This is a genomic window from Planococcus kocurii, from assembly GCF_001465835.2.
GTDB lineage: Bacteria > Bacillota > Bacilli > Bacillales_A > Planococcaceae > Planococcus > Planococcus kocurii.
This window is the reverse complement of sequence record NZ_CP013661.2, coordinates 1,289,566-1,404,908: the sequence shown is the minus strand read 5'-3', so window position 1 is coordinate 1,404,908 and position 115,343 is coordinate 1,289,566. Positions and strand designations below refer to the sequence as shown.

Annotated in this window: 114 protein-coding genes, 1 pseudogene and 1 other annotated feature (2 of these 116 only partly in view); of the genes and pseudogenes, 93 read left to right on the top strand and 22 right to left on the bottom strand. The window is 41.2% G+C overall.

Annotated features, from left to right (window positions below):
* The 6 genes from AUO94_RS06890 to AUO94_RS06865 form a co-directional block, all read left to right on the top strand.
* Window positions 1-129, top strand: partial view of a ketopantoate reductase family protein gene (locus AUO94_RS06890; protein WP_058386527.1) — the 3' end only. 795 nt of this gene lie to the left of the window's left edge; only the last 129 of its 924 coding nucleotides appear in the window; its start codon lies beyond the left edge, outside the window; its stop codon occupies window positions 127-129.
* A 287-nt stretch (window positions 130-416) separates the two neighbouring features.
* Window positions 417-2,153, top strand: a complete 1,737-nt coding sequence (locus AUO94_RS06885; protein ID WP_058386526.1) for a carbon starvation CstA family protein — start codon at window positions 417-419, stop codon at window positions 2,151-2,153.
* A 68-nt stretch (window positions 2,154-2,221) separates the two neighbouring features.
* On the top strand, window positions 2,222-2,485 hold the full coding sequence (locus AUO94_RS06880; RefSeq protein ID WP_006829350.1) for a cory-CC-star protein: 264 nt from the start codon (window positions 2,222-2,224) through the stop codon (window positions 2,483-2,485).
* A 24-nt stretch (window positions 2,486-2,509) separates the two neighbouring features.
* Window positions 2,510-3,442, top strand: coding sequence for an ArsA family ATPase (locus tag AUO94_RS06875; RefSeq protein ID WP_058386525.1), 933 nt, complete (start codon window positions 2,510-2,512; stop codon window positions 3,440-3,442).
* Window positions 3,443-3,447: 5 nt separating this feature from the next.
* The gene (locus AUO94_RS06870) at window positions 3,448-4,431 is read left to right on the top strand and encodes a zinc-binding dehydrogenase (RefSeq protein ID WP_058386524.1); all 984 of its coding nucleotides are present in this window, start codon (window positions 3,448-3,450) and stop codon (window positions 4,429-4,431) included.
* 68 nt (window positions 4,432-4,499) lie between these two features.
* Complete coding sequence (locus AUO94_RS06865; RefSeq protein WP_058386523.1) at window positions 4,500-4,808, top strand: magnetosome magnetite crystal formation protein family; 309 nt, start codon at window positions 4,500-4,502, stop codon at window positions 4,806-4,808.
* A gap of 27 nt (window positions 4,809-4,835) precedes the next feature.
* Here AUO94_RS06865 and AUO94_RS06860 read toward each other — a convergent pair whose 3' ends face one another.
* Both AUO94_RS06860 and AUO94_RS06855 read right to left on the bottom strand, forming a co-directional pair.
* On the bottom strand, window positions 4,836-5,276 hold the full coding sequence (locus AUO94_RS06860) for a YtoQ family protein (RefSeq protein ID WP_058386522.1): 441 nt from the start codon (window positions 5,274-5,276) through the stop codon (window positions 4,836-4,838).
* Between the two features lie 50 nt (window positions 5,277-5,326).
* Window positions 5,327-5,548, bottom strand: a complete 222-nt coding sequence (locus AUO94_RS06855; protein ID WP_058386521.1) for a hypothetical protein — start codon at window positions 5,546-5,548, stop codon at window positions 5,327-5,329.
* A gap of 130 nt (window positions 5,549-5,678) precedes the next feature.
* Between AUO94_RS06855 and AUO94_RS06850 the strand changes: the two genes are divergently transcribed.
* The 6 genes from AUO94_RS06850 (at window position 5,679) to AUO94_RS06825 (ending at window position 13,382) form a co-directional block, all read left to right on the top strand.
* Window positions 5,679-6,845, top strand: coding sequence for an exonuclease SbcCD subunit D (locus AUO94_RS06850; RefSeq protein ID WP_058386520.1), 1,167 nt, complete (start codon window positions 5,679-5,681; stop codon window positions 6,843-6,845).
* Entirely contained in the window at window positions 6,842-9,934 is a 3,093-nt protein-coding gene (locus tag AUO94_RS06845; RefSeq protein WP_058386519.1) for an SbcC/MukB-like Walker B domain-containing protein, read from the top strand. Before AUO94_RS06850 ends, AUO94_RS06845 begins: the two co-directional genes overlap by 4 nt.
* Before the next feature lie 102 nt (window positions 9,935-10,036).
* Entirely contained in the window at window positions 10,037-10,243 is a 207-nt protein-coding gene (locus AUO94_RS06840) for a hypothetical protein (RefSeq protein ID WP_058386518.1), read from the top strand.
* Between the two features lie 115 nt (window positions 10,244-10,358).
* Complete coding sequence (locus AUO94_RS06835; protein ID WP_058386517.1) at window positions 10,359-11,627, top strand: acetyl-CoA hydrolase/transferase family protein; 1,269 nt, start codon at window positions 10,359-10,361, stop codon at window positions 11,625-11,627.
* A 116-nt stretch (window positions 11,628-11,743) separates the two neighbouring features.
* Window positions 11,744-12,187: a MarR family winged helix-turn-helix transcriptional regulator gene (locus AUO94_RS06830; protein ID WP_237150188.1), complete on the top strand. Its 444-nt coding sequence runs from the start codon at window positions 11,744-11,746 to the stop codon at window positions 12,185-12,187.
* On the top strand, window positions 12,180-13,382 hold the full coding sequence (locus tag AUO94_RS06825; RefSeq protein WP_058386515.1) for an MFS transporter: 1,203 nt from the start codon (window positions 12,180-12,182) through the stop codon (window positions 13,380-13,382). The genes AUO94_RS06830 and AUO94_RS06825 overlap by 8 nt, the downstream gene beginning before the upstream one ends.
* Before the next feature lie 65 nt (window positions 13,383-13,447).
* On the opposite strand, the gene trhA is transcribed toward AUO94_RS06825, so the two are convergent.
* A complete protein-coding gene (gene trhA, locus AUO94_RS06820) occupies window positions 13,448-14,095 on the bottom strand; it encodes a PAQR family membrane homeostasis protein TrhA (protein ID WP_058386514.1) in 648 nt (215 codons plus the stop codon).
* Window positions 14,096-14,234: 139 nt separating this feature from the next.
* On the opposite strand from trhA, the gene AUO94_RS06815 reads away from it, so the two are divergent.
* Both AUO94_RS06815 and AUO94_RS06810 read left to right on the top strand, forming a co-directional pair.
* On the top strand, window positions 14,235-14,807 hold the full coding sequence (locus AUO94_RS06815) for a DUF1836 domain-containing protein (RefSeq protein WP_058386513.1): 573 nt from the start codon (window positions 14,235-14,237) through the stop codon (window positions 14,805-14,807).
* The gene (locus tag AUO94_RS06810; protein ID WP_058386512.1) at window positions 14,807-15,271 is read left to right on the top strand and encodes a YaiI/YqxD family protein; all 465 of its coding nucleotides are present in this window, start codon (window positions 14,807-14,809) and stop codon (window positions 15,269-15,271) included. The genes AUO94_RS06815 and AUO94_RS06810 overlap by 1 nt, the downstream gene beginning before the upstream one ends.
* Window positions 15,272-15,305: 34 nt before the next feature.
* Here AUO94_RS06810 and AUO94_RS06805 read toward each other — a convergent pair whose 3' ends face one another.
* Complete coding sequence (locus AUO94_RS06805) at window positions 15,306-16,409, bottom strand: S-layer homology domain-containing protein (RefSeq protein WP_058386511.1); 1,104 nt, start codon at window positions 16,407-16,409, stop codon at window positions 15,306-15,308.
* A gap of 289 nt (window positions 16,410-16,698) precedes the next feature.
* On the opposite strand from AUO94_RS06805, the gene AUO94_RS06800 reads away from it, so the two are divergent.
* From AUO94_RS06800 to AUO94_RS06780, 5 genes are all read left to right on the top strand, one after another.
* Window positions 16,699-16,980, top strand: a complete 282-nt coding sequence (locus AUO94_RS06800) for a hypothetical protein (protein WP_058386510.1) — start codon at window positions 16,699-16,701, stop codon at window positions 16,978-16,980.
* A 90-nt stretch (window positions 16,981-17,070) separates the two neighbouring features.
* Window positions 17,071-18,162: an AI-2E family transporter gene (locus tag AUO94_RS06795; RefSeq protein ID WP_058386509.1), complete on the top strand. Its 1,092-nt coding sequence runs from the start codon at window positions 17,071-17,073 to the stop codon at window positions 18,160-18,162.
* A 113-nt stretch (window positions 18,163-18,275) separates the two neighbouring features.
* Window positions 18,276-19,061: a transporter substrate-binding domain-containing protein gene (locus AUO94_RS06790; RefSeq protein WP_058386508.1), complete on the top strand. Its 786-nt coding sequence runs from the start codon at window positions 18,276-18,278 to the stop codon at window positions 19,059-19,061.
* A gap of 58 nt (window positions 19,062-19,119) precedes the next feature.
* Window positions 19,120-19,764, top strand: a complete 645-nt coding sequence (locus tag AUO94_RS06785) for an amino acid ABC transporter permease (protein WP_058386507.1) — start codon at window positions 19,120-19,122, stop codon at window positions 19,762-19,764.
* Window positions 19,761-20,489, top strand: coding sequence for an amino acid ABC transporter ATP-binding protein (locus AUO94_RS06780; RefSeq protein ID WP_058386506.1), 729 nt, complete (start codon window positions 19,761-19,763; stop codon window positions 20,487-20,489). Before AUO94_RS06785 ends, AUO94_RS06780 begins: the two co-directional genes overlap by 4 nt.
* A 223-nt stretch (window positions 20,490-20,712) precedes the next feature.
* Here the strand turns inward: AUO94_RS06780 and AUO94_RS06775 are convergent, their stop codons facing one another.
* Complete coding sequence (locus AUO94_RS06775; RefSeq protein WP_058386505.1) at window positions 20,713-21,153, bottom strand: peptidylprolyl isomerase; 441 nt, start codon at window positions 21,151-21,153, stop codon at window positions 20,713-20,715.
* 342 nt (window positions 21,154-21,495) lie between these two features.
* Between AUO94_RS06775 and AUO94_RS06770 the strand changes: the two genes are divergently transcribed.
* Complete coding sequence (locus AUO94_RS06770) at window positions 21,496-22,482, top strand: NAD(P)/FAD-dependent oxidoreductase (RefSeq protein WP_058386504.1); 987 nt, start codon at window positions 21,496-21,498, stop codon at window positions 22,480-22,482.
* A gap of 40 nt (window positions 22,483-22,522) precedes the next feature.
* On the opposite strand, the gene AUO94_RS06765 is transcribed toward AUO94_RS06770, so the two are convergent.
* Complete coding sequence (locus tag AUO94_RS06765; RefSeq protein ID WP_058386503.1) at window positions 22,523-24,022, bottom strand: BCCT family transporter; 1,500 nt, start codon at window positions 24,020-24,022, stop codon at window positions 22,523-22,525.
* A gap of 240 nt (window positions 24,023-24,262) precedes the next feature.
* Between AUO94_RS06765 and AUO94_RS06760 the strand changes: the two genes are divergently transcribed.
* From AUO94_RS06760 to AUO94_RS06720, 9 genes are all read left to right on the top strand, one after another.
* Window positions 24,263-25,057 (top strand): LysM peptidoglycan-binding domain-containing protein, encoded by a 795-nt coding sequence (locus AUO94_RS06760; RefSeq protein ID WP_058386502.1) that lies wholly within the window; start codon window positions 24,263-24,265, stop codon window positions 25,055-25,057.
* Between the two features lie 161 nt (window positions 25,058-25,218).
* Window positions 25,219-25,971, top strand: a complete 753-nt coding sequence (locus AUO94_RS06755; RefSeq protein ID WP_058386501.1) for a gluconate 2-dehydrogenase subunit 3 family protein — start codon at window positions 25,219-25,221, stop codon at window positions 25,969-25,971.
* 19 nt (window positions 25,972-25,990) lie between these two features.
* Window positions 25,991-27,703 carry a GMC family oxidoreductase gene (locus AUO94_RS06750; RefSeq protein ID WP_058386500.1) on the top strand — a complete coding sequence of 571 codons (1,713 nt, stop codon included), beginning with the start codon at window positions 25,991-25,993 and terminating at the stop codon, window positions 27,701-27,703.
* An 18-nt stretch (window positions 27,704-27,721) separates the two neighbouring features.
* On the top strand, window positions 27,722-27,946 hold the full coding sequence (gene tatA / locus AUO94_RS06745) for a twin-arginine translocase TatA/TatE family subunit (protein ID WP_058386499.1): 225 nt from the start codon (window positions 27,722-27,724) through the stop codon (window positions 27,944-27,946).
* Between the two features lie 10 nt (window positions 27,947-27,956).
* Window positions 27,957-28,811 carry a twin-arginine translocase subunit TatC gene (gene tatC / locus AUO94_RS06740; RefSeq protein ID WP_058386498.1) on the top strand — a complete coding sequence of 285 codons (855 nt, stop codon included), beginning with the start codon at window positions 27,957-27,959 and terminating at the stop codon, window positions 28,809-28,811.
* Between the two features lie 621 nt (window positions 28,812-29,432).
* Window positions 29,433-29,906: a GNAT family N-acetyltransferase gene (locus AUO94_RS06730; protein ID WP_058386496.1), complete on the top strand. Its 474-nt coding sequence runs from the start codon at window positions 29,433-29,435 to the stop codon at window positions 29,904-29,906.
* 174 nt (window positions 29,907-30,080) lie between these two features.
* Entirely contained in the window at window positions 30,081-30,494 is a 414-nt protein-coding gene (locus tag AUO94_RS06725; RefSeq protein WP_316833999.1) for an NUDIX hydrolase, read from the top strand.
* 76 nt (window positions 30,495-30,570) lie between these two features.
* Window positions 30,571-30,738, top strand: a complete 168-nt coding sequence (locus AUO94_RS17380) for a hypothetical protein (protein ID WP_169793166.1) — start codon at window positions 30,571-30,573, stop codon at window positions 30,736-30,738.
* Window positions 30,739-30,795: 57 nt separating this feature from the next.
* Complete coding sequence (locus tag AUO94_RS06720; RefSeq protein ID WP_058386495.1) at window positions 30,796-31,737, top strand: magnesium transporter CorA family protein; 942 nt, start codon at window positions 30,796-30,798, stop codon at window positions 31,735-31,737.
* A 32-nt stretch (window positions 31,738-31,769) separates the two neighbouring features.
* Here the strand turns inward: AUO94_RS06720 and AUO94_RS06715 are convergent, their stop codons facing one another.
* Window positions 31,770-32,081, bottom strand: coding sequence for a hypothetical protein (locus tag AUO94_RS06715; RefSeq protein ID WP_058386494.1), 312 nt, complete (start codon window positions 32,079-32,081; stop codon window positions 31,770-31,772).
* A 171-nt stretch (window positions 32,082-32,252) separates the two neighbouring features.
* Between AUO94_RS06715 and AUO94_RS17240 the strand changes: the two genes are divergently transcribed.
* Window positions 32,253-32,390: a hypothetical protein gene (locus tag AUO94_RS17240; protein ID WP_156423932.1), complete on the top strand. Its 138-nt coding sequence runs from the start codon at window positions 32,253-32,255 to the stop codon at window positions 32,388-32,390.
* Between the two features lie 92 nt (window positions 32,391-32,482).
* Entirely contained in the window at window positions 32,483-34,114 is a 1,632-nt protein-coding gene (abc-f, locus tag AUO94_RS06710) for a ribosomal protection-like ABC-F family protein (protein ID WP_058386493.1), read from the top strand.
* A gap of 54 nt (window positions 34,115-34,168) precedes the next feature.
* On the opposite strand, the gene AUO94_RS06705 is transcribed toward abc-f, so the two are convergent.
* Window positions 34,169-34,498, bottom strand: coding sequence for a winged helix-turn-helix transcriptional regulator (locus AUO94_RS06705; RefSeq protein ID WP_058386492.1), 330 nt, complete (start codon window positions 34,496-34,498; stop codon window positions 34,169-34,171).
* Window positions 34,499-34,631: 133 nt separating this feature from the next.
* Between AUO94_RS06705 and AUO94_RS06700 the strand changes: the two genes are divergently transcribed.
* On the top strand, window positions 34,632-35,480 hold the full coding sequence (locus AUO94_RS06700; RefSeq protein WP_058386491.1) for a VOC family protein: 849 nt from the start codon (window positions 34,632-34,634) through the stop codon (window positions 35,478-35,480).
* A 380-nt stretch (window positions 35,481-35,860) separates the two neighbouring features.
* On the opposite strand, the gene AUO94_RS06695 is transcribed toward AUO94_RS06700, so the two are convergent.
* A complete protein-coding gene (locus AUO94_RS06695; protein WP_058386490.1) occupies window positions 35,861-36,121 on the bottom strand; it encodes a hypothetical protein in 261 nt (86 codons plus the stop codon).
* A 139-nt stretch (window positions 36,122-36,260) separates the two neighbouring features.
* Here AUO94_RS06695 and AUO94_RS06690 point away from each other — a divergent pair, with 139 nt between their 5' ends.
* From AUO94_RS06690 to AUO94_RS06680, 3 genes are all read left to right on the top strand, one after another.
* Complete coding sequence (locus AUO94_RS06690) at window positions 36,261-37,343, top strand: NAD(P)H-dependent flavin oxidoreductase (protein ID WP_149456431.1); 1,083 nt, start codon at window positions 36,261-36,263, stop codon at window positions 37,341-37,343.
* 86 nt (window positions 37,344-37,429) lie between these two features.
* A complete protein-coding gene (locus tag AUO94_RS06685; RefSeq protein ID WP_058386488.1) occupies window positions 37,430-38,263 on the top strand; it encodes a DUF368 domain-containing protein in 834 nt (277 codons plus the stop codon).
* Between the two features lie 297 nt (window positions 38,264-38,560).
* Window positions 38,561-39,688, top strand: a complete 1,128-nt coding sequence (locus AUO94_RS06680) for a CAP domain-containing protein (RefSeq protein WP_058386487.1) — start codon at window positions 38,561-38,563, stop codon at window positions 39,686-39,688.
* 41 nt (window positions 39,689-39,729) lie between these two features.
* On the opposite strand, the gene AUO94_RS06675 is transcribed toward AUO94_RS06680, so the two are convergent.
* On the bottom strand, window positions 39,730-40,560 hold the full coding sequence (locus AUO94_RS06675) for an undecaprenyl-diphosphate phosphatase (protein ID WP_058386486.1): 831 nt from the start codon (window positions 40,558-40,560) through the stop codon (window positions 39,730-39,732).
* 145 nt (window positions 40,561-40,705) lie between these two features.
* On the opposite strand from AUO94_RS06675, the gene AUO94_RS06670 reads away from it, so the two are divergent.
* From AUO94_RS06670 to AUO94_RS17775, 7 genes and pseudogenes are all read left to right on the top strand, one after another.
* On the top strand, window positions 40,706-41,788 hold the full coding sequence (locus tag AUO94_RS06670; protein WP_058386485.1) for an AI-2E family transporter: 1,083 nt from the start codon (window positions 40,706-40,708) through the stop codon (window positions 41,786-41,788).
* 112 nt (window positions 41,789-41,900) lie between these two features.
* Window positions 41,901-42,344 (top strand): MarR family winged helix-turn-helix transcriptional regulator, encoded by a 444-nt coding sequence (locus AUO94_RS06665; RefSeq protein WP_058386484.1) that lies wholly within the window; start codon window positions 41,901-41,903, stop codon window positions 42,342-42,344.
* A gap of 3 nt (window positions 42,345-42,347) precedes the next feature.
* Window positions 42,348-44,966, top strand: a complete 2,619-nt coding sequence (locus AUO94_RS06660; RefSeq protein WP_058386483.1) for an MMPL family transporter — start codon at window positions 42,348-42,350, stop codon at window positions 44,964-44,966.
* 220 nt (window positions 44,967-45,186) lie between these two features.
* Complete coding sequence (locus AUO94_RS06655; RefSeq protein ID WP_058386482.1) at window positions 45,187-45,639, top strand: hypothetical protein; 453 nt, start codon at window positions 45,187-45,189, stop codon at window positions 45,637-45,639.
* Entirely contained in the window at window positions 45,639-46,097 is a 459-nt protein-coding gene (locus AUO94_RS06650; RefSeq protein WP_058386481.1) for a GNAT family N-acetyltransferase, read from the top strand. Before AUO94_RS06655 ends, AUO94_RS06650 begins: the two co-directional genes overlap by 1 nt.
* A gap of 94 nt (window positions 46,098-46,191) precedes the next feature.
* Window positions 46,192-46,701: pseudogene (locus tag AUO94_RS17780) on the top strand (serine hydrolase); the annotation flags it as partial.
* Window positions 46,702-46,836: 135 nt separating this feature from the next.
* Complete coding sequence (locus tag AUO94_RS17775; protein WP_418054998.1) at window positions 46,837-47,865, top strand: serine hydrolase domain-containing protein; 1,029 nt, start codon at window positions 46,837-46,839, stop codon at window positions 47,863-47,865.
* 298 nt (window positions 47,866-48,163) lie between these two features.
* Here the strand turns inward: AUO94_RS17775 and AUO94_RS06640 are convergent, their stop codons facing one another.
* Complete coding sequence (locus AUO94_RS06640) at window positions 48,164-48,364, bottom strand: cold-shock protein (RefSeq protein ID WP_006830093.1); 201 nt, start codon at window positions 48,362-48,364, stop codon at window positions 48,164-48,166.
* A 235-nt stretch (window positions 48,365-48,599) separates the two neighbouring features.
* On the opposite strand from AUO94_RS06640, the gene AUO94_RS06635 reads away from it, so the two are divergent.
* The 6 genes from AUO94_RS06635 to fumC all read left to right on the top strand — a co-directional run bounded on the left by AUO94_RS06635 (window position 48,600) and on the right by fumC (window position 55,309).
* Entirely contained in the window at window positions 48,600-49,139 is a 540-nt protein-coding gene (locus AUO94_RS06635) for a P-loop NTPase family protein (RefSeq protein ID WP_058386480.1), read from the top strand.
* Between the two features lie 99 nt (window positions 49,140-49,238).
* Entirely contained in the window at window positions 49,239-49,952 is a 714-nt protein-coding gene (locus tag AUO94_RS06630; protein ID WP_058386479.1) for a hypothetical protein, read from the top strand.
* 108 nt (window positions 49,953-50,060) lie between these two features.
* On the top strand, window positions 50,061-50,618 hold the full coding sequence (locus tag AUO94_RS06625; RefSeq protein WP_058386478.1) for an NfeD family membrane protein: 558 nt from the start codon (window positions 50,061-50,063) through the stop codon (window positions 50,616-50,618).
* A gap of 1 nt (window position 50,619) precedes the next feature.
* Window positions 50,620-52,149 (top strand): flotillin lipid rafts scaffold protein FloT, encoded by a 1,530-nt coding sequence (locus tag AUO94_RS06620; protein ID WP_058386477.1) that lies wholly within the window; start codon window positions 50,620-50,622, stop codon window positions 52,147-52,149.
* A gap of 195 nt (window positions 52,150-52,344) precedes the next feature.
* Complete coding sequence (locus tag AUO94_RS06615; RefSeq protein WP_058386476.1) at window positions 52,345-53,844, top strand: UDP-N-acetylmuramoyl-L-alanyl-D-glutamate--2,6-diaminopimelate ligase; 1,500 nt, start codon at window positions 52,345-52,347, stop codon at window positions 53,842-53,844.
* 82 nt (window positions 53,845-53,926) lie between these two features.
* Window positions 53,927-55,309 (top strand): class II fumarate hydratase, encoded by a 1,383-nt coding sequence (gene fumC, locus AUO94_RS06610; protein ID WP_058386475.1) that lies wholly within the window; start codon window positions 53,927-53,929, stop codon window positions 55,307-55,309.
* A gap of 52 nt (window positions 55,310-55,361) precedes the next feature.
* Here fumC and aldA read toward each other — a convergent pair whose 3' ends face one another.
* Window positions 55,362-56,810 (bottom strand): aldehyde dehydrogenase, encoded by a 1,449-nt coding sequence (aldA, locus tag AUO94_RS06605; RefSeq protein ID WP_058386474.1) that lies wholly within the window; start codon window positions 56,808-56,810, stop codon window positions 55,362-55,364.
* Between the two features lie 226 nt (window positions 56,811-57,036).
* On the opposite strand from aldA, the gene AUO94_RS06600 reads away from it, so the two are divergent.
* The gene (locus tag AUO94_RS06600) at window positions 57,037-57,699 is read left to right on the top strand and encodes a Dph6-related ATP pyrophosphatase (RefSeq protein ID WP_058386473.1); all 663 of its coding nucleotides are present in this window, start codon (window positions 57,037-57,039) and stop codon (window positions 57,697-57,699) included.
* Between the two features lie 6 nt (window positions 57,700-57,705).
* A complete protein-coding gene (locus tag AUO94_RS06595; protein WP_058386472.1) occupies window positions 57,706-58,701 on the top strand; it encodes a GNAT family N-acetyltransferase in 996 nt (331 codons plus the stop codon).
* A gap of 115 nt (window positions 58,702-58,816) precedes the next feature.
* On the opposite strand, the gene AUO94_RS06590 is transcribed toward AUO94_RS06595, so the two are convergent.
* Entirely contained in the window at window positions 58,817-59,371 is a 555-nt protein-coding gene (locus tag AUO94_RS06590) for a M15 family metallopeptidase (protein WP_058386471.1), read from the bottom strand.
* Window positions 59,372-59,474: 103 nt separating this feature from the next.
* Between AUO94_RS06590 and AUO94_RS06585 the strand changes: the two genes are divergently transcribed.
* From AUO94_RS06585 to AUO94_RS06575, 3 genes are read left to right on the top strand one after another with little or no spacing between them, the layout of a single operon-like run.
* Window positions 59,475-60,206, top strand: a complete 732-nt coding sequence (locus AUO94_RS06585; RefSeq protein ID WP_058386470.1) for an NADPH-dependent oxidoreductase — start codon at window positions 59,475-59,477, stop codon at window positions 60,204-60,206.
* A 42-nt stretch (window positions 60,207-60,248) separates the two neighbouring features.
* Window positions 60,249-60,863 carry an NAD(P)-dependent oxidoreductase gene (locus AUO94_RS06580; RefSeq protein WP_058386469.1) on the top strand — a complete coding sequence of 205 codons (615 nt, stop codon included), beginning with the start codon at window positions 60,249-60,251 and terminating at the stop codon, window positions 60,861-60,863.
* Between the two features lie 24 nt (window positions 60,864-60,887).
* Window positions 60,888-61,616: an alpha/beta hydrolase gene (locus tag AUO94_RS06575; protein WP_058386468.1), complete on the top strand. Its 729-nt coding sequence runs from the start codon at window positions 60,888-60,890 to the stop codon at window positions 61,614-61,616.
* 47 nt (window positions 61,617-61,663) lie between these two features.
* Here the strand turns inward: AUO94_RS06575 and AUO94_RS06570 are convergent, their stop codons facing one another.
* Together AUO94_RS06570 and AUO94_RS06565 are read right to left on the bottom strand one after the other, a co-directional pair.
* A complete protein-coding gene (locus tag AUO94_RS06570; protein ID WP_058386467.1) occupies window positions 61,664-61,918 on the bottom strand; it encodes a hypothetical protein in 255 nt (84 codons plus the stop codon).
* Window positions 61,915-63,072, bottom strand: a complete 1,158-nt coding sequence (locus AUO94_RS06565; protein ID WP_058386466.1) for a class I SAM-dependent methyltransferase — start codon at window positions 63,070-63,072, stop codon at window positions 61,915-61,917. Before AUO94_RS06565 ends, AUO94_RS06570 begins: the two co-directional genes overlap by 4 nt.
* A gap of 162 nt (window positions 63,073-63,234) precedes the next feature.
* Between AUO94_RS06565 and AUO94_RS06560 the strand changes: the two genes are divergently transcribed.
* The 4 genes from AUO94_RS06560 to cydC all read left to right on the top strand — a co-directional run bounded on the left by AUO94_RS06560 (window position 63,235) and on the right by cydC (window position 68,938).
* Complete coding sequence (locus AUO94_RS06560; RefSeq protein WP_058386465.1) at window positions 63,235-64,878, top strand: AMP-binding protein; 1,644 nt, start codon at window positions 63,235-63,237, stop codon at window positions 64,876-64,878.
* A 285-nt stretch (window positions 64,879-65,163) separates the two neighbouring features.
* Entirely contained in the window at window positions 65,164-65,337 is a 174-nt protein-coding gene (locus tag AUO94_RS17375) for a hypothetical protein (protein ID WP_169793165.1), read from the top strand.
* Window positions 65,338-65,510: 173 nt separating this feature from the next.
* Window positions 65,511-67,235, top strand: a complete 1,725-nt coding sequence (gene cydD / locus AUO94_RS06555) for a thiol reductant ABC exporter subunit CydD (RefSeq protein WP_058386464.1) — start codon at window positions 65,511-65,513, stop codon at window positions 67,233-67,235.
* Window positions 67,232-68,938, top strand: coding sequence for a thiol reductant ABC exporter subunit CydC (gene cydC / locus AUO94_RS06550; protein ID WP_058386463.1), 1,707 nt, complete (start codon window positions 67,232-67,234; stop codon window positions 68,936-68,938). The genes cydD and cydC overlap by 4 nt, the downstream gene beginning before the upstream one ends.
* Before the next feature lie 498 nt (window positions 68,939-69,436).
* On the opposite strand, the gene AUO94_RS06545 is transcribed toward cydC, so the two are convergent.
* Window positions 69,437-69,667, bottom strand: coding sequence for a hypothetical protein (locus tag AUO94_RS06545; RefSeq protein ID WP_058386462.1), 231 nt, complete (start codon window positions 69,665-69,667; stop codon window positions 69,437-69,439).
* 207 nt (window positions 69,668-69,874) lie between these two features.
* Between AUO94_RS06545 and desA the strand changes: the two genes are divergently transcribed.
* The 3 genes from desA to AUO94_RS06530 all read left to right on the top strand — a co-directional run bounded on the left by desA (window position 69,875) and on the right by AUO94_RS06530 (window position 72,725).
* Complete coding sequence (gene desA, locus AUO94_RS06540) at window positions 69,875-70,894, top strand: Delta(5) desaturase DesA (RefSeq protein WP_058386461.1); 1,020 nt, start codon at window positions 69,875-69,877, stop codon at window positions 70,892-70,894.
* A 98-nt stretch (window positions 70,895-70,992) separates the two neighbouring features.
* Entirely contained in the window at window positions 70,993-72,129 is a 1,137-nt protein-coding gene (locus tag AUO94_RS06535; RefSeq protein ID WP_058386460.1) for a sensor histidine kinase, read from the top strand.
* Window positions 72,126-72,725, top strand: a complete 600-nt coding sequence (locus tag AUO94_RS06530) for a response regulator transcription factor (protein ID WP_058386459.1) — start codon at window positions 72,126-72,128, stop codon at window positions 72,723-72,725. Before AUO94_RS06535 ends, AUO94_RS06530 begins: the two co-directional genes overlap by 4 nt.
* Window positions 72,726-72,761: 36 nt before the next feature.
* Here the strand turns inward: AUO94_RS06530 and AUO94_RS06525 are convergent, their stop codons facing one another.
* Window positions 72,762-73,130 (bottom strand): DUF2188 domain-containing protein, encoded by a 369-nt coding sequence (locus tag AUO94_RS06525; RefSeq protein WP_058386458.1) that lies wholly within the window; start codon window positions 73,128-73,130, stop codon window positions 72,762-72,764.
* Between the two features lie 112 nt (window positions 73,131-73,242).
* On the opposite strand from AUO94_RS06525, the gene putP reads away from it, so the two are divergent.
* Window positions 73,243-74,763 carry a sodium/proline symporter PutP gene (putP, locus tag AUO94_RS06520; protein WP_058386457.1) on the top strand — a complete coding sequence of 507 codons (1,521 nt, stop codon included), beginning with the start codon at window positions 73,243-73,245 and terminating at the stop codon, window positions 74,761-74,763.
* A gap of 57 nt (window positions 74,764-74,820) precedes the next feature.
* On the opposite strand, the gene AUO94_RS06515 is transcribed toward putP, so the two are convergent.
* Entirely contained in the window at window positions 74,821-76,371 is a 1,551-nt protein-coding gene (locus AUO94_RS06515; RefSeq protein ID WP_058386456.1) for a BCCT family transporter, read from the bottom strand.
* A gap of 286 nt (window positions 76,372-76,657) precedes the next feature.
* Here AUO94_RS06515 and AUO94_RS06510 point away from each other — a divergent pair, with 286 nt between their 5' ends.
* Together AUO94_RS06510 and hflX are read left to right on the top strand one after the other, a co-directional pair.
* The gene (locus AUO94_RS06510; RefSeq protein WP_058386975.1) at window positions 76,658-77,371 is read left to right on the top strand and encodes a VOC family protein; all 714 of its coding nucleotides are present in this window, start codon (window positions 76,658-76,660) and stop codon (window positions 77,369-77,371) included.
* 78 nt (window positions 77,372-77,449) lie between these two features.
* On the top strand, window positions 77,450-78,721 hold the full coding sequence (hflX, locus tag AUO94_RS06505; RefSeq protein ID WP_058386455.1) for a GTPase HflX: 1,272 nt from the start codon (window positions 77,450-77,452) through the stop codon (window positions 78,719-78,721).
* A 52-nt stretch (window positions 78,722-78,773) separates the two neighbouring features.
* Here hflX and AUO94_RS06500 read toward each other — a convergent pair whose 3' ends face one another.
* Window positions 78,774-80,492 (bottom strand): ABC transporter ATP-binding protein, encoded by a 1,719-nt coding sequence (locus AUO94_RS06500; RefSeq protein WP_058386454.1) that lies wholly within the window; start codon window positions 80,490-80,492, stop codon window positions 78,774-78,776.
* Between the two features lie 193 nt (window positions 80,493-80,685).
* Between AUO94_RS06500 and AUO94_RS06495 the strand changes: the two genes are divergently transcribed.
* From AUO94_RS06495 to AUO94_RS06465, 7 genes are all read left to right on the top strand, one after another.
* Complete coding sequence (locus AUO94_RS06495) at window positions 80,686-81,549, top strand: DUF6612 family protein (protein ID WP_058386453.1); 864 nt, start codon at window positions 80,686-80,688, stop codon at window positions 81,547-81,549.
* Window positions 81,550-81,831: 282 nt separating this feature from the next.
* Window positions 81,832-82,782: an ABC transporter permease gene (locus tag AUO94_RS06490; RefSeq protein WP_058386452.1), complete on the top strand. Its 951-nt coding sequence runs from the start codon at window positions 81,832-81,834 to the stop codon at window positions 82,780-82,782.
* Complete coding sequence (locus AUO94_RS06485; RefSeq protein WP_058386451.1) at window positions 82,775-83,725, top strand: iron chelate uptake ABC transporter family permease subunit; 951 nt, start codon at window positions 82,775-82,777, stop codon at window positions 83,723-83,725. Before AUO94_RS06490 ends, AUO94_RS06485 begins: the two co-directional genes overlap by 8 nt.
* Window positions 83,722-84,483, top strand: coding sequence for an iron ABC transporter ATP-binding protein (locus AUO94_RS06480; protein ID WP_058386450.1), 762 nt, complete (start codon window positions 83,722-83,724; stop codon window positions 84,481-84,483). The genes AUO94_RS06485 and AUO94_RS06480 overlap by 4 nt, the downstream gene beginning before the upstream one ends.
* Before the next feature lie 21 nt (window positions 84,484-84,504).
* Window positions 84,505-85,461, top strand: a complete 957-nt coding sequence (locus AUO94_RS06475) for a siderophore ABC transporter substrate-binding protein (RefSeq protein WP_058386449.1) — start codon at window positions 84,505-84,507, stop codon at window positions 85,459-85,461.
* A gap of 220 nt (window positions 85,462-85,681) precedes the next feature.
* On the top strand, window positions 85,682-86,746 hold the full coding sequence (locus AUO94_RS06470; protein ID WP_058386448.1) for an ABC transporter permease: 1,065 nt from the start codon (window positions 85,682-85,684) through the stop codon (window positions 86,744-86,746).
* A 3-nt stretch (window positions 86,747-86,749) separates the two neighbouring features.
* Window positions 86,750-87,418: an ABC transporter ATP-binding protein gene (locus AUO94_RS06465; protein ID WP_058386447.1), complete on the top strand. Its 669-nt coding sequence runs from the start codon at window positions 86,750-86,752 to the stop codon at window positions 87,416-87,418.
* A gap of 134 nt (window positions 87,419-87,552) precedes the next feature.
* Here the strand turns inward: AUO94_RS06465 and AUO94_RS06460 are convergent, their stop codons facing one another.
* Window positions 87,553-88,842: an ammonium transporter gene (locus tag AUO94_RS06460; RefSeq protein ID WP_058386446.1), complete on the bottom strand. Its 1,290-nt coding sequence runs from the start codon at window positions 88,840-88,842 to the stop codon at window positions 87,553-87,555.
* A gap of 12 nt (window positions 88,843-88,854) precedes the next feature.
* Window positions 88,855-89,196 (bottom strand): P-II family nitrogen regulator, encoded by a 342-nt coding sequence (locus AUO94_RS06455; RefSeq protein ID WP_058386445.1) that lies wholly within the window; start codon window positions 89,194-89,196, stop codon window positions 88,855-88,857.
* 121 nt (window positions 89,197-89,317) lie between these two features.
* Between AUO94_RS06455 and AUO94_RS06450 the strand changes: the two genes are divergently transcribed.
* The 19 genes from AUO94_RS06450 (at window position 89,318) to AUO94_RS06360 (ending at window position 110,106) form a co-directional block, all read left to right on the top strand.
* Window positions 89,318-89,962: a uracil-DNA glycosylase gene (locus AUO94_RS06450; RefSeq protein WP_058386444.1), complete on the top strand. Its 645-nt coding sequence runs from the start codon at window positions 89,318-89,320 to the stop codon at window positions 89,960-89,962.
* A 94-nt stretch (window positions 89,963-90,056) separates the two neighbouring features.
* A complete protein-coding gene (gene zupT, locus AUO94_RS06445) occupies window positions 90,057-90,866 on the top strand; it encodes a zinc transporter ZupT (protein WP_058386443.1) in 810 nt (269 codons plus the stop codon).
* 55 nt (window positions 90,867-90,921) lie between these two features.
* Window positions 90,922-91,869, top strand: a complete 948-nt coding sequence (locus AUO94_RS06440; protein WP_058386442.1) for a DUF4003 family protein — start codon at window positions 90,922-90,924, stop codon at window positions 91,867-91,869.
* 149 nt (window positions 91,870-92,018) lie between these two features.
* Window positions 92,019-93,236 (top strand): MFS transporter, encoded by a 1,218-nt coding sequence (locus tag AUO94_RS06435; RefSeq protein ID WP_058386441.1) that lies wholly within the window; start codon window positions 92,019-92,021, stop codon window positions 93,234-93,236.
* Between the two features lie 139 nt (window positions 93,237-93,375).
* Window positions 93,376-94,221: a GNAT family N-acetyltransferase gene (locus AUO94_RS06430; RefSeq protein WP_058386440.1), complete on the top strand. Its 846-nt coding sequence runs from the start codon at window positions 93,376-93,378 to the stop codon at window positions 94,219-94,221.
* A gap of 87 nt (window positions 94,222-94,308) precedes the next feature.
* Window positions 94,309-95,277: an ABC transporter ATP-binding protein gene (locus tag AUO94_RS06425; RefSeq protein WP_058386439.1), complete on the top strand. Its 969-nt coding sequence runs from the start codon at window positions 94,309-94,311 to the stop codon at window positions 95,275-95,277.
* Window positions 95,274-95,912 (top strand): ABC transporter permease, encoded by a 639-nt coding sequence (locus AUO94_RS06420; RefSeq protein WP_058386438.1) that lies wholly within the window; start codon window positions 95,274-95,276, stop codon window positions 95,910-95,912. The genes AUO94_RS06425 and AUO94_RS06420 overlap by 4 nt, the downstream gene beginning before the upstream one ends.
* An 11-nt stretch (window positions 95,913-95,923) precedes the next feature.
* Window positions 95,924-96,826: a glycine betaine ABC transporter substrate-binding protein gene (locus tag AUO94_RS06415; RefSeq protein ID WP_058386437.1), complete on the top strand. Its 903-nt coding sequence runs from the start codon at window positions 95,924-95,926 to the stop codon at window positions 96,824-96,826.
* 211 nt (window positions 96,827-97,037) lie between these two features.
* Entirely contained in the window at window positions 97,038-98,186 is a 1,149-nt protein-coding gene (locus AUO94_RS06410) for a thiolase family protein (protein ID WP_058386436.1), read from the top strand.
* Between the two features lie 27 nt (window positions 98,187-98,213).
* Complete coding sequence (locus AUO94_RS06405) at window positions 98,214-98,984, top strand: 3-hydroxyacyl-CoA dehydrogenase (protein ID WP_058386435.1); 771 nt, start codon at window positions 98,214-98,216, stop codon at window positions 98,982-98,984.
* A gap of 14 nt (window positions 98,985-98,998) precedes the next feature.
* Complete coding sequence (locus AUO94_RS06400) at window positions 98,999-100,147, top strand: acyl-CoA dehydrogenase family protein (RefSeq protein WP_058386434.1); 1,149 nt, start codon at window positions 98,999-99,001, stop codon at window positions 100,145-100,147.
* A gap of 93 nt (window positions 100,148-100,240) precedes the next feature.
* The gene (locus tag AUO94_RS06395) at window positions 100,241-101,857 is read left to right on the top strand and encodes a long-chain fatty acid--CoA ligase (protein WP_058386433.1); all 1,617 of its coding nucleotides are present in this window, start codon (window positions 100,241-100,243) and stop codon (window positions 101,855-101,857) included.
* A gap of 599 nt (window positions 101,858-102,456) precedes the next feature.
* Window positions 102,457-102,693, top strand: a binding site (T-box leader).
* Between the two features lie 61 nt (window positions 102,694-102,754).
* A complete protein-coding gene (gene trpD / locus AUO94_RS06390; protein WP_058386432.1) occupies window positions 102,755-103,747 on the top strand; it encodes an anthranilate phosphoribosyltransferase in 993 nt (330 codons plus the stop codon).
* A complete protein-coding gene (gene trpC / locus AUO94_RS06385; protein WP_058386431.1) occupies window positions 103,744-104,517 on the top strand; it encodes an indole-3-glycerol phosphate synthase TrpC in 774 nt (257 codons plus the stop codon). Before trpD ends, trpC begins: the two co-directional genes overlap by 4 nt.
* The gene (gene trpB, locus AUO94_RS06380) at window positions 104,514-106,310 is read left to right on the top strand and encodes a tryptophan synthase subunit beta (protein WP_082707508.1); all 1,797 of its coding nucleotides are present in this window, start codon (window positions 104,514-104,516) and stop codon (window positions 106,308-106,310) included. The genes trpC and trpB overlap by 4 nt, the downstream gene beginning before the upstream one ends.
* Complete coding sequence (gene trpA / locus AUO94_RS06375; RefSeq protein WP_058386430.1) at window positions 106,307-107,077, top strand: tryptophan synthase subunit alpha; 771 nt, start codon at window positions 106,307-106,309, stop codon at window positions 107,075-107,077. Before trpB ends, trpA begins: the two co-directional genes overlap by 4 nt.
* Before the next feature lie 20 nt (window positions 107,078-107,097).
* On the top strand, window positions 107,098-107,688 hold the full coding sequence (locus AUO94_RS06370) for a DNA-3-methyladenine glycosylase (RefSeq protein ID WP_058386429.1): 591 nt from the start codon (window positions 107,098-107,100) through the stop codon (window positions 107,686-107,688).
* Window positions 107,689-107,756: 68 nt separating this feature from the next.
* Window positions 107,757-108,278, top strand: a complete 522-nt coding sequence (locus AUO94_RS06365; protein ID WP_058386428.1) for a type 1 glutamine amidotransferase domain-containing protein — start codon at window positions 107,757-107,759, stop codon at window positions 108,276-108,278.
* Between the two features lie 532 nt (window positions 108,279-108,810).
* Window positions 108,811-110,106 (top strand): arsenic transporter, encoded by a 1,296-nt coding sequence (locus tag AUO94_RS06360; protein ID WP_058386427.1) that lies wholly within the window; start codon window positions 108,811-108,813, stop codon window positions 110,104-110,106.
* A gap of 43 nt (window positions 110,107-110,149) precedes the next feature.
* Here the strand turns inward: AUO94_RS06360 and AUO94_RS06355 are convergent, their stop codons facing one another.
* Window positions 110,150-110,956, bottom strand: a complete 807-nt coding sequence (locus AUO94_RS06355) for a GNAT family N-acetyltransferase (protein ID WP_237150187.1) — start codon at window positions 110,954-110,956, stop codon at window positions 110,150-110,152.
* A gap of 208 nt (window positions 110,957-111,164) precedes the next feature.
* On the opposite strand from AUO94_RS06355, the gene AUO94_RS06350 reads away from it, so the two are divergent.
* The 4 genes from AUO94_RS06350 to AUO94_RS06335 form a co-directional block, all read left to right on the top strand.
* A complete protein-coding gene (locus AUO94_RS06350) occupies window positions 111,165-112,091 on the top strand; it encodes a manganese-dependent inorganic pyrophosphatase (RefSeq protein ID WP_058386426.1) in 927 nt (308 codons plus the stop codon).
* 335 nt (window positions 112,092-112,426) lie between these two features.
* Window positions 112,427-113,134, top strand: coding sequence for a DsbA family oxidoreductase (locus AUO94_RS06345; protein WP_058386425.1), 708 nt, complete (start codon window positions 112,427-112,429; stop codon window positions 113,132-113,134).
* Between the two features lie 110 nt (window positions 113,135-113,244).
* On the top strand, window positions 113,245-113,883 hold the full coding sequence (locus tag AUO94_RS06340) for an FMN-dependent NADH-azoreductase (RefSeq protein WP_058386424.1): 639 nt from the start codon (window positions 113,245-113,247) through the stop codon (window positions 113,881-113,883).
* A gap of 232 nt (window positions 113,884-114,115) precedes the next feature.
* Window positions 114,116-115,343: the 5' portion of an FAD-dependent oxidoreductase gene (locus tag AUO94_RS06335; RefSeq protein WP_058386423.1), read on the top strand. It continues 329 nt past the right edge of the window; 1,228 of the gene's 1,557 nt are visible here — the first part of the coding sequence; it begins with the start codon at window positions 114,116-114,118; its stop codon lies off the right edge, out of view.

Genomic DNA, 115,343 nt, shown 5'->3' with positions numbered 1-115,343 from the left:
CCTACGGAAGCCGAACATTTGCAAGGTTACTTACTTGGGAAAGCTAAAGAAGTGCAGCTTTCTGTTCCTATTCTTGAAATTATTTTTACAAAATTAATGCTGTACGAACAAAGACAGGCTGTTCAATAGTTTCAAGAAACATTGCTCAGGCTAATCGTTTGCAACTTCCTATCTGAATAAATGACAATAATTTTTCTGTAATTACTGTTACAACGTGTATACTGTCGGAGTGATTTCTTTGTTTCCAATTCTAGGTGGGTAAGAGAGAGGGAAGTTCTTAATACATGTGTACAGCTGTAGCATTTGTGAAATAAAAGAAATATTTGTCAGAACATTTACATTCTTTTGACAATCATCTATGATTGGCATACAAGCGATTTTTTAGCGTTTGTAAAAAAAGAGAAGGAGCTGGATTCATGAATGCTATTGCACTTGCTGCTATCGGAATTTTCATCTTTATACTAGGTTATCGCTTTTATTCCAAATTTATAGCAGAAAAGATTTTCAAACTTGATCCGAACTACGTTACTCCTGCACATCGCTTTAAAGATGGCGTCGATTTTGTTCCGACCAACAAATTTGTTTTATGGGGGCACCATTTTACTTCTGTTGCTGGAGCTGCGCCGATTTTAGGACCCGCTATTGCTGTTTATTGGGGATGGCTACCGGCAGTGTTATGGGTAGTTTTCGGTACAGTCTTTGCGGCAGGTGTTCACGATTTCGGGACATTGGTTTTATCAGTTCGAAACAAAGGACAATCAGTCGGAACACTTGCACACCGGTTGATTGGTCAACGAGGAAAAGTTTTGTTCTTGTTTATCATTTTAATTTTAGTGCTAATGGTCAACGCAGTATTTGCTTGGGTGATTGCTAAACTATTTATCTCATATCCAGCTAGCGTTGTGCCAGTATTTATTCAGATTCCTTTAGCTGTTTGGATTGGTCATGCTGTTTATAAGAAAAATAAGAAAATGCTTATTCCTTCGTTGTTTGCTTTGGCAGTTATGTATATAACCGCTATCGCCGCCAGCCAAATAAGCTTTCTTCAAATTGATCTTGTTCAATACATGGGTGGAGAAAATGGCACTGGAATATTCGGTCTCGATCCGATTTCCACCGCATTCTTTATTTGGATTATTGTTTTGATGATCTATGTTTATATTGCTTCTACTCTACCGGTTTGGAAACTACTTCAGCCGCGTGATTTTATCAACTCTCATCAATTGATCGTTGGGCTTGGTATTCTTTATCTTGGTTTGTTATTTACGAACCCTAAAATCACAGCACCAATGACCAATCCAGATGCCGATATCTCCTGGTTTCCGTTGTTGTTCATCACGATTGCCTGTGGTGCAATTTCAGGATTTCATGGACTTGTTTCTTCCGGAACTTCTTCAAAACAGTTGGATAAAGAAACAGACGCCCGCTTTGTCGGTTATTTAGGGGCAATTGGAGAAGGGATTTTGGCATTGATTTCCATCATTGCTGTTATTACATTATTCCCCGACCGTGAATCGTTCTTTGCAACTTATAGCAGTTTCCAAGCATCTAATGGAGCTGGTTTAGGGGCCTTTATCGAAGGTGCTACCAATTTAGCTCAAGGATTGCTGATTCCGCCGGAAATCGCTTCAACAATTGTTTCGATTATTGTTGTTTCATTTGCTGCAACAACTTTGGATACTTCGGTTCGTTTAATGCGTTACATCATTTCGGAATTAGGTGTCGAATACAAAATTCCATCTCTTGAGAAAAAACACGTCGCGACGACACTTGCCGTTGGAGCAAGTGCAGCACTAGTGTTGCTTCCTGAAGGACCAAACGGATTTGGGTCAGGTGGTTACTTGTTATGGCCATTGTTCGGAACAGCCAATCAGTTACTCGCGGGTATTAGTTTATTGTTAATTTCCATATGGCTTAAGAAGCTCGGGCGAAATTACATGATCACTATCATCCCGATGATTTTCCTTATGTTTATGACGCTTTGGGCGATGTTCCAGCAAGTGTTTTTGCAGTGGGCGTGGTATGCAGAGCAGCCAAGTATGCTGTTGTTCATATTTGGAGCTATCATCTTCGTCTTTACGTTATGGATTATCCTAACCGCTGTCCAAGCATTATTGAATAAAACAGATCCAGGTTTCTCAGAAGAAGAATAAAATGAAGAATGGCCAAGGGATCATGCATTTTGTGATCCCTTGTATTTTTAGTAGAGAGAGGTGCTACTATGTTGGTGTTCGATAAATTAAAACAATTGATCGCTTTCTATGAAGCTGTCCTTGAATTGCCGCATCGCACTGAAATTGCACGTGAACTTCGAGATGAAGATGATCTCTTTCTTCTAATGCTCTACTCGGAGATGCTCGGCATTCCCAATCCAGTTTATTACTACACATTGGAATTGTATCCGTACATGATTGAAGAGTTCCATGATTGGCATCTGCGGATGGGCATGGATAAATCACCGTTAACCGGCATTCGTTGCTGTTAGGGTTACAAGGAATGAGGGAGTAGGATGGATGTACTATCAAAAAGCATCATTTTTGTTGGAGGCAAAGGTGGCGTTGGAAAATCGACATCTGCTGCAGCCATTGCCTGGAGATCAGCCAAAGAAGGCAATAAAACTTTATTGATTTCAACAGATCCAGCACATAATGTGGGCGATATTTTTAATGAGAACATTGGCGGTAAAACAAAAGCAATTGCCGACAATCTCTACGCGCTGGAAATTGATCCTGAAATTGAAACGGATAACTACATTAAAACAGTAAAAGCCAATATCAAAGGTACGGTTCACTCCAGCATGATGGAGGAAGTGAACCGACAATTGGATACGGCGAAAGCTTCTCCAGGTGCAGATGAAGCAGCATTGTTCGATAAACTAATTCATATTATTTTAGAAGAACGACAAAACTTCGACAAATTGGTGTTCGATACAGCTCCGACTGGTCATACTATCCGGCTTTTGACTTTGCCTGAGTTGATGGGTGTTTGGATTGACGGGTTACTTGAAAAACGGCGTAAGACGAACGAAAACTATACACAGTTGCTAAATGATGGTGAACCTCGTGAAGATCCTATTTATGACGTGTTGAGAGAACGACAAGAGCGTTTTTCTAAAGCACGGGATCTCTTGCTAGATGAAAAAGAAACAGGATTTATCTTCGTCTTAAATCCAGAACGGCTGCCTATTCTGGAAACCAAAAAAGCATTGGATTTATTGCATCAATATCATCTTCATGTAAAAACGTTGATTATCAATAAAATTCTGCCAGAAGAGGCAGATGGTGAATTTTTAATGGAGAGAAAAAAACACGAGAAAAAGTATTTACAGCAGATCGAAGAAACTTTTCCAAAACAAAAATTGGTGCAAGTGCCGCTTTTTTCACAAGATATTATTAGTAAGACACAGTTGGAGTTGTTTAGTGAGTATTTTCAGAAAGGATGAACAAAATGAAAGCATTTGTAATGGAATCTGGAGAATGGAAACTAAAAGATATGCCAGAACCGCTAGCGAAGTCAGAAGAAGTGGTCGTATCGCTAAAAGCAGCAGGCATCAATCGGAGAGACTTGGGCTTAATCAAGCGTTATGGTGACAATCCTGAGGCAATGATCGTCGGCTCTGATGGGGCAGGTATAGTAGAGTCAGTGGGCGAAGATGTCATCGACTTTGCTGCTGGAGACGAGGTCATCATTAATCCCGCACTGCGCTGGTATACCAATAGCGAAGGACCACCCGTAGAGTTTGATATTTTAGGGATGCCTGATCACGGAACATTTGCAGAGAAAATTACTGTGTCAGCCGAACAGCTAGAAAAAAAACCTCATTACTTAAGCTGGGAAGAAGCAGGAAGTTTAGCTTTGCCCGCATTGACGGGCTACCGTGCGTTATTTACAAAAGGGCAAGTGAAAAAAGGCGACACCTTATTTATTCCAGGTGCTGGGAGTGGCGTTGCGACGTTTTTAGTTCAATTCGCTAAAAACATTGGAGCTAGAGTAATCGTGACTTCCCGCAGTGAAGAAAAGCGTCAGCACGCCCAGAAAATTGGTGCCGATCGAACTATTGCGACTGACAGCGATTGGGTAGAAGAAATGGCAGATGAAACAATTGATTTGGTCATAGACAGCGTAGGAGGGGCTACTTTTAATCGGTCACTCGACATTTTGAAAAAAGGTGGACGCATTGTTATTTTCGGAGCCACTACAGAAGATACGGTCGATTTTAATCTTCGTCAGTTTTTTTATGGACAATATCAATTGTTTGGCTCGACGATGGGAAGTCGTGAAGAATTACGTGATATGCTCGATCATATGGAATCTTACAATATGCGACCAGTCGTTGATAAAACTTATTCGTTAGACCAAGCGCAAGAAGCATTTGATTATTTAGCGTCTGGCAATCAGTTTGGCAAAGTTGTTTTGAAAATAAGCGAATAAATAACGAAACTTTTTGATCAGTCAATCGTATACAAAGGATAAGAAAGATTTGACTGGAGGTTTACGCAATGGAGAACACAGGATTAAAAATACTTGTCCATGCTAGTGCGTTTTTTGCACCATTTCTCGTTCCTGTAATTGTTTTTCTCATTTCACAAGACAAAGAAGTGAAGAAGTTGTCTATTCAGGCACTGCTATTTCAACTCGTTTTAGGTGTACTGATTTCCATCTCGATTTTTTTGATTGTTTTCTTGATCGGCATTCCAATGCTAATTGTTTTTGGACTGATGGGCATCATCATTCCAATCATGGGAATTCTCAAAGCGCTCAACAACGAGTATTTCGACTACCCGATAGTCGGAAGTTGGTATCGATAAAAAAAGTCCCCTTTGAGGGGACTTTTTTTATTCAAGAATATACGTTAACGCCTTAATTGCCTGGTCACAGGTTTCAACCGTGGCATGTGCTTTTCGTGACAACTCTTTTAATGGATGGTGTAATTTTTCTGGACGAATGAGAATGACTGGCTTGCCCGAAGCAAGTGCTGTACTGGCATCCATTGCTGTATTCCATTGTTTGTACTGTTCACCGAAAAGTGCAATGACCAAATCGGCTTTGTGCATCAAGACACTCGTGCGCAAGTTATTAAAGCTAGAAGCAGCGTGGTCTTTGGCGACAGCGTTAGGCTGTTCGCCAAGAATAGCCTCGCCAATATTATCCGAACGTTCATGAAGTTCCATTGGACCTACAAAATCAATTGGCAAATCCAACGTAGCTGCCTTTTTTTTGATTTCCTCGCGCCAAGCGCTATGAATTTCTCCAGCAAGATAAACAGTTATTCTCATCATGTCACCCTCCAAAAGATATTTCTTTCAGTGTATCATACTGGCAGAAATTATATAATTTGGCGTTCTCTATGGATAACAGGCATCACTGAAAGCACATTATCTATTTTGAAAGTGCGTTTTTTGTAGCGAAGAAAGCAATAGGCTTGAAACGAGTCGCCACTAATTTTTAAAATTTTGATACGGCGTTTGCTAATGGTGCCATCATTTGCCATGTACATCATATCGATCAGCTGCTGGTAGTTAAAAGCTTTCAAAATTTGTGCTTTCATGAGTAACCCTCCTTATAATAAGAACGTTTGTTCTTATTATAAAACATCGGCACAGTTAAAACAAGTAGGTAGTATCGTGTATAATAGAACGAACATATATTCTTTTGTGAAACGAGAAAGGGGTAATTTGATGAAGTTTTTTCACACTGCCGATTGGCATTTAGGAAAGTTAGTGCAGGGAATTTACATGACAGAAGAACAGCAGTTTGTGCTGGAGCAATTCATAGATGCTATAAAAAAAGAGCAACCTGACGCTATTATTATTGCGGGAGATCTTTATGATCGTGCGGTTCCGCCAACTGATGCTGTTAATTTACTAGATGAACTACTGGCGGAAATTGTGTTGGAACTAAAGACACCCGTTTTGGCAGTAGGCGGCAACCATGACAGTCCAGGAAGATTGAATTTTGGTAGCCGATTGATGAAGATGAACGAAATTCATCTCGCTGGCCATGTCCACAAAAATCATCAAGCCACTGTCTTGAACGACCAGTTTGGAGAAGTTCATTTTCATTTAGTGCCTTATGCAGATCCCTCTATGGTCCGCTACGAGTTTGAAGATGATACCATCCGTACGCATAATGACGCGATGAAGGCTATTACAGAAAATATTAAAGCTACATACGATTCGCAAGCTCGGCATGTGTTTGTGGGGCATGCATTTGTGACGCCTCATGGTGAACAAGAAGAAAACACCAGTGACTCTGAACGACCGCTATCAATTGGCGGGGCGGAGCATGTAGATGCAAGACATTTTGAAGGATTCCATTACACAGCGCTTGGTCATCTTCATAAAGCACATTATGTGCTGAATGACACCATTCGTTACTCAGGATCCCCTTTAAAATATTCGATTTCAGAAGAGCATCATAAAAAAGGTTTCCATGTTGTTGAACTGGATGGACAAGGCGAAGTGTCAGTAGCTAAGCGGTTATTTAATCCAAGACGTGATATGCGTACGGTTGAAGGCACTATTGATGAAATTTTGCACCATGAAATGAGCGAGGATTTTGTTTTCGTGACTTTATTGGACGATGCGCCTGTATTATTTCCGATGGAAAAAGTACGTTCCGTGTATCCGAATGCTATGCATGTGGAACGAAAGAATTTTTCTGGGAGTCTGTTACAAAGTGATACAGAATCGCGCCGAAAGATGGATTCATTGTCTTTGTTCCATAATTTTTACGAGGAAGTAAAAGGCGAAAAAGCGAAAGCTGAAACGATTGATATTTTTAAAGAGGTATTGCAAGAGTTTCTGCATGAAGAACCTGCCAAAATAGAAGAGGTGAAGCCATGAGACCTTTAAAGCTAAAAATGACGGCATTCGGTCCTTATAAAAATACAGAAGAAATTGATTTTGCTGATTTGCAGGGCAATCAGCTATTCGTCATTTCAGGTAGCACAGGTTCAGGCAAGACGACCATTTTTGATGGCATTTGTTTTGCTTTATACGGTTCTGCTAGTGGTTCGGACCGCAGCGAGTCACGCATATTAAGAAGTGATTTTGCAGATGACACGACCCACACTTGTATTGAAATGGAATTTGAAATACACGGCAAAATCTATCGTATTTTGCGTCAAATGGGTCACGTGAAAAAAGGCAATAAAAGCGCAACGGGCGAACGTTATGAATTCTTTGAACGCATTGACGGAGTTGAAAAGCCTTGTGTTGAGCGGCAAATTGTTTCGGAAATAAATCGACGTGTTGAGGAAATTATTGGACTGACACAAAATCAATTTAGTCAAATTGTTATGTTGCCACAAGGTGAATTTCGTAAATTACTAACTTCTGAAACAGATAATAAAGAAGAGATTTTACGTAAAATATTCAAGACAGAGCCATATAAATTGATCAGTGAACGGCTCAAACAAAAAAAAGATGCCGCTGTTAAAGTTTTCGAACGGGAGCAACATGACTTGAATATCCATCTCCAACGCATCACGTCGTCATTGCCAAAACGAGATTCTGAACTGTTCGACGTATTAAATCGAGAACACAAGAATGTTCATCAAGTGTTGTCAGGACTGGAGAAAGAAACTAGCTTTTATAAAGAAAAAATCAATGCGGATGAACAGCATTATCAAAGTGTCTATAAACAGCATGGTGACAAAATGAATGCTTACCACGAGGCAAAAATGTGGAATGATCGCTTTGAAGAACTGAATACGAAAAAAGTACAGCTTGAGCAGCTGCAACAGCAGCAAGCAGAATATACAGAAAAAGAAGCAACTTTACAATCGGCCGAACGTGCCAGTTATATTGCAGGCATTGAAAACTTGTTTCATGAATTAAGTGCTGATGAAACGAAGAAAAAAGTAGAGTTAGTAGATTCAATCAGCCAGCAAGAACAGGCACAACAAACAAAGCTTTCTGCTGAAAAGCAGTTTATTGCACAACAAGAACTTCAAGGTGAACGGGACAAGCTACGTGAGCAAATTAGTGATTTGGAAAAACTATGGCCGGCCATTCAAGAGCTAGAAAAGAAAAAAGGAAACCTAGTCAGCCTTGAGAAAGAATTACAGCAGTCAGAACTCCATTTAAAGCACGCTGAAAAAGAGTTCACTGTTCAGAAAAACGAAAAGCAAGACTTAGATGAAAAAATTACTAAATTAGAAGTTTCTCTGGAAACAGCTGATGAAACGCAGCAACAGCTAATGGCAGTCACGGAGAAGGCTAAGTTAACGGCTGAGTTCATTTTACTGAAACAGCAAAAACAGCAGCAGCAAGTTGTTCAAGAAGCGAAAAAGACAGACTTTGAACAAGTAGAGCTTTCTTACCGCCAACTAGAATCGCGATGGTTTACCAATCAAGCGCATATTTTAGCTGCTCAATTGCATGACGGAGAGGCTTGTCCTGTTTGTGGAAGTTTAGACCATCCGGGTACGGACTTGAAAACAGAAGAACAACCTGTATCCAAAGAACAAGTGGAGATGGCAAAATTCGATTTTGACTTAGTGGATACGGAATACCGCAATGGATCAGCAAAATTGTTTACTTTGCAAGAGCAACTGGAAAATAAACAGATAGAACTCACAAACGTAAATCTGAATGCCCAGCAGGCTGAAGAGCAGTCGCGTCAGTTAGAACAAACAAAGCGTCAGTTAACAGAGCAAATGACAGAGCAGCAGGCCGCCAAACTAGATGTGCGGAAGTGGAAAGAACAACTGGCTAATTGTTCCCGTAAAATAGAAGAACTGGAGCGGAATAACCGTGGATTGGTTGAAGAGGTGCAGAAAAAGCAATCTTCTTATTTTGCAGCTAAAGCTGTTTTTGAAAACGAACTGGCTGCGGTTCCAGAAAATTTACGAGAGCTCTCTGTTTTGAAACAGCAGTTGCAGCAAGTTTCTTCACGCAAGCAGCAGTTGGAACAAAGCTGGACTAGCGCTCAAGAGCAGTTCCAAAAGTCGAAAGAAAAACTAGCTAGTACGTTGGTTTCCGTCAACCACGCTAAAGACGTAGCAGAAGAAATAGCGCAAAAAAGAGAGAAAGCGCAACAACAGTTTACGGAAGCTTTAACGAAATCATCCTTTGATTCGGAAGCAGCGTATCAGCAGGCAAAAATATCAGACACCGCATTTACAACATTGAAAAAAGAGATTCTTGAATTCAATCAAACCCGTCATACTTTATCGCAACAAGTGAACGAGCTTAACGAAAAGCTTGCGACTCAGAGTTTCAAAGATTTGAGTCAAGCGCAGGAAGAGTTGGTTGAACTGAAAGATGCGTACGAGCAAGCACTTGCAGAACGCAATCGATCACGCGATTTCGAAAAAATTGGGTCAGAGTTAATCGAGCGTATTCATGGGGTGATTGAAAGTGCACTTGTAGCCGAACAGAATTTGAATCGAATTGCTGATTTGCATGACATGATTCGCGGACAGAACGGCTTAAAGATTTCATTTGAACGTTATTTGCAAATCGAATATTTGGAGCAAATTATCTTGTCGGCCAACGAACGGCTGAAAAATTTATCCAATGGTCAATTTCATTTGATTCGCAGTGACCGTCAAGAATCCCGTGGCAAACAAAGTGGATTGGGTCTAGACGTTTACGATGCTTACACGGGACAGACGCGTGATGTGAAAACCATGTCGGGTGGGGAAAAATTCAACGCCTCATTATGTTTAGCACTCGGAATGGCGGACGTCATTCAAAGTTTCCAAGGCAATGTCTCAATTGACACAATGTTTATCGACGAAGGCTTTGGTTCACTCGATGAAGAATCGCTTAATAAATCAATTGAAACCTTGATTGACTTGCAAAAATCAGGACGAATGATTGGTGTTATCTCACATGTTCAAGAACTGAAAGCTGCGATTCCGGCTATACTGGAAGTCAAAAAATCAAAAGAAGGGCATAGCCGCACAAAATTTCTTATCAAATAAGATCGGTTACGAAGGATTCGAGCGTTTAGTACACTCCAAAAAAGTGAATGCTAGAGATAAGAGCGTAATGTGTAAAATAGTGAAACCAAAGGGGTTTACAATATGAAAAACTTTAGTTTTAAAGCGCGAATGGTTTATTTTGGAGCAATTACTTTAATCAGTCTGGCTTTCTTTGCATTGCAGTTATTTGCTGTGGTGCAAGGGTCTGATGGAATAGGGTCCATTACTCTGGTGATTTTGTGGGCATTAATGGCATTATTTGGCTTGGCTGGCATCGGTTTTGCCTTGAAAAACCGTCAGAAAAACTGACGGTTTTTTATGTGTGCAGCAAGTACACTGGTATAGAAATTTTGAAGAAAAATAGAGCCGTGATGACGTATAGTAAAGCTAGAGCGTTATGAGGGGAAGTACAGGGGGTTGCGTAATGGGAAAAAAATTAATGCCACAAGAAGTTATCGATTTAATCGATTCCAAAGCAGATTTGATCGTTCCAATTGCTAATGGAGAGCCAATTCGCTTACTAGATATATTAGAGGAAAATGCAGAGCAATTGGATGGGGTAAGAATCCATCAAATGTTGGCATTGCGTTCACGTTCGTACATCCAAGGTGACATCGAGCAATTGCGGCATGTTTCGTATTTTTTGAGTGGTGCTACACGAAAAGTCTACCAGCAGGCAAAAATGGAACTTGTTCCAAACAACTTCCATGAAGTGCCGCGTTTGCTTCGGAAAACCACTAAAATGTCGATGATTTTAACAGTTGCTTCACCAATGGATGAACACGGCTATTTTACATTAGGAACTCAGGCCGATTACATTGCTGAGTTTATTGGTAAAGTGCCGTTTATCTTAGAAGTGAACGATCAAATGCCGCGTACATTTGGTCGCAACCAAATTCACGTCAGCCAAATCGCAGGCTATGTAGAGCATCATGCAGCTCTTTCAGAAGAAAAAGTGATGGAAGTAAGCGATAAAGATTTGTTGATTGCATCTTCCATCATTCAAGATATTCAAGATGGGGATACTTTGCAAATCGGAATCGGGTCTGTTCCTAATGCTGTTATTAGTATGCTAAAAGATCATCGACACTTGGGAATTCACACAGAAATGCTACCAGATGGTGTAGCAAAGCTGGTAGCTGCGGGTGCGGTAGATGGAACACGGAAATTTACGAATTCAGGAAAAATTGTAGCTACTTTTGCTTTTGGTTCTAAAAATTTATATGATTTTATCGATAATAATCCAGCAGTTGAATTTTTGCCGGTAAGTGTTGTTAATGATCCTAGAGAAATTGCTAAAGAAAAAAATATTGTATCGATAAACTCGACAACAGAAGTGGATTTGTTCGGTCAGTGTGCGTCTGAAACGGTAGGCGGCAAGTATTACTCGTCAAGTGGTGGCCAAGTAGATTTTGCTCGCGGCGTTCGATTTGCTGAAAATGGTAAGGGGTATATTTGCATGCCATCGACTGCGAAAGACGATACATTATCACGTATTAAGCTACAACTTGCTCCCGGATCGGTTGTCACTACGGGAAAAAATGATGTAGATCATATTGTTACAGAGTATGGGGTAGCTCGTCTGCATGGTGTTTCCATCTCAGAGCGGGCAAGGCGCTTAGCGGCAATTGCTCATCCTAAGTTTCGAGAAGAATTATTGTTCGACGCGAAAAAACATGGATTTTTAATTTAATAGAAGCAAAAAGCCGTTTTCTTTTGAAGACGGCTTTTTTGTTCGTTTAGCGAAATGCTTTTTCTTTACTAATATATAGAAAGAGCATATACTTACCTAAGTAAGTAGTTTAGGGGATGAAAATGATGAGAAAATTACTGTTCCATGAAATTCATCAAAAAGCTCGTTTATCGGTTAAAGAAGTAAATGATACGTTGAGAGAATTTGAATTATATAGCTCGCAGTGGTCTATCTTGTTTTGCCTTAAACAGTTTGGTTCAATGACGCAAAAAGAAATTTGGCAATACTTAAATGTTGAAGCACCGACTGTTACGAGGACGATTGTACGTTTAGAAGAAAGTGGATGGATATTGAGGAGAGAAGGCAAAGACAAGCGCGAGCGAATTGTTCAACTTTCACCTTTTGCTGAACAAAAGATGTCAGAAATAGCAGAACGAATCGGGCAAACCGAGAAAACTTTAGTTTCGGGTCTTTCCGATAAAGAACAAGACCAGCTAATTCTTCTGTTGAAAAAAATAGGAACGAATAATTCTGGTGAAAAGGATGTAAACAATGAGTGAAAAACGACCAATTTGGACGAGAAGCTTTATTAACATTTCTGTAAGCACATTTTTTATATTTGTCGTTTTTTATGCACTACTCACCTATACACCGCTGTATGTATTAAATGATTTAGGGGGTACAGCAACAGACGGAGGACTAGCAGTAACTGTATTCTTACTATCTGCAATTGTCATGCGCTTTTTTGCGGGCATGATTTTAGAGAAATTCGGAAAAAAACGAATCTTGATGATTTCGCTTTTCTTTTTTGCTGTGAGTACGGTGCTGTATATATTTGTTGGTAGCTTTACTGTGCTTTTGTGGCTCCGCTTTTTTCATGGCATTTGGTTTAGCTTACTGACCACTGTAGCAGGGGCAATCGCTGCAGACATTATTCCGCCAGAGCGGCGTGGTGAAGGGTTAGGTTATTACGGTATCGCTATGAATCTTGCTGTTGTGGTTGGTCCTTTTATTGCGTTGACTTTACAGCAATATGCATCAGCACAAACAGTTTTCACCACGTTAGCAGTAATTATGGTTATCGGGTTCTTTTGTGCAGTAGTCGTTAAAGTGGATGAAACACCGTTCGCAAAACAAGAAAAATCTAAGCTATCGATAGATGATTTTTTAGAGAAAAAAACGGTACCCATTGCGACAGTTGGATTTTTAATTTCGTTTGCGTATGCGAGCATCATCACATTTATTTCGATTTATGCTGAATCACTTGGACTTCTCAAAGCTGCCAGTTTTTTCTTTGTTGTTTACGCAATTTCAATGTTAATTGTTCGTCCGATTTCCGGGCGGCTATTCGACACCAGTGGACCAAAAGTTGTCATTATCCCATCTATCATCATCTTCGGAATAGGACTCATTTCACTAAGTTTTACGGAGAGTTCTTGGATGTTGTTACTATCAGGGGCGCTCATCGGTCTTGGATACGGAACCTTGCTTCCAAGTTTCCAAAGTTTAGCCATCCAAGCTGCAGATAAACACCGTAGCGGATATGCAACAGGAACGTTCTTTGCTTTTTATGATAGCGGAATCGCAGTTGGATCTGTACTGCTCGGATTAATCGCAGGAATTGCAGGGTATTCAAATCTCTACTTAATGCTCGGTCTTTTTGTAATCGTCGTTGTTTTTTACTATATGTGGATTGAATCGAAACAACAAAAGCAGAAAACTAAAAAATCAGCTGTCTATAATACTTTAAAATAAAACAGATGGAGAAAAAGAGTCTTTTTTTCTCCATCTGTTTTTAGGTTGGTTTTAGTTGTTGCATTTTACAATACGTAAAAATAAACAGACAAGAAATGACAAAGGCTGCCGAAGAGAATAAAAAGATGGAAAATCTCGTGAAAACCTAAGTATTTAGACGATAGAAAATTGGGTTTTATTGCGTAAATAACACCACCGACTGTATAAGAAACACCACCGGCAACAAGCAAAAGCAATCCGGTTAAAGAAAGGCTGTCTGCCAAGGGAACGACAGCGAAAATGATGATCCAGCCCATGGCGATGTAAATCGCCGTGGAGAGCCATCTCGGAGAATGAAACCAAACCATTTTAAAGAAAATTCCGCTGAGCCCTAAAATAGTGACAAGTGAAAATAAGGTCCAGCCAAGTGTTCCGCCAAGAGCGATTAAACAAAAGGGTGCGTAGGAACCTGCAATTAAAGCAAAAATCATCGAGTGATCGAGTTTTCGCAAAAACGCAATAATATAAGGCTGTGATAGAGCTGAATGATAAATGGTAGAAGCTGTATACAACAAAATTAAGCTAATGCCGAAAATAGAAACAGCTACTACGTGCAAAACAGGTTCATTGGCATAAGCAGTTTTAATAACCATTGCCAAAAGTGCAACTAATGATAAAATAGCTCCTGCTAAATGGGATAAGGCGTTAAACGGTTCTCGGATATATACGGACATATGGAATAGCTCCTCGCTCTATGTAGTTATTGAAACTACTTATAACGATACTCGCATTATTAGGGGGAGTCAAGTTTGGAGAAACTCTAATAATAAGGTAAGATATCCAATATAAATACCTGTAGGGAGCGTGCGATGTATGAGAAAAACGACTGATGTCATCGGAGAGATGGTTTTCCATAATCAGATTTTGCCAGAAGATATCCCAAAGATTGACCTGTATATCGATCAGGTCATTCAATTGTTTGAATCGAGTTTTGTTGATTCTAAGCGCCGTTCCGATGAGAAAATCTTAACCAAAACGATGATTAACAATTATGCTAAAGGAAAATTATTTTATCCGGTTCACAACAAAAAATACAGCCGCGATCACATTATGTTGATTAGCTTGATTTATCAAATGAAAAGCGCTTTGTCGATCAATGACGTTAAGCAAGTGTTAACTGGAATTAATGAAAAGGCAGAACAAAAAGAATTAGATTTAGAGGCATTTTATCGCAGTTATTTAGCCCTTCAGCAAAGCAACACAGAGGTTTTTGCGGATGCCTTAAAACACCAAACACAAGAAGCTGCCGATCAAGTTGTAGAAGTTAAAGACTCCGAAGAATTGGAGCGCGTACTGCTAATTGCGTCACTCGTACACACCAGCAATCTTTACCGAAGAGCGGCTGAAAAACTGGTAGACGAGATGGTGGAAAGGGTGGAAAAATAATGGTCAACATTCTTATTGATGCAGACGGATGTCCGGTTGTTGGGCAGACCATCGATTTGGCTAAAAAATTTCGCTTGCCTGTTGTTTTGATTTGCGACACTTCCCATGAAATGCATCGAGAAGGAGCAGAGACAATTACCGTGTCAAAAGGAGCGGATGCTGTGGACTTTGTTCTCGTAAATCGTGTTAAAAAAGGGGATATTGTCGTCACTCAAGATTATGGACTTGCGGCAATGGTACTTGCCAAACGCGGAATTCCAATCGATCAAAATGGCCGTGTTTATTCAGATGAAAATATTGAACAGCTGCTCCACGGCCGTCATGTCGCCAAAAAAATTCGACAAAGTGGAGGCAGAATGAAAGGACCGAAAAAACGTCAGCCTGAAGATAATGAGAAATTTCAAGTGGCCCTAATCAAACTGCTAGAACAAGTCAGCGAAAATGAAAAAATGCTCGGGACATAAAGTCGCCGAGCATTTTTTTGCTTATTAGGTGCAATTAGATTGTCCAGCGATCGTTGACAATCGCTATTAACTGCCAATCACCACTACTGTTCTTTTCAAATACCATATTCAGGCTTTGCCAATCCATTTGTCCATACCGGTCTGTACCTGGGTAATAGTATTCGACAATCGTTGCTTGAGGATACAGCTGATGAATAAACTCGTGTGTAGTTGGTTGGATGGTCTGCCCATATCGCTCTTTAGCGGTGTAGGTCGCATTCATCAAGTACGCACTGTAATACTTAGCTGGTGTCAACTTGATTTCAAATCCGCTACCATCTTGATAACCCCATAGATAATTAGTGGAGTTTTTCATAAAGTTAGGTAACTGGGATTTGGTAAAAGTGACGCCACCACTATCGATGCAGCCACCGCTGTAAGGACAGAAAGTTAATCCGTCTGTTGAACTCACATAAGTTGCCACGTCACTAAATTTTTTGGCTTTCAGATCTGCCAAAATGTCGTTAGCTGTCATAAGCAATTCCTGTTTTTCAGGAATAAAAGACGGCTCGATCGCGCGTGCCAGAAATGCAGAAAATTGAGCGCGCGTTACTGGAACATCGGGGCGGAACGTATTATTCGAATAGCCACGTGCAACACCTTGGTGGGCAAGTCTTGATACGGCATCAAATGCAAAATGATTTGCACTCATGTCTTTAAACGTATTAGCCGGAGCTTCTGGGAAATAGAAGGCTCTGTCAAGCATTGCAACCGTTTGGGCACGAGTGACGGTCCAGTTTGGGCGGAAATAATTGTTCGGGAAACCGAAAACGATTCCCTCTTCAACGGCCGAAGCGATATAACCTGAGAACCGATTATTGGCAGATACATCTCTAAAGCCGGTCGAGCGGGAAGTGTCGTCTAAATTTAAGGCACGTCCAATCATCGCGACAGCGTGGGCCCGTGTAACAGGATCGTTTGGTCGGAAGGTGCCATCACGGTAACCGTTGATGATTCCTTCTTCGTACAAGTAAGCAATTTCAAAAGCGAACGGGTGGCTGGCATACACATCGTCAAACAAAACAATCGCTTTGGCGGGAGACAAAAACGAACTGAACATCAGGATGACAGCAGCAATTAAAGACAACAAAGTCTTCATATTGATCCCTCCCTATTTGATCTTATTTTACCACATCATAAAGATAAAAGTAACAAATAATTGTTATATAAAATAATAAATTAAGATTAATTTAACCAGCTACGCTTATGTAACTAAAGTGCTTGTGTTCAAAGATAAATACAAAAAACGAGGCGGTAGTTCTAGGCGGAATTCCGTTGTGAGAGAAAATTTACAGCGAGCTAAGTTCTGTTTAGTTAGTTTAGAAAGCAGATAACGGGTATATAAAAGGAAGTGAGAAAATATATGTATTTTTATGGGGGAATTATGGATGAAGAAATCGACAATAAACACACTTATTGGCAGCGCACTTGCAGCAGCCTCTGGAATTTTTGTCTACCGCGCATACCAAGAAAGAAATGCCGTGCGTGTAGAACCGGATATAGATATGTACAATAGTTCAGAAATTGACGAACGCGAAAGTGTAGATGCTCTAGATGACTCCGCTGAGAAGGGCTTGTCTCAGTTAGATTCAGCTTACCGGGATGAATGGCAAGCCAATGCATTTCCACAAACTCATAAAGAAATGCGAGAGCTTGAAGAAGACAACTAAAAAGATGACCACGAGCGAAAGTAAAAGTTCTTTTTGCTTTCGCTTTTCTGTGTCGGAAATTCTTTGGATAAAAGAGAGGTGGGGAAAATTTTGTGGATTAAAAAACCGTTTTTTGAATACACAACGGCAATCTTGCTCGTTGCCATTACTTTGTTCTTTTTAGGAAAGATCGATTATATTTTTGAGCCATTGCAAATCATCGTCGCAACTATTTTTGCTCCTATTTTAATCGGTGGACTTCTTTATTACCTACTGCGTCCATTTGTGAAGGGACTGATGCGTTATGTATCTAAAATTATAGGAATTGGAATCGTCTTTGCAATCATTATTTTAACTTTATCTACCTTGCTTTATTTCTTCGGTCCTGTCATCACCAATCAAGTCGAAAGTTTGGCGAACTTAGCGCCTTCAAAAGTTGAAGAAGTAACCGAGGAATCGAATGATTTACTGGCTGATTTTAAATTAGGTGGAGTTACAGGCCCGGAGATAAAAGCGGGAGCTTTGAACTTTTTGGAAAACCTTTCAGAAAGCTTATTAAATAATGTCATGACTATTTTAACGACAGTCATGAATGTTGCGATTGTGCTAATCGTTGTCCCTTTTGTTCTGTTCTTTCTATTAAAAGATGACGAAAAGTTTATTCCGCATTTGACAAAGTATTTGCCTGAGGAACATAAGCCGGAAGGCGAAAAACTATTGAAGGATGTTGATCGGACCCTTTCTGCATTTATTGTCGGTCAAGCGATTGTTGCTGCGGTTGTTGGGACTTTCATGTATATCGGCTATTTAATTATTGGATTGGATTATGCCCTTAGTTTAGCAATTTTTGCGATGTTCTTAATTATCGTTCCGTTTTTAGGTCCGCTGATTGGGATTATTCCTGCCCTGTTTGTCGCTTTAATGAGTGGCGATATATGGATGGCGGTAAAGGTGATTTTGGTTTTACTAGTCGTACAGCAGCTCGAAGGGAATTTGGTGACACCCAATATTATGAGCAACCGATTAAACATTCATCCGTTGACAATTATCTTGTTGCTAATGATTGCCGGCGCTTTGTATGGATTTATTGGCATTTTGATTGCTATTCCGACATATGCAGTAGTGAAAACGCTCGTTCATAACTTCCGACTATTTAACCGTTTGTGGAAAAAAAGGAAAGTTGTGAACAAAGAGGTCATTTAGTCCCTTTATTTTTGCTAAATGTTAGTTATTTTCTATCAAAGGTTCTGAAATTAAGAAAATTGTGATATATTAATGTTCAGAAGGATTGAAAATTGAAAAAAGGGGGATTTAAAATGAAGAAATGGAGTCTTTTAGTACTATTGCTAGCAATGATGTTCGTCATTGCTGCCTGTGGATCGGATGAAGCTGAAGAAGATGCGACAAGTGATGACGGGAGCAGTAAAGCAGAAAAATACACAGTAGGAATCGACACAACTTATCCGCCATTCGAATTTGAAGTGGACGGAGAATATACAGGAATCGATATCGATTTGATTACAGCAATTGCTGAAAACCAAGGTTTTGAAATTGAATTCAGCCCTATGGACTTTGGTGGGATTATTCCTGCATTGCAAGCAGATCAATTGGACGTGGCGATTGCTGGTATGAGTATTACAGATGAGCGTAAAGCAGTAGTCGATTTTTCGGACCCTTACTTTGATGCAGGATTGTCTCTTGTTGTCGCAGAAGGTAATAATGAAATTACATCGTTAGACGATTTAGAAGGCAAAACAGTTGCTGTTAAGAGTGGAACAACTGGTGCTCAGTTTGCTCGCGATAACGAAGCAAAATATGGCTACACAGTAGCACAGTTCGAAGATAGCCCATCTATGTTCCAAGAAGTTTCAAACGGCAATGCAGCAGTATTGCTAGAAGATTACCCAGTTATTGCTTATGCAATTGCTGAAAGTGGACTTGCTTTAGAAACAGTAGGAGATCGTTTAACTGGAGATCAGTACGGAATTGCTGTATTAAAAGGGGAAAATGCAGAAGTTCTTGAGCAAATCAATGCAGGTCTTCAAGAGTTGCGTGATAGCGGTAAATACGATGAAATTTTAGCGAAGTATATTGCAGAATAAAAAATAAATGTAGCGCGCATAAGCGCGCTGCATTTTTTTATTCAAAGGAGATGTGAAAATGGATACGATTGTTAATGCCTTTCCGTATTTAATGGAAGGTCTGAAAGTAACGTTATATATATTTGCGATTGCCATTGTCCTTGGATTTTTAATCGGTTTAATTGTTGCGTTGTTTAGACTGGCGCCGTTGAAAATTTTGAATTGGATTGCGAAAATTTTTGTTGATGCGATTCGCGGAACACCATTTATTGTCCAGTTATTCTTTATCTATTTCGGTTTGAACTCTTTAGCTTTTATTTCTTTGGATAATACGACTGCTGGTATTGTAACGGTAGCGATTAATGCAGGTGCTTACTTCTCAGAAATCATTCGTGCAGGTATTCAGTCGATTGATAAAGGACAGACAGAAGCTGCGCGGTCACTTGGATTGAATTCAACGCAAAATATGCGCTATATCATTTTGCCTCAAGCTTTCAGACGAATGCTGCCAACGATCACGAACCAAGCGATTATTTCATTGAAAGATACGTCTTTGCTATCGGTCATTGGGGTGGCAGATTTGACGCAAGAAGGACGTATTCAGGCCAGCGCCACATTTGATGCGTTTAATGTGTACTTAATCCTAGGAATTATATACTTCGTCATCATATACTTGCTCTCCATGCTGGCGAGCTATGTAGAAAGGAAGTTTGTTTTACGATGACTATGATACGAGTAGAAAACTTAAAAAAATCATTCGGCAAGCTGGAAGTTATAAAAGATATGAGTACAGTTGTAGAAGAAAAAGAAGTTATTTGTGTCATTGGTCCTTCTGGTTCGGGAAAAAGCACCTTTCTTCGCTGCTTAAACCGACTAGAGGAAATTACAGGTGGTCATGTTTATATCGAAGAAACGGATATTACAGATCCGAAAGTAGATATCAATAAAATTCGTCAAGACGTCGGAATGGTGTTTCAGCAATTTAATCTGTTTCCTCACAAATCGGTTTTGGAAAACGTCATTCTAGCACCGATGAAAGTAAAAAAAGGGGACAGAAAATCCGCTGAGAAAAAGGCCTATGAATTGTTAGACAAAGTTGGACTTCGTGAAAAAGCGAAGGCGTATCCAGGCGAACTTTCCGGCGGTCAAAAGCAGCGTGTGGCAATTGCTCGCGCACTGGCAATGGATCCGAAAATCATGTTGTTTGATGAACCAACTTCAGCACTCGACCCGGAGATGGTAGGCGATGTGCTAGATGTTATGAAGCAACTAGCGCGCGAAGGGATGACCATGGTCGTTGTGACACATGAAATGGGGTTCGCCGCTGAAATGGGTGACCGCGTGTTGTTTATTGACGGAGGTTATATTGTTGAAGAAAACGTACCGAAAGAATTGTTCGGCAATCCACAACATGAGCGGACAAAAGCGTTTTTGAGTAAAGTATTGTAGAGAAATGCGCCTCTGGGCGTATTTTTTTATGGATTTTAGCGTTTGGACAGTATTTGGTGCGAATTGGACAGTATTTGCTCAAATCGGACAGTATTTCATTTCATTCCGACAGTATTTACAACAAACTCGACAGTATTTGAAAAATATGGAATAAAACAATGTGAAATGCCCAAACAAAAACCGGTCTGGATGGGAATCCAGACCGGTTTGCGTTCAATCGCTTTTATTCTTCGTCAAAAACGTGAACTTTTGTCATTTTATCGCCATTACTCATTGCTTTAGCCGTTTCAAGTCCTGAAGTCACTTGGCCGAAAACAGTGTGAACGCCGTCAAGATGCGGTTGTGGTGCGTGAACGATAAAGAATTGGCTTGAACCTGTGTCTTTACCAGCATGTGCCATTGAAAGGCTTCCTGCTTGGTGCTTACGTGGGTTGCCTTGAGTTTCACATTTGATTGTTTTGCCGCTGCCGCCAGCACCAGTACCAGTTGGGTCGCCGCCTTGGCTTACAAAGCCAGGAATTACGCGGTGGAATGTTACGTCATTGTAGAAACCTGAGTTTGCAAGGTCCTCAAAGTTTTTAACCGTGTTGGGTGCTTCGTTCGGGAAAAGTTCGAATTCGATGATTTCGCCGTTTTCCATGTGGATGTGTCCTTTTTTCGCCATGTGTAAACATCTCCTTTATAATTGGTTCATTTCCCAGTATATCGATTTTTTGGGTGGCTGTATAATCATTTGCCACATTATAAGGCTTTTAATGAACCGCCTTCTATGACAAGCAAATCCCAATGCTGTTGCTTTACCTAAACCTTTCATAACGACAACTACTTTTTGTTAAGTCCTAAGTCCGCTGCATTCATCCTTTTATCTGTATCTACCCTCCAGGTTATGAATGGAATACAGAGTATTCAAACTTTTCTTTTTTTAATTTCCGTCATAAGTCCAATGGCGTGAAATGGGGGTAAATATGATAGGATATAGGTATTGAGTAGATTAGGAGTGTTATAAATGGAAGAACGCGAAGTTTTTGATATAACGATTATCGGCGGCGGGCCAACGGGCTTGTTTGCTTCCTTTTACGGCGGTATGCGCAAAATGAAAGTGAAAATTATCGACAGTTTGCCACAGCTTGGTGGTCAGCTGACTGAACTATATCCGGATAAATTCATTTACGATATTGGTGGATTTCCCAAAATATTAGCAAAAGATTTAGTGGACAATTTAGTTCAACAAGCAAAATATGGAGATCCTGAAATTTGTTTAGAGGAATCGGTAACAGCTGCTGAACGTCATGGTGATCATTTTGTGATTCAAACAGACAAAGGTCTTCATTACACAAAAGTAATTTTATTGACTGCTGGCGTTGGAGCATTCCAACCTCGCAAACTTGCAGTTGAAGGATGCGAAGCGTTCGAAGGGAAATCGCTGCATTACGGCGTAAAAGATTTAACGGTCTTCAGCGATAAAAAAGTAGTGGTTCTAGGCGGAGGCGATTCAGCAGTCGACTGGTCGATGATGCTTGAAAACGTCGCATCGCATGTAACGCTAAGCCACCGCAGAGAGAAAATGACTGCACACGAAGCAAACATTGATGTCTTAATGGCATCAAAAGTAGAGGTGAAAAAGCCATTTGGTGTCAAAGAGTTGGTCGGTGAAAATGGCCAGGTCCGTGAGCTTATACTGATTGATAAAGAGGGCAACGAAGAACGCCTTGAAGTCGATCATGTAATTTGTAACTACGGTAATATCACTTCTCTAGGTGCCATTAAAGAATGGGGTCTTGAGATGGATAAAAACTCCGTCATCGTTAATTCTAAGATGGAAACAAGTATTCCGGGTATTTATGCGGCAGGTGACATCGCCACGTACGATGGCAAAGTGAAATTAATCGCGGTAGGTTTCGGCGAAGCACCGACAGCCATCAACAACGCTAAGTCTTATTTGGATCCAAAATCGAAAGTTCAACCATTGCATAGTACGAGCGTTTTCAAATAAAAGAGAAAAGATCCGGTACCTTTTAAAGGTGCCGGATCTTTTATTGCCTTTTTTTGTTTTTTACGAGGGGGTCATATGAAGCAGCCTTTAAAAATGAAATGCCCATTAAAATAATAACGACTGAAAAAGGCAATGCCGCAATGATTAATGCGTTTTGAAGACCTTGTGTGCCGCCGGTATAAATAACGATTGCGGCAACTGCTGATTGAATTAAGCCCCACGTAATCTTCACCAAGTTTGGCGGATTCAACATGCCACCGGTCGTTTGCATGCCGAGAACAAATGTAGCTGAATCGGCAGAAGTGATAAAAAAGATGGCGATAACAACCAATGTAATAATGGATAGTAAAGTTCCAAGTGGATAATAGTGCAATACACCAAAAGTGGCTGTTTCTAAACTATACTCAGAAATTTTGGCAATATTGTTTTGTTCTAAATTCAATGCAGAAACGCCAAATACTGCGAAAAAGATGAAACAAACGAGTGAAGGTACTAGTAAAACACCTAGCATAAACTCCTTAACTGTGCGCCCACGCGAAATACGAGCGATAAAAATACCGACAAACGGTGCCCATGAAATCCACCAAGCCCAGTAAAATACGGTCCAGGCATTAACCCAAGTACGACGTTCCTCATTAACTGGCTCGAGATTAAAGCTCATGGAAAAGAAGTTTGTTAAATAACCGCCAATAGCATCAGAGAACGAATTGAAGATATAAAGTGTAGGTCCAACAATCAATAACAGAAGAAGCAGAACAAACGCCAAAATCATATTAATATTGCTCAAATATTTAATGCCACGCCCAATACCGGACCAAGCAGAAGCGATGAAAAGAACCGTAGCCACCGCAAGAATCAACACTTGGAATGTAAATGTATTGGGGGTACCAAAAAGAAACGAAATTCCTTCATTGATTTGAGCAGATCCGAATCCAAGTGTTGAAGCTACACCGATAACAGTTGCAAAGACGGCCAACACATCAATCATTTTACCAAGTGGTCCAGCCATTAGTTTTTCACCGAACAAAGGAATTAACGTCGCGCTGATCAACCCAGGTGCATCGTTATGGAATTTGAAATAAGCCAAAACCAATGCGACGATTCCGTAAATTGCCCATGCATGCAGACCCCAATGAAAAAATGAGAATTGCATTGCTTCTTGGATTGCTTCGTTAGATCCGAGCTCAGATTTTGGAGCGCTAATGAAGGCGTGCGAAATTGGCTCGGCTGTAGTCCAGAAAACTAACCCCATACCCATTCCTGCACTAAACAACATTGAAAACCAAGAAACGAGAGAGAATTCAGGTTTGTCTTCAGGTTTCCCCAACTTTAACGTTGAAAACTTAGAAAAAATTAAATAAATACAAAAAGCTAAAATTAGAAAAACCGTCAGAAGGTAGTACCAGCCGAATGTATTTGAAATCGCAACAGTCCATTCCCCTGTTTGTGACTTGAAACTGTCAGGTGAAGACAACCCCCAAACAACCAATCCTAAACAAATTAATAATGAAGTCCAAAAAACAACCGTAACATTTTTCAAGTAGCTCTCTCCTTTAAGTTTCGTTAAATAACTTTTTAAGTTTCCCTAATTTCAATGGAATAAACGCTGTAGAATTTTTTTGTTAATAAGTCTAAGAAATCCCTTAGTTTTATTACAGTTTGTAATAAAGTCTGGATCTGTGTCATGAAATTGTGATATTCTATCTGTCGTTCTGTCATGTTCTTGACATGTCGAGGTGTTATGATCATTCCTGTTAGTGAAAAGGAGGAATTTCAATTTATGAAAAAACATATCGTTACACTAACTGCTATTGCAGTGTTAAGTGTGGGAGCAGCTACTACAGCTAGCGCTTCATCGTCATATACAGTTCAATCAGGGGATACACTCTGGGGAATTTCACAAGATAAGAACGTATCGGTAGAAAGCTTAAAGGGATGGAATAATCTATCTTCAGATTTGATCTTGCCAAGTCAAGAACTTGAAATTGATGGGCAGGCAGCAACACCAAAAACAGATAGCTCGACATATACAGTAAAATCAGGCGATACATTATTCGAAATCGCGAGTGCACACGGAATTTCATTAGATAGCTTAACGAGCTGGAATGGTATTTCAGGCTATATGATTTACCCAGGTGATACGTTGACAGTTAAAGGCGGGACTGCCGTAGCTGAAAAAGCACCTGCTAAAACAGCATCTGCACCAGCAAAGTCTACTGCACCAGCACCAACGCCAGCAAGTGCACCTGCTGAAAAAGCACCAACACAAGCTTCAACGCAAGCTGGTAAAACAATGACAGTTTCTGCAACAGCTTATACAGCTTATTGCGCAGGATGCTCAGGTACGACTGCAACAGGAATTGATCTTCGTGCAAATCCAAACCAAAAAGTAATCGCAGTAGATCCTTCAGTTATTCCACTGGGCTCTAAAGTATGGGTAGAAGGATATGGAGAAGCGATCGCTGGAGATACTGGTGGCGCAATCAAAGGCAATAAAATTGATGTCTTTATCCCAACGCAAGGCGAAGCCCTAAACTGGGGACGTAAAAACATTACTATTAAAGTATTAAACTAAACATTACTATGCTACAAAGCCGAGGTGTCCACTCCCTTGGCTTCTTTTTTTGGTCTTTTTTATGTAAAAAAATTGATTTTTACTAGTCTGGTTGCAAAAAACGGTATTAAAGGAGTATAGTAATTGTATTCAGAATATTAAAATAAAAGGAGGTTTGTGAAATGGCGGAAAAAGATAAGAATTTTTCACGGCGAGATTTTCTAAAAACTTCAGGTATTGCAACAGGTGCTTTAATTGGCGGAGGGATTATTGGTGGATTAATTGGCGCGAATACAAACAAGCAAGATAATGCGACAGATTCTTCTAGCAGTTCAGGTGGAACGAAAGAAGCTTCTAGTAGCATTAGAGGGTTAACGTTTTTTAAAAGTATGGCAGATTTTGAAGTTTTGTCTCAAGCTACGGAGCGAATTTTTCCTGAAGATGATTTAGGACCGGGTGCAATTGGTTTAGCTGTGCCTTATTTTATTGATAATCAACTAGCAGGTAGCTACGGTGAAAATTCGAAAGAATACATGCAGGCGCCATTTGCGCAAGGGGAGCCTACACAAGGTTATCAAAGTCGATTAAAGCGAAATGAGATGTTTATGCAAGGCATTCAATTAATGCAAGAAGAAGCCGACAGTCGGTTTAAAACTAAATTTGTTGATTTAGAAGGCGAACAAATGGATGAAATTTTAACAGCTTTCCAAGAAAATGAAATTAAAATGAGGGGTGTTGAATCTCAGTTCTTTTTCCGGTTATTGAGACAAGCAACTTTAGAGGGAGCTTATGCTGATCCGATTTATGGTGGAAATGCCAATATGGATGGCTGGCAAATGAAAGGCTTTCCGGGACATCAGCTTGCTTATATTAAAGACATCGAAAGTGAAGATTTTGTAGAAATCAAACCGAAATCTCTTGGCATGAATCATTAACTGAAAAGGGGGAATCGATATGGTGACAACTTTAGAAGGCGTTGATGTAGTAACCGTAGGAGTCGGGTGGACAGGTGGTATTATTGCTGCTGAATGTTCAAAAGAAGGATTGAAAGTGGTGGGACTAGAACGTGGTCGTGAGCGTGGCACTGCGGATTTTAGTATGGTCCACGATGAATACCGTTACGCTGTCCGCTATGAGTTGATGCAGGATCTGTCGAAGGAGACACTGACGTTTCGAAATAATCGTAAGCAACGCGCATTGCCAATGCGCCAATTAGGATCATTTTTACTCGGTGTAGGATTAGGCGGGGCAGGAACGCATTGGAATGGTCAAACCTGGCGTTTTCTTCCGTATGATTTTGAAATAAAAACCATGACAGATAAAAAATACGGCGCGAATAAACTATCGGCTGATTACACCATTCAAGATTGGGGAATCACTTATGATGAGTTAGAGCCTTATTTTGACCGTTTTGAAAAAACAATTGGTCTTTCAGGAGAAGATAAAAACCCGTTTTGGGGCAAGCGATCAAGTGACTTTCCAACGCCACCCATGAAAAAAACACCCATTTTGCAACGTTTTGAAAAAGCGGCAACTAATTTAGGTTATTCACCGTTTATGATGCCTTCTGCTAACTTATCAGAAGCTTACGAAAATCCAGATGGGCAGAAAATCAACGCTTGTCAATATTGTGGATTTTGTGAGCGCTTTGGCTGTGAGTACGGGGCTAAAACTTCACCGGAGATAACCGTCGTGCCAACAGCTAAAGAAACGGGTAATTATGATGTCAGATTCAATTCAAACGTTGTCGAAGTGATGAAAGAAGGAGACAAGGTAACGGGCGTAAGATACTACGACACGGTCACGTTCGAAGAATTTATACAGCCTGCAAATGTTGTTGTTCTGACCAGTTACGTCATGAATAATGCCAAATTGTTAATGGTTTCAAACATCGGTCAGCAATACGATCCGGAAACAGGTCAAGGATCTTTAGGTAAAAATTATGCATATCAAATTCTTCCGGGTGCTACAGGATTTTTTGACGAACAAATGAATACATTTATGGGCGCAGGAGCTCTTGGCATGACGATAGATGATTTTAATGGCGACACCTTTGACCATGGAGATCTTGATTTTATTCACGGTGCGAGCTTGTCTTCAACTCAAACTGGATCTCGGCCAATTCTATCTAACCCGACACCTCCAGGAACCCCGTCGTGGGGCGCAGAATTTAAAAAAGCATCAATAGAGAACTTTACAAGAACCTTAAGTGTTGGTGGCCAAGGAGCTTCGATGCCACACAAAGAGAACTTCTTAGGACTTGATGATACGTATAAGGATATTTACGGCGTTCCATTATTGCAACTGACATATAACTTTACAGACCAAGACCGTGCACTTCACAGCTATATTACGGAAAAAGCAGCTGGAATTGTGAAAGAAATGGGTGCGAAAACAGTTGCTGCAAGTGGAGAGATTACAGATTATGACATCGTGCCGTATCAGACTACTCATAATACGGGTGGAACGATAATGGGCGCAGATCCTGCTACGAGTGTAGTCAATAACTTCTTGCAACACTGGGATGCAGAAAATTTATTTGTTATAGGAGCTGGGAATTTTGCTCATAATGGCGGCTACAATCCAACAGGAACTGTCGGAGCACTGGCTTACCGTTGTGCAGAAGGTATTATTCGTTATAGCCGCGAAGGCGGATCACTTGTCTAATAAAGGAGGAAGAACAACATGGGAGGATTAGCTTCAATTGGCGTGCCGGGCTTAATCATTATTTTAGTCATTGTTTTAATTATATTTGGACCAAAAAAATTGCCCGAAATCGGTGGAGCAGTCGGGAAAACATTTTCTGAATTCAAGCGTTCAACAAAAGGCTTAATGGATGACGATGACGAAGAAACCGTCAAAAAAGAAAAGGTCGAGGATAAAGACTTAAAAAAATCTGAGAAACTATGAAGGTGGTTAGATGGATCCGTATGGAGACAAAAAATTAACAAGTCCACTGCATAAAAAAGCAGAACAGTTAGAAAACCCTGCGGAGGAGACTTCGGAAAAGGTGACGGAATCTCCTGTTCAAAAGCCAGAAGAGCCCACGGAAGAACCGGAAATGCGAGTGGAGAATTTAGTTGACCATCTAGGAGAATTGAGAAAGCAACTTATTAAAAGTGTGATTGTTTTCTTGTTCTTCCTACTAGTTGTTTTCTCAACGTTAAATTTTTGGTTTCCTTATATTGTTAAGGGAAATAATTTGGTTATTTTAGGGCCTTTGGAAGTTATTAAATTTTACACGTCAATATCCGCAACATTAGCTTTAGGATTGTCTTTACCATTTCTAATTCATTTTATCTGGCAATTTGTTAAACCAGGACTTGAAGAAAAAGAGGCTCGTTTTCTAGGTCTTTACTCTCCAGTCATGTTTTTACTGTTTGTTTTGGGACTGGCATTTAGTTACTTTATCGTCAATCCGCTCAGTTTTCAATTTTTGATTGGTTTAGGGATGGCGAATTTCGATGTCATGATTTCAGCAAATGAATACATTCACTTTTTGATTATGACAACCGTTCCGTTAGGTTTACTGTTTGAGATGCCGATTATCGCTTTATTTTTATCATCCATTGGCATATTAACTTCCGTTTCAATGAAAAAGGTCCGAAAATGGTCTTATCTAGTATTGGCCATTGTTTCAGCTTTGATCACTCCACCGGATTTTTTGAGTCAGTTGCTAGTGTTGATTCCAATGGCAGGTCTTTATGAAGCGAGTATTTTCATCATCAAGAAAACAGAAGATAAAAAAGCGATACGAGAAGAAACCGTTCAATAAAAAGAGAACTGTCCCATAAGTTCCTAAAAACAGACGGAGAAAAAGCCTTTCTTTTCTTCGTCTTTTTTTGTAGTGAGCGCCCTGAAGGCAGTTGGTAAATGCCAGCTACTTTCAGGAGATTGTGGGTCCATGCCATAATCTTGACCTCCGCGTGTACTTTATCGAGGTCCCGGAGGAGGAATCGCCGGAACAACCGATTGCCTTTGATAGGACTGAACACACTTTCTCGGTCAATTTTGCGTTATCTGTTCAAAGAGGACGTCCATCAATACTTTTCCGTGCTGTCCTTTGGGGAAGTCATCTTCGAATTTCACATAAAATGGGCCTTTCTGTAAGGCGGGGATAGGAATTTTCATTTTACAGAAATGGACGGTTTTTGTCTCCTGATTTAGGTTTAAAATAGCTGATGGGAATGGACATTTGCCCTTTCTCATAAATGTACAAAGAGGCTGCCCCTTAAAAGTCACTTTTCATGGCTTTTGGGACAGTCCTTATTTTCGTTGAATGAAAATTCTGATATTTAATGGCAATTAAACTATATCTGCTATACACTGAAAGAGCAGGGAATCGTCAGAGAATTCGGAAGTGGAAAGTGAATATCCATAATGAGGAGGATGCGACATGACAGTAGAAATCAAAGAAATCCAAGACTTAAAAGCAATGGATGTCTCAAAACTAGTGGAAGAAAGTGAAGCAGAAGGCTATCGTTTTCTAAGAAGACTTGTCGATCAGTACGAAGATGGGAGCAATACATTCAATAAAACCGCCGAAGTGTTATATGGAGTATGGGATCACCAGGATCATTTGGTAGCTATCGGTGGATTAAACCGTGATCCTTATTCCAGTAAAGAAAGTGTAGGGAGACTGCGGAGGTTCTATATTTCTACGAATGCTCGCAGACAAGGGATTGGCACAAAACTATTACAGAAAATTATTGAAGATGCAAAAGGACATTTCCATGAGCTTGTTGTTCGGACAGATTCTTCTGCTGCAGATGCCTTTTACAGAGCAAATGGATTTTCTGGAGATTTGGGATTACCAGAGGCAACTCATGGAATCGTATTAGAGCAGGAACATCGAAAAAAGGCAGAGTAATATACCCAACAAAACGGCTTACTAGAGTAAGTCGTTTTGTTTTGTCTAAAATTATTTGCATAAGCTCGTCTAGCGCGCTGAAATATGTGGTACGGTAAAAACAACTGGCAGCATAGTACTTCTTTTAGAGGACAAGAAACTGCTCAAATCGAAATAGACTTTAGGAGAGATTACATGAAAATGTCAAATTGGAAAGGCGCAGCAGGTGTCTGTGTCAACGAAAAAAACGAAGTATTATTAGTATTACAAGGCATACCTGGTGAGGAAAAGAAATGGACGGTACCAGCAGGCGGTATTGAAGGCAAGGAAACGGCAGAACAATGCTGCATGCGTGAATTCTTTGAAGAAACCGGATTGACGGTTCAAATTATAGAGAAATTGGATGCTAGAACTGGTGAATACGAGGACTCGGCCGTATCGTTTGAAGTTACTTATTTTAAAGTGAAAGTAACGGGTGGCGAAATCGTACTTCACGCTGAAGATGAGTGGATTACAGATGTAGCTTGGAAATCTATAGCTGAACTACGAGAATTAGAGCTGGCTTATCCGGATGACGCAGCGCTGATCGAATCTTTAGCAGTGCATTGATCAATTGATTTTCTTGGATTATAAAAAATCAAAACGGGTAATTATGGTATAACAACAATCCAAGGAGGTGTTTTGGGTGAAGAACGACCAGGGAAAAAAAGAAGGCGAAAGACTGATTCCAGAAGTTGAGCCACTTCGAAATATGCCGCCTGAAAAGGAAATGGACCCGATGCCAAACAGAGATTTGGAATACGAAGAAAACTCAAATGAAAAATACAGAGATCATACACCGCAAAAAGAGTAAGCAAGCCATGTACTGGCTTGCTTTTTGCATCGTATTGAATAGGAAGGGGACATAGCAATGCCGCAATATACGTTTAAACATGCAATTTGGCATGAGGAAGACGGCGTTGAAGATTATAATTTCCGTAAATTTCTTCCTAAAAATAAAAAAATGCACAATTGGATCGACCAGTCGAAAAAGACGGCTGTTAATATACTTCATACTCACACGGTGGATCGTGGCCAAGAAGCACTATGGGGATCATTGATTTACCGACAAAGCGCAAAATCCAAGGATTCACGTGAAGTTTTTCACTTTTACTTATCAGAAGAGGTCTTCGTCACGAATAAAATTGATTTTGAACAAGATGCTGATTTGGAGAAAGATGAAATTTTGCGTCAAATGGAAAACGCCACTTCTACTATAGAAATAATGAATATTATTCTTGGAGAAATGGTTGCTTCCATCTTACATAAAATAGATAGTTTTGAGGAACGTTTGCATGATTTACTATGGGCAATCAAAGAAGAAAATAATAAGAAAACCTTAGGAGAAATTGAGAATATTCGGCATGAAATTTTATTGTGGAAACATTTAATTATGGGATTTCAAGAAATTAAAATGGCGATTAAAGAAACTTTCGGTAAAAAAGTTGCAGAAGAAGTCGAATACCAACGCACGGCTGATCGGATTGATCGCTGTGTTATGCTCGTTAACGCGTATGAAGATGAAGTGAATAACATGGTTGATATCGAAAATGTAGTAGCTAATTACCGAGGCAATGAAATTATGAAAACGTTAACGGTGCTAACTACTTTATTCACGCCGGTTATGGCATGGGGAGCTCTTTGGGGAATGAATTTTGAGAACATGCCGGAGTTAAAATGGCAGATAGGCTATATCATGTCGATAGTTGTGATTATTGGTACTACCTTTGTCCTTTATCTTTATCTAAAGCGAAAAGGGTGGATGGGAGATATTCTACAGTCTATTGGTCGAACTACATCCGGGAAAAAATAAAACCACAGCGAGGCAATAGCCCCGCTGTGGTTTTATTTTGCTTTATCTCTTTCTAGCTCTTGCAGCAACTCCGTATAAACGTAAAGGTCTTGGTTTCCATGTTTTTCTACGTAATCTGTAACCAATTCTACTAAGTCCCTTCGCTGACGTTCTACAGCAACAAGCTTTTCCTTCATGGATTGTCGTTTCCACAGTTCCGCATCTTGGACATCTTCCATCTTCTCGAGCATGTCAATTTCTGCAAGTAAAACCAAAGCTTCCGTTTTTTTGTCTTCGTACTTTTTTAAAGCTTTTTCTACTTTTCGGGTGTCATTATCAAAAGTTAATCTGGAATACATAGACATATTCTGACCACCTTTCTGAGAAACCGCTGTTAATTATCATTACCCCGTTTCTTAAGAGTTATCCCTACTTCTTTCAATGAATTCAGTTGAAGGAAGAATATTCTGACGAATTGTTGACGAATTGGATATGAAATTGTATGATGATAACAATACATTAAGGAGGTGGGTAAGATGAATCAAACTGGTAAGCGCATGACAGAATGTCAAGAATATCTCTACATTCTTCATGGCGTTACTTTCACTGGAGTAGCTGGACGGGAGAAATCTGTCTTTTTTCAGCCAACAAAATCGAGTGAATACTACCAGTAAGAGATATCTGCCTACAATCGGATTTTGACAAAGGCATGCCTCTTGGCGTGCCTTTTTGTGTGCATGTCTCTTCATTAGGAAGGAAGAGCATAATGATTATTAGCCAGTTTCAACAAGTAATGTGCCATTTTGCAACGCAAAAAATATTCAATCATATAAAAGGAGAAGTCTCAGAAGGTCAACGCATTGGACTTGTCGGAAGAAACGGAGAAGGAAAGTCAACGTTATTAAATGTACTCGCGGGAACCTTACAGCCAACTGAAGGAGTCGTGACGTGGAAAAAAGGCAGTAAGATCGGTCTGTTAGAACAATCCCCTGATGAGCAGCCAGAGCAAACGGTAGAACAATTATTAAAAGCTGTGTTTTTAGCGTTAAATGCTTTGCAGGAGCAGTTAACGAAGATGGAAAAGCAGATGGAAACTGTCGATCCCGATGAAGTGGAGCGTATTCTTCTTCGTTACGGAGCGATGCAAGATGATTTTATTCAACGCGGTGGTTACGACATCGACATGAGAATCGACCAAGTGTTAAACGGGTTAAAGATTAAGTCGTTAAAATTTGCACAATGGGGACAGTTAAGCGGCGGAGAAAAAACGAAAGTGGGGTTGGCAAAGTTACTTTTGCAAAAACCAGATTTGCTCTTGCTCGACGAGCCGACAAATCATTTAGATTTAGACGCGATTGAATGGCTCGGTTCATTTATTAGCCATTATAAAGGAACGATTGTCCTTGTATCTCACGACCGCTATTTTTTGGATGAAACGGTTACGCACATTTGGGAATTGGAACAAGGTGAGTTGATTCAATACACAGGAAATTATTCGAACTATGTAAAAGAACGGGAAGCTCGCTTATTAGTAGAGTTTCAGCAATATCAAGACCAGCAAAAGAAAATTCAAAAGATGAAAGAGGCAATCAAACGATTGAAAGAATGGGCCAATCGAGCAAATCCGCCTAATGCAGGTATGCATCGGCAAGCGAAAAGCATGGAAAAAGCGTTACACCGAATTGAAGTTCTCGACCGTCCTCTGTTATCGAAAAAACAGATGGCATTAAATTTGAAAATAGACGGACGTAGTGGCAAGGATGTTGTGCATCTGGATGGAGTGTGGAAAGAATTTGGAGAGCGTATGCTGTTTCAAGACATTGCAATGCATATCCGTTACGGAGAACGAGTAGCGATTGTTGGCTCAAATGGGACAGGAAAAACGACATTGCTAAACATGATGGTTGGGAAAGAGTCAGCTGATGCCGGAGATGTAAAGTTAGGAAGTAACCTATCAATCGGCTATTTATCTCAACACACATTAGAGATGGATAATGATAGAACCGTTATAGAAGAATTTCGTGAAGCAATTGCTGTTTCGGAATACGATGCACGTCCAATGCTCGCTCAATTTTTGTTTTTTGGCAATATGGTATTTCAACCGGTGCGACAGCTTAGCGGTGGAGAGCGAATGAGGTTGCGACTCGCACAGCTGATGCATCAACATCATAATCTACTAATTTTAGACGAACCGACAAATCATTTAGATCTAGAAGCAAAAGAAGTGATGGAAGAGTCGTTGAGTGATTTTTCAGGAACGATTATTGCAGTTTCACATGATCGTTATTTTTTAGATAAGCTATTTCCTGTTACTTACTGGCTCAAAAATGAAACAATTGAACGATTTGAGGGAGGCTATTCGACTACGAGAGAAAAAGTAGCAAGTTCTATCGAATAAAAAGAAGAGCTTATCCGATTTTCGGATAAGCTCTTTTGCTAATGATCCACAAAATTATTCGTTGCTTTTTTCAGTAGGATCTATCCATACTTGCGACCAATTTTGAATTTCATCCATAACGGGTTGTAACGACCGTCCTTTTTCGGTTAAAGCATATTCAATCCGTACAGGCGTCTCAGGATAAACTGTGCGTGTAATTAAGCCTTGTGCTTCCAAGCTTTTCAGTCGTTCAGATAACAGCCGTCCACTGATACCAATGATCTCGGTTAATTCGCTAAAACGTTGGGATCCAGAAAGTAGTTGGTAAATAATCAGCCCAGTCCAGCGTTGACTGAGCAGGGAAATAGCTGTCTCGAAACGAGGGCAGATGATGGAAGTATCCATGCTCATCACTCCTTTTCTAACATAGTAGCATAAATGCCAACTATTTTAAAAGAATTTAATTACTTGACGTAATTAAGTATTTAAAATATAGTTAGTTACATAAAGTAACTAATTGAAAAGAGAGGTAAAAGCAATGAATTTTCATAACAAGCCTGTTACACATGTAGGTGAAATCGGATTGAAAGTAGTCGATATAAAGAAAATGAAAGAGTTTTACACAGAGGTAATTGGATTTGAAGTGATTTCCGAAGAACCGCATTTAGTAGCACTGGGTGCTGGCGGTAATGTATTGGTTAGACTTGAAGTAATTGAAGGGATTACATCGAAACAAGGTCGTTACACTGGGCTGTATCATCTAGCTATTTTATTGCCGACTCGACAAGCACTAGGGAAAATTCTTGTGCACCTTCATCAACAAGGAATTGAATTAGGTTCGTCTGATCATTTAGTTAGTGAAGCGTTATATATATCAGACCCAGAAGGCAATGGCATCGAAATTTATAGAGACCGTACACCAGATCATTGGAATTGGAGTAATGAGGAAGTATCGATGGCGGTAGAACCAATTGATGCACAAGGTTTAATTGAGGAAGCTCAGAAATCTCCTATGCTTTGGTGTGGACTACCCGCTGAAACGGTTATGGGTCATATTCATTTACATGTTTCGAATTTAACAGAAGCTAAAAACTTCTATACAGAAGGATTAGGGCTTGAAGTCGTTTCGAGGTTAGGACGGCAAGCGTTATTTGTCGCAGATCAAAAATACCATCATCATATTGGGTTGAATATCTGGAATGGTGAAGGAATTCCAGCGTTACCTGAGAAAGAAGCCGGGTTGAATTACTATACATTAATAATGGAGAAGGAAAATCGTGATAAAGCAATCGAAAACTTATGCTCACGAGGAACAGAAATAATCAAACGGGATGAGTATTGGGAAGTTAAAGATCCATCAGGAAATAGTATTCGTTTAGTTGTTTGATTGCAGTAAAAAGGACTGTCCCATAAATCTCTAAAATAAGACAGGCGGAGAAAAAGAGTTCCTTTTTCTCCGCCTGCTTTTTGAATTGCCGTCGAGAATATAGAAAGTAGTTATGGGTGTCAGCTACTTTCAGAAGCTTGTGGGCCAATGCCACAAGCTTAAACTCGGTTTGTACTTTTTCGAGGTCACACAGGTGAAATTTACCGAACGATCAATTGCCCTCAATAAACGAACACGCTTTCCCCGTCAGTTTTGCGTTTGCCTGAAACTTGTATCATCAATTTATTTTCGCTTTAAGCTTTGCTGTCATGCTGTCACATGCAAAAGGGACTGCGCGTAAAAAATCATTGTTCATGATCTTTTGCGGCAGCCCCTTTTTACTAATCCTGAGAAACCATGATGCAACTATTGTCTAATGAGGTATAGGCTGTAGTAGTAAATGCTGCTTGCACAGGAATTTTTGATGTTAGTTGATTTTCTTCAGGTATCTCAGGAACACGATTCTCACGTGTTTCGGTATATGCGTACATACTTTCTTGGCTGATCGCTTTTTCTAAAGGATTGCCGTAAAAAGTTAAGAGAATTAATCCACATGCTCCAACAATTAAAGTGATGCCTAAAAATGAAAGGAATCCCTTCATAGTAAATCCCGCCTTTTGTGTTTGCTTACTATACCAAACGTTGCATCTCGTAAAAAAGTTCCTTGTTGCTGTATATTGCTGTTTACGAGATACTGAGAGCATTAGCAACATGCAATCAAATGAGAGGCGGGGACTATCTGTGATTTTATTGAAAACAGAAATTTGTCAATTGCTTAAAATCGATTACCCTCTTATTCAAGCCGGTATGGCGGGGGGAACGACAACTGTTGAACTTGTTGTTGGAGTTAGTAATGCAGGGGGACTCGGCACTTTAGGGGCTGCGTATATGGCCCCGAACGCAATGCGACAAGCTATCAAAGAAATTCAATCGAAAACTGACAAGTCGTTTGGTGTTAATATTTTTGCAGCCCCAGTAAAAGATGATTTTAGCCGGTTAGCAGAAGTGCAAAAAGTATTAAATCCTTTCTTTTCAGAACTAGCTATTGGCAACCTCCAGTCAACTTATTCGTCACCTAATTGGAGCGAAGAACAGTTTGCTATTTGTATTGAAGAAGGAGTACCCATTATCAGCACAGCTTTTGGTTGTTTATCTGCTGAACAGATGGCGGTGGCTAAAGCGCGAAGGGTCAAAATTATAGTGATGGTTACGACCGTAGAAGAAGCAAAACAGGCAGAGAGTTGTGGAGCAGACATTGTCGTAGCGCAAGGAAGTGAAGCGGGAGGTCACCGCGGTACGTTTTCTCTTGCTACTCATCCGTCAGGTGCACAGGTGGGTACGCTGTCTTTAGTTCCACAGGTTGCAGATGCGGTTGGAATTCCAGTCATTGCAGCAGGAGGTATTGTGGATGGACGTGGCCTTATCGCTTCACTAGTTCTCGGGGCTCAAGGAGTTCAAATCGGTACTCGTTTCGTTAGCGCTAAAGAATCTGGAGCACATCCAGCACATAAAAAAGCGATAGTTGAAAGTGACGAGGAAAGCACAATTATAACTAAAAGCTTTTCTGGGCGACCCGCACGCGCGATTAAAAATCGCTTTATACGAGAATTTGAACAAAGCGGTATAGAGCCATTGCCATTTCCTTCTCAAAACACATTCACAAAAGATATTCGTTCAGCGGCTGCAAAATCTAACAATCCAGAATTTATGTCATTATGGGCAGGACAATCTACTAGAGGCCTGCATAAGGAAATGGCCACCGTGGACATTGTTAGAGCTATTATAGAAGAAGCAGAAACAATTTTAAACGAATCAGGTTTGTAGAGTGAACTGGTCAAAGTGATACTCGAGTTTCCAATTCACCCATGCTATACTAATAAAAGTTATTTGAAGACGAGGAGATTAGACGAATGGAATGGAAGAATATATACCGCGGCATCTTAATGGGCATCAGTGATTTGATCCCAGGAGTCAGCGGAGGCACAATTGCGTTTATTTTAGGGATTTATGACCGATTACTAGAGTCAATCAGTGGATTTTTCAGCCGTGATTGGAAAAAATATTTAGGTTTTTTAGTGCCTCTTGGCATAGGAATTGTCATTACACTGCTAGTATTCAGTCGTGTTATTGAGTATGTATTAGAGCATTATTACGAAGCGACTCAGTTTTTCTTTATGGGGCTGATCATCGGCGTTATCCCGTATATCATGAAGCAAGCAGAAGTCAAAAAGAACTTTACTGCTAGACATTTGATTGTGTTGGGTGTAATCGGAACTGCCTTGGCAGTTACAGCTTTTATCCCGACAGAAGAAAATCTGGCACCTATTACGTCGCTGACTTTACCTGTTTTCTTTTTACTGTTTTTCTCAGGTTGGTTGGCGAGTATGGCTATGCTATTGCCAGGTATCAGTGGTTCGTTCATTCTGTTGCTACTTGGTGTCTATTCGACAGCTATCAATGCGCTCTCCACTTTGAATATTCCAATCGCTTTGGCTATTGGAGCCGGTGTGATTGTTGGCTTTATTGTCAGCAGTAAAGCCATTCAGTACTTGTTAGCGCATTTTACTTATGTGACTTACGCAGCAATTATTGGCCTGATCTTAGGTTCTTTGTTTGTTGTGTTTCCTGGGTTTTCGAGCGACTTGACTACATTAATCGCTAGCTTGGTGACGTTCGTGCTTGGACTGTCCTTTACGTTACTATTTAGTTCACCTAAAAAAACGGCAATAACAGAAGAAGTATAAGTATGTAAGAAGGTGTCATCACTTGTGATGGCACCTTCAGGCTGTCGAGAAACCTCGGCAGTTTTTTTTTTTTTTCCAGCCGCGCGTTTTCTTATTTGTAGTCAATCCTTTTTCTGTTTTTTCAAAGAAATGAGCAGGGGGAAGGAGCATAAGGGTGGCTGCTTTCCGTGCCCGCGGAAAGCGTCTGTCTTATGCCCGTCGAATCTACACGGGCGCTTACGCTTTTCGGTGTCTAAAGGCTTTTTGCTTTGTTGCTGATAGGTTTGCCAGTAAAATGAAGAGTAAGAGGTGATGCATATGCGGAAACTGTTTTGGTTGATTGTCGTGTTGCTGGCGGTTTTTTTTGCACGCCCGATTTGGGAAGAACCTGTTGGGGAATATGTCGATTTGCGTTTTTTAGATTCTGTCGATCGTACAGTTGAAAATATTGTTGAACATCCAGAAGTATCACAGGCTTTTGAAGAAGCCAAAAATTTCACATCCCGCATGGGTACCGAGTTGCAGTCACTAATTGTTTCGAGTTCGGTTGAATTGCCGGAGGCTGTAGCAAAGCCTGAACTTGTTGAGACAGATTCTTTGATTGCTGTTCATAATGTCACACTTGGTATGGGCAAAAAAGAAGCTCAAGAAAAGGTCGGGTTGCCGCTTCGCTTAATGCGCAATGAATACGGAACGGATTGGCACAGTTACCATCAGGATTATCAAAATTATGTGTTATTGTCTTATGACCAAAATGACAAAGTGAATGGCATGTTTACCAATCAAGATTTATTTTCCTCAAAGGAAGGCATTACGATGTCTTCTACTAAATCGGATGTCCGTTCTTTACTTGGTACGCCACTAAAAAGTCTTCAAAAAGGAAATGTTCAATATATACTGGATACCCGGGAAGAATACGATGTTTTTAAAACCGACAATACGTACACGACAATTTTTTACGATATCCATGAAGAAGATACCGTAACTGCTGTACAAGTCGTTCATGAGGAACTTGAGAAAAAACGTCCCGAAATTTATGCAGAGCCCAATGAAAAATTAAAAGAGGGCTATGAATACTTACTTTTTGAATTAACCAATTCAGCTCGTATTCAACGAAACTTACCGCTGCTGACATGGGATGAGCAGACAATGATAACGGCTCGGAAGCATAGCGATGATATGGCAGAAAACCAATATTTTAGCCACACAAATCTGGCAGGTCAATCGCCTTTTGATCGAATGAATGAAGACGGGATTGAGTTTTTTGTGGCCGGTGAAAATTTGGCATATGGTCAATACAGCGGTGTTTTTGCACATGAAGGATTAATGAATTCCATAGGTCACCGTGAAAACATTCTTAAACCGGAGTTTAGGTATTTAGGAGTAGGAACGGCATTTAACTCAGAAAATCAGCCTTATTATACAGCAAATTTTTTCGATCGATAAAGTAAAGGCAGGCTGTCAATGTTGACAGCCTGCCTGTTCTGTTAATTTAATAAAAACCAAGCGAAAACAACTAGTGGGCCGACGATAAAACAATAAATAGCAAAATACTTTAATTGACCTTTTGCCATAATGTTCATGAACCACTTTAGTGAAAAATACGAAGCAACTAGAGAACCCAGAAAAGCCATGATGTAAGGAATGGCCATAGCAGCTAAGTTGTCGTCTTTCATGATATCGGTAATGCTTAAAACAGCACCACCTAAACTAATCGGGATAAACAATAAGAAAGAAAAACGCAAAGCTGTTTCTTGATTGATGCCACGGGCCATCGCCGCGACAATTGTGGCGCCACTGCGGCTAATTCCCGGAATCAGTGCTACTGCTTGCGCGCCGCCAATAATAACTGCGTCTTTCATCGTCATATTGCCATCTTTTCGCTGACCACGCATATTGCGAATCCACCAAAGGCCAAAGCCCGTAACAACTAAGGTCAAGCCAACTGTCGCGATGGTTGAAAGTTTGTCATCAATCGCATCTTGAAATAACAGGCCGATGATTGCAGCAGGGATGGTCGCGACCACCAAGTAAACAATAAACATGAAATCCCTTTTGGTGTCGGTATTTTTTACCGTAAAGTATTTTAAACCGTTAACAACGAGACGTTGAACGTCCTCACGGTAAATAATCAAGACGGCAATAAGTGATGCGCTATTGACTAGCAAAGCGAAAGTTGACACACTTCCTTCAATTTGAACATCTAAAAAATACTGTGCAATTAGTAAGTGTCCACTTGAGGAGATGGGAATCGGTTCCGTAAGACCTTGGAAAAGGCCGAGAAGCAGAAATTTGAGTATAAGCCATAGTTGGTCCATTGAAATAATTCCTCCATTGATTCGTGTGTTTATTTTATCTGTTGGTGGTGTTTTTAGAGCAACAATTTCAAAACAACATAAAAAATATAATACCATATTTTCATGGTAAACTGGGTATACTATTGAAAGAAAGGGAGTGGAATGCTTGACGAACAAGCTTTGGTTTCAAGTAGGTGTAGGAATTATCTTGACTTTAGTCATTATTCGATTATTTATTGAAGTACAAGGGATCTTCGAACCTTTATTCATTATAGCAGGGACGATTTTTGTGCCGTTATTGTTGGGAGGCGTCTTATTTTATCTGACAAGACCGGTTCTGCATTTTCTGATGAAGCGAAAATTTCCGAAATGGGCTGCAGTTCTTACCGTTCTGTTGTCGATTGTTTTAGTCTTTTATTTGTTTTATATCATGATTGGTCCGATTGTTACAGGTCAAATCAATGCACTGGTAGACAATGCACCTGAAATTATACAGAGCGTTGAAGAATCCAGCCAATATGTATTCGATCAGCGAGAACGTCTTCCGGATTCCATTGAAGAGCAGTTAACCGGGATGACGAGCCAAATCGGTGACCGTCTTGGTGATATTGGTGGATGGATTGTGTCCTTTATCGGTAGCTTCGTCTCAGGTGTCATCACTTTAGTCTTGGTGCCCTTTTTCTTAGTCTATCTCTTGGTCGACCATAAAAAGTTTGTGCCGTTTATTTCGGGCTTTTTTTCTGGAGAGCGCAAAAGATGGGTTCGTAAAACATTACAGGATATCGATGATACCTTACAAGCCTATATCCAAGGTCAATTGTTTGTCAGCTTCCTCGTTGGTCTCATGCTATTAATTGGTTATTTGATCATCGGTTTAGACTATGCACTGCTATTAGCTTTAATCGGTATGGCAACGAACGTCATTCCATTTTTAGGGCCTTACATTGCGGTTATTCCGGCGATACTCATTGCCCTTGTGCAAGATCCGATTATGGCCGTTTATGTAGCCATCATTATGCTCATTGCACAGCAAATTGAAAGTAATTTCATCACACCGAACGTTATGGGTAAATCACTGGATGTTCATCCATTGACGGTCATTACATTAATCCTTGCAGCAGGAAACATTGCTGGTTTATGGGGAATCATTTTAGCGATCCCGGTATATGCCGTTATCAAAACGATTGCCAAAAATGTTTATGCAAGACGCAATGAAATTCGTAACACTGCTACCCGTGATATTGAATAATTCGAACCTGTGAACTTTGTTCACAGGTTTTTTCTATAGAATAGAATATCTGCCTTGACGCTAAAAGGTTTACCCCCTAAACTATTAATAATGGTTGAGGGGGTAAACTATTTTGGATGGACGAATAAAAGAAGCGGTTGATCTTTTTCAGGAAGTGCTAGTTTATGGAACAGAGCGAGTGATTAAGTCGGTCGATCACCCTTTGTGGAAAGAATATTCACCTGAGCAAATCCAGATGTTAAAGCTGATTGGTACAGAACAGCAGATTACTTCATCGAGACTGGCTGTGCTGCAAGCTGTGCACAAAAGTGCAATATCCAGTCGTATTAAAAAATTGTTGCAAAAAGAAGTAATTCAAGTTGTTCAAACTGCAGATAAACGCGAGAAGTTGTTGGAACTGACAGATAAGGGGCAAGCACTTATTTTGGAGTTGGATCAAGTGCTAACAGATTACATTGAGAAGTTGATGTCTGAGAACATTGCAGACGAAGAAATAGACCAGTTTCTGACGATTTTCCGAAAACTAAAAACAATTATAAAAATGGATGGGGTGTAATACGTGCACAATGTATTAAAATTTAAATGGCCAATTACGATAGGCTTAATTGTATTGACGGTGGTCTTGTTCTTATTGGCACCGAACTTAACAAAACAAGCAGAAGATGCAGGATCGTTTCAATTATCGGATGAAGCATCATCGCAACTTGCTTCAAAAATTTTGAGCGACGCGGATGCTGCAGAACAAACCATTTCGCTTGTTATCCCATTAGAAAGCAAGATAACAGATGCCACTCGACAAACACTGGAACAAATGGTGACGGACATCGAAGCATTAGGTGAGCCCATCACCAGTGTATTAAGTCCTGTTGAAAGTAAAGAGTTGGAAGAACAATTGATTTCAGAAGATGGGCAAACGGTTTTAATGCCGATTATGGTTGATGGTACGAACGAAGAAGTAAACGCAGTTGCTGATACAATTAGAGAAACCATCATTCCTAAAGATTTGACTGCTTATATAACAGGCGAAGCAATCATTGGTAATGATGTCAATATTAGCGCACAAGAAGGCTTAAAGCGTACAGAAATCATTACGGTTGTTTTGATTTTTGGTTTATTGCTGGCAGTGTTCCGCTCGATTGTGACACCGTTCATTCCACTTGTGGCAGTCGGAATCTCGTATTTATTGAGTCAATCGATTGTGGCATTTTTCATCGAATGGTTCGGATTTCCGGTTTCTAACTATACACAAATATTCCTCGTAGCGATTTTATTCGGTATCGGAACAGATTACTGTATTTTGTTGTTGAGCCGCTACAAAGAGGAATTATCGGCTGGACACGGTGTGGAACAATCCATTATTAATACGTATAAAACAGCCGGAAGAACTTTGTTGATTAGTGGAATTGCTGTATTTATCGGATTTTTCGCCATTGGCTTTGCTGAATTTCCAATCTTCAAATCAGCAGTAGCGGTTGCGGTTGGTATATTTGTTCTATTACTTGTGCTGTACACGATTGTTCCGTTTTTCATGTCTTTACTGAAAGAAAAATTATTCTGGCCAGCGAAAAAATCTGCTTCTCATAGCGATAGTAAGCTCTGGATCACTATGAGTAAACTGTCGATTAACCGACCATTGCTGTCAATGCTAGTAGTGGCTTTGATCACAGTCCCGTTATTATTTACGTACGATAATTCTTTATCGTTTAACACGGTGGACGAAATCGGTTCGGAATATGAGTCGGTGAAAGGCTTGCGTGCAATTGAAGAAGGCTTTGGCAAAGGGGATTCATTGCCAGTTCAAGTCATTGTCAAATCAGCTGATTCGTTAACAGAACGATCAACTGTTCCTTATTTTGAATCATTAAGTGCAGAGATTGAAAAAATTGATGGCGTTGAAACAGTACGATCGATTACTCGCCCTACCGGTGAGGTAATTGACGAACTTTACGTAGACGAGCAACTTGGCTTATTGGCTGATGGACTTGGTGAAGCGCGTGATGGACTTGGTGAAGTACAAACAGGGCTGACAGAAGTTCAAACCAATCTAACGGCTATTAGCGAACAAGCGGGAAATTCCGCAGGCTTGACTGAGGCAGCTGCAGGGCTTGGCCAGATCAATCAACAACTAGGTCAAGTGTCACAAGGACTTCAGTTAACAGGCAATATTCCTCAAACTGTCGGTGCGTTAACGCAAATCAGTGGAGGATTAACAGAGATTCAACAAGGCTTGGCTGGAGCAGCTGGTCAAACTGCCGAACTTAGTGCAGGATTAACACAGTTAGCAGAAGGTGTTGGCGCTTCAAACGCTGGACTTGCTGAAATTGAAACTGGTTTAACAGAAGCAGTCGACATGATGCAAGAAATGAGTGATAGTGAATCGGTGCGTGACACCGGCTTATTCATTCCAGAAGGAACACTCGAAAGCGAAGACTTTGAGCAAGTATTGGATCGCTATTCTTTTGCAGATGGCACAGGAATGATGATGGAAGTCATCTTGTCAGAAGATCCTTACTCTCATGAGGCAATTGATATTACGGCTGAAATTAAAGAAACAGTAGCACGTACGGTGGCAGGAACGCCGCTTGAAGACGCGGAAATCGCATTTAGCGGAATTTCGAGCATCAATAGTGACTTAGAAGAAGTTTCATCTAGTGACTTTACGAATACAGTCATTATCATGTTAATCAGCTTGTTTGTTGTCCTAGCCATTTTGTTCCGTTCATTGATTATGCCGTTATATATGATCGGATCTTTATTGTTGACGTATTACACATCAATTTCCATTGCGGAATTGATCTTTGTCAATGGTCTCGGCTTTGACGGAATTAGCTGGGCAGTACCATTCTTTGGTTTTGTTATGTTAGTGGCGTTAGGAGTCGACTATTCAATTTTCTTACTCGACCGTTTCCGTGAAGAATCCTCGAATGGTGTTACGGTTCGCGACGCAATGCGTACATCAATGGCGAAGATGGGGACAGTCATTATTACAGCTGCCATCATCCTTGCAGGTACGTTCGGTGCCATGATGCCGTCTGGTGTTTTGAGTCTCGTACAAATCGCGACAATCGTTATTACAGGGTTATTATTGTACGGACTGATTGTCTTGCCATTGTTAATACCCGCGATTTCAGTATCCTTTGACCGCGGAGTTTGGTGGCCGTTTGGCAAGAAAAAGTAATTAAGTAAGTCTTGGTGTTGCTAAAACAAAAGCTGCGTTCGCGCAGCTTTTTTCTATGGATGTAGGATTACGCTCAGCGTGTTATACTGAGTGGTAATTAAAAATGTATAGGTGTAACTATATATGTCTGCAGGCTTCATGAGAAGAAAGTGGATTTATGTCTTAGATCTTTCTAAGATTTTTGATGAACAAAGTGAAACTAAGAAATGAGGTAATGAGATTGTTAACATTTGAACAAAAATTAGAAATCATTGAATCTTTTCCGGGACTAACAAGAAAAGACGTGTCGATGAAGCGCGTGAACTTTCATTATGAAGAAAGCCTATACGACAAGAAAATTGCTGTTTATCATTTGCATCCAACAGGCAATGGTTTTGTTTATGTCGGCAACTTGCCGCATTACGATGCTGACAAAAAAGGCTTTGTTAATGTTCGTGATTTTTCTGAAAAGGAACTGCGCAGCATATTGGCAGATTCCTTGGATTACCTTTCTTTAGAGCCGGAACCGCCATACGACAAGACGTGGATGAACCGCGATAATGAGAAACTAGACTTGGTTTACGAAGAGCCTTTCTGGAATATCTACACAGGTAAAAACTTAGAAGAAAGCTTCGGGACTTTTGATAATGCTGAAGACTACCTAATCGATCAAGGCTTTAAAGAAAAGAAATAATGGAATTCCGTCTACTGCAGGCTCATGAACCGCTGCCGATGGAGTTATTGCTAGAAGCGGATCCTTCAGAAAGATTGGTTCGTACCTATTGTGCAGTTGGCTGGTGCATGATTGGAGAACAAGAAGGTTCCGTGATTGGCGTGTGCGTTCTGCTCGTTCTATCGGATAGCACCATTGAAATCAAGAATCTAGCAGTGGCGGAAAGTTTCCGCGGCCAAGGCTATGGGCGGAGGCTTTTGCAGCATGCTTTAGCAGAAGCGCTACACCGTGGTTTTCAGTTTGTGGAAATTGGAACGGGTAATTCAAGTATGGACCAGCTTGCATTTTATCAAAAATGTGGATTTCGCTTCCATGCCATCGATTCAGATTTTTTCAGACGGAATTATCCGGAACCTATTTTTGAAAATGGTATCGAATGTCGGGATATGATTAGGCTTCGTTATACGATAAACAACTAACCACGCTTTAGGTATTCAGTCAGCCGCAAAAAAGAAGAGCCTTGTGCTCTTCTTTTTTATGGCAAATTAGAGGTAAAAAATTAGGTTTTTCGGTATGCTAAAGAGAAGGGGTGAGAACATGTTCAAAAAAGTGACCTTATACACAAATCAGTTAGTGGATATGAAAGGATTCTATGAATATCAATTAGGCTTTCGAATTGTTGAAGAAAATGAAACGAGCTTTACTTTGTCAATTGGGGAATCTCAATTAGTTTTTCAGGAATCAGAAAGACCAGCTATCTATCACTTTGCACTGAACATACCAGGCAATCAGTATACGCTTGCTAAACACTGGGCCAGTGAACGGGTCACTTTAAATCGTCAAGAAGGCATGGACGAAGTGTTCTACGCTAATTTTGATGCAGATGCATTTTATTTTCAAGATCCTGCGGGTAACGTCGTCGAATTTATTGCGCGGCGTAGCGTTGATCGTATGGGTAATTTTACAGTAGACTCTCTGCTCGATATTAGCGAAGTAAGCATGACTACGCCGTATGTTGAAGAAGTTGGTGAGCTAATCGAGCAAATGGACATTCCGGTTCGTGGTAACAAAGGCATTGATGCGAAGTCGTTGAACTTTCTCGGAAGCGGGCATGCCTTTATCATTCTCGTAGCACCAAAACGCACTTGGTATTTCTCTAAACAAAAAAGCGAAACCCATCCGTTAGCAATCGAATTGCGTGATGGTCGTCAAATTAGCATGACAGAGGAAGGGCGATTCCAGCAAGAAAAGCCGGACAACCCGATTATGGACAAGATGGAAGAAATCGATTTTTCAGGTGTCGTTTATCTACAAAAAGAGCAAATGTGGACAGCCGCAAGAGGCTTTGCCAATCGTGCTGATGAACGGCCAAATGCCGTGGATACAAGGTTCGGTATAGCTTCTGGCAGCAAACTGTTTACCGCTGTTGTAGTGTGTCAATTGGTGGGCGAAGGAAAGCTCGATTTCAGCAATAAATTATCTGAATTGCTGCCGCACGCTTTTCCGCAATTCGACGTCACCATTCATCAATTATTGACGCATACATCGGGTATGCCCGATTATTTTGATGAACAGATAGAAGGTGCTTTCGAGGACTTATGGAAGAAACAACCGATGTATTTGATGCAAACTGCTTCAGATTTTATTCCTTTATTTAAAAATTTGCCCGCGATGTTTGAGCCTGGTGAAAGGTTTCACTACAACAATGCGGGATTTATTGCACTTGGTTTGATTATTGAAAAAGTTACTGGCCAAGAATTTGCTGAAGTCGTAGAAGAACGGATTTTTGCTCCTGCACAGATGAAGCGTTCAGGTTACTTCTATTTGGACCGATTGCCCGCTCACACGGCTATTGGCTATGTAGAAGAAGCGGATTTTTGGCGTACCAATCAATACGCCCTACCAATCCGTGGAGGCGCTGACGGTGGAGCATACGTCACTGCAGGCGATATGGCGAATTTTTGGAAGTGTTTGATGGATGGAACCTTGTTGAGCAGAGAAATACTGAGCGCAATGCTTCAAGTTCATGCATCTGGAGAAAACGGGGATTATGGCTACGGAATCTGGATTCAAGGCTGTGCGAATAGTGTTTCGAAATACCATATTATGGGCTATGATCCTGGTGTCAGTTTTCATTCAGCATTTTACCCGGAAGAAGCGAGCGTGTTAACAGTCTTATCGAATAAAAACTCGGGAGCGCGCGACATCATCAAAACCATTGAAGAGTTGAACATTGAAAAGGAGTGAAGAGATGACTGGAAAAAAGTTGGTGCTTGGAATCGTTTTCAGCACAGTTGGATTAAGCATTTTAATTTTTGGGATCTTTCAACTTTATTTTTGGTTGAATTAAAAAAAGAATATCCTGTAAGTCTTTCATATAAAACAGTCGAAGAAAAAGAGACTCTTTTCTTCGACTGTTTTTTTGGATTGTATGTAAAAGGGGCTGTCCCAAAACGTCATTGTTCATGACCTTGTGGGACAGCCCCTTTAAAAAATAATAATAAAAAATGAACTCTTCCGAAGAAGAGTTCATTGATAAGTTAAATTAAGCTTTTTGAACGTTAGTAGCTTGAAGACCGCGTTGGCCTTGCTCGATATCAAACGTTACTTCTTGACCTTCGTCAAGTGATTTAAAGCCTTCGCTTTGGATTGCAGAGAAATGTACGAATACATCGTCGCCGCCTTCGCGTTCGATGAAGCCAAATCCTTTTTCTGAGTTAAACCATTTTACTTTACCTTGTTCCATGTGTATTTCCTCCTCGTATGCGTGAGCATACATTGTATTACTATCCTTGCTCAAATCTTGCAGATGAACATCTGACACTTCGTAAAAAGTTATCCGAACAAAAATAATTCTTCCTTAGAATAACACGGGGTTACATATATTGCAAGTGATTATGAAATATTCTTTTTGCTACAGTCTAGATTCCTTGTGTATGATAATGAAAAGCCAAAGAAAAAAGTAGTGAGGAGGGTGCAGTATGGAGAGAATTATAGTGCTCGGTGTTTCATCTGGTGTTGGCAAATCAAGCTTTGCAAGAAGGTTGGCTGAACAATTAGCAATACCCGTCTATCACTTAGATACGTATTTTTGGAAGCCGGGGTGGGTGGAAAGCAGTCATGAAGAATTTAGTGAAAATCAAAAGAACTTAGTTGACCAGCAATGCTGGATTATTGAAGGCAACTACTCGACCACCTATGACATTCGTCGGAAACGAGCAGATACAATCATCTATTTGGAGCGTCCTCTTGCTGTTTGTCTGTATCGTGTAGTTAAGCGAAGAATCATGTACCACGGAAAAAATCGCCCGGATATGGCAAGTGGCTGTCCAGAAAAACTAGATAGAGGATTTTTTACGTTTATTATTTCTACGTATCGTGCGAGAAAAGTAAAAATGAGAAAACGGCTAGCACAGTTTATAGAAGAAAGTCCTCAGAACAGCGTCTTTTTTTTGCGCAATCAACAAGATATTGACGAATTTTTAAAAGAGAAAGCCACAACGTCTATTTCAGATTTCTAGAAAAATTTTCTGCTCAATGGGTTAATAAGAAAATGTGCAGACGTTAACAGGTGGAAGTGGTATTCTAAAGCTATCTAAATAGATGGAGGGGAATGGCTAATGAAGTTGCTGCATGAAGGCACAATAACAAACCAAGTGCTTCATAAAAAACTTCCTTTTTCAATGAAGCGCCTATACTTGGAAGATTTACCTGTGATCGAACAGGTTCAAGCAAAAGTAATGGAATCGCTTTCCGAAAAGGCTACGCTACAAGCTTTAACTACCGAAGAGTTCTTGTTTATCCTCAATCAGAAAGGTTTGCTGATAGGGGCATTTGTCGAGAATGAGTTGATTGGTTTTAGGGCATTACTAATTCCAGAAATTGACGAAGAGCATTTGGGATGGGATATTGGTCTATCACCAGAGGAGTTGCCGAAAGTGATTTACCAAGAAATTTCTGTGGTGCTGCCCGAATACCGCGGTAACCGCTTGCAGCAAAAATTGGCCGAAGTTATCATGAAAGAATTGCCTAATCTTGAAGATGAGTTTCGCTATATTTGCTGTACGGTTGCGCCAATGAATATTCCAAGTTTGAAAGACAAGTTTACACAGGTAATGTATATAGCTGCCTTAAAAGAAAAGTATGCAGGATTGGTTCGCTATATCCTGGTGAAAGATTTAGAAAACCCAGTCGCTCACTATACCAGCCATGTCACGGTAAAGTTAGATGATCTGAAAAAGCAACAACAATTGCTTGACGAAGGATACGTAGGCATTGATTTTCAGCTAGTGCACGGCTTCTATGAACTTCAGTTTGCAAAACCCGTTCTGTAAAAAGAACGGGTTTTTTTGTGTATTTCAAATGATTCTGAAACTTCTTCCTGTATTATTCGTACTACTAAGTAATGTGGAAATCATTTTACTTGAATGGGAGGTTTTGGAATGGAGGTTTTTGGTTTTCCGATGGAACAACTCTATATGTACATTCTGCTTGCAGCCGGTGCATTAACTGTTTTATGTGTCTTTTTTGGCGAAGTCGCCCAATTTGGAGAAGGATTTCCGGTGTTTAATCCAATTGTGATTCTTGCATTTGTGACGATGGGCTCCGCAATCGGCTTTTTGTTAGAAACGGCGACCACATTTGACGAATGGTCAGTATTAGGAATTGCTGTAGTAGCGGCAGTGTTATTAGATCTTTTACTTTATTTTTTTATTTTATTGCCATTGTCTTCTGCCGAATCATCTATTGCTTATTCAGAAGATTCGTTACCTGGTCAAGTGGCCAATGTCATCACTCCAATTCCTGTCGATGGTTACGGCGAAGTAGTCCTAGAAACCTACGCGGGAATGATTTCAAAGCGTGCAGCGGGCTATGACAATGAAGCCATTGGTCAAGACGAGAAAGTACTGATTGTTGAAGTAAATGACGGCACTTTATACGTTCGAGCTTACGTGCCAGTAAATTTTGGAAAGAAAACAAAAATGGCTAGGGGGATTTGAAATGGAGATGGGCTTGATTGCATTGGGAGTTGCTGGCTTTGTTTTATTGGCGATTGTCGGGGTTTATATTACTAAATACAAGACTGTAGGGCCGGATGAAGCGCTGATTGTGACAGGTAGTTATTTGGGGTCGAAGAATGTGCATACCGACGATTCAGGAAATCGAATCAAGATTATACGCGGAGGAGGTACGTTCCTGTTACCGGTATTCCAGCAAGCGGCTCCTTTGAGCTTATTGTCTAGCAAGTTGGAAGTAACAACACCTGAAGTTTATACAGAGCAAGGCGTGCCGGTTATGGCGGATGGAACTGCAATCATTAAAATCGGCGGCTCTATCTCAGAAATAGCAACAGCTGCTGAGCAATTCCTTGGAAAATCAAAAGAAGACCGAGAAAACGAAGCAAAAGAAGTGCTAGAAGGTCATTTACGTTCGATACTTGGTTCAATGACAGTTGAAGAGATTTATAAAAACCGCGATAAGTTTTCACAAGAAGTGCAGCGTGTCGCGTCGCATGACTTAGCAAAAATGGGCCTTATTATCGTTTCGTTTACAATCAAAGACGTTCGAGATAAAAACGGTTATTTGGATTCGTTGGGGAAAGCACGAATCGCCCAAGTAAAACGAGATGCCGATATTTCAACAGCAGAGTCTGAAATGCAGACGCGCATTAAACGTGCTGAAGCAGGGAAAGATGCTCAGCGTGCTGAAATTGAACGGGCGACAGAAATTGCTGAAGCAGAAAAAGAAAATTTGCTAAAAGTAGCTGAATATCGACGGGAGCAAGATATTGCAAAAGCTCGTGCCGATCAAGCGTACGAACTTGAAACGGCAAAAGCCAAGCAGGAAGTTGTCGAACAGGAGATGCAAATTCAAATTATCGAACGACAAAAACAGATTGAATTAGAAGAAAAAGAAATTCAGCGTCGTGAACGACAATACGATTCTGAAGTAAAGAAAAAAGCAGATGCGGACCGCTATTCGGTTGAACAAGCGGCAGAAGCAGAAAAGTCTAAGCAATTGGCAGATGCAGACGCCCAGAAATACCGCGTGGAAGCAATGGCAAAAGCCGATGCAGAGAAAATTCGCTTAGATGGCCAAGCGCGAGCAGATTCCCAGCGCGCGCAAGGAGAATCAGAAGCGGACATCATCCGTTTACGTGGTTTAGCAGAAGCTGAAGCGAAACGGAAAATTGCTGAAGCTTTTGAAATGTATGGCCAGGCAGCGACACTAGATATGATTGTCAAAATGTTACCGGAATATGCCCGAGAAATCGCTAGCCCACTCGCCAATATTGATAAGATTACGGTTGTGGATACGGGTAGCGGTGAAGGTGGCGGTGCCAATAAAGTAACTTCGTATGCAACCAACTTAATGTCCACATTGCAAGAAACGCTAAAAGAATCTTCCGGAATTGATGTGCGAGAAATGTTGGAGAACTTAACAGGGAAATCGGAGTATGCACAAACAATTGAACAGCTACGGTATGAACTGGCTGAAAAAGAGCAACCTGCAAAGAAAATAGAAGTGTAAAAAGTAGAAAAACCTTTACTCGAATTGTTTTGAGTAAAGGCTTTTTTGATTTCTGTGAAATGATAGAAAATAACTTCATTTCAGAAAAGTTAAATTAAAACTGTTTGCGATGCAAGACGGAAATGATAGAATAATGATACATATCCCTGTGAAACCATAGGTATTTGACTTGAATTTTCCTTGAGGAGCCTTTTAATGGATATACAACTTTGCACGATTCCTTCTTTTCCGATCCTTATGCAATTTGGACCTGAAAAATCAACAATCAGCTCGATTGAGTACAATTCCACATTAGTTACTCCAGGTTGTGCTTTCTTTTGCGTGCTTGGCGAACACACAGATGGACATTTATATATCAACGAGGCCATTGCTGGAGGAGCCACAACAATTATAGGATCCGATAAACTGTTACTAACTGAACATGCAAAAAAACAACCCAATCTATCTTTCGCGGTAGTTGCGGACGTTCGGCTGGCACTTGCCTATATGTCTGATTTTTTTTATCACTCGCCTCAAGAAGATTTAATCAAGGTTGCTGTTACGGGAACTAATGGTAAAACAACTACAGCTACTTATGTCTACGATTTGTTCAATCTTCTTGGCATTTCCTGTGGATTTATCGGGACGACCGGAATTTTAAGAACGGATGGCAAGATTCCTTTTTTTAAAAGCACTCCCACGACGCCAATTTCTTCTGATCTCCATAAAATTTTTGCGCGTTTTGTATTGGAAAAAGATCGTGCAGTAGCAATGGAAGTCACTTCTATTGCATTAGATCAAAAACGCGTCGAAGGGATTCGTTTTGATGTAGCGATTCATACCAACATTTCGGAAGAGCATTTGGAATATCATAAGACATTTGATCATTACCTTCAATCCAAATTAATGTTGTTTAAACAGTCTAAAGCGGCTGTAATCAACATGGATGACGAAGGCATGGCTAAAGAGATTTTGGAGGTTGTTCACTATCCTCATTTAACATACAGCAACCAAATGGATTCTAGTGCCGATTTGATTTGGACGGCTTGTGAATCTTCAGACACGGGCTTGAAATTTGATTTATATTACGAAGAGGAGTGTTGGCCAATTCACGTACCTCTTTTCGGCGAATACAATGCGGCCAATTTAACGGCGGCGATTGGTGCGGCTCTTTTATCGGGCGTCCGTATAGAAGAGATTTTGGCGGTTTTGCCGAAGATGTCTCAAGTGGAAGGGCGCTTTCAAGTAATCCAAGGTCCTGAAAATCGGAAAATCATCTTGGATTATGCCCATACACCTGTCGCCTTGTCGGCCGTCTTGCAAGAAGTTAAGAAATTATCGCATAATCGACTGATTGCACTTATCGCAGGTATTGGTATACGGGATTTTTCGAAAATGCCGAAGATGGCCAAAGCAGCTGAAGGCAAAGCGGATGTTCTTGTGGTAACTGTGGATCATCCTGGTTCTCATGAGCCCAGCTTAGTAATTGATGCGGTGTTAAAAGGCTTTACAGTGCCTTACAAGCAACGCGTAGTGACAGCGGAGTCGAGGCGTGAGGCGGTTCTAGCAGCTCTTCAAGAAAGTGGACCGGATGATTTAGTACTGCTATCCAGTGGCTCAATCAACGGAGCGCAAATCGTGAAAGGAAAATATATTCCGCATTCTGATGAAGCAATTATAGAAGAATTTTTCAGTAGCAAAACCAGCGACTTTTAACTCGAAAGGTCGCTTTTTGGCGGCCAAATGTGGTTATAATAGAAGAGAAGAAGTCATAGACAACAGAATTGGAGTGAATGGAATGCAATATCGTACAGAAAAAGATACCATTGGTGAAATTCAAGTTGAAGCAGATAAAATGTGGGGCGCGCAAACGCAGCGCAGTGTACAAAACTTTGCAATCGGTACAGAGCGTATGCCGCATGAAGTGGTTATGGCTTTTGCCCAGTTGAAAAAAGCAACAGCTAAAGCAAACCATAAACTTGGGAAATTGTCAGAAGCTAAGATGAAAGCTGTTGAACTTGCTGCAAACGAAGTCATTGAAGGCAAGTGGAACGAGCATTTCCCATTAGTGGTATGGCAGACAGGCAGCGGTACGCAGTCGAATATGAACATGAACGAAGTTCTTGCTCGTCGCGGAAATGAAATTTTAGCAGAACAAAATTCAGCTGAAAAACTTCATCCCAATGATGATGTGAACATGTCTCAAAGCTCTAACGATACGTATCCAACGGCTATGCACGTTGCAGGCGTTTTAGCTGTAACAGAAAACCTTGTACCTGCTGTTCAAAAGCTGAAAGCAACATTGGATGAAAAGGCGAAGAAGTTTGACGAAGTGATCAAAATCGGGCGCACTCATTTACAGGATGCAACACCACTAACGCTTGGACAAGAAATCAGCGGTTGGAGACATATGCTTGAGAAAAGCGAACGCATGATTCGTGAAAGCGTTGAGTATATGCGCGAATTGGCAATCGGAGGAACTGCAGTAGGGACAGGCATTAACGCTGATCCAACATTTGGCCCTTCAGTTGCTGAATTCATTAGCGAAGCAGTAGGTACTAACTTTACTTCTGCAGAAAACAAATTCCATGCATTAACAAGCCATGACGAAATGGTTTACACGCACGGGGCGATTAAAGCATTAGCTGCAGACGCAATGAAAATTGCCAACGACGTACGTTGGTTGGCAAGCGGTCCACGTAGCGGAATCGGCGAAATCACGATTCCTGCAAACGAGCCGGGTAGCTCGATTATGCCAGGTAAAGTAAACCCAACACAAAGTGAAGCATTAACGATGGTTGCAGCTCAAGTCATGGGTAATGATGCAACCATCGGCTTTTCGGCAAGTCAAGGGAACTTTGAATTGAATGTTTTCAAGCCAGTTATCGCTTACAACTTCTTGCAGTCTGTGCGTCTTCTAACGGACAGCTTGATCAGCTTTAATGATCATTGTGCAGTAGGCATCGAAGCTAATTTGGATGTTATCCAAAACCACGTCAGCAATTCATTAATGTTGGTGACAGCATTGAACCCGCATATCGGTTATGAAAATGCAGCTGCCATTGCTAAACAAGCACATAAAGAAGGTACGACATTAAAAGAATCTGCCGTAAACAGTGGACATTTGACTGCTGATCAGTTTGACGAATGGGTAAAACCAGAGAACATGGTAGGAAAATAACAAGATGAAAAGCGGCTGGGAAAATCCCAGCCGCTTTTTTTGTTGCTTTTAGTTATTTACTATTTTTATACTGCATGTAAACGACTTGTGTGACTAGGAAATCTTCCATGCCATGTTTGCCGTCTGCTCCGCCAAGTCCAGATTTACGCATACCGGCGTGATAGCCTTGGATTGCTTCAAAATTTTCGCGGTTTACATAGGTTTCACCGAACTTCAGTTCATTGATAACTTGCATAGCTTCGTTTATATCGTCTGTGTAGATGGAAGAAGACAAGCCGAATTCTGTATCGTTGGCTTTTTCAATCGCTTCTTCTAAGGTGCTGTAAGTGGTGATTGGCAACACTGGACCAAAAATTTCATCTCGGATAATAGCTGAATCGTGTTCAACATTTGTCAAGATGGTAGGTTTGTAGAAAAAGCCAGAGCGGCTACTGTCACGTGCTCCGCCAATTGCCACAGTGGCGCCTTCTGTTACTGCTTGTTTGACCATGTCGTCTACGGTGTCGAGACGCTCCTGGCTGACAAGTGGTCCCATGTCAGCTTCTTTGTTCTGGCGCGGGTCCCCCATAACTTTCGATTCGAACACTGAAATAATTTTGTTTGTGAATTCATCTGCAACACTGTCATGCACATAAACACGTTCAGCGTTTGTGCAGGCTTGTCCATTATTGGCTAAACGAGAAGTGGCGATCGCTTCAGCTGCCAAGTCGAGATCTGCGTTTTGAGTGACGATTGCTGGTGCCTTACCGCCTAATTCCAAATTGACTTTTGTGATATTTTTGGCAGCTGCCTCCATTACTTTGGTGCCTGCTGGAACACTACCGGTTAAGGTAACCAGTTGCACTTTTTCGTGTGACGCCAAGGCGTTGCCGATTTCAGAGCCAGTTCCGGTTACAACATTGTAGACACCTGCTGGAACCTCATCCATCGCATGGATGATTTTTGTGAATTCCATGGCAGTGTTTGGTGTTTGTTGGCTGGGTTTGATAACAATTGTACAGCCGGTTACAAGCGCTGTTGCTACTTTTCTGGCAAGTATGAAGACTGGGAAATTCCAAGGAATAATGCCAGCTACAACACCAATTGGTTTTTTATAGATAAAAATGTTTTCATTTGGACGATCGCTTGGTAGAATCTCTCCTTCGATGCGTCGTGCCCATTCAGACATATAGTGGAAATAATCAATGGCGAGATCAACTTCGCCGCTGGCCAATTCATAGCTTTTTCCTTGTTCTTCCTGCAATAAATCGATAAATGTATCACGTTTTTCAGCAATTTTGTCGCCAAGCTTGCGAACGATTTTGCCGCGCTCGATGTTAGGCGTGAGTTCCCATGCTTTTTGTGCTTGAAAAGCGGCTTCTACTGCACGATCCACGTCTTCTTTAGTTCCTTTAGGGGTTTGCGAAATGATTTCTTCGGTCGAAGGATTAATGATATCGATCCACTCGGTTCCTGTAGATTCTTTGTACTCCCCATTTATATACATTTTATGCTGTTGCATGTGTATGCCTCCTTTGTCTCTGCTTAAAGTTTTCCCTGTGCTTTACTGTGCTAAACAGAAAGAGCGATGTCTAATGATAAATTGCCGAGATGAAGACGATCTTTTCCTTGCGTATTACTCATTTTTTTATTATTTTAGAACTTCAAAAGACTCTATGCGGAAGGGTTTTAACCAAACTGTGGCGAATTAGTTACACTAACAAAGAATTACAAAGAAGAGGTGCGTTATGCAAAAATCATTTATTATGTCATGGAGTGGCGGAAAAGATTCCGCACTTGCCTATTATCGCGCAGTGCTAGAGGGGCATATGCCCCTCGCATTATTTACTATGTTCGAAGAAGATGGTACCAAATCACGATCACATGGCCTGCCGATTGAAGTGATGGAAGCACAAGCTGAACGTATGGGCTTGCCGTTGGTCATTGGAAAAGCTAGTTGGTCTGGATATGAAAAAGAATTTATCGAACACTTAAAAAAGTTCAAAGCACAAGGTATCAATATGGGGGTCTATGGCGATATTGATTTGCAAGATCATTTAGAGTGGGTGCAAAAAGTTAGCACCGAAGCACAAATCGGTGTTCATCATCCACTATGGCAAGAGCCGCGAAAAAACCTGTTGAAAGAATTGGTGGATGAAGGGTTTCGGGCTGTTATTACAGTTGTAGATACGACACGGCTGGATGAACGCTTTTTAGGACGTGAATTTACACATGAGTTAATTGATGAACTAGAAGCTGCGGGGATTGATGCCTGCGGAGAAGAAGGAGAATTCCATACGATGATTGTGGATGGCCCAATCTTTGTAGAACCGATTCCTGTTCAGTTTGGTGATAAGGTGAAAGTTGGTAATTATGGGATACTAGAAGTGAAACTTCATTCAGAGGAGTGATTGTGGATGATTCAAATTACAGGGATGGAAGAAAAGCATATTCGCCAAATGTCTACGCTGTTGTCAAAACGGCATGAACAAGAACGTAAAATCTTTAATTTTCTACCTGAACGATTTGAAGAAATCGATGATGCAGAAACAGTCCTGCGAAAGCTATTAGAACGGCCATTTATCAATGGCATTGTTGCAGTGAGGGGAATTGACGTTATTGGCTACTTGCTTTATGAATTTAAAGAAGATGCTAAAAATGGACGTTTCGTCTGGATGGATTATGAATCTATCGCAATTAGTGGACATGAACATCCCCGGTTGTTGAGGCTATTATATGCAAACGCAGGAGCTGAATGGATAAAGAACGGTTATTTCCATCATATGTTGTTAGCGCCTCTTGGCAACGAGCTGGTCATTGATCAATGGCTAGACCAATCGTTTAGCTTTGATCAAAAATATGGAGTTCTGTCACTTGATGATTTCAAACCGAAAACTGGCTCTATTCCCAAGCTAGAGTTTCGAAAAGGGGATCGAGAAGACTCGCCGCTACTAAAGAAAATGGCTATGTGGAATAGCATTCACCAAGCAACTGCTCCTTCTTGGTTACCCATCACACGAGAAACATTGGAAGATGTTAAGGAAAACTATGAAGCTTTGACGGAAAATGAAGATGCCTATTTATGGATGGCCGAGCAAGGCAATCGAATCGCTGGATTCCATGTGTATTTCAGGAAAGAAGAGCCGATGAGTTTAGTGACACCTGAGAACTGTGCAGAACTTCCTGCTGCCTCGACAAATCCGGATCTTCGTGGACGAGGGGTCGGAAAAGCATTAGCCAATCATTGTTTCAGTGAAATGAAAAAGCAAGGATTTGACTATCTTGTTGCGGACTGGAACACCGCAAATCAACTGGCTTCTTATTTCTGGCCGCGAATGGGCTTTCAACCAATCGTGGTGAGGATGACGAGAAAGATTGATCCCCGTATTGCTTGGGCACACGGGGAGCTATAGAAAAAGAGTTAAAAAGCCGGTGACTCTCTATCTCGAGAGTCACCGGCTTTTTGATTTGTGTGTTTTTAAATTGATTTTTATTCATTGTTTACAGGGTTTTCTGAAGTTCCCTTGTTTACTCCATTTTATCTTCTGGCCGCCACCCTTGTTGCAATTCGCGAATCGACAAGCCGAAAGTTATTTCGAGGTGAGGGTAGTCTTTAAAGCGCTGCCAGTCGCCTCCCCAGTCAAAGCCTAGCTCTTTTCCGATAGCGGCAACTTCAAACCAATCACTTTCCCCGTTGCCATTGCCATCACGTGTCGTGTCCCACACAACTGAACCATCATCAAGGCGTAATGCGTAATCGATAGCTAATCCATAGTTGTGATAGGATTCTCCAGCTTGTGCATGGGTAACGACAGAACCAGGGGTATTGCGACCTTGACTGTGCAATCCATCCTGTTCTTCGGGCGAACGGTAACCGTCTGTAATTAAAATGTCAATCCCAATTTCAGCAGCTTGATTGACCAATAAATCCCGCTTTTCTTCGACGATAGGATGCAGTCCAGAAGGCAAAGAACGTTCTTTTAATTGTTCTCGAAAGGTTAATTCGTTTTCGAGCCATATAAATAAAAAACTACCAAGAATTAATAAGAAAAAAATCGAGAAAGCAGTTTTTGTGTGTTTCAAATCTTTCACCTCTATCCATTCTATTGTAGCAAAATCACGAAAACAGTAACACGACAAAGAATTTGGTACGATAAGAGAAACAGTTAGAGAGGGGAGCTAATTAATGGTTATCGAATTAATGAAAGCACATGCATCTGTTCGGGACTATAAAGAAAAGCAATTATCACGGGAGGAAGTTAGCGAACTGGTTGAAGCTGCACAATATGCAGCTACTTCCCATTTCGTCCAAGCTTACTCGATTGTTTGGGTAACAGATCCTGAGAAACGTAAAAAGCTAGGCGAGTTATCTAAAAATGCTAAGCAAATGGAAGGTGCAGGAGCTGTTTTCTTAATGTGTGCCGATTATAACCGCTTGCAACATGCCGGGAAATTGCATCAACAAGAAATCGTCTTTGATCGTGCTGAAAATATGATTGTGGCTGTAACCGATGTTGGGTTACTCGCGCAAAATCTTGTACTCGCAGCCGAGTCAAAAGGCTATGGTATTTGTTATATTGGTGGTGTCCGCAACAATATGGAAGCAATTAGCGAGTTGATCGGTTTACCAGAAGGCGTCTTCCCAGTTTACGGTTTGACGATTGGTGTTCCGAACGAAGCGAATGGTGTAAAGCCACGTTTGCCAGTTCATGCTATTTTGCATGAAAATAACTACGATGAAGCAAAATACGAAACCCTCCTGCCAGAATACGACAGCACAATTCAAGCCTATTACGCCAGCCGCGATTCAAATCAAAAGAGCGCGACGTGGACAAAGCAGATGGCTGATTTTCTAGGTAAGCCACATCGCCAAGATTTAAAAGAAGTATTGGCGAAAAAAGGCTATCATTTTAAATAAAAATTAGACTGATATTGAAGTTAACTACTAGGAGGAAAAGCTATGAAGCTAGCGATATTCGGAGCGACAGGCCGCGTTGGAGGCGAAATTCTCAAGCGAGCTCTCGCTGATGGTCATCACGTGAAAGCTTTGGTTCGTTCAGAAAAATTAGAAACCCATCCGAATCTGGAAATTATTCTAGGGGATATACGAAACGCAGAAGATATTGAAAAAACAATCGCAGAAACTACAGTAGTTTTCAGCGCTGTGGGTACAGATCGAACGACAACTTTGTCTGAAGCGGCACCTTTGATTGTAAAATCTATGGAAAGCCATCACATCAAACGAGTGATAACAATTGGTACAGCTGGAATTTTAGATAGCCGACTGAGCCCTGGACTGCTTCGTTACGAGGGCGGAGATTCTAAGCGCAAGCTGACTTTTGCTGCTGAAGAGCATGAAGCGGTTTATCGCTTATTCGAAAAGACTGAGCTTGAGTGGACGATTGTTTGTCCTACATACTTACCAGATGGTGAGGTACGCGGGAATTACCGGGCAGAAAAGGATCTGCTGCCCGAAGAAGGCAAAGAAATTACAGTTGGCGATACGGCAGAATTTGCTTATCATCAGCTTGAATCAACAGAATTTGTTCAGCGACGTGTAGGCTTGGCTTATTAATAGACTCAGATAGAAGGTGTTCCGATGAAAAAGTGGTTGTTGCGTAGTGCAGTAGCAGTCTTTGTGCTATTGGTGATTGCAGTTGCAGGTTTTGTTGTTTACGCTCAGTTCGATTATGGACCTAGTGAAATCTTAACTGAAAAAGTAGATTTGTCTGCACTTGAAAGTGACGCAGAAGGACTAATTTTTCAGCCAGCAACGCCGAATGGTAAAGGCGTGATTCTCTATCAAGGGGCTAAAGTTGAAAAGGAAGCTTATGCCTATCTTGGCCAATCCTTAAGTGAACAAGGCTTTGTCGTGTCGATTCCTCAACTGCCCTTGAATTTTGGGATTCTTGGTTCTGGAACAGCACATGACATCATCGAAGAGCATTCGGAAGTCGAAGAATGGTTTCTTGGAGGACATTCTCTAGGTGGCGTAGCTGCTTCTTTTTATGCAGAAGACCCATCAGCGAAACTTTCCGGACTTTATTTTCTGGGTGCTTATCCAGCGGGTGATTTTTCGGACAGCAGTTTGCCGATGTTGTCGATTTATGCGGAACGCGATGGTTTATCTACGGTTACTGATATTGAAGAAAGTCGTAAGCTGTTCTCTGACGACAGTGTCTTTGTGGAAATCAAAGGTGGCAACCACGCACAATTTGGTTTATACGGAGAGCAAAAAGGTGACAATGCAGCCAAAATACCTGCGATTGAACAACAAGACCAAGTAGTAAAAGCGTTAACAGAGTGGATAAACAAAAATTCTCCTTAATCGACAAAAAAACGGTAGCTGCCATTCAGCTACCGTTTTTTTGCTTGTCATAGTTTAAAAATAAAGAACGCCAAGAAGATAGCGACAATCACCAGCGTATTAACAGTGAAGGCTGCACGTTTACTAACAGGTTGATCAAGCGATGGGAAGCGTTCAACAAATCGCATAGCACCGTAGATAAGAGCGACTAAGATGAGCAATGTCACAACCAAATTCATGTCATAAATCTGGACATCGATAAATCGGATCAATACGACCGAAAAAGCTAAAATGATGCCGTTTACCAAGTTTTTTTGTTTCATAGATACTCCTTTAATTCGTTTTCTAAAAATGGTTTAGCCGATAACAGGCTAGTGAATTGGCGGTAGCGATCAAATTGACCAGCAACGGGTTTTTTACCGGTTTTATAAGCACGAATCAAGATATTCTTAGGGGTATGCTCCATATCAATAAATTCCATTAATTGCGTTTCGTACCCAACAAGAGATAGCAATTCAGCTCGAATAGCATCTGTCGCCAAAGCACTGAAGCGCTCTTTAATCAAGCCGTGTTGCAGCATGATGCCGAGTTCAGGTGCACCGATTTGGCTATTTAATTCGTGTTGGCAACACGGAACACTTAAAATCACTTTGGCATCCCATTTAACAGCACGCGCTAAAGCCATGTCGGTTGCCACGTCACAAGCGTGTAACGTAACGACCATATCCACTGCCGTTTCATCATTGTAATCGTTAATGTCACCGACTAGAAACTCAAGTTGTTCATAGCGAAGATCTGCCGCAATTTGCTGACATTCTTCGATGACTTCTTTTTTCAAATCAAGTCCGGTAACGCGAAGGTCTAACCCTTTTTCAATACGCAAATAATGATATAACGCAAAGGTTAAATACGATTTTCCAGAACCAAAGTCGAGGATGCGAACAGTGCGGTCTTGTGGCAAGTAAGCGAGCGTATCATCAATAAATTCGATAAAGCGATTGATTTGCCGGAATTTATCGTATTTCTGCTTTTTAACTTTGCCATCTGGACTTTGCACACCCAGGCGTACGAGAAACGGATAGACAATGCCGTCTTCTAATAAATACTGCTTTTTGCGATTATGGGATAGCTCAGCTTTCTTTTCGCCGGTTTGTTGGGCTTTCCAGTTGACTTTGAACTTCTTAGAAAGCTGGATTTGTACTTGCTCATCTGTAAATTGGAACAGCGCCTGACGAAAGTCAGTAAAAAGAAAAGCCAATTTCTCAGCAGCTTTTTCTACTGGTAGATTTTCATGCTTTAAGACGTGTTCGTGCTGAAATTCAAATTGAATCAAGTATTCCTTTTTTATTTCAACGGGTTTTAGTTTAATGCGCTTAATATCGTTTGATTTTAGTCTAGGTTGGCTAATCGTTGCTGAAACCAGTTGTTGCTGTAACAGACGTTCAGTGAGTTGGTCTTGCATGGTTTGTAATTCCATAATGAGTCCCTTCCGTTGCATGTAATAGGTTTAGTTTATCATGCAGCGTATAAAAAGGGCGAACTGTCCGTTTTAGTTTAAGGCGCAGGCCCCTTCTGTTATTTCGGAATTTTGTGATAATATAGAGTAGACTGAAAACGTTTTCAATTAGGAGGATGGAAAATGGTTGTTTTACAAAAAACGGTTGGTCAAATAGTTAAAGAACAAGCCGCACGAAATCCGGAAACTGAGGCGTATGTTTATCCAGAGCATGGAATCCGAAAAACTTACAAAGAGTTTGATGAAGAAACAGATCTTCTTGCAAAGGCATTTATCGGGATTGGCATTGAAAAAGGAGAGCACGTTGCCATTTGGTCAGACAATAAACGTGAATGGCTTTTAAGCCAATTTGCTACCGGCAAAATGGGCGGTGTTTTAGTGACGGTTAATACGAGCTATCAGTCGAGTGAGCTTGAATATTTATTAGAGCAGTCGGACGCAACAACTTTAATAGTGGGCGAAGAATTTAAAGGAACGAGTTATATAGATATATTAAACAAGATTTGCCCGGAGTTGAAAACAGCTGATAAAGGACACATCACAAACGCTAAGTTGCCTCATTTTAAACGAGTTATTGTCATGAGCAATAACAAGTATCCGGGAATTTACACGTGGCAAGAGTTTGAGGCTTTTGCTAAAAAAGTTAGCGACTCGGAACTTGAAGAGCGCTTCCACTCGATGGACCCTGATGACGTTATTAATATTCAATACACATCCGGCACGACCGGATTTCCGAAAGGAGTCATGCTGACACATCTCAATGTTGTCAATAATGGCAAGTTAGTGGGCGATACGATGAGTCTTACGGAAAACGATCGGCTATGTATTCCAGTGCCATTTTTCCACTGCTTTGGCTGTGTTCTTGGGACAATGGCGGCAGTGACCCATTCTACGACGATGGTCATTGCAGAGCAGTTTGATGCCAAACGCGTGCTGCAGATGGTGCAAGATGAGAAATGTACGGGGCTTCACGGAGTGCCCACGATGTTTATCGCAGAATTAAATCATCCTGAGTTCTCATCATTCGATACTTCTACACTGCGGACAGGTATTATGGCAGGATCCTCTTGTCCGATTGAAGTGATGAAGAAAGTGATCACGGATATGGGAGCGTCTGAAATTACCATTGCTTACGGACAAACAGAGTCATCTCCAGTAATTACGCAAACACGGGCGGATGATGATATTGAAAAAAGAGTATCAACAGTCGGTAAGCCACATACCGGAGTAGAAGTGAAAATTATTGATCCAGCGACTGGAGAAGGAGTCGTGACAGGCATGCCTGGAGAACTTTGTACGAGGGGCTATCATGTTATGAAAGGCTATTATAATAATGAAGAAGCAACAAAAGTGGCCATTGATCGAGAAGGCTGGCTTCACACCGGGGACATCGCGGTGGAAGATGAAGCTGGTTATATCGCCATCACAGGACGCATTAAAGACATGGTGATTCGTGGAGGTGAAAATATTTATCCGCGTGAAATTGAAGAATTTCTTTATCAGCATCCTGCTATTCAAGATGTTCAAGTGGTTGGTGTGCCAGATCCGAAATACGGAGAAGAATTGATGGCTTGGGTTATCTTGAAAGAAGATGAGCAATTGACTGTGGCAGAACTGAAAACGTACTGCAAGGACAAAATTTCTCATCATAAAATTCCGCGGTACATCGAGTTTACGAAAGAATACCCGATGACAGCTTCAGGAAAAATACAAAAATTTAAGCTGCGTGAATTATCCATTCTAAATAGCCAAAAAGCAGAAGTTTAAAGAGATAGAATCATGTAGATACAAGGCGTCTTTCGAGGCGCTTTTTTGCGTGGGCTACAGAAGAACTACTCATGAATTATCCAGTTAGTTTACACTTCTGCAACTAAGGGGACATAAGTAAAAAGAAGGATTATTTAAGTTAAAATAGTAGTCATAGCTGAGTGAGAGTTTGCTGCTCAGCGTTTGTACAGTAAAAGGAGGGGATGGATGATTTGCTTGAGAATAATGTTTTTATTGCATTGAACGAGCATAAGTTATCAAAGCCTTACCTAGAGGGTGTTTCCAGTGATTACAGCAGAAGAATTAGCCATTTTTAAGTCTGAACTGACCAAACTCACAAATGAATCCCGAAGATGCGTTGATCAATCCTTGAAACTAAAAATACAAGCAGACGTGGCTTGGTTAAAGATGGCCATCGTTGCTGAGGATCCTTGCACGCAAACAATTGAAAACGAGTAACTCGAAACCTGCAGGGAAGGTTGCCTGGAGGTTTTTATCTGCCCAAAAACACTAGATTTGTGAACAGCACTGTAACAAAGGTCTTCAGAAATCCAGTTATCATGGGCAACTGACGAGGGTTTCGGGTAAGGATGCCTTATAATAGAAGGAGATAAAGTAGAGGGGCGAATGGCATGAATGATTTAAAACGACTGGCATTTCAACGAAAAAATAAAATGGTTTTTCTGGTAGTGGCATCGCTTTTAAAAGGCATTGCTACAATTGGACAAGCTTTCTTTTTCGTTTTCATTGCAGATCGTGTTTTTCTTCAAAATGCTGCTTTTGAGAGCTTATTTCCATTGTTTGGTGGCTTGTTTGTAGCGATTTTATTGCGTGCAGGAGCGGGTTATGCAATTGGCAGGGCAGGAGTCGATCTCGCTGCTGATGTAAAAAGTGAATTTCGAAAAGATCTGATAAAGTCTTTTGCTGAAAATCCGTTATTGTCTGCGGCTCAAGGTCAGTCTGGTCAAAAAGTTAGCTTGCTAATGGACTCAGTAGACGAAGTAGATGGCTTTTTCAGTAAATACATTCCGCAACTCATGCAAACATATATCATTCCCCTACTGTTGTTAGGGGTTATTTTTACTCAAAACTGGACAACAGGTGTCATCATTTTAATTACGGCACCGTTTATTCCTGTATTCATGGCAATGGTCGGAAAAGGAACGAAGAAGAAAGCGGACGAAAAAATGGAACAGCTTAACCGGTTTTCTGGTACTTTTTTGGATATTCTGCAAGGTCTTTCGACGCTTAAGTTATTTGGTCAAGCTGAAACACAACAGCAAGAAATTCGAAAAAGTAGTCTGAGTTTCCGTGACTCCACGATGGACGTGTTGAAGTCTGCATTTCTTTCTTCTTTAATGCTGGAGTATATTTCGATGTTGAGTATTGGCATAATCGCATTAGAAATTGGCTTGCGTCTTGTTGTGTTTGACAGTATTAGCTTTTTCACAGCGTTCTTTATCTTAATTTTAGTGCCAGATTTTTTTAATTTGTTAAAGGATTTTGGTAGTGCTTTTCATACAGCACGTGGCAGTGTATCAGCAGCCAATCAATTAAGTGCTGAGCTTGAGAAAAAACATTCTGTATTGATATGGGGAGATGAAGTTCTGGCACAAGAACCGCCTCATTTGTCATTAGAGGGATTGTCTTTTCGATACGGAGAGGGCTTTGCTTTGAATCCACTGCGCGCAGAAATTCCGCCTTATAGCCAAGTTGCGATTGTCGGCAAGAGCGGTTCAGGAAAAACGACACTCATGCAGTTACTTGCTGGATTGTTGCCGCAAACCGAAGGCGAACTGATTGTTAACGGCATTCCAAGAGAGGCTATTAGCGAAAAATCATGGTTTGATCAATTAAGTTATATCTCGCAAAATCCGTATCTTTTTGCGGGGACAATCCGAGAGAACATGGAGATAGGAGCCAATCGGAAAGTCAGCGACGAAGAAGTACTTGCAGCAGCTAAAAAGGCTGGAATCGCAGAGATGATTTTCGCACTTGAGCAGGGCTTTGAAACGTTAATCGGAGAAGCAGGACGTGGCTTGTCGGGAGGAGAGAAACAGCGGATTGCGCTGGCTCGTGCCTTTCTAAAAAAACCGTCTCTTATTTTATTTGATGAGCCGACGACCGGTCTGGATTTGCGTACGGAACAAATTTTGCAAGAGTCGCTTCGCGAGTTGCAAAAGACGTCAACCGTTATTACAGTTGCGCACCGACTCCATACGATTAAACAAGCCGATCTGATTTTCTTCTTAGATAATGGAAATCTGGATGCTGCAGGAAGCCACGACGAACTGCTGCAAAACTATAGCCCTTACGAAGAGATGCTCGCAGCGCAGCAGGGAGGTAGCCAGCGATGAATGAATTAAAACATATTCTAAAACTAACATTTATCGAGAAGAAGGATGTCTCGATTGCGATTTCCTTCGGATTTTTAGCAGGAATTGCTAGCGTAGCATTGATGGGTTCAAGTGGGTATTTGATTTCGAAGGCGGCATTGACCTCGCAGATGACGACACTCGTTGTTATGGCAGCATGTCTGAAACTGTTCGGCTTTGCTTCAGCGTTGAGTCGTTATGGGGAGCGTTTGTATTCTCACCGAGCAACCTTTACCATGCTAAGCCACTTAAGAGTGTCATTTTTTGAACGTTTGTCGCCACTCGCTCCCGGAATATTTGGTAAGTACCGGAGTGGGGATTTGCTGTCCCGAATTGTTGGGGATGTTGAAAGCCTACAGAACTTTCTGCTGCGCGTTTTTTATCCGCCAGTCGTATTAGGTATCGTCTTTTTAAGCACCATTTTCTTTAGTGCGTTTTTCTCTATGGGAATTGCTAGTGTGATGGTGGTCGGAATGCTGCTAACAATTGTGGCAGTGCCAGCGCTTTTCTCTAGTAGAAAGCGTCGTACAGATGGACAAGTCAGAGTACAACGAGGAAATTTAGCCATCGAAGCTACGGAGTTTCTTTATGGGTTTCGTGATCTGAAAATCTATCAGCAGCTTGGTGTAAAAGAGCAACAGTTGAAAAGTGATGCGGCTCAATATAACGAAGGTCAGCGGAGAGAAGGCTTAGAGGAAAACCTAGCGCAGTCTAGTAATGCGCTTGTGGCATTACTAGTGTCGTTTTTTGTGTTAGCTGTTGGTGCGTATTTTGTAGCAGCAGGTGAATTAAATGGCTTGTACTTGGCCATGCTCGTGATGATTTCCATTGCCGCTTTTGAAAACGTAGCACCTATGGCCGCGTTTCCTACTTATTTTGAAGAAAGCCGAAAAGCTGCAGTAAGATTACAAGAAGTTGTTTCTGAGGACGCCGTGCTACAAGGAGCAGAGGGAATTCCGAGCGGACCGCTTGATATTAAACTTACGGGAGCTTCTTTTAGCTATCCTGGGGAAAAAAGCTTAGCGATTGATGATGTCTCACTCCATTTAAAGCCAGGCACGAAAACAGCGATTGTCGGGCCAAGTGGTTCAGGTAAGTCAACGCTTTTGCAATTACTACTGAATGTTTTTCCTGTTGAACAAGGTCAATTGTCAATCGGTGGAAAGCCAGTAGAGATGCTTGAACAAGAAACTGTTTGGCAGGAAATGAATATCGTATTGCAGGAAAATCATTTCTTTTACGGCACAATTCGTAGCAACTTATTGCTTGCCAATCCATTGGCAAGCGATGAGCAGATGAAAAAAGCATTGGCTAGAGTTCAGTTAGAATTGTTTCCTTTGACAACGACAGTAGAAGAAAAGGGGCAGAATTTGTCTGGTGGACAAAAGCAACGACTGGCTATTGCACGGGCAATCCTAAGAGGCAAATCACTGTGGCTTCTTGATGAACCAGTTTCTTCCGTCGATAACTTAACAGCTCACGCCATTTACCAAGAACTATTCCGACAAGGGGACAAAGATTTGTTCGTCATTATTAGTCATGACTTGGCGGGACTCGAACAAATGGATCAGATTATCGTTATGGAAAATGGGCGTATCCAGGAAAGTGGAACCTACCAAGAACTGATGGAAAGAAAAGCTTATTTCTATCAATTAAAACAAATAGAAAACAGCGTATTTGCATAGAAAAGCGCAAGCGCCCGTGTAGATTCGACAGGCATAAGACAGACCGGCAGTGTGGCGCTCTTTGCCACACAGCCGGGTAGGCTTATGACCCGAGAATCTGGGTGTGGAGTTTTAATAGAGACGAACAAAAGAGGCTACACTCAACAGGTCATCAAAAAGACCTGTTGAGTGTAGCCTCTTTTGCATGTTAAAGAACAGGCTGATGTCCACCAAGACGAACGCTTTCTGCGAGCACAGCCTCAGCCGGTTGCACCACGTGCTATTTCCTTAGGAAGGGTCGTTTAGCCATTTTGAATCTGAAAAAATACAAAAAATCGTCCGTGGCTCTAAAATGAAAGCAAGATTAAAGCAGCTCTTTAAGATGAAAGGATGACGCAAATCCACGGCATATGCAAAATTAACGGAGAAAATGTGTTTGGTTCTATCGAGTGCAATCGAGCGTTCCGAAGATTGCATTTTTTAGAGGCTAATGAAAAAGCTTCGTCTTTTTCACGCTTGCTATTTTAATAACAGGTTATTATCTTTTTTGGTATCTTCTAACTTCATTTGTTCAAGCTCAAGCCGCATTTTCTGTGTTTCAATAACGAAGTTTTCATGCTTTAGTTTTTCTAACTCTAATTGCTCACTGATCATTTTCCCTTTAAGCTTCGTTTGTGTTTGAAGGTGAGAAGTAATAATACCTGCCAGTGGAATCGAAAAGACCATAATGACGGCGACTAGTCCAGTCATATGCTTCACTCCGTTCTGATTTTTCTGTCTATTTATAGTATACACATATCGCTTGTAATTTTAAAAGAGTAGATTTCTTAAAATACATGACAACTGTCATATAGAAATATAGACGTTTGTGTCTTATTCGCCCGAGGATTTCCAGTTAAGATAAGATTAATAAGTTATCCGGACCGAAAAAGTCCGTTTAAGGAGGAATTTGAAAACATGAGCAGAGAAAAAACAGCACAGTTACGCAAATTTGTTGCCCCTTTCGAAAAAGCAGATGTAAAATCGAGTGTTAGACAATTATTAAATACAATTCCACCTTTTATCTTGGCATGGTTCTTGGCTTACCAAGCACTTGATGTCTCAATTTGGCTAACAATTGCATTGTCAGCAGTAGCTGCAGCATTTGTCATCCGTACGTTTATCATTTTCCATGATTGCACACACGGATCGTTCTTCAAAAACAAAAAAGCAAATGCCGTTGTTGGTACGCTAACAGGGATCATGACGCTTTTCGCTTATGAAAAGTGGAAACGAGAACATTCGATTCACCATGCTTCAAGTGGTAATCTTGATAAGCGCGGAGTCGGCGACATTTGGGTTATGACGATTGAAGAATATGTAGAAGCTTCAAAATGGGAACGTTTTAAATACCGTATGTATCGTAATCCTTTGGTTATGTTCGGATTTGGACCATTATTCTTAGTCTTAATTTCAAGTCGTTTTAATCGTAAAGATGCACGCAAAAAAGAACGCAACAATACGTATTTGATCAACATTTCACTTGTGGTCATTTATACGTTGTTAATCTTAGCAATTGGTTGGCAGGCATTTGTAATCGTGCAAGGAACAACGATGTTCATTGCAGGAGCACTTGGAATTTGGTTATTCTATGTTCAACACACATTTGAGGATTCATACTTTGAAGACGAAAATGAGTGGGATTACGTTAAAGCAGCCATCGAAGGAAGCTCGTATTACCAACTTCCAAAAGTATTGCAGTGGGTAACTGGCAACATCGGCTTCCACCATGTGCATCACTTGAGCCCTCGAGTTCCAAACTATAACTTGGAAAAAGCACATGAATCGACACCGCCACTTCAACAGGCAACAACAATTGATATTAAATCTAGTCTTAAATCATTGAGCTACAAATTGTACGATGCACCAAATAAAACATTCGTTACATTTGGTGAAATCAAGCACTTGTTAGCTGATTCGAAAACGGCTGAACAATAAGAAAGTAACTAGAAAAAAACCATTCTTAGCGGAATGGTTTTTTCTTTTGCTTATTATTTGCTATGATGAAATCACATAGAAATGAACAGGAGGCCCTTATGCAAAGCTGGTATCAAATATTCCCTAAAAATCCTTGGCTGAGTCTCTATGCTTGGGTGATCTTTTGTATTTTGCCATTCTTCTTTATCTTTCGATCTTCCTCATTACCTGAAATTATTTTCGGTATTTTGCTCTTGTTGTTGTTTTTCCTTGCGTACCGGTTGTCTTTTAATTCAAGAACTGGCTTTGTGTATGTTTGGGTAAGTTTTGAAATGGCGATTAATATTGGAATGATTTTCTTGTTTGGGTATGTATATCTGTCTATTTTTGTGGCCTTTTTTATCGGTAATTTACGCAATAAAGTAGGATTTTTCATTATTTATGGCCTTCATATTGGCATGACAATTGCAGCTATTGTATTTGGCTTTTTTGACCATAGTGAATTGTATATCTCTCAGCTACCATTTATTGTGCTTAGTGTACTAGGTGTTATTTTATTGCCGTTTAATACGTATAACCGAAACAAACGAGAAAAATTAGAAGGTCAGCTAGAAGATGCGAACAAACGAATTTCTCAACTGGTGATTATCGAAGAACGTGAACGAATTGCTCGTGATTTGCATGATACGTTGGGGCAAAAATTATCTTTAATTGGCTTGAAAAGTGATTTAGCAGGTAAATTGATTTACCGGAATCCAGAGTCTGCTTTAAATGAAATAAACGATGTTCGACAAACAGCACGTACAGCTTTAAAAGAAGTGCGTGAGTTAGTGTCTAATATGCGAGGCACCAAACTGGATGAAGAAATTTTGCGGGTGCAGCAAATTTTAAAAGCTGCTGAAATTGATTTTGTGTTCTACGGTTCACCGCAGCTGACGAACACCCCCTTGTTAGTAGAAAATGTTCTAAGTATGTGCTTAAAAGAAGCAGTGACGAATGTCGTGAAGCATAGTGGTGCAGCGCGTTGCAGCGTATTGATCAAGCAAAATCCCGAAGAAATTCTGGTGCAAGTGCAAGATGACGGACAAGGATTTCCAGAAGGAAATACTTCTCTGCAAGGAAACGGATTGGCTGGTATGCGCGAACGATTGGAGTTTGTAAATGGTTCGGTAGGAATTAAAGTGATGGAAGGCACGACCTTGAACATCCGGGTGCCGAACGTAATTCTTTATAGTTCAAAGGAGGCAGTAAAATGATTCGAATCGTATTAGCTGAAGATCAGCGAATGATGCTCGGGGCTTTAGGGTCACTGTTGGATTTAGAAGAGGACATGGAAGTGGTCGGTAAAGCATCGAATGGAGAAGAGGCAATCGAGCTTGTGGAAAAACTGCAACCAGAAATTTGCATCATGGATATTGAAATGCCATTGAAAAGCGGATTGGATGCAGCGGAAATTTTAAAAGACAAGCCGTGTAAAATTATTATTTTGACTACATTTGCACGTTCAGGCTATTTTGAACGTGCTAGAAAAGCTGGAGTTAGCGGTTATTTGCTAAAAGATAGTCCAAGTGAAGACTTGGCCACATCCATTCGAACAATTATGGATGGCCGCAGAATTTATGCTCCTGAACTAGTGGACTTAGCTTATGCTGACGAAAACCCATTGACTGATCGGGAAAAACAGGTGATGGAATTGATTGCTGAAGGACGTAGTACAAAAGAAATTGCTAAAGAGCTGTTCATTACAACAGGTACTGTACGGAATTACATTTCAACAATATTGGACAAGTTAGAAGTAGGAAATCGAATTGAAGCCATTTCACGGCTTAAAGAGAAAGGCTGGTTCAAGTAAAAAGCTGCTGTCAGTCGACAGCGGCTTTTTACTGTTTTAGGATGATTCGTACAGAGTTTCAGACAGTGATCCGTCTGCTGCATAGATGTGAAGTTCTCCGTGATTTTTTGTAACATAGCGCTTTGCTTCTCCCATTAGACTATCTTTCGTTTCTTCAATCAGAATCGCTCTTTTACTGTCTTTTTTCTTTAATTGCCAACCATCTTCATGTTTTTTGATTTCGTAGACAGGTCGTTCTTCAGCGCCCATTTCAGTTTTTTTGGCTTGGTCTAAGGCAATTGGAATCGCGCGACCTTCTGTGTAACCATCGCGAAGCAGTGCATTGGCAATTTCTATTGCTTTATGACGAACAGCACTATCAAGATTTTTAAATGATTCTGGATAATTATCTTCGTTCCACGGCATTAAAATCGCCTCCTTGTCCTTGTGATTCCCCCTTGAATTTGCTGCAAAACCGAAAAAGAGGACTTTTAATAAGTGACAATAATGTTACACTGTTAAATAAGGAGGGGATAAAATGACAGATGCAACTTATCAAATCATTGCTTTATCTGTTTATCTAGGTGCCATGCTATACATTGGCTGGTATGCTTACCGAAAAACTGCCAACTTATCCGACTACATGCTTGGTGGCAGGGGTCTTGGACCAGCAGTAGCCGCACTTAGTGCCGGTGCATCGGATATGTCTGGATGGCTGTTACTTGGCTTACCGGGTGCCATTTATGTAGGTGGATTAGTTGAGGTATGGATTGCTATTGGACTAACGGTAGGTGCCTTTTTAAACTGGTACTTTGTAGCGCCACGTCTCAGAATTTACTCATTTGTTACTAGTGACTCGATTACGATCCCAAGCTTTTTGGAGAATCGTCTGAAAGATAAATCACGGTTGTTACGAATTGCTTCGGGTATTATTATTTTGATCTTTTTCACATTTTACGTTTCGTCTGGTATGGTAGCTTCAGGCTTATTTTTCCAGAGTTCATTCGGAATGGACTATCATTTAGGGCTTGTCTTAGGTTCGATTGTTGTTGTCGCCTATACCTTGTTTGGCGGATTTCTGGCGGTCAGCTACACAGATTTTGTACAAGGAATTATGATGGTTCTGGCGCTAATTGCCGTACCAGTAGTAGGTATTTTTGCTACAGGTGGATTTGGTGAAACCGCTGCAAGTATTCGCGAGGTAGATCCGAATATGTTGAGCTTGGTTTCTGGCGCTTCGACAATCGGCGTTATTTCTGCAGTTGCTTGGGGCCTTGGTTACTTCGGTCAACCCCATATCATTGTTCGTTTTATGGCGATTAAAACATTGAAGGAAGTTCGTGTAGCGCGCCGCATTGGGATGAGCTGGATGATTTTCAGTCTTCTCGGAGCAACTGCAACAGCGCTTATCGGGATTGCTTATTTCCAGCAAAATCCTTCAGCGACGTTAGTAGATCCTGAATCTGTGTTTCTTGACTTGAGCCAAATTTTGTTTCATCCATTAGTGGCAGGTTTTGTACTAGCTGCAGTTTTGGCCGCTGTTATGAGTACGATTTCTTCTCAGCTTATCGTAAGTTCTTCAGCGCTTATTGAAGATTTATACAAAATTTTCTTTAAAAAAGAAGCATCAGCTAAAGGATATGTATCACTTGGCAGAATTGCTGTTGCAGCGATTGCCATCATTGCAGCCGCTCTAGCATGGAAACAAAATAATACTATTTTAGATCTAGTTGCTTACGCATGGGCAGGGTTTGGTGCTGCTTTTGGACCAATCATTTTGTTGTCACTATTCTGGCGCAAGCTAACTTCAAAAGGTGCATTGGCAGGAATGATTGTCGGCGCTGTAACAGTTATCGTTTGGAAATTAGTTGGTACAAAACCAGAAGATCCTGGAGCTACTGAAATGACGAATTTCATAGGCAGTGTTTATGAAATCATTCCTGGTTTCTTCTTGTGCTTACTCGTGACATGGCTTGTGAGTCTCGTTACTTACAAACCAGATGCAGAGATTGAGAAAGAGTTTGATGAAACGGTTCGATTAATCAACGAAGACAAGTAAGAAAAATCAAAAGGCGTACAGCATTTCCTTACGGGAAAAGCTGTACGCCTTTTTTGTTTATTTATTGTGTTGCTTTTTAGTTTCTTGTTCCATCCGTTTGAATCGTTGCAATTCAGATTCTTGAATCGGTGGTGATTCTGAACGAATGATTTTGGTGAAAGACCAAAGCATTAACACGAGTAACACGGTAAATGGCAAGGCCGATATAAGAGACGCTGTTTGAAGAGCTTGTAGTCCGCCCGCATACAAAAGCACTGCAGCAATGGCAGACATTAACACACCCCAGACAATCTTGAACGCTGTTGGTGGGTTCAAGCTACCGAAACTTGTCATTGAAGCCAAAATATAAGTTGCCGAGTCAGCAGAAGTCACGAGGAACGTGAAAATCAGCAAAATTGCTAGAACTGACATAATGGTCGTCAGCGGCAAGACATCAAAAGTTTGGAACAAGGCCGACGTTAAGTCGTTATTCACCGCTTCGGCGATCCCTGTACCTTGGTTTAAATCATACCAAAGTGCAGTACCACCAAAAACTGCGATCCACAAGCAGGCAATAGCAGGCGGAATGACGAGTACGCCTAATATAAATTCGCGGATGGTCCGTCCTCTAGAAACACGTGCTACGAATGCACCGACAAACGGGGACCACGCAATTGCCCATGCCCAGTAAAAAATGGTCCAGCCTTGTACCCAGTCACCGTCTGCGTAAGGTTCTAGTCGCAAGCTATAAGTGACAAAATTTGTAATGTAGTCACCTAGCGCTAGCGTGAAAGTTTCCATAATGAAGACAGTCGGTCCAGCGATAAAAACAAATGTCATTAGAACGAGTGCAAGTCCAAGGTTTAAATTACTTAAGTAAGCGATCCCTTTTTTAAGTCCCGTAGAAGAAGATAAGGTATAAGCCGCGAACATGACAGCAATAATGCCGAGTTGTATAGGAAAAGCATGATCAATACCAAACACAGCACTCAATCCACCGTTCATTTGAAGGACACCGAGGCCAAGAGATGTAGCGATTCCCATGACAGTGGCAATAACTGCAAGAGAATCAATCGAGTTCTTAATTAAAGGCTTACTGCCGAGAACAGGTTCAAGAGCAGTAGAAACTAAACCTGGCTTTTTTTTACGGAATTGTAAAAAGCCGATAACAAGTCCAACGATAGCAAATACTGACCACTGGCTAATTCCCCAGTGAAAAAAAGAATAGCCCATCGCAATTCTTGCGGCTTCGGGAGTTTGTGCTTGATTTCCAAATGGTGTAGTGAAAAAATGACTCATTGGTTCGGCAACTCCCCAAAATACGAGTCCGGCACCAAAACCGGCAGAAAATAGCATGCCAATCCAAGTGAAAAAAGGGAATTCGGGTCGGTCGCTATCAGCGCCAAGGCGAATGCGGCCATATTTAGATAATGCGATCGCTACAAGGAAAAGTGTGATAAAAAAGACAGCCAGCAAATAAAACCAACCAAAATTTAAGGTAGTGAAACTAAATAAAGTTCCAGCGACTTCTTCAAATTTCACAGGAGTAACTGCACCTAAAATAACAAGTGCGATGATCACTGCGGTGGATATTAAAAATACGGGATTTGTTACTAACTTTTTATTCATCGAAACCTCCTCAATTTTTTCTATACCTCAGCCTATCGAAAACGCACTGTAAAAACTCTTGTTTTAATAAAATTGATTGAAATTTAACTATGTAAGCTGGTGTGATGTTCTAAAGTGATCGGATTTTTACAGTGTTTGCAATTGTGCGCTTTTAGGGAAAGGGCAGGTAAAGAGCATTCTATGATTCTATATACCTTTCCCTCAGCTACTCTCTTTAAACGTTTAAAGGAGACTAAGTATGCTTTGGCGAACGGTATATAGATCGACAGAAAAAGTGAGGTGCTTTATGAAGTTAGATCATATTGTTCATTTTGTTCGTGAAAATCCACAAGAAACCGTAACCTATTGGCAGGAAAAAGGAATTCATGCAGCAAAAGGTGGGCGACATTTAAACTGGGGAACGGAAAATGTCCTCTTGTATTTGAAAGATTGTTACATTGAGTGGCTGTCAATCGAAAAAGAAGAAGTGGCTCTGCAAGCGGATCATCCGCTTACGCACCAACTGCTCTATGACCAAGTTGGTTTTGGAACAATTTGTTTGCGCACGGATAATATTCAGGTTTTAAATGACGATTTGAGAAAACAGGGAATGGATACTTCTGGAGTGTTGGCAGCCGAACGTCAAACTGAAAGTGGAGAGCTGATCAAATGGAAAATGCTATTCATCAAAGAACAAGTCTCGGATAAATTGCCTGCTCCATTTTTTATCGAATGGCAAAAAACAGACGCTCAGCGCTATCAAAAGCTAAGAGATAACAGATCTATACAAGCGTTAAACGAAACCTTGACGATCGAACGTTGTGTATTTGGGGTTTGGGATACAGAAAAAGCGACCACTGCATGGAAGACGATTCTAGGTGGCAGCTTACAATTGGATAATTGTTTGATTGAATTCAGAAAAACAAATCATCCAAAAGAACGTCTGGAAAAAGTTTGTTTTAAAGAGGGTGTAAATAAGTTTGAATTTGAACAAGGGCAGTACAGGCTACCTCGCTTGTAAGAGGATAGCAAAGAAACTGTGGTAAAATAGAGATATCGAATGGGAATTTTCCTTTCCTGAAATAGGAGGACAATATAAATGGATGAGTTACAAGAAAAAGCAGTCATCGTTGGTGTGCAACTTCAAAAAGATCTTCATTTCGTTTACGGAATGGACGAGCTTCATAATTTAGCAGAAGCTTGCAATGTGGAAGTGGTCGGGGAAATCACACAAAACTTAGATCGTATCAACCCTTCTCACTATGTCGGAAGCGGAAAGGTAGAGGAAATTAAAGCTTTTTATGAAGAGGCAGATGCCAATTTGGTCATCTTCAATGACGAGCTATCACCATCGCAAATCCGAAATCTAGAAGAGGATTTGGAATGCAAAGTGATTGATCGTACTATGCTGATTTTGGATATCTTTTCACGACGTGCAAAAACACGTGAAGCACAGGTTCAAGTAGAACTTGCGCAACTTCAGTACATGCTACCGCGCTTAGTAGGACTGCGTGCGTCGCTTGGTCGACAAGGTGGCGGTAGTAGTGGTGGCGTGGCTAACCGCGGAGCTGGAGAAACCAAACTTGAACTGGATCGCCGGAAAATTGAAGAGCAAATTTCAAAGCTTCATAAAGAACTCGAGCATATTAGAGACCAACGCGTGACACAACGCAAGCAGCGCACCAAAAAAGGTGTGCCTGTCGTCTCATTAGTCGGTTATACGAACGCTGGAAAATCAACAGTGATGAATGGACTGCTAGCAAAAACGGGACAAAACGAAGAAAAGCAAGTGTTTGAAAAAGACATGCTTTTCGCTACGTTGGAGACGTCTGTTCGGCAAATTCGCTTGGAAGACAACAAAAGCTTCTTACTGACAGATACAGTTGGTTTTGTCAGCAAATTGCCACATCATCTGGTAAAAGCGTTCCGTTCTACATTGGAGGAAGCCCGTAATGCAGACTTGTTGCTGCACGTAGTCGATGTTTCTAACGAAGAACACCGTTATATGATGGAAGTAACGAATTTAACTTTGCAAGCTGTTGGGGTAGAAAATGTGCCTACGCTTTATATTTACAACAAAGCAGATTTAGCAGGAGTTCATTACCCTAATGCAAACGGCGACGGTTTATGGATTTCAGCAAAAGAAGGCAAAGGTCTAGATGAGTTGCTAGAAGTTATTAAAAAACTAATTTTTGCAGATTATGTTACTTGTCGAATGGTTATTCCGTTCGACCGCGGTGACATCGTCGCATATCTTAATGAGCATGCCAATATTCACGAAACCGAATACGAAGAAGAAGGCACGTTACTTAAAGTGGAGTTAAGTCATGCAGACTATGACCGCTACCAGCAGTTTGTTGTCGGAAACTAAAAAAAGAGCGTCTCCAAAAGTCAGCAAACGACTTTTTGGTGACGCCCTTTTTTTATTGTTGAAACTGAATGCGGTGAAGGTTCGCGAAGATGCCCTCAGCTTGGAGCAATTCGTCGTATTCACCTTGTTCCGCGATACCGTCTTCCGTTACGACAATGACCCGATCAGCGTCACGTATTGTCGCGAGGCGATGGGCGATAATCAACGTTGTGCGGTTTTCTGCTAGTTCAGTCAAGGCCTCTTGAATAACGCGCTCTGTTTGTGTATCAAGTGCAGAGGTAGCTTCATCCAAAATGAGGATAGGTGGATTTTTCAGGAACATTCGAGCAATGGCTAAACGTTGTTTTTGCCCACCTGATAATTTGAGTCCGCGTTCTCCGATTTGTGTATCGTAGCCCTGAGGTAATTTTCGAACAAAGTCTTCTAAATGCGCTTTTTTTGCAGCGATTAAAATTTCTTCTTCACTGGCATGACGTTTGCCGTAAGCGATGTTCTCGCGAATCGTTCCAGTAAACAGGAAGACATCTTGTTGAACAATCCCAATTTGTGAACGCAATGAATGCTTGGTCATGTCGCGAATATCGAGACCATCAATCGAAATCGACCCATGTTGGATATCATAGAAACGAGGGATTAACGAACAAATCGTCGTTTTTCCAGCACCTGATGGACCGACGAATGCGATCGTTTCACCTGCACGTAAGTTCAAATCGATTCCTGACAAGACCAATTTATGATCGTCATAGCCAAAAGAGACATTTTCGAATCGGATATCTCCAGTTAATTTTTTGACAGCTACGGCGTCTTTCCGGTCGTTGATGTCAGGTGCTTGTTCAATTAAATCTCGGAAACGGCTAAAGCCAGCCATACCTTTCGGATAAAGTTCTAACAATGCGCTAATTTTATCAATAGGTTTAATCAAAACGTTCAAGAACAACACGAAACTGACAAGTTCTCCGTACGATAATTCACCTTGGAAGTTGAGCCATGCCCCGTAAACCAGTACGACTAAAGTTAATAAACGAGTCATCATATATATACTGGAATGTGTTGCCGCCATGACTTTATAAGCAACCATTTTTGCTAGACGGAAACGGTCGTTATCCGTTTTAAAGCGTTCGATTTCAAACTCTTCATTCGTAAAAGATTGAACGACGCGTGCTCCTGAAACGCTGTCTTCTACACGTCCATTAACATCCGCGATTTTGCCATACATACTGCCCCAAGCTTGGTTCATTTTGATGTTACAAAACGTGATAAGCCAGACTAGAAACGGAATCACAATGAGTGTAACTAGCGCTAGTTTTGGGTTAATCCAAAACATAATACCAAATGCTCCGAAAAACGTCATGATGGCAATAAAGAAGTCTTCAGGTCCATGATGGGCAAGTTCACCAATGTCGAACAAATCATTCGTGACACGGCTCATAATATGACCAGTTTTGGTATTGTCAAAAAAGCGGAAGGATTGCCGCTGGACATGAGTGAACAGCTCTTCTCTCATATCTGTTTCGATATTGATTCCTAATTTGTGACCGAGATAGCTAACGATATACTGTAAGAACGTACTTAACAAAAAGATCGCAAGTAGCAAGAAGCTAACTGTAGTGATGGTTCCCCAATTACCACTCGGCAGCAAGTCATCGATAAACCACTGAACAGCCACTGGAAATGCGAGTTCTAAAATAGCAACAAAAACAGCGCTAGAAAAATCAATGATAAACAGCCGCTTATGAGGTCTATAATATGTGAAAAATTGTTTTAATCTCAAAAAATCCCACCTCTTCTTTTTCTCATAATGAAAAGTATAGTCGAAGTCGAAGAAATAAACGACTGGAAATTGGATAAACAAGAAATATGAAACTATTTTTAGTTTAATTCGTAAATACAAACAGATACAATCTAGCGAAGTTTGTCAGTGAAGCGAAGAGAAGCTTACGATAATTTGAGAGGGGAAGATTATTTTGAAAAAATGGATCTTATTTATGACTACAGCTACTTTAGCTATCGGTCTTTCTGCATGTAGCGAAACTGCAGAACCGGCATCTGGTGATGAAACGACAAAAGGAGAAGACAGCAAGTTAACCGTACAAGAGGTCTATGAGAAGTCAGTAGAGGCATCTGAAGACATTACGAGTGTACATGCAGATATTGTAACCGATCAAACAATCGCGATGCAGGGCGATGGCATGGAAATGGATATGACAGTGAGTTCTTCTATGGATATGACCATTGATCCGGTAGCGTTCTACCAAAAAGCAGAAACTTCCGTTGTGTCTGAGGACATCGACAACAGCAATCCGATGAGCATGGAAATGTACTTCACCGAGCAAGGCATGTACATGTACGAAGAAACGATGGCGACTTGGTTAAAGATGCCGGATGCAAGCATTGAAGATTTAAAAGCACTCGCTGATCAGCAAACGGTCAATCCTTCTCAACAGCTTGAAGAACTAGCGGAGTTTAAAGATGATTTCACATTTAAACAAACTGAAGGTGAGTACATTTTAACGCTTGATGCCTCCGGCGAGAAGTTTAACGAATTAATGAATCAACAACTAGAGAAAACGTTAGGGCAAATGGAACTTGAAGCACAAATGGCACTAGAAGACATGACAATTCATGCTGTTAATTATGTGATCTATGTAGATAAAGAATCCTTTTTAACGACAGGCATGGATATGAAAATGGATATGGACATGAATATTGAAGATGAAATGATGAACATCAAATCTGATATGCAAGCTGACTACAGTAGATTCAATGAAATTCAATCCATTACTGTACCAGCTGAAGTAGTAGAGCAAGCGCAGGAAATCGCAGGTTAATCGAATAAGATCAAAAATTTCAAGTTACTAGAGAAGAACACAGTCTGTCAATAAGATTTTCTATAAGAACAGAAGAGCATGCCGAAGTGGCATGCTCTTTTTATATTTGCCCGAATTACAATTTTTTATAATTCGATACTGTGTTATGTAAATGAAAATTATTCTCAATTAACTATTGACTCGTCTTTCTAGCATGCTATACTAAAATACGTAAGTCAGTGATAATGATTATCACTACCGAATAATCAATAATTAGTTATTGAATACAGATGAGGGACAGTCGTGAAGAAGCGTTACTTAATACCAACATTAATCATACTGTCGATCATTTCCTTGTTTGTCGGAGTGAGCAGTATCAGTGTAGCTGATTTGCTTGATTTCCAATCGGAAGAGACACAGATATTCTTGATCAGCCGACTGCCAAGGTTGGTCGCGATTTTGCTGGCAGGTGCAGGGATGAGTATGGCAGGACTCATCATGCAGCAGTTAAGCCGCAATAAGTTCGTGTCTCCGACAACGGCAGGTACATTAGACGCCACACGGCTTGGGATTCTAGTATCGATGCTATTATTTGCAAATGCAACGATGCTAGAAAAAATGACAGTGGCTTTTGCTTTTGCGCTTGCCGGTACGTTTCTTTTTATGCAAATACTAAACCGCATCAAATTTAAAGATGCGATATTCATACCGTTAGTCGGTTTAATGTTCGGGAACATCCTGTCTTCGATTACAACGTTTTTCGCTTACCGAGCGGATGTAATTCAAAACATGTCCGCTTGGTTACAAGGTGACTTTTCGATGGTCATGAAAGGAAGTTATGAACTTCTCTACATCAGTGTTCCGGTTTTTATCATCGCTTATTTGTACGCTAACCGCTTTACAGTGGCAGGTATGGGTGAGGATTTCTCTAAAAACTTAGGGATGAAATACCGGAGTGTTGTCAACATCGGATTGACACTCGTAGCCTTAATTACAGCGACGGTTGTCTTGACGGTAGGGGTTATCCCATTTCTTGGGTTGATCATTCCGAACATTGTATCGATCTTCAAAGGAGATCATCTACAAAAAACATTGCCACATACGGCAATGCTTGGCGCAATTTTCTTGCTGGTGTGCGATATCTTGGGAAGAGTCTTAATTTATCCATACGAGATTTCCATCAGCTTGATGGTTGGCGTGATTGGAAGCTTTATTTTCCTCTTCTTGTTGTTTAGGAGGAAAACGTATGCGTGATCTACATAAAATGCTTATACTTGTCGGCTTGGCTTTAGCCGCTTGTAGTTTATATTTATTTCAAGACTTGAATGGCAGTTTCGATTATGCGCTGCCAAGACGTGGTGTTAAAGTGTTTGCCATGGTCTTAACAGGAGTCGCGATTGCTTATGCAACAGTTGTCTTTCAGACCATTACCCATAACCGGATATTGACACCGAGTATTATGGGCTTGGATTCACTGTATATGTTGCTTCAGACGGTGCTGATCTTTTTCCTTGGTTCAGATCATGTCACAATCGTCAATAAGCAAGTGAACTTCTTGTTGTCGATTGCCGTCATGGTCATCTTCGCCTTGTTGTTCTACCGCTTGCTTTTTAAGAAGAATGATCGACCGATTTACTTTCTCCTGTTGGTCGGGATCATTTGTGGAACCTTTTTCAGCAGTATTACCACATTCTTGCAAGTGCTCATTGACCCGAACGAATTTTCAATCATCCAAGACCGAATGTTTGCGAGCTTTAATAACGTCAATTCAGATTTGGTGTGGACCTCCCTCGTCATCATCACGCTGTTGATTGCCTTTGCTTGGAAACAAAATTCGTCTTTAGATGTTCTAACTTTAGGGCGTGATACAGCCATCAATCTGGGTGTGAATTACGATGCATTAGTAAAGCAAATGCTCGTGTTGTCTGCTGTTTTGATTGCGGTTGCTACAGCGCTTGTTGGACCGATTACCTTTTTTGGTTTAATTGTCGCAAATTTATCGTATCAATTCTTTACGTCCTATAAACATTCGGTCTTGTTAACCGGATCCATTGTCATCAGTGTAGTGGCCTTGGTTAGTGGCCAGTGGGTAGTGGAACGAATTTTCACTTTTAATACAACATTGAGCGTTATTATCAATTTTATCGGTGGAATTTATTTCATCTATCTACTATTAAAGGAGAGTCGATCTAAATGATCCAAGTTCGCGAATTGACAAAGTTATACGGGAAAAAAACGGTCGTGGAAAACGTTACTGTTGATATCCAACGCGGTCAGATTACGTCCTTTATCGGACCGAACGGCGCGGGTAAGTCCACGTTATTGTCAATGGTCAGTCGCCTGTTGGATGCAGATACCGGTGAGGTGCTTATTGATTCAACCAATACCAAAAAGTTGAAATCCAATGACTTTTCAAAACGTGTATCAATCTTAAAGCAATCTAACTTTATGAATGTCCGTTTGACCATTCGCGAGCTTGTTTCTTTTGGGCGCTTTCCTTACTCAAAAGGTCGCCTCAACGATGAGGATGAAAAAATGGTTGATCAATCTATTGATTACATGGATTTGAAAGAAATGGAAAACTCTTATCTAGACGAATTGTCAGGTGGTCAGCGTCAGCGTGCATTTATTGCGATGGTGATTGCGCAAGACACTGACTATGTCTTATTGGACGAACCGTTAAATAACTTGGATATGAAACATTCTGTTCAAATTATGAAAATCTTGCGTCGCTTAGTCGATGATCTTGGCAAAACAGTGGTCATTGTGTTGCATGATATTAACTTTGCTTCTGTGTATTCAGATCGCATCGTGGCACTGAAAAACGGTCGTGTCGTAAAAGACGGAACGACCGAAGAAATTATCCAAAGTGCTGCATTAAAAGAAATCTACGATATGGATATTCCGATTCAGCAGATGAATGATTGCCGGATTTGTGTGTACTTTAATTCTTAAAAAAGAGGAGTTCGAAATAGAATGAAAAAATGGATAGTAGCAGCAGTAACATTAATGATGGTCGCGTTTTTAGCCGCGTGTGGGTCAACTGAAAAAACGACGGAATCTGACACAGCGACTGCAGAATCAGAAGAAATGACAGTGACTCATGAACTTGGTGAAACGACTTTTAACAAAAATCCTGAAAAAGTAGTAGTATTCGATTTTGGTGTTCTAGATTCAATGGACAAACTAGGTATTGAAGCTGTTGCAGGTGTTCCACAAGCTAATATTCCGGCGTACCTTGAGAAGTATGAGGATGCCGAAAAATACGAAAATGTGGGCACTTTAAAAGAAGCGGATTTTGAAGCGATTAACGCAATGAAGCCAGACTTAATCATTATTTCAGGTCGTCAAGCAGATATGTACGATGAATTTTCTGAAATCGCGCCAACAATTCATATGGCTGTAGATACAGAAGATTATATGGGATCATTTAAAGAAAACATGACGACTCTTGGAGAAATCTTTGGAAAAGAAGATCAAATCACTGAAGAACTTGCAGCGATTGATACAAAAATAGAAGAAGTAAAAGAAACGGTAAGTGGTTCTGCTGAAAAAGCATTAATCATTCTTGCCAATGAAGGCAAAGTAAGTGCATATGGCGCAGCTTCACGTTTTGGTTTGATCCATGACGTATTCGGTGTAAAACAAGCAGATGAAGGCATTGAAGCTTCGACTCACGGACAAAGTATTTCTTACGAATATATTTTAGAAACAAATCCGGATATGATGTTCGTTGTTGACCGTAATGCAGTTGTTGGAAATGGAACCAATGCAGCAGATTCTCTTGAAAACGAATTGGTTCAAAAAACGAATGCTTATCAAAATGATAAAATCATCTACTTGGATCCAGATTTCTGGTACTTGTCAGGTGGGGGATTACAGTCTGTTACTCAAATGGTAGCTGACGTGCAGTCTGCATTTGAACAAAACTAACTGAAGAAACGAAATCATTAGTAGAGTCTCTGCAAAATACCTATTATATTGTTGCGGTAAGAAAAAGGTGGGCCTGTCACGGGTTCGCCTTTTTTTGTTGAATAAGTAAGAGTGAAAAAATGGATTATAGTATATGATGTTTGTATAGGTTTTGTATAGTTGATATAGTAAGATAGTCAGGTTAGTGACGAATACATATTGAAGAGATGGAAGTGATCGCATGTTTCTAGCATGGAACGAAATTATCAAAAACAAATTGCGCTTTACACTGATTATCGGTGTCTTGATGCTGGTTGCATACTTGGTATTTTTCTTATCAGGATTGGCGAATGGCTTAGCAAGTTTGAATAGGGAAGCTGTCGATAAGTGGGATGCGGACGCTATCGTGCTGACTGAGGAATCGGATCAAAGTTTGACACAATCGTCTCTTTCGATTGATGCAGTTGACGAAATTCAGGCGGATGAGACAGCTGTTTTAGGTCAACTTAATGCCATTGCACAAACCGGAGATTTAAAAGCAGGCGTCTCTATTTTTGGGATCAACAGCGACGAATTTATTATGCCGGAAGTGATAGAAGGCGAAGAATTTACTGATGCTAATGAAGTAATTGCAGGAGATGCACTGAAAGATGAAGGCTTTAAATTGGGTGACACGCTCAGTTTATCTTCAACAAAAGAAACTTTGAAGATAGTCGGTTTTACAGACCAGGCGCGTTTTAACGCGGCGCCAGTTCTTTATACCACCCTAGAAACACTTCAGCTTGTAAAGTTCGGTGAAACAGCAGAAAACGACAGTCAAATTAGTGCGATTGTTGTACGGACAGAAGATATTTCCGCCACTACGGATGAGAACGGCTTGGCAACAATCGAAACAGAAACTTTTATTGAAAGTCTTCCTGGATATACTGAACAAAGTCTAACGTTGAATTTTATGATTTACTTCTTATTTGTCATTTCGTCAGTAATCGTCGCGATATTCCTTTATGTCTTGACGGTTCAAAAAATTAGTATGTTCGGTGTTATGAAAGCGCAAGGAATTCCGAGTGGCTATCTGGCGCGTTCAGTTATTGCGCAAACAGCGATTTTGGCAGCGATTGGTGTCGCGGTAGGACTTGGTTTGACGCTCTTCACTGGAGCTTTTCTACCAAGTGCCGTTCCAGTAGCATTTGATATTCCGACGATGCTGATTTACGGAGTGGTACTCATTGCGGTCGCTATTTTAGGAGCTGTATTCTCTGTGTTGACGATAGTGAAAATTGATCCATTAAAAGCGATTGGAGGTTGAGTCATGGCAGTATTAGAATTGAATCGAGTAAAAAAATCATTTGGTACAGGTCATAAGAAAGTGGATGCGTTAAAAGAAACGAATTTTCAAGCAGAACAAGGAGAACTGATTGCGGTAATTGGGCCTTCGGGTTCCGGAAAAAGTACGTTTCTGACGATTGCTGGTGGTCTTTTATCTCCAACAGGAGGAGATATTCTAATCAACGATACGAATATCTCCTCGTTAAATGAAAAACAGCTTTCCAAAATTCGTTTAAAGGAAATAGGTTTTATTTTGCAAGCTTCAAACTTGGTGCCGTTTCTAACAGTGGAAAAACAATTAAAGCTATTAGACAAAGTTAAAAAAGACAATATGAACAAAGAACAACTTGAGCAGCTTTACAAAGATTTGGGAATTGGTGACCTTCGTAGTAAGTATCCTTCAGATTTGTCGGGAGGAGAACGTCAACGAGTGGCCATTGCAAAAGCCTTATACAGTAATCCGTCCATCATTTTGGCGGATGAGCCGACAGCTTCTCTAGATTCTGATCGTGCTTATGAAGTGATGGAGTTATTGAAGGCGGAAACAAAAAATAAGAAAACGACAACCATTGTAGTGACCCATGATATTCGACTCGTTGATTATTGCGATAAGGTGTATAAAATGGTCGATGGTGTGCTAGAGCTGCAGTAAACTAAACGATGTTCGAACTGCACGTGCATCAGTAATTCGACGTAATCATTTGTTTCGACTGTCAAGAAAAAATGCCACATGAAAAGAAGAGGAATCCCTAGAATATCGAGGGATTCCTCTTCTTTTCGGTTAAATCAGGAAATGGTTTTTTGCGGAGAGGGTGCCTCGCCTAGTTGGTTTAGTCGCTGTGCAAATGAATCATTGTGACCTACCGGCGAACCGTGAAGGACGTCTTGCATTGAGTAAGCTTGTGAGCCATGCTCTGAAAAGTCTAGGCCAGCTTCTTCGTCTTCAGCGGTAACTCGGAGTGGCACGATCCTGCCGATAGCGAATAAGACGATACCAGTTGATAGAGAAGCCCATGCAATTACCGCTAGCACGCCGACAGCCTGGAGGCCAAGAATTTCTGTTCCACCTCCGTAAAACAAACCATTAGTAGTGTCAAACAAACCGACTGCGAGCGTCCCCCAAATGCCTGCAATTCCGTGGACGGAAATCGCACCAACGGGATCGTCAACCCGAATTTTTGAATCCAGTAAGCGAATAGCTTCAGTCATAATAACCCCGGCCAGTAACCCGATCATCATAGCGCCAAAAAATGATACGTTTGCTGCACCTGCAGTAATGCCGACAAGACCGGCAAGAGCACCGTTCATTGTTAAAGAAGCGTCAATGCGTCCGTAGCGAAAGCGGGTGTATCCAGCAGTCGCAATAATCCCAGCGGAAGCTGCTAGTAATGTATTGGCAATTACTGGCGGCACGAGAGTCGGGTCCGCTGCCAAAGTACTGCCCCCGTTAAAGCCGAACCACCCAAGCCATAGGATAAAAACACCTAATGCACCTAGTGGTAAACTATGCCCTGGAATCGTGTTAACTGATTTTCCGCTATACTTGCCGATGCGAGGACCTATTTTCCAAGCGGCGATAAATGCAGCTACTGCCCCAGTTAAGTGAACGACCGTTGAGCCTGCAAAATCAATAAAGCCGATTTGTGACAACCAACCGCCGCCCCATACCCAGTGCCCTACAACCGGATAAATGACTGCAGTCATGGCGATAGTCAATAGAATATAGGCAGATAAGTTCATTCGTTCTGCTACAGCTCCAGAAATGATTGTTGCGCAAGTTGCGGCAAAAACAGCTTGGAATACAAAGAATCCGATATCTTCAACGCCAGTTAATGCAAATCCTTGTGTGCCGATCAAGCCGAAAGATGAAGGGCCAAACATAAGGGCGTATCCAACGATAAAGTAAAGAATGGAGCCGAGTGAAACAGTGATCATGTTCTTCATTAAAATATTCAAGGTGTTTTTAGATCGTGTAAAACCGGATTCCACCATAGCGAATCCTGCGTGCATAAAAAATACCAACATTGCTCCGAGCATGACCCATATCATATCTACTGAACTTTGAACTGCTTCCATCCAATCTCCTCCTTATCCAATTGCGACTGTGCCGCGTTCTTTGGTTCTGATTCGTATCGCTTCTTCGACAGAGAAAATGAAAATTTTACCATCCCCGACTTGGCCGGTTGAAGCGTATGCTAGTAAAGCTTGAATAATATCTTCAACTTTGTCGTCAGCTACTACCATCTCGAGTTTCAGTTTTGGAGAAAATTCCATTGTGTAAGTATTCCCGCGAAATAAGCCCACTCGTCCTTCTTGCTTTCCGATTCCAGCAATTTCAGTTACACTCAAACCGTCTATTCCTTCAAGTGCTAAAGCCTGTCGCACATCTGCAAAAACGGAAGGTCGAATAATCGTTTCAATTTTTTTCATCAATTTCTCCTCCTTTATGTTAGGTTTGTTAACATAATAGTTTATATTTTCTGATAATGCAAGAGGTTTTTTTATTTGATGTTAGTTTTAGTTACATGAGAATAAATGGGAGTGGATTCGTATGTATAGAATTTCGGAAAAACTGGCTGAACTGGGAATGCAAAGGATAGAGGGGTTTCCGGTTGAAGGTTTTGTATGGGGAAGTGGACCTGGAAATCCAGTGATTATGCTGGTGGGAGAAGCACCTGGAGAGAACGAGTTAGAAACGGGAATACCGTTTACGGGAAGAGCAGGAAAAGAATTGATGGCTTCTCTTGAGAGTGTAGGTTTAGCTAGAGAAGATGTTTATATTACGAGTGCGGTTCGAAGTAGACCTTATAAATGGGGAACTAAAAAGAAACGTAACGGAGAAACAATCGCCAGAAAATACAACCGGGCACCGACAAAAAAAGAAATCATTGCGCATGCGCCGATATTGGATACGGAGATTCAAGCTGTTCAGCCGCCGATAATTGTGACATTGGGAAATGTCGGATTGCAACGGTTGGTCGGTTCGAAGGCGAAGGTCACGGAACTTCACGGTGTGCTAATGGAAACACCGATTCTCTATTGGAACGAAGAAGAGAGTTGCTTTAAAGAAACAACAGAGGTCTATCATATTTTCCCTACATTTCATCCAGCCAGTGTTTTTTATAATCCGTCAGTTCGTATGTTGAAAGATGCAGATTGGCAGAAGTTAAAAGAACTTCTCGGGGGAGCGAAATGAAAGATGGATTTTACTTGGTTGAAAAACTCCTCGTTTTGAGCGTTTTTAACGTATAATAACTTTATTCACTGGAATTTAGAAGCGAGGCATGGTTATGGATAATACAGTTTTATTTGCGCTTGGATTGACTCTTTTTGCTGGACTGGCCACAGGGATTGGCAGTTTGATCGCATTTTTTGCATCCCGTACGAATACAAAATTTCTATCAATTTCATTAGGGTTTTCAGCAGGAGTGATGATTTACGTTTCGATGATTGAAATCTTTTTTAAAGCAAAAGATGCTTTAACGAACGCACAGGGAGAGGTTACTGGCTACTGGCTGACACTCGCTGGCTTTTTCGGCGGAATGGTTTTTATGGCACTAGTAGATCGTATTCTTCCGCAATTGGGGAATCCACATGAAGTCAAAACGGTAGAGGACATGGACGATGGACCGACCAACGACGAATATGCTCGGCTACGGAAAATGGGTATTTTTACAGCATTAGCAATCGGCATTCATAATTTTCCGGAGGGGATTGCCACGTTTATGTCGGCAATACAAGATCCGGCTCTTGGAATCGCTATCGCAATTGCAGTAGCCATTCATAATATTCCGGAGGGGATTGCCGTCTCAGTACCAATTTACTATGCAACTGGAAGTCGGAAAAAAGCACTTAAATACAGCTTTTTATCGGGTATTTCAGAACCTGTTGGAGCGATTGCAGCGTGGCTCTTCTTAATGCCATTTCTCAGCGACACCTTGTTTGGCATTATATTTGCGGGTGTAGCGGGTATTATGGTCTTTATCTCGCTTGACGAGTTATTGCCTGCTGCAAAACGCTATGACGAAGCCCATCTATCCATCTACGGGTTAGTAGCTGGCATGGCCGTTATGGCTGTCAGTCTGGTATTGATCGTCTGATTTTGAAACTTTCTGCCCCCTCTTCTCGTAGTAAAGAGAAAAGGAGGCTTTTTCTATGGATATTAAACGCATTGAACAAACTTTCTCGGACGTGTCAAAAACAACAGGATGGGCTGTAGACAAGCGGATTGCGTTAGCTGTCACTAACATATATTTGTCTCAGGACCAGGCTTTTGATGCAGAAAAGCATGAAGCGGCTGTCGAAGTGATTAAAAAGAATGAGGGGTGGACTTCGCCTTTGCGCTCGCATCTGCTTCATGTAGCAGCAGCTTTTATGGTTATGAAAGAAGAGGCTGTAGAAAGTTCATTGAAGCTAGCCAATCAAAATCAAAAAGCACTTAACGATGCAGGTTTTTGGAAAACTTCCTATACCTATTTAGCTGCATTGCTAATGAAAAAACCGGAGGAAGCAGAACAGGCAAGAGCGTTGTACAAAGAAATGAAAAAGCATCATAAATTTCTAACGTCGAATGAAGATATTCCATATGCCGCTTTATTGGGTAGCCGGGAAGGGTCGCTTGAAGAACGAGCGGCAACGATGAATAGGTATTACCGTGACCTCCGCGAACAAGGCTTCACTATGGGGAATAATCTTCAATGGCTGTCTCAAATTATGACCTTTGATTCATCTGTTTACGACGCAAAAATAGTCGGTAAGGTTTTGGCGATTCACCAATTTTTCAAAGAAGAAAAAATCAACATCAGCCTAGCGCAATATCCTATTCTTGGATTTTTAGCGGTGACAGAAATTGACGGTAAAGCTTTAGAGGGAGTTGTAGAAAATACGCGTGAATTAGAAAAAAATAAAATCTTTCGTTGGTACAAAGATATGGCTTTTTCAACAGCTGTCCAACAGGCAATGGCTGACAATATAGAAGTACGAGATGTCGCGACTATGACTTTTGCTACTTCATTGGAAACTTTAATGCAAGCACAACAGGCAGCGATGATGGTCAGTATTAATGCGGCCATTATCTCGTCATCAAACACTTCTTCTAGTTGAAAGTGGAGATAACGTATTGACTGAAGAGATTTATAAAAGTGTAATTATCTGAAAAGAGAGACTTTTTTATTGTACTTGTTACTAATCTGTCTAAAGCGTATAGTTGTGTAAAGACGTTACTATGCATGTGTAAAGACAGGAGAATGACAATGGCAACGATAGCTGAGAAAAAAACAGGTCCTATTTCAAGAAATAGATTGTTAGGAATTGCGGGACTGGGGTGGCTTTTTGACGCAATGGACGTCGGTATTTTGGCTTTCGTTATTGCGGCATTGCACGAAGATTGGGGATTGACGTCCAGTCAGATGGGGTGGATTGGTAGCGTCAACTCAATTGGAATGGCGGTTGGTGCATTTGTTTTCGGGATTTATGCAGATCGTGTAGGCCGAAAGAAAATATTCATTATTACCTTGCTGTTGTTTTCAATTGCTAGCGGAATTTCTGCTTTTACAACAACACTCGCGGCATTTATGATTTTACGGTTTTTTGTGGGAATGGGATTAGGTGGTGAGCTACCGGTAGCTTCTACTCTGGTGTCCGAAAGTGTACCAGCAAAAGAGCGGGGACGTGTAATCGTTCTATTAGAAAGTTTTTGGGCCGCAGGTTGGCTAGTCGCTGCTGTTATTTCGTATTTCATCATTCCATCTTTTGGTTGGCGGGTTGCGCTGTTATTGACTGCGTTGCCAGCATTTTATGCCTTATATTTGCGTATCAATCTACCAGATTCACCACAGTTTTCTGCGAAAAAAGATGTGTTGCGATCAATTTCGACGAATATTAAAGACGTTTGGTCAGAGAAATACAGACGTCCAACTTTAATGCTATGGATTGTCTGGTTCACAGTAGTATTTTCATATTACGGCATGTTCTTGTGGCTTCCAAGTGTCATGGTGTTAAAAGGATTTACGTTAATCAAAAGCTTCCAATATGTATTAATTATGACCTTGGCCCAATTGCCAGGCTACTTTTCAGCTGCTTGGCTTATCGAACGGGCAGGTCGGAAATTTGTGTTGGTCACTTACTTAATCGGTACAGCAATTAGTGCGTTGGCTTTTGGTAATGCGGACACCATTACGTTGTTAATCGTTTCGGGTGCTTTCTTATCGTTCTTTAACTTGGGTGCTTGGGGTGCGTTATATGCCTATTCCCCAGAGCAATACCCAACAGTTATTCGCGGTACAGGTACAGGAATGGCGGCTGCTTTTGGTCGCATAGGTGGAGTTCTTGGGCCGCTTCTAGTCGGTACGTTGTTAACAGCTGGTGCGAATCTCAATGTAATCTTCGGGATTTTCTGTGTCTCCATCCTTATTGGAGCGCTGGCTGTAGCATTTCTCGGCAAGGAAACAAAACAATTGGAGTTGGAATAGTGTAACTCAATGAAAAACGTATCCTGACTCTTCAGGATGCGTTTTTTAGCAACCTGAAGGATAAATAAAGGGTTTTTTCCATAATATAGCCAATACTGTAGTAATAGAAAAAAGTTAAGACGGGAGTGGAAGTGAAGAAATGGAAATGATTATTTATTCGGACTCAGCCGTGTTCTTAGAAAAAGTATCACCTCTACTGTATAAAAACGAGGACATTCATAGTTTATTCCTAGGTGTTCTCGGACAAATACATGCGAATCAATACGAAGACTATTTTTTAGCGCTCGTCGAAACTGATGATGAAATTGTAGCAGCTTGTTTAATGACACCGCCACATGCTTTGCAATTGATAGTTTTTCAAACTTTTCCTCAAATTGAACGAGAGATTGTTGGACATCTGCAAAATTTAGGAATTGAGGTGAGTGGAATAGTCGGTGAGCAAACCACTTCGCGCTTGTTTGCGGAGGCTTGGACAGAGCGGACGGGAGAACAAGTAAATATACTAATGGATCAAGGTCTTTACCGAATTGAAGCAGTCAATAAAGGCTTACGAAAGAGCCGGGGTTCTTGGCGGATTGCTAGTAAGAAAGATGCAATAATATTGGAAGAATGGTATCGGCTTTTTGAAGAAGAAATAGGAATTGGCCGCTCTACTCAAACACAAATTTCGCATAAAATCGCTGGATTTCTAGAAAGAAAAGAAGTTTACGTCTGGGAAGTAGATGAGCGAGTGGTCTCTTGTATGCAAAAAAAACGCCCTTCAAAAAACGGAATTACCGTATCTTTTGTCTTTACGCCAAATGCTCAGCGAAGAAATGGATATGCTCAAACACTGGTAGCAGAAGTCACGAACGAATTACTGCTGGAGTATGATTTTGTTATGCTTTATACAGACCTTACAAATCCGACTTCAAACAAAATTTATAGAGAAATTGGCTATGAGCAAATCGCCAATCCGGTTCACTTAATTTTTGTGGAAAAATAATTTTTAGCTAAACAGGCTGTAGGAGTAAAGAGCAACTCTAGAGGGTATAAAAAGGTAGGTTGAAAGAAGCAGCGGGGAGGAAAGTCTATGATTCGATTTGAAAATGTTACAAAACGCTTTCCAGATGGAACGGAAGCATTAAAAGACATTTCACTCGTTCTACCGACAAATGAATTGACTGCCATCATCGGTCCTAGTGGCTGTGGTAAAACGACATTAATGAAAATGATTAATAAACTAGAAAAACCAACTGAAGGAAGTATTTTCATTGATGAAAAACCCATCAATGGAATGGATGAAGTCCAATTAAGACGTTCAATTGGTTATGTGATTCAACGTATTGGACTATTTCCTCATATGACCATTTCAGATAATGTGGCGCTTGTACCTAAATTGCTGGACTGGACAAAAGACAAAAAAGAACAACGTGTACGTGAATTGCTTCAGCTTGTTGGTTTAGATCCTGAAGTTTATATGGAGCGTTACCCACTCGAGTTGAGTGGGGGACAGCAGCAGCGTGTAGGAGTGGTTCGGGCGTTAGCGGGAGATCCAAATATTGTTTTAATGGACGAACCCTTTTCAGCACTTGATCCTATTAGCCGAGAACAGCTGCAAGACGAACTTCGAAACCTTCAACAAACCATCAATAAAACCATCGTTTTTGTTACCCATGATATGGATGAGGCGTTGAAAATTGCTGATTCTGTTATTCTTATGCGCGATGGGCAAGTTGAACAAGTAGGCACCCCCCAGCAACTTATTGATAACCCTGCAAACGAATTTGTTCGCAGCTTTATTGGTATAGAGCGCATCAATCAAAAACGCACATTTGGAGACAGAAAATTGCTCGAATTTCTGGATCTTTTTACAGAAGAATGGGCTGGGGATACCGAGGAAATTTCTGCTGAACAAACGATCGAGAACGCTTTTTTGCAACTGGATAAAAGCGCAAAAAATTACTTGGCAATCGTTCAAGGGGCGCAGGTCGTGGCTTATGCTAATGACCGAGACTTATTGAAAGCGGCACTTGCTAAAGAAACGGGGGCAACGGCATGAAAAACTTCCTAGACACCCTCGTTAGCCGTCAGGATATGATTATTGGTGCGCTTTTAGAACATATGTATTTATCATTTGTAGCCGTCGCAATTGGTATCGCAATTGCGCTGCCACTAGGAATTCTCATTACACGCTATCGGCGCTACGCTGAATCAATTATTGGGGTAACGGCTGTTTTTCAAACGATTCCAAGTCTAGCGCTATTCGGCTTTTTGGTACCTATTTTAGGAATTGGTTCACCTACTGCATTAATTGCACTTATTATCTATGCTTTGTTACCGATTTTGCGAAATACGTATGCAGGAATTGTAGGAGTCGATAGTTCCACGATCGAAGCAGGACGTGGCATGGGAATGACGCGGACGCAGATTTTACGACAAATTGAATTGCCGCTAGCGTTACCGTTTATCATGGCGGGTATACGTACGGCTACTGTACTAACTGTAGGTATCGCCACACTTGCGACATTTGTTGGAGCTGGTGGTTTGGGTGATATCATCTACCGAGGATTGCAGTCTTATAACAATTCATTAGTCTTGGCTGGTGCCTTACCAGTTGCTCTACTGGCAATTGGTTTTGATCAAATTTTAAAATGGATTGAAAAAAGAGCGACACCAAAAGGTTTGAAAACATAGGGGGGAACAAGATGAAAAAAACGACATTAGGAGTTTTTTTGGCTGCAACTACAGTCATTGCAGGATGCGGGTCAGGTGGAGATGAGTTAGATCCAATCGTCATTGGCGGTAAGCCATGGACAGAACAATATATCCTGCCACATATTCTCGGTCAGTATATCGAAGCCAATTCGGACTATACTGTGGAATACGAAGAGGGATTAGGAGAAGTGTCGATTTTAACTCCTGCTTTAGAAAAAGGCGATATTGATATGTACGTGGAGTATACCGGTACCGGCATGAAGGACGTATTGAAGAAAGAGTCTGTTCCGGGTCAATCTTCGGAAGAGGTATTAGATATTGTAAGAACAGGTTACGAAGATACATTGGGTGCGACTTGGCTAGAACCACTTGGCTTTGAGAATGGTTATACGTTAGCGTATTCAAAAGATAGCGGCTATGATGCAAAAACCTATTCAGATTTAGCGGAAATTTCGCAATCAGAAGAAATGCGTTTCGGAGCACCACATCCTTTCTATGAACGCAAAGGAGATGGCTACGAGGATTTGATCGCCACGTATCCATTTAAGTTTTCAGCAACTGAAAGTTTTGACCCAGCAATTATGTATGAAGCTGTTAAGAGTGGAGAAGTAGAAGTTATTCCAGCGTTCACTACAGATAGCCGCATTGAATTATTTGATCTTGAAACGACAGAAGACGATCTGTCGTTTTTCCCGAAATACGACGCAGCTCCTGTTGTGCGGATGGAAACACTCGAAGAGTACCCGGAACTTGAAGAAGTACTGAGCGGGCTGGCTGGACAAATCAGCGAGGAAGAAATGTTAGCAATGAATTCTCGCATTGATGTTGACCAAGAAATTGCAGCTGATGTCGCTCGCGAATTCCTAATCGACAAAGGATTAATTGAAGAATAAAAATGATTCCGCGGTCTCGACTGCGGAATCATTTTTATTTTAGTCAGAGAATCTGGCGCTTTTCTAGCTGTCTAACTCGCCTATGAATATACGCTTTTCTTGTAGCATTTGAGTAGGTATTCTTGTACAATGTAAATAATGAGTGAATAGTCATTCAATTCAGTTAAGTAAGAACGTTTTCATAAAAATAATACACGGTGGGGTGAAGGGCATGAGAGAAGTTGTCATTATAGAAGGTGTACGGTCAGCTGTTGGGAGAAGAAAAGGGCAGTTTGCAGATCAGCGTCCGGATGAATTAGCAGCTTTAGTATTAGAAGAGTTAGTCTCGCGTGCAGGTGTAGACAAAAGTGAAGTAGAAGATATTATTTTAGGTTGTGTTTCACAGGCTGGAGAACAAGGCGGCAATATTGCGCGTACAGCATCGTTAATTGCAGGTTTTCCAGATTATGTACCGGGTGTCACAATTGATCGCCAATGCGGTTCGAGTCAGCAGGCTGTGCACTTCGGTGCTCAAGCAATTCTGGCCGGAGATATGGATATTGTCATTGCGGGTGGTGTGGAAAGCATGACACGCGTACCGATGTTTTCCAATATGCAAGGTGCAGCGCTGAGCGAAAAACTGACAGATCAATACGAAATTATCAATCAAGGGTTATCGGCAGAGCGTATCGCAAAGAAATGGGGATTTACGCGGCAACAGCTTGACGCGTTTGCGGTACAAAGTCATGAACGCGCACAACATGCTATTGGGGCAGGCCATTATAAACGTGAAATTGTTCCGATTCGCACACAAGGTCCAGACGGCGAAACGCGAATGATTGATGAAGACGAAGGACCGCGTCCGGGTACAACGGAAGAAGTGCTAGCTGGATTAAAAACAGCTTTTGATGAAAATGGTGTGATTACTGCAGGCAATGCGAGTCAAATGAGTGATGGTGCTTCTGCTGTTCTCTTAATGTCTAGTGACAAGGCGAAAGAGCTTGGATTGAAACCGAAAGCGCGCATAGTGGCACGTGTAGTAGTCGGTTCGGATCCGACATTGATGCTGACTGGGCCAATCGCAGCAACTAAAAAAGTTCTCGCCAAAGCAGGACTTGAAATCAATGAGATGGACCGTTACGAAGTCAATGAAGCATTTGCGCCAGTCCCGCTAGCTTGGTTACATGATATTGGTGGAGATCCTGAAAAACTGAATGTTAACGGAGGCGCAATTGCGCTTGGTCATCCGCTTGGTGCGACAGGTACTAAATTATTAGTGTCGTTACTACATGAATTAGAGCGAACAGATGGCCGTTACGGATTGTTAGCCATTTGTGAAGGAATGGGAATGGCCAACGCCACTATTATTGAAAAGCTATAGCAGGATTGAAAACTAAGGGGGAAGAAGATGGAATTTTCACAAGTAAAAGCAGTGGTCACGGGTGGAGCGTCTGGGCTTGGTGAAGCGACAGTACGCCGTATAGCAAAAAGTGGCGGGAAAGCAGCTATTTTTGATTTGAATGCAGAACGTGCAAAAGTGCTTATTGAAGAATTGGGTGAAGGCTCGGTCATTTATAAAGAGACGGATGTTACTAACGCATCACAAGTTGAACAAAATATAAACGACACGCTTGAACAGTTCGGGGGTATTAATTTAGTAGTCAATTGTGCGGGGATTGGTACTCCAGGGAAAGTAGTATCCAAAGGCGAACCAATTGCGCTAGACCAATTTGAAAAAGTCATCAAAGTAAATTTGGTCGGTAGCTTTAATGTTATTCGTGTTGCAGCAGCAGCTATGCAAAAAAACGAACCAACTGAAGATGGTGAGCGAGGGGTGATTATTTCAACAGCATCGGTCGCGGCTTATGAAGGGCAAATTGGACAAGCAGCTTACAGCGCATCTAAAGGCGGAGTTGTCGCGATGACGTTGCCAATTGCTAGAGAATTAGCGAGAGATGGAATTCGAGTTATGGCAATTGCGCCGGGATTAATGGAAACACCAATGGTAGAAGGATTGCCAGATGCTGCAATTGCTTCATTATCTGCAGCCGTACCATTTCCAGCACGTCTTGGAAAACCCACTGAATTTGCACACCTAGTAGAAAGCATTACGACAAATTCGATGTTAAATGGGGAGACGATACGACTCGACGGAGCAATCCGCATGCAACCGAAATAAGGGAGATGGAAAAGATGGGGAGATACCGTTTCGAAGAAGATGAACACGTGATGTTCCGGAAGTCCTTGCGGAAGTTTTTAGAAAAAGAAGCGGTTCCAAACTATGATCAATGGGAAAAAGATCGCCTTATTCCGAAATCTTTTTGGAAAAAGCTCGGAGATATGGGTTTTCTGAGTCCTCAAATAGAAGAACAATACGGGGGGCTTGGTCTAGATTTTCGTTATGCGGTTGTTATCGGAGAAGAAATGGAACGCGTAGGAGCCAGTTTGACGGGGGTAGGCCTACATAATGACATTACGGTTCCTTACATCGAAGCGTATGGAAATGAAGAACAAAAACAGCGTTGGCTACCGGGTTGTATTTCGGGAGATCATATTACAGCGATTGCGATGACAGAGCCTGGAGCAGGATCAGATCTTGCGAATATATCAACTACAGCAGTTCGAGACGGCGACAATTATATTGTTAATGGGCAGAAAACTTTTATTACGAATGGCATTAACTCGACATTGGTGTTAGTTGTTGTAAAAACCGATCCGAAAGCACAACCGAAGCATCGTGGGATTTCGCTATTAATGGTAGAAGAGGGGACACCAGGTTTTCAGAAAGGGCGTAAGCTCGACAAGGTAGGTCTCCATGCTCAAGATACATCCGAACTGTATTTTGAGGATTGCATCGTCCCTGCAACGAACTTAATTGGCGAAGAAAATAAAGGCTTTACTTATCTGATGGAAAAACTGCAGCAAGAGCGACTAGTCGTCGCAATGGCAGCGCAAGTAGCTTCAGAAGATATGTTAGAAATGACGTTGGAATACGTGAAATCAAGAAAAGCCTTTGGCAAGCCGATCGGTTCGTTCCAAAATTCTCAGTTTAAACTAGTGGAGATGGCGACAGAAATTGAACTGGGTCATTCGTTTTTAGAATCGCTCATTGAAGATCATATGGCTGGAAAAGACATTGTTTCCAAAGTATCGATGGCGAAATTTTGGCTGACAGATACCGCCAAGAAAATATCCGGTGAGTGCATGCAATTACACGGTGGATATGGCTATATGGAAGAATACAAAATTGCACGTCGCTACAGGGATATTCCAGTGGCGGCGATATATGCCGGTTCCAACGAAATCATGAAAACCATCGTTGCTAAACGAATGGGACTGTAAGTGAAAGGCGAGCGGAAAAGAAGGCGAATCTTGCCTGATAGGGACACCCATTCATAATAATAAAATTAGAGTGAAAAAGGAGTCGGATGTGACATGATGGATTCGCCATTATTATTATCATCTTTCGTAAAAAGAGCGGAGCGCTATTTTCCGGAAAAACTGATCATTTCACGTACCGGAGAAAATATGATTCACCGGATTCCTTATAAAGAATTTGCGGTACGTTCGCGCAAACTAGCGGCTGCTTTAACTGGACTTGGTATGAAGCGTGGCACAAAGGTGGGAAGTTTCGCCTGGAACCATCACCGTCACTTGGAGTTGTATTTTGGTGTGCCGGGTGCTGGTGCTATTTTACACATGATTAATATTCGCTTGTCACATGAGCACATCGCCTATGTCATCAACCATGCCGAAGATGAAATTTTGGTAGTCGATCACGATCTATTTCCATTGATTGAAAAACTAGCACCTATGCTAAAATCCGTTAAGCATTTTATCATCATGAAAGATGGAGTGGATTTACCAGAAACGACACTTGGCAATGTTTATTCTTATGAACAATTACTCGCTGCTGAAGATGACAGTTTCGAATTCCCTGAAGATCTGGACGAAAATACACCAGCGGGCATGTGTTACACTTCCGCAACAACGGGCAATCCTAAAGGCGTTGTCTATACGCACAGAGGACTTGTGCTCCATAGTTACGCGCTCGGCATGTCAGATGCAATGGGCTTGTCAGAACAAGATATTGCCTTATCGATTGTGCCAATGTTTCATGCCAATGCTTGGGGGCTGCCATTTGCTGGAGTTTTGTTTGGGACTACACAAGTGTTGCCGGGACCCGGTTTTGCTCCTGGCATGTTGTTAGATTTAATTGAATCAGAAAAAGTTACGTTAACTGCAGGTGTCCCGACAATTTGGATGGGTGTGTTGAAAGAATTAGAAGCAAATCCACGCAATATCGACACACTGCGGATGATTATTTGCGGGGGATCAGCATCACCAAAAGGATTAATCCGCGCATTTGAAGAGAAATACAATGTGCCATTTGTGACAGGGTATGGCATGACGGAAACTGCGCCGCTTGTCAGTTTGGCTATTACTACTTCTGCAATGACCGATATGACGATGGATGAGCGCATCGAACGCCGTTCAATGGCAGGTTTACCGATGCCGGGCCTCGAAGTACGAATCGTCAATGAAAACGGCGAAGCACCGTGGGATGGGGAAACGATGGGTGAGCTGAACGTTAAAGGTGCCTGGATCGCTGATGAATACTATAAAGACGAGCGTACGGAAGAAGCGTTTAAAGAGGGTTGGCTTTATACAGGAGATATTGCTGTAATCGAGCCCGATGGTTATATCAAACTGATGGACCGGACGAAAGATTTAATTAAAAGCGGTGGCGAATGGATTTCGTCTGTTGATCTGGAAAATGCATTGATGACGCATGAAGCTGTGTTCGAAGCGGCGGTTGTCGCCATTCCACATGAGAAATGGATGGAGCGTCCACTTGCTTGTGTCGTGTTAAAAGAAGGTCATGCGGAAGACGACGCCACGAAAGCGGAATTACTGACGTACTTGGAGAGCCAATTTGCCAAGTGGTGGGTTCCAGACGACGTGGTATTTTTGAAAGAAGTGCCAAAAACGTCGGTTGGTAAATTCCTTAAAGCTGCTTTAAGAAAAGAGTTAGATGGCTATTATCAGTAAGTCTTATTTTCGGGTGTAAGTGTCTAGAGTTCTATAGACACTTGCGCTTTTTTTTGAGTAGAGAGCGCCGCTTCGCCAGAGCATCTTATGCCCGTCGAATCTACACGGGCGCCTGCGCTTTTCTGTGTCTAGACTCCGGCAGCCAGATTCTAGGGTCATAAGTCACTCTGGCTGTGCGGCTGAAAACACGCCGCTTCGCCAGAGCATCTTATGCCCGTCGAATCTACATGGCGCCTGCGCTTTTCTATGTCCAGACTCCGGCAGCCAGATTCTAGGGTCATAAGTCACTCTGGCTGTGCGGCTGAAAACACGCCGCTTCACCAGAGCATCTTATGCCCGTCGAATCTACATGGCTGCCTGCGCTTTTCTGTGTCTAGACTCCGGCAGCCAGATTCTAGGGTCATAAGTCACTCTGGCTGTGCGGCTGAAAACACGCCGCTTCGCCAGAGCATCTTATGCCCGTCGAATCTACATGGCTGCCTGCGCTTTTCCTTTTACTTGACAGAATAAACAAAACCTTTTAGTATAGGGAACAACTTGTTGTACGGAAGCAAGTCTGTTTGAGAGAAGAGCCTAGAGAAGACGAGAATAGAAGAGTGTATAAATCGAGGATTGAGACGAGTAGGCAGGGAAATCTATTTAGAGAGTCAGCGGCTGGTGAGAGCTGATTAGGTGATCTGCGCGAATGGACTTAGGAGAGCTTGCCTGAAAGCGGAAGCGAGTAAGGGAGACGTAAGCCCTGCGTTAAAGGGAAAGGCGAAGAGCCTGTTTAAGTGAGCGCAGAAATTTAATGCGCTAATGCGTGGTGGTACCGCGGTTTTTAACCCGTCCCCGCAATCAGATAACAATCTGATTGCGGGGATTTTTGTATTTAAAACGAGACGAGGAGAGATTAGTATGAGCAGAGTAGAGAATTTGAGTGAACAAGGAATGTACGAAAAATCATTAGCAATGTTGAACGGCGATATAAATGAACAACAAATCAAGAAATTTTTGTCCGATTTACATGAAAAAGGAGAGACGGCAGACGAGTTAGTAGGACTAGTCAAAGCGATGCGTGAAAAAGCAGTAGCGCTTCCAACAGTCGAAGGACAACTTGTTGATGTTTGTGGAACCGGTGGTGACCGTTCTTACAGTTTTAACATTAGTACGTTGACGGCTTTTGTGTTAGCAGGATGCGGTATGACAGTTGCCAAGCATGGCAATCGCAGTGTTTCTAGCAAAACAGGCAGTTCCGATGTGCTAGAGGCACTTGGTATTTCAACGGAAACGAATATTGCCTCGATTCCTATGATGCTTGACCAGACGGGGATTGCGTTATTGTTTGCACCAGCTATCCATCCAGCACTCGGTGGCTTACGCCAAATTCGTAAAGACATCGGAACTCCAACTATTTTTAACTTAGTAGGACCTTTAGCGAATCCATTGCCAATTACGATTCAAATGACCGGTGTTTACCGTCGTGACATGCTAGAACCAATGGCGGATGCGTTAATTCGATTGGGTCGAAAAAAAGGAGCGCTTGTTCACGGAGCAGGTGGCTTGGATGAACTGTCACTTGCAGGCGTTAATGAATTAATCATCTTCAATGAGCAAGGTAAGCGAAAAATGACCATTCACCCAAATGAAGTTGGTTTAGAAGTGGCATCAATTGAAGCGATCCGCGGAGGCAATCCAAAGCGCAACGCTGAAATTTTTATGGATGTCTTATCCGGAACAGATAGCCCTTATTTAGATACAGTCGCATTAAATGCAGGAGTAGTACTGTATGTCAGTGGTAAAGCTGAAAACGTGACAGAAGGCGTAAAGCAGGCGAAAGCCTCAATCAAATCAGGCGAAACCGCGCGTGTCTTTGACTTGCATCGGTTAGCGGCGGGGGTATTTGTATGACAATATTGGATGACATCATTGCGACTAAATACGAAGAGATAAAAATGTATAAACCAGTTGGGTCAAATACAATTGATTTTCCAGAAAAAACAACGTTACTGGGGCATCTACAAGAACGAAATGGCGTCATCTCAGAGATTAAACGCGCTTCTCCATCAAAAGGCGACATCAAAGTGGAAGTAGATATTGTTGCACAAGCTAAAAAATACGAAGAAGCTGGAGCGGCTGCAATTTCGGTACTCACGGATGAAGTGTATTTTAAAGGGTCAATTGATGACTTGTGTGAAGTAGCGAAAGTCGTATCGATTCCCGTCTTGTGCAAAGATTTTATGGTTAGTGAGATTCAAATTGATCGTGCTCAACATGCAGGAGCTACCATTATTCTATTGATCGTAGCTGCACTGGAAAAGCAACAGCTGAAACGTCTTAACGACTATGCGCTCTCAAAAGGACTTGAAGTTTTAATCGAAGTTCATGATGAACAGGAACTGCAAATAGCACTAGAGCTAGATGCAAAACTAATTGGTATCAATAATCGTAATTTAAAAACTTTTGAAGTATCAATTGAACGCACAGCACAATTAGCTAAAAACTTCCCATTTGACGAAGGGCGCGTATTAATTAGCGAAAGTGGCATGCAGACAAAAGAAGATGCGCAATTTGCTTACGCAAATGGAGCTTCTGGAATTTTAGTGGGAGAAGCGTTAATGCGATCTGAAAATCCAGGAAATTGGATTCGTCAGGCGACTAGCGAGGAGGCAGTAAAATGACAAAAGTGAAAATTTGCGGCTTGCAAGAACAGCGACATGTTGACGCAGCAAGTCGTGCGGATGCTATCGGCTTCGTATTTGCTCCGAGCAGACGTCAAGTGACAATTGCGCAAGCTGCTGAACTGGCTAAACACATTCCAGCAGATACCGATAAAATCGGTGTTTTTGTTAATGCTTCATTAGAGGAAATTGAAGACGCTGTTGCAGGTGTTCCGCTAACGATGGTTCAGCTTCACGGCGATGAACCCGATGAGTTGGTGAAAGCTATTCGTGTCCCTGTTATCCAAGCCTTCTCGATTCGCACAAAAGAAGATGTAGAGCAGTTGAAAAATTCTTTAGCTAATTATATTTTAGTGGACGCTCCGGGTACGGAATACCGCGGAGGTAGCGGTAATGTGTTTGATTGGTCGTTACTAGACGGAGCCGGCATCGATCCATCTCGCCTAATTGTGGCGGGTGGGTTAACACCGGAAAATGTCCGTGCGGCAATCGAACAAACAACACCTTACATGGTAGACGTCTCTAGCGGAGTTGAAACAGAGCGCCAGAAAGATGTAGCGAAAATACAAAAATTTATTAAACAGGTAAAGGATGATTCGATGGAACAGACGATAGAAAAAGTAGGTTTTTTCGGTAAATACGGGGGGCAATTTGTGCCAGAAACATTAATGAAAGCCGTTAAGGAATTAGAAGATGCTTATAATGAAGTAAAAGAAGATCCGGAATTTCATAAAGAATACCATCATTATTTATCGGAGTATGTGGGTCGTGAACAGCCATTGACCTTCGCAAAACGCATGACTGAAGCATATGGTGGACCAAAAATCTACTTAAAACGAGAAGACTTGAATCATACCGGTGCGCACAAAGTAAACAACGCGATTGGTCAGGCGCTACTTGCGATGCGAATGGGAAAACGTAAAATTGTAGCAGAAACAGGAGCAGGTCAGCACGGTGTGGCGACTGCGACAATTTGTGCACTGTTCGATTTGGATTGTGTTATTTTCATGGGTGAAGAAGACATTAAGCGTCAGCAATTGAACGTTTTCCGTATGAAGCTTTTAGGGGCACGTGTGGAAAGTGTCACAAAAGGCAGTGCGACCTTAAAAGATGCGGTCAATGAAGCTTTGCGTTACTGGGTTGCCAATGTAGAAGATACGCATTACTTAATCGGTTCGGCTCTCGGTCCACATCCGTTTCCAACGATGGTCCGTGATTTTCAAAGTGTGATTGGCGTAGAAACAAGACGTCAAATTCTTGAAAAAGAAGGGCGTTTGCCTGACGCTATTTTGGCGTGTGTAGGTGGTGGCAGCAATGCGATTGGTATGTTTTATCCGTTTATTCAAGATAAAGAAGTCAAGTTGATTGGCGTTGAAGCGGCTGGTCAAGGTGTGGATACAGATAAACACGCTGCAACCTTAACAAAAGGAACAGAAGGTGTGCTCCACGGCGCCTTAATGAAGTTATTGCAGGATGATGCAGGCCAAGTGCAGGAAGCGCATTCGATTTCTGCGGGGCTTGATTATCCAGGCATTGGACCAGAGCATGCTTATTTAGCAGATATTGGTCGTGTTGAATACCGGTCAATTACCGATGATGAAGCACTGGCTGCAGTTATTGGCATGTCTCGTCTTGAAGGAATTATTCCAGCACTTGAAACGGCGCATGCTATTGCAGAAGCAGAAAAACAAGCAAAGTCTATGACCAAAGACCAGATACTGATTATTTGTGTGTCCGGTCGTGGAGATAAAGATATGGCGACATACGCAGAGAACCTGGAGGGGCTATCATGAATCGATTAGAGCAACTAAAAAAAACGGGAAACAAAGCCTTTGTCGCTTATATTATGGCTGGAGATGGCGGTCTTGACCGTCTGAAAAATCAAGTACAGTATTTGCAAGGGGCAGGAGTAACTGCTATCGAAATCGGCATTCCTTTTTCAGATCCGGTCGCAGATGGTCCGACGATTGAAGCGGCTGGAAATCGTGCTTTAAAGCATGGTGTTACATTGCAAAAAGTATTGGAAGAACTAAAAAGTTGGACCTTTGAGGTTACAATTCCTTTGCTCGTAATGACTTATTTAAATCCCGTGATGAGGTTTGGTGTAGAACGCTTTGCTACTGAATGCAGCAAAGCTGGAATTTCAGGCGTCATCATTCCAGACCTGCCATATGAACACAAACAATTAGTGCAACCTTATGTCGATAAAGAAGGCATTAAGTTGATTCAACTGGTGACACTGACGACAACGGACGTTCGCTTGGATGGTATTCTTCGGGAGGCACAAGGTTTTGTTTACGCGGTTACGGTTAAAGGAATAACGGGATCTCGTGATGAGATGTCAGAGGATGTAAAAGCATTTATGCGCAAAGTTCGTGAGAAAAGCCCGGTTCCGGTTTATGCTGGATTCGGAATTTCGAAAAGTAGCCATGTCGATATGTTGCGTGACGATGTGGATGGATTTATTGTGGGAAGTGCCATTGTGGATGCCTTTAACGAAGATCGAATTCAGGAAATCGAACCGCTTATCCATGCAGTGACGGCCACCCACTCAGTATAATATGGGTAGGAGGAGATGTTATGTTTACGCCAGTTGCTGAAGATTTTTTTGACGCGCCGACATTGGAACTTACGCGTAGTTTGATTGGTCAAATTTTGGTCCATGAATTGCCAGAAGGCATTGTTGCTGGACGGATTATTGAAACTGAAGCTTATATGGGAGCAGAAGATCGCGCTGCACATAGCTTCGGGAATCGTCGGACTAAACGTACGGAAATCATGTTTGGTAAACCTGGCCTTGTCTATACGTATCAAATGCATACTCACACATTGATCAATGTCGTCGCCGGACCGGAAGACACACCGCGAGCTATTTTGATACGTGCAGTCGAACCGGTCGAAGGCATCGAACTGATGGCAGAACTGCGCGGCAGACACATGCCGATCAAACAGTGGACTAGTGGACCGGGAAAATTGACTAAAGCAATGGCGATTACAATGGATTATTATGGTCATCATTTTTTGGAAAAGCCACTTTACATCGCTCAAGGAGAACCGGTTCAAGAAATATCGGTTGGACCTCGTGTAGGTATCGGCAATTCACTAGAAGCGGTCGACTATCCTTATCGCTTTTGGGAAACAGGAAACCCTTTCGTCTCGAAATTTCGCTAATTGTTGTTTAACTTCATCTTTTGGTGGAATACTGAAAGAGAATGAATAGACAGAAGGAGTGAAAGATAGTGGCGAAAATTGCAACTTTACTGACAGATATGTTTGAAGATATGGAATATACAGATCCATCAAAAGCGTTTAATGATGCAGGTCATGAAGTTTTCACAATCGAAAAAGAAGTGGGGAAAAAAGTAACTGGCAAACAAGGCGAGGCTGTTGTCACCATTGATAAAAGCATTGATGACGTTAGCCCGGATGACTTTGATGCCTTGTTCTTGCCTGGCGGATTTTCACCGGACCTGTTACGTGAAGATAGCCGGTTTGTGGAGTTTGCAAAAACTTTCATGGATGCGAAAAAACCGGTCTTCGCAATTTGTCATGGACCTCAATTATTAATTACGGCCAAAGCGTTAGAAGGTCGTAAAGCTACAGGTTATAAGTCGATTCAAGTCGATATGGAATACGCAGGTGCGACGGTCCTTGATGAAGAAGTAGTCGTGTGCCAAGATCAATTGGTCACTAGTCGTCAACCTGATGACATTCCGGCATTCAACCGAGAATCATTACGTGTACTGGAGCAATTAGCTTAAAAAGCTGTCAATGCCCCTCTAACATAAAACAGACGGAGAAAAAGAAACTCTTTTTCTCCGTCTGTTTTTTTAAAATTGCAGCTCACAATCCCAAACTTGACATGCACTTTTTCGAGGTTTGGAGGTGAAATCTCTAAAACGCACGATTGCTCTTGATAGGACGGAAGACACTTGCTAGGTCAATTGTGTACCGGTCCTAGATTTGCGCTATGGATTCATCTGTAAACACTGCTTGGGCTTTTCTTTAGCGGGCAAAAGCGGCTGTCTCACAAAGTCATTGTTCATGACCTTGTGAGACAGCCGCTTTTTATGTAGGGAAAATCTAACATACAGATTACATAAACCAAATTAGCTTTTAAGATTGTCTCTTGAATACATAAGTAAATGCTTATATAATGAGGGAGTGCTGTAGCGATAAATAGAGCAAGTGCAGTGTGAATATAATGATGACTCGATTAGTTAGAGTTTGCGCCAGTGGTTTATTGATTGTAGAAGAAAGAGCAGCAAATTGTGAATAAGGAGTTGTGTGAAAGTGGATGTTTGGTTAGCAAGTTTTATATTTATCGTTACATTGATTTTTGTGATTTGGCAGCCAAAAGGCTTGTCAATCGGCTGGTCTGCTATTGCTGGGGCAATTGTTGCCTTGCTGTTTGGCGTAGTTGATTTTGGGGATGTCTGGGACGTAACGGGAATTGTTTGGAATGCGACCTTAACGTTTGTTGCATTGATTATCATTTCGTTGATTCTTGATGAAATTGGTTTTTTCGAATGGGCAGCTTTACATATGGCACGTTTTGCCAAAGGCAGTGGCTTGCGGATGTTTTTCTTAGTTACCATGCTAGGGGCGGTTGTCGCAGCGTTGTTTGCGAATGACGGAGCAGCGCTAATTTTGACACCTATCGTGTTGGCAATGGTTCGTGCATTGAAATTCAAAGATGCAATGATCTTGCCATTTATTATGGCGAGTGGCTTTATCGCTGATACTGCCTCTTTGCCATTTGTTGTCAGCAACTTAGTCAACATCGTATCGGCTGATTTTTTTAATATTGGCTTTACCGAATATGCAATCCGGATGCTTGTACCGAACTTATTCAGCATAGCTGCAAGTATGTTGGTCTTGTATTTATATTTCCGAAAAGATATTCCAAAACATTTTGATGACAGTGCATTAAAAACACCAGCTTCAGCAATAAAAGATTTGAGAATTTTCCGTTTATCTTGGGTAGTGCTAGCAATTTTACTAATTGGCTATTTCAGTAGCGAGGCTTTAAATATTCCGGTATCCTTTATTGCAGGAGCGATTGCTATTATTTTTCTAGCCATTGCGAGGAAGAGTAAATCAGTTGAAACGATGAAAGTCTTAAAAGGGGCTCCTTGGGCGGTTGTCTTTTTCTCAATCGGTATGTATGTCGTCGTGTACGGTTTGAAAAATGTGGGTCTCACATCGGTGTTGGCTACCGCAATCGAGTGGACAGCGAGTCACGGTCTGTATGCAGCGACAATTGGCATGGGCTTTATCGCTGCTATTTTGTCATCGGTTATGAATAATATGCCGACTGTTATGATTGATGCATTGGCAATTGCTGAAACAGAGACAACTGGAGTTGTTAGAGAAGCTTTAATCTATGCGAATGTGATTGGATCAGATTTAGGACCAAAAATTACACCGATTGGTTCACTGGCAACATTATTATGGCTTCATGTATTAAAAACAAAAGGGGTAGAGATTAGTTGGGGTTATTATCTTAAAATCGGCATCATTTTGACGGTTCCGACTTTGTTTATCACATTGACTGGCCTGTACTTATGGTTGACGATTTTAAATTAAGTTTATAGAAAAAAGGAGCATGCCAATGGCTTGCTCCTTTTTTCTAGTCTAAAAACTTAGCTAAATAAATTTCGTTATGGGGTTTGTTGTTTATTATCATGGATTTTTGTCGAATGCCTTCAGATTTAAAACCAGCTTTTTCATATAAGTTACGGGCCGATTCATTTTCTTCGACGACCGTCACTTCTAGCCGGCTAATGCCTTTTTCTTTAGACCATTCTTCAGCTTTTTTAAGCAAGGATTTAGCGATTCCTTTCCCTTGTGCATCTTTTTGTAGACCGAGATCGATGAAGGCGCGGTGTGCAGCACGTTTTGCGTCATTGCCCACAATCATCAAATAGCCCACATGCTGTCCATTGAGAATGGCAATGATAATAGTCGAATAGCCACTTTGTTTCCACTCGATAATTTGTTTGCGAACTTTTTGTGTGGATTGTGTACGTTCGTCTTTAGCGTAGAGCATGAAATCAGATTCAGATTCTACAACTTTTTGTAGAGCGGCAAGAGACCGCGCATCCCCATGCTCTGCTGTTCGAATCAATAGAATATCCTGATCTTCATCATCGTCTGTGCCTGTTCCATTTGTAGAGTCGATTCTTTCAAAGACGACAAAGCGATCTGGCTCGACGTCGCTAACAAAATAACCAGCATCTGCCCATGCATGAAAATGTTTAGCTGGTGCTTTTACTTTTTTCCACCAACTTTTATTCAAGTAGGCGGCATTAGGTAAATTCTGTCCCATAATTTGCTCGATTTCAGAAAATGTTAATCGTATTGAAGAATTTGTCACTCCGGAAAAATAATTAGCCAGAGGAATGTATTTCTTTTCCAGTAAAATAGTCACAGGCATCTCTTCCTTCCACCTAACTTTAGATTAGTTAGTCATATTATACCATTGGCATATGCTAAAGTACATAATGAATTTTAAAAATACTGATAATTCTATAAACTTAATAGTTTGTTAGTTGTATTTACTATTTATAAAGTCTAATTTTTTCAATTGCTGTTAATATGATAGAATAAAAACAGAAACTAAGTATTTCAGGAGGCTACTATTCATGTCAAACGTTTTAGTATTAGGTCATAAAAATCCGGACACAGATTCAATTTGTTCGGCTATTTCATATGCGTATTTAAAAAATGAAATGGGCATGCTTGCTGAACCAGTTCGTTTAGGTGAAGTAAACAACGAAACTTTATTTGCTTTAAACACTTTTAAGTTTGATGAGCCAAGGTTGGTGACACAAGTTGCGAAGGAAGCTACACAAGTAATTTTAGTGGATCACAACGAACGTCAGCAAAGTGCTGATGATATCGGAGATGTTCAAGTGATAGAAGTGGTGGACCATCACCGCATCGCCAATTTTGAAACGATGGATCCTCTTTATTTCCGTGCAGAGCCAGTTGGTTGTACAACTACCATCATCTTAAAACTATTTAAAGAAAATAATGTGGAAGTCCCTTCTAATATAGCAGGTTTGATGCTATCCGCCATTATTTCGGACTCGCTTCTTTTTAAATCGCCGACTTGTACTGAGCAAGATGTCAAGGCTGCTGCAGAACTCGCAGAAATTGCTGGCGTCGATGCACAAAGCTATGGTCTGGATTTATTGAAAGCTGGAGCTGATTTGAGCAATAAAACGTTAGAAGACTTAATCTCATTGGATTCAAAAGAATTCGAAGCAGGCGACCACCGTTTTGAAGTTGCTCAAGTTAACGCAATTGATGTAGAAGAAGTTATGGTTCGCCAAAAAGAACTAGAAGTATTAATGACAAATGCTATTCTAACAAAAAAATTAAATTTATTCATGTTTGTTGTCACGGATATCCTTAATAATAATTCAGTGGCTATCGTGCTTGGTAAAAGAGCAGACATCATCGAAAGTGCATTTAAGTCAAGTGTGATTGATCACCGTGTCTTATTACCGGGCGTTGTGTCACGCAAAAAGCAAATTGTTCCTGTAATTACAGAGGCGTTAAGCTGATTCCCTTATGGGGATCAGTTTTTTAGTTGAGCTAGAATTGAGAATCTCTTCAGCTACTTACCTTGTTCTCTATGTGGCTGAAAAGATGCCACTTCGCCACCGCGCCTTATACCCGTCAGGTTTAGTACGATCGCTTGCGCTTTTCTTTGTCTAGCTCCAGCGATCAAACCTTCGGGTCATAAGTCACGTTGGCTGTGTGGCTGAAAAGATGCCACTTCGCCACCGCGCCTTATGCCCGTCAGGTTTAGTACGATCGCTTGCGCTTTTCTTTGTCACAGGCAAAAAAATTGAGTGCTGTTGTTTTCGTTGCTATAGTTAGTGTCGAGGTGAACGATATGAAAATTGAAGTTTGGTCAGATTATGTGTGCCCATTCTGTTATATAGGCAAGAGGACTTTAGAGAAAGCGTTGGTTCAATCGGGTTTTGAAAGTCAGGCGGAAGTTACGTTTAAGGCTTATCAATTGAATCCAGATGCGCCAATCAATTCCACTACTCCAACTTATGAAAGTTTAGCGAAAAAATATGGACAGACTATAGAACAAGCGAAAGAAATGACTGAAGGCGTGGCGCAGCATGCCCGCTCTGTTGGTTTGGAATACAATTTTGATAATATGGTAGAAGCGAACACGTTAGCTGCTCATCGTTTAGTGAAATGGGCTGAAACACAAGGGAAAGATGCAGAGCTGACTGAACAGCTAATGCATCATTATTTTGTGGAAGCAAAAAATGTCAGCAATTATGAGGTTTTATTGACACTCGCAGAAACGATTGGTTTGCCGCGTGAAGAAGCAGAAAAAGTGCTGGAATCGGACCAGTTTATGGGACAGGTCCAGTTGGACATTGCAGAAGCTGGTCAAATCGGCGTGCAAGGTGTACCATTTTTTGTGGTCAATCGTAAGTATGCCATTTCCGGAGCCCAGCCAGTAGAAGCTTTTGTGGAAGCGTTAGAGCAAATTGCTGAAGAAGAAGGAATTCGTCCTAAATTAAAACCGCTTGGTAAGAAAACCAGCTATTGCACAGGAGATTCGTGTGATGGCTTATAAAATACCTGAGCAGAGTAATTGACTTTTACTCTGTTTTTTTATTAAAATTAATGAGATTTTCAAATCGATAGTACTAGTTTTTATATGATGACAAGAGGAGTTTTAAACTAATGACAAACGTTTTAGTAGTAAAAGCAAATAATCGCCCATCATCTGAAGGGGTATCGAGCAAAATGTATGAAGTGTTTATGGATTCGATCGGCACAGATACAGAACTTGATATCAATACGTTCGACGTTTTCAAAGAAGACATGCCGTATTTCGGCCAGGACTTTTTTGATGCAATGCAAAAATCAGCAAAGGCCGAAGAAATGACTGAGCTAGAACAGCGCATTTTGACAGCGGCTAACAAAGCAATGGATGCATTTATGGAAGCTGATGTGGTTGTTTTTGCATTCCCATTATGGAATAAAACAATTCCTGCGCCATTGCAGACGTTCATCGACTACGTTTACCGTGCAGGTGTGACATTCAAATATACGGCTGAAGGCCCAGTCGGTCTTGTACCTGATAAGAAAGTCATTATCTTGAACGCACGTGGAGGAGTTTATTCAACACCAGAAATGGCCCCAGCTGAAATGAGTGTCAACTACATTCGGTTGATTATGGACTTCTTCGGAATCACTGACATTGAAGAAGTGATCATTGAGGGACACAATATGTACCCTGATCGCGCGGAAGAAATCAAAGCTGAGGGAATGCAGCGTGTAGAACAAGTTGCCAATTCATTAGTTAAAGTAAATGCATAATATAAAGTGATAAAGACGACCTTAACGGGTCGTCTTTTTTAATTTAGACAGTAAATCCAGCGAATTGGACAGTAAAGGAGCTGAAATGGACAGTATTTCTGAAATCTGGACAGTATTCGAGCTCTTTCCGACAGTATATCCAAATAATTGGAAAATGATGCTTTTCGAATAGCTAAGCTGATTAAGAATTTATAATAGGGGTAGACATCTATAAAAAGCTTTCTAAGGAGGAATGGCGCAAGTGCAGAGTAATGGCGAGAGTCGAGTTCCGGAAGAGCAAAAGTCTTATTGGAGAGAATACAAAGATATTCCAAACTACCCCGCTTTGCAAGAAAATGAGTCTACAGATATAGCGGTTGTAGGGGGAGGAATGGTGGGGATCATTAGTGCTTATTTGCTGGCAAAAGCCGGTAGAAAAGTGACATTGATTGAAGCTGGGAAATTAGTCGATGGCGTAACAGGGCGTACGACGGCAAAAATAACAGCGCAGCATGGCCTGTATTATGATTCGTTGATTAATATAGTCGGACAAGAACAAGCAAAACTCTATTATCAGGCGAACATGGAAGGGTTGAAATTTATAGAAGGAACTGCCCATGAACTTGATATCGATTGTGATTTTTCCCATCACAATGCGTTTGTTTATGCGCATACAGCTGCAGGTGCAAAACTGATTGAAAAAGAAGCGGAAGCCTATCGGCAACTAGGCATTGACGGCGAATTGGCAAAAGAAGAGGCGGAGTTGCCGTTTCCTATTACAGAAGCGGTAGTCATGCGCAATCAAGCACAGTTTCATCCAGTAAAATTTTTGGCAGGCCTGGTGAAAGAAATTGAGCGACTAGGCGGCAAAATTTACGAACAGACACGTGCGATGAAAATTTTGAGCAAAAACGATCCGGTCATTCAAACTGAAAATCTTTCACATTTATCATGCAATAAAGTGATTGTTGCTAGCCATTACCCATTTAATGATTTTGACGGTTTGTATTTTTCGCGTTTATCCGTCAATCGTTCGTATGCCATTGCAGCTAAAGTAAGCGGCAATGTTCCAAATGATATGTACATTAGCGGAGATTTGCCTTCGCGCTCTCTGCGTTATGCAACAGATGAAAATGGCGAAAAACTATTACTAATTGGTGGCGATGGCCATACGACAGGTAAAAGCTCAAGTCAGACGATGGAGCATTATCATAACCTTGAGAAGTTTGGAGACGAGCATTTCGGAATTCAAGAGATTCCGTATCGCTGGTCGTCTCAAGATATGACGACGCTCGACAAAATCCCTTACATCGGAACAATTACTGCGGGCTATGACAATATTCTAGTAGCGACTGGTTTTCATAAGTGGGGCATGTCGAACGGCGCATTAGCAGGTATGATGCTGTCAGATCAAGTGCTTGGTATCGAAAATCGGTATGCTGCTTTGTTTAGTCCAACCCGCACAAAAGTCAAAACAGAAG

Coding starts and splice junctions, on each gene's coding strand:
- AUO94_RS06845 (WP_058386519.1), top strand. CDS start 6,842: ATGAGACCTTTAAAGCTAAAAATGACGGCATTCGGTCCTTATAAAAAT.
- AUO94_RS06650 (WP_058386481.1), top strand. CDS start 45,639: ATGGAATTCCGTCTACTGCAGGCTCATGAACCGCTGCCGATGGAGTTA.
- AUO94_RS06700 (WP_058386491.1), top strand. CDS start 34,632: ATGAATTTTCATAACAAGCCTGTTACACATGTAGGTGAAATCGGATTG.
- AUO94_RS06370 (WP_058386429.1), top strand. CDS start 107,098: ATGTTTACGCCAGTTGCTGAAGATTTTTTTGACGCGCCGACATTGGAA.
- AUO94_RS06530 (WP_058386459.1), top strand. CDS start 72,126: ATGATTCGAATCGTATTAGCTGAAGATCAGCGAATGATGCTCGGGGCT.
- AUO94_RS06725 (WP_316833999.1), top strand. CDS start 30,081: ATGAAAATGTCAAATTGGAAAGGCGCAGCAGGTGTCTGTGTCAACGAA.
- AUO94_RS06455 (WP_058386445.1), bottom strand. CDS start 89,196: ATGAAAAAAATTGAAACGATTATTCGACCTTCCGTTTTTGCAGATGTG.
- AUO94_RS06640 (WP_006830093.1), bottom strand. CDS start 48,364: ATGGAACAAGGTAAAGTAAAATGGTTTAACTCAGAAAAAGGATTTGGC.
- AUO94_RS06460 (WP_058386446.1), bottom strand. CDS start 88,842: ATGGAAGCAGTTCAAAGTTCAGTAGATATGATATGGGTCATGCTCGGA.
- AUO94_RS06625 (WP_058386478.1), top strand. CDS start 50,061: ATGGAGGTTTTTGGTTTTCCGATGGAACAACTCTATATGTACATTCTG.
- cydC (WP_058386463.1), top strand. CDS start 67,232: ATGAATGAATTAAAACATATTCTAAAACTAACATTTATCGAGAAGAAG.
- AUO94_RS06510 (WP_058386975.1), top strand. CDS start 76,658: ATGAAGTTAGATCATATTGTTCATTTTGTTCGTGAAAATCCACAAGAA.
- zupT (WP_058386443.1), top strand. CDS start 90,057: ATGGATAATACAGTTTTATTTGCGCTTGGATTGACTCTTTTTGCTGGA.
- trhA (WP_058386514.1), bottom strand. CDS start 14,095: ATGTCCGTATATATCCGAGAACCGTTTAACGCCTTATCCCATTTAGCA.
- AUO94_RS06775 (WP_058386505.1), bottom strand. CDS start 21,153: ATGGCGAAAAAAGGACACATCCACATGGAAAACGGCGAAATCATCGAA.
- tatC (WP_058386498.1), top strand. CDS start 27,957: ATGGATCCGTATGGAGACAAAAAATTAACAAGTCCACTGCATAAAAAA.
- AUO94_RS06480 (WP_058386450.1), top strand. CDS start 83,722: ATGATCCAAGTTCGCGAATTGACAAAGTTATACGGGAAAAAAACGGTC.
- AUO94_RS06570 (WP_058386467.1), bottom strand. CDS start 61,918: ATGAAACAAAAAAACTTGGTAAACGGCATCATTTTAGCTTTTTCGGTC.
- AUO94_RS06620 (WP_058386477.1), top strand. CDS start 50,620: ATGGAGATGGGCTTGATTGCATTGGGAGTTGCTGGCTTTGTTTTATTG.
- AUO94_RS06800 (WP_058386510.1), top strand. CDS start 16,699: ATGAAGAAATCGACAATAAACACACTTATTGGCAGCGCACTTGCAGCA.
- AUO94_RS06515 (WP_058386456.1), bottom strand. CDS start 76,371: ATGAATAAAAAGTTAGTAACAAATCCCGTATTTTTAATATCCACCGCA.
- AUO94_RS06450 (WP_058386444.1), top strand. CDS start 89,318: ATGTATAGAATTTCGGAAAAACTGGCTGAACTGGGAATGCAAAGGATA.
- AUO94_RS06705 (WP_058386492.1), bottom strand. CDS start 34,498: ATGGATACTTCCATCATCTGCCCTCGTTTCGAGACAGCTATTTCCCTG.
- AUO94_RS17240 (WP_156423932.1), top strand. CDS start 32,253: ATGAATCAAACTGGTAAGCGCATGACAGAATGTCAAGAATATCTCTAC.
- AUO94_RS06415 (WP_058386437.1), top strand. CDS start 95,924: ATGAAAAAAACGACATTAGGAGTTTTTTTGGCTGCAACTACAGTCATT.
- AUO94_RS06580 (WP_058386469.1), top strand. CDS start 60,249: ATGAAGCTAGCGATATTCGGAGCGACAGGCCGCGTTGGAGGCGAAATT.
- AUO94_RS06825 (WP_058386515.1), top strand. CDS start 12,180: ATGAGTGAAAAACGACCAATTTGGACGAGAAGCTTTATTAACATTTCT.
- AUO94_RS06885 (WP_058386526.1), top strand. CDS start 417: ATGAATGCTATTGCACTTGCTGCTATCGGAATTTTCATCTTTATACTA.
- AUO94_RS06560 (WP_058386465.1), top strand. CDS start 63,235: ATGGTTGTTTTACAAAAAACGGTTGGTCAAATAGTTAAAGAACAAGCC.
- AUO94_RS06630 (WP_058386479.1), top strand. CDS start 49,239: ATGAAGTTGCTGCATGAAGGCACAATAACAAACCAAGTGCTTCATAAA.
- AUO94_RS06425 (WP_058386439.1), top strand. CDS start 94,309: ATGATTCGATTTGAAAATGTTACAAAACGCTTTCCAGATGGAACGGAA.
- AUO94_RS06430 (WP_058386440.1), top strand. CDS start 93,376: ATGGAAATGATTATTTATTCGGACTCAGCCGTGTTCTTAGAAAAAGTA.
- AUO94_RS06715 (WP_058386494.1), bottom strand. CDS start 32,081: ATGTCTATGTATTCCAGATTAACTTTTGATAATGACACCCGAAAAGTA.
- desA (WP_058386461.1), top strand. CDS start 69,875: ATGAGCAGAGAAAAAACAGCACAGTTACGCAAATTTGTTGCCCCTTTC.
- AUO94_RS06565 (WP_058386466.1), bottom strand. CDS start 63,072: ATGGAATTACAAACCATGCAAGACCAACTCACTGAACGTCTGTTACAG.
- AUO94_RS06395 (WP_058386433.1), top strand. CDS start 100,241: ATGATGGATTCGCCATTATTATTATCATCTTTCGTAAAAAGAGCGGAG.
- AUO94_RS06350 (WP_058386426.1), top strand. CDS start 111,165: ATGTCAAACGTTTTAGTATTAGGTCATAAAAATCCGGACACAGATTCA.
- AUO94_RS06860 (WP_058386522.1), bottom strand. CDS start 5,276: ATGAGAATAACTGTTTATCTTGCTGGAGAAATTCATAGCGCTTGGCGC.
- AUO94_RS06675 (WP_058386486.1), bottom strand. CDS start 40,560: ATGGACCAACTATGGCTTATACTCAAATTTCTGCTTCTCGGCCTTTTC.
- AUO94_RS06755 (WP_058386501.1), top strand. CDS start 25,219: ATGGCGGAAAAAGATAAGAATTTTTCACGGCGAGATTTTCTAAAAACT.
- AUO94_RS06695 (WP_058386490.1), bottom strand. CDS start 36,121: ATGAAGGGATTCCTTTCATTTTTAGGCATCACTTTAATTGTTGGAGCA.
- abc-f (WP_058386493.1), top strand. CDS start 32,483: ATGATTATTAGCCAGTTTCAACAAGTAATGTGCCATTTTGCAACGCAA.
- AUO94_RS06750 (WP_058386500.1), top strand. CDS start 25,991: ATGGTGACAACTTTAGAAGGCGTTGATGTAGTAACCGTAGGAGTCGGG.
- AUO94_RS06680 (WP_058386487.1), top strand. CDS start 38,561: ATGCGGAAACTGTTTTGGTTGATTGTCGTGTTGCTGGCGGTTTTTTTT.
- trpD (WP_058386432.1), top strand. CDS start 102,755: ATGAGCAGAGTAGAGAATTTGAGTGAACAAGGAATGTACGAAAAATCA.
- AUO94_RS06420 (WP_058386438.1), top strand. CDS start 95,274: ATGAAAAACTTCCTAGACACCCTCGTTAGCCGTCAGGATATGATTATT.
- AUO94_RS06635 (WP_058386480.1), top strand. CDS start 48,600: ATGGAGAGAATTATAGTGCTCGGTGTTTCATCTGGTGTTGGCAAATCA.
- trpA (WP_058386430.1), top strand. CDS start 106,307: ATGAATCGATTAGAGCAACTAAAAAAAACGGGAAACAAAGCCTTTGTC.
- AUO94_RS06545 (WP_058386462.1), bottom strand. CDS start 69,667: ATGACTGGACTAGTCGCCGTCATTATGGTCTTTTCGATTCCACTGGCA.
- AUO94_RS06345 (WP_058386425.1), top strand. CDS start 112,427: ATGAAAATTGAAGTTTGGTCAGATTATGTGTGCCCATTCTGTTATATA.
- AUO94_RS06835 (WP_058386517.1), top strand. CDS start 10,359: ATGGGAAAAAAATTAATGCCACAAGAAGTTATCGATTTAATCGATTCC.
- AUO94_RS06470 (WP_058386448.1), top strand. CDS start 85,682: ATGTTTCTAGCATGGAACGAAATTATCAAAAACAAATTGCGCTTTACA.
- AUO94_RS06355 (WP_237150187.1), bottom strand. CDS start 110,956: ATGCCTGTGACTATTTTACTGGAAAAGAAATACATTCCTCTGGCTAAT.
- tatA (WP_058386499.1), top strand. CDS start 27,722: ATGGGAGGATTAGCTTCAATTGGCGTGCCGGGCTTAATCATTATTTTA.
- aldA (WP_058386474.1), bottom strand. CDS start 56,810: ATGCAACAGCATAAAATGTATATAAATGGGGAGTACAAAGAATCTACA.
- AUO94_RS06410 (WP_058386436.1), top strand. CDS start 97,038: ATGAGAGAAGTTGTCATTATAGAAGGTGTACGGTCAGCTGTTGGGAGA.
- AUO94_RS06440 (WP_058386442.1), top strand. CDS start 90,922: ATGGATATTAAACGCATTGAACAAACTTTCTCGGACGTGTCAAAAACA.
- AUO94_RS06730 (WP_058386496.1), top strand. CDS start 29,433: ATGACAGTAGAAATCAAAGAAATCCAAGACTTAAAAGCAATGGATGTC.
- AUO94_RS06595 (WP_058386472.1), top strand. CDS start 57,706: ATGATTCAAATTACAGGGATGGAAGAAAAGCATATTCGCCAAATGTCT.
- hflX (WP_058386455.1), top strand. CDS start 77,450: ATGGATGAGTTACAAGAAAAAGCAGTCATCGTTGGTGTGCAACTTCAA.
- AUO94_RS06525 (WP_058386458.1), bottom strand. CDS start 73,130: ATGCCGTGGAACGAAGATAATTATCCAGAATCATTTAAAAATCTTGAT.
- AUO94_RS06850 (WP_058386520.1), top strand. CDS start 5,679: ATGAAGTTTTTTCACACTGCCGATTGGCATTTAGGAAAGTTAGTGCAG.
- AUO94_RS06465 (WP_058386447.1), top strand. CDS start 86,750: ATGGCAGTATTAGAATTGAATCGAGTAAAAAAATCATTTGGTACAGGT.
- AUO94_RS06865 (WP_058386523.1), top strand. CDS start 4,500: ATGGAGAACACAGGATTAAAAATACTTGTCCATGCTAGTGCGTTTTTT.
- AUO94_RS06340 (WP_058386424.1), top strand. CDS start 113,245: ATGACAAACGTTTTAGTAGTAAAAGCAAATAATCGCCCATCATCTGAA.
- AUO94_RS06485 (WP_058386451.1), top strand. CDS start 82,775: ATGCGTGATCTACATAAAATGCTTATACTTGTCGGCTTGGCTTTAGCC.
- AUO94_RS06830 (WP_237150188.1), top strand. CDS start 11,744: ATGAAAATGATGAGAAAATTACTGTTCCATGAAATTCATCAAAAAGCT.
- AUO94_RS06575 (WP_058386468.1), top strand. CDS start 60,888: ATGAAAAAGTGGTTGTTGCGTAGTGCAGTAGCAGTCTTTGTGCTATTG.
- AUO94_RS17775 (WP_418054998.1), top strand. CDS start 46,837: ATGACAGAGGAAGGGCGATTCCAGCAAGAAAAGCCGGACAACCCGATT.
- AUO94_RS06760 (WP_058386502.1), top strand. CDS start 24,263: ATGAAAAAACATATCGTTACACTAACTGCTATTGCAGTGTTAAGTGTG.
- AUO94_RS06815 (WP_058386513.1), top strand. CDS start 14,235: ATGAGAAAAACGACTGATGTCATCGGAGAGATGGTTTTCCATAATCAG.
- AUO94_RS06600 (WP_058386473.1), top strand. CDS start 57,037: ATGCAAAAATCATTTATTATGTCATGGAGTGGCGGAAAAGATTCCGCA.
- AUO94_RS06880 (WP_006829350.1), top strand. CDS start 2,222: ATGTTGGTGTTCGATAAATTAAAACAATTGATCGCTTTCTATGAAGCT.
- AUO94_RS06405 (WP_058386435.1), top strand. CDS start 98,214: ATGGAATTTTCACAAGTAAAAGCAGTGGTCACGGGTGGAGCGTCTGGG.
- AUO94_RS06615 (WP_058386476.1), top strand. CDS start 52,345: ATGGATATACAACTTTGCACGATTCCTTCTTTTCCGATCCTTATGCAA.
- AUO94_RS06720 (WP_058386495.1), top strand. CDS start 30,796: ATGCCGCAATATACGTTTAAACATGCAATTTGGCATGAGGAAGACGGC.
- AUO94_RS06475 (WP_058386449.1), top strand. CDS start 84,505: ATGAAAAAATGGATAGTAGCAGCAGTAACATTAATGATGGTCGCGTTT.
- trpC (WP_058386431.1), top strand. CDS start 103,744: ATGACAATATTGGATGACATCATTGCGACTAAATACGAAGAGATAAAA.
- AUO94_RS06770 (WP_058386504.1), top strand. CDS start 21,496: ATGGAAGAACGCGAAGTTTTTGATATAACGATTATCGGCGGCGGGCCA.
- AUO94_RS06785 (WP_058386507.1), top strand. CDS start 19,120: ATGGATACGATTGTTAATGCCTTTCCGTATTTAATGGAAGGTCTGAAA.
- AUO94_RS06840 (WP_058386518.1), top strand. CDS start 10,037: ATGAAAAACTTTAGTTTTAAAGCGCGAATGGTTTATTTTGGAGCAATT.
- AUO94_RS06400 (WP_058386434.1), top strand. CDS start 98,999: ATGGGGAGATACCGTTTCGAAGAAGATGAACACGTGATGTTCCGGAAG.
- putP (WP_058386457.1), top strand. CDS start 73,243: ATGACAGATGCAACTTATCAAATCATTGCTTTATCTGTTTATCTAGGT.
- fumC (WP_058386475.1), top strand. CDS start 53,927: ATGCAATATCGTACAGAAAAAGATACCATTGGTGAAATTCAAGTTGAA.
- AUO94_RS06875 (WP_058386525.1), top strand. CDS start 2,510: ATGGATGTACTATCAAAAAGCATCATTTTTGTTGGAGGCAAAGGTGGC.
- cydD (WP_058386464.1), top strand. CDS start 65,511: ATGAATGATTTAAAACGACTGGCATTTCAACGAAAAAATAAAATGGTT.
- AUO94_RS06870 (WP_058386524.1), top strand. CDS start 3,448: ATGAAAGCATTTGTAATGGAATCTGGAGAATGGAAACTAAAAGATATG.
- AUO94_RS06855 (WP_058386521.1), bottom strand. CDS start 5,548: ATGAAAGCACAAATTTTGAAAGCTTTTAACTACCAGCAGCTGATCGAT.
- AUO94_RS06535 (WP_058386460.1), top strand. CDS start 70,993: ATGCAAAGCTGGTATCAAATATTCCCTAAAAATCCTTGGCTGAGTCTC.
- AUO94_RS06435 (WP_058386441.1), top strand. CDS start 92,019: ATGGCAACGATAGCTGAGAAAAAAACAGGTCCTATTTCAAGAAATAGA.
- AUO94_RS06780 (WP_058386506.1), top strand. CDS start 19,761: ATGACTATGATACGAGTAGAAAACTTAAAAAAATCATTCGGCAAGCTG.
- AUO94_RS06805 (WP_058386511.1), bottom strand. CDS start 16,409: ATGAAGACTTTGTTGTCTTTAATTGCTGCTGTCATCCTGATGTTCAGT.
- AUO94_RS06790 (WP_058386508.1), top strand. CDS start 18,276: ATGAAGAAATGGAGTCTTTTAGTACTATTGCTAGCAATGATGTTCGTC.
- AUO94_RS06685 (WP_058386488.1), top strand. CDS start 37,430: ATGGAATGGAAGAATATATACCGCGGCATCTTAATGGGCATCAGTGAT.
- AUO94_RS06585 (WP_058386470.1), top strand. CDS start 59,475: ATGGTTATCGAATTAATGAAAGCACATGCATCTGTTCGGGACTATAAA.
- trpB (WP_082707508.1), top strand. CDS start 104,514: ATGACAAAAGTGAAAATTTGCGGCTTGCAAGAACAGCGACATGTTGAC.
- AUO94_RS06810 (WP_058386512.1), top strand. CDS start 14,807: ATGGTCAACATTCTTATTGATGCAGACGGATGTCCGGTTGTTGGGCAG.